Consider the following 115,343-nt stretch of genomic DNA (forward strand, 5'->3'; position numbering starts at 1 on the left):
CGAGAATTTTCATTCTCACGATGGAATTTCGAAAGCGTGAAACACGCGATGAAATCCATCAGTTTTGGATTTTACTTTCGTAAAACCCCACTCACTCGTTGTTCAGTTTTCAAAGATCAAGTTCTCGTTGTCGGTGATTATCTCGTCACCAGCAACTCTTATAATATATCACATCCAGCCGTTCAATGCAAGCTCTTTTTTTCAAGTTTCTTTCGAGCGATGCATCCGTATTTCTTGGCCGGAATAAGAATATACCATGTATGCGATACATACGCAAGCTTTTTTTGATATACGACTTTCTTTCAATCGTTATATCAAGTTCTTCTTACTTTAATAGCGCTTTCTTATAATACCTCAATTTTAATCAGAAATGCAACTCTTTAATAAAATAAAAAAACAACCTGCTTAAAGATCAAGCCGATTGTTTATCTATATCATTAACTATTACGATTATTGTGGATATTAATAGACTTTAGCTGTGCTGTATTTAGTAGCGCTTTTGATTAGTTCCACTGTCTTCTTATTTTTAATCATTCCGGCATCTACTGTAGTATCGATAGTAACCCATTTACCATTCAACAACACTTCATTCCATGCATGATATTCAGTAACATAGCTCGTCTTGCCCATAACCAGCTTAGCCGGAATATCTACACTGCGGAGCATTGCGGCAAATAATGAAGAGTAGTCGTAGCAAATTCCTTTCTTACCGGTAAGGGTCTTATCTATACTAGGGATATAATCCGTAGGTATGGAAGATGCGAGCGTATAATCATATTGTACATTTTTAACGACGTAATTATAAATAGCTTTTACTTTGGCTTCATCTGTAGACAAGCCTTGTGTAAGCTGCTGGGCTTGTTGAATCGCTTTATCTGAGGAACTCCATTTAATATTTTGAACGGAATTCAGGTAAACAACGTTTGTGTTGGTGAGAGATAACTCTACTTCATCCGAATATACTGTTCTATATTTGTTGCCGGTAGTATTCTCAAGAATGGTAACTTTATAGGTACCGTTACCCTGTTGAAGGGGAAAGTCCTCCGATTGCTCAGAAGCATACAAGTTATAAGTATAGCTTGAGTTGTCCTTGGTGATCATCAGTTTCGTGCGCTTGTCTTTCGGAACACTATAATCAATACCAATTACACCCTCGGATAAGTTCGCTGTGCTTAACCACTGGGAATCGGTTGTTGCAGCTTGTGCAGTCGTAACTTGGATGGAAGTAACCATCACCAGTAACGTCAGAAGCATAAAATAAACCTTTTTCATGGATAAAACCCCTTTCGGTAGCTGGCTGCCATCCCTTGGGGAAAGGCCCTATAGCTTTGCGTCCCTATCTTTCGATAGGTTTGCCGTTATCGTATAAGCTTTATCTGTTCTATCTTTCACTGCGACAACATCATAAATGAAATGGAACAAACAAAAAAAGCCTCATCATTCGGTAGCTGGCTGCCATCCATACGGGAAGGCCCTGTAGCTTTGCGTCCCTGTCTTTCAACAGGTTTGCCATTGTCGTGCTTAGCTTTCTACTATTATAGTATCATAACTACCAGTTTTATCAATAGATAGTTCGGCGGTCTTCCATTTATTTATAGTAAAATTTAAAAGTTTGTGTCCTCAGATACGCCTTTAGGGCAGCTTGGCATGAACAATAAGCCGATGGGTCGGATTCACAAGCGGATCGCAAGTAATCAGCGTGAGAATTTTATCCTTCCCGTTGGGTTTCAGAACAGAAAGATCAGTCGGTTTCACTACAGTAATATCGTAAACTACATACTCGAGCGTCTGATCTTTAGTCTTGACTGTGATTGTGTCTCCAATCGCTACTTCATTCAACCGGTTGAACAGTCTCCCCGTTGTTCTCGCTCTATGTGCGGCAATTGCAGCATTTCCGACTTCGCCAAGCGACGTCGTTTCTTTCATATGGGCTGCTGCATGCTTCATGTTAGCCTTAGTGGCACCTTCCAGCACGGGGAGCATCAGATCAATTTTGCCGATTTGAATGACTGCAATAACTTTACCGCCGATTTCCGGTTCATTTGGAGCGGGTTGCTCCCCTTCAGTCTGTGTTTGTTCATCTAATAGGGATTCCTCTGCCAGTAGCTCCGACACCTGTGCATATCTCGATTCCAAGTCAGCATCCGGTGTATCGGCCGGTTCCTGAAAGCTTTGCTGTGCCTCATCGAGCAGCTTCTGCTGCTGTCGGTCGTTATACCACTCATTAGCCCGAGGGTACAGAAGAAGCAATATTCCGCAAACGATTAGTGCATAGGAAAATTTACGCATCATATCCGCACGCCCCCTCCGGCTTTATAATCAAACTTCAAAAAACCCACTTGCGGCTGCCGAAAAAGTTGATAATCACCGTTACAAAAGTCACCAGTACCTTAGCGACTATGATTTGAATACCCCATATATCACTTAGCAAGTGCATCAGCACTAAAGATATACCTAGAACCGCCAGATTCAGCGCAATAAACTTAAATAGCTGTTTACGATCAAACCCTTCTGCATTGCCGCGATCCCGGTCACGAAAGGTCACTTTTTTATTCAAAATAAAGCTGTTAGCCGTACCCGCACTGTAAGAGATTACTTGCGCGGCTGCATACGCCATGCCTAAGGAGTGAAGCAAGGTGAATACAGCAAAATCAATCAGGGTGTTCAATAAGCCCACGGCGTTGAATTTAAGGAATTGGATAAATGCGGACCGCAGATGATTATCGGACATCGTGATCGCCCTTCCGGAACTCCTCTTCTTCCACACTCTGATACCCTCTGGTCTCACGCACAATATAAAGCGGACGGTCTTTGGATTCATCATAAATCCGTCCGATATATTCACCCATAATTCCGAGCAGCATAAGTACAATACCGTTAAACAGCAGGTTCACACCTACGATGGAAGTCCATCCCGGTATGGTCCAGTCGGTGAACAGTCTCTGGAATAAGACGAAGAACAAATAGATAAAGCTGCTGAAGGCTAGAAAAAAACCGACATAGGAGGCGATCTTCAGCGGTTTGTAAGAGAAGGAGGTGATGCCGTCCAGTGCAAAGCTGATCATTTTCTTCAGCGGATATTTCGTCTCACCTGCAAAACGCTCCTCACGTACGTACTCGACCATGGTCTGACGGAAACCTACCCAGCTCACCAGTCCCCGGACATAACGATTCTTCTCTTTAAGTCCTCTCAGGACATCGCACACTTTACGGTCAATCAGACGGAAATCGCCGGTATCCGTAGGGATCTCCACACTGGTCATGCTGCGGAGCAGGCGGTAAAAGAGCTTGGCTGTAGCTTTTTTGAAAAAGGTCTCGCCGTGGCGCTTCAGCCGTTTGGCGTAGACGACCTCATATCCTTCTTTCCACTTGGAGATCATCTGCAGGATGACCTCGGGCGGGTCCTGAAGATCGGCGTCAATGACGACAACCGCCTGCCCTTCGGAATAATCCATACCTGCTGTAATTGCAACCTGATGGCCGAAGTTGCGTGAGAAATCGATCAATCTCACATTCTCATCCTGGCTGCTGATCTCCCGCATAATCTCTGCGGTGCGGTCGCGGCTGCCGTCGTTCACAAACACCAGCTCGTATGAATCCCCGCATCCGTCCATAACTGTTTTTAAACGCGCGTAGGTGTGGGCAATCACTTCTTCCTCATTATACATAGGAATAATTACACTATATCTGGCCTTCATTTGCTACCTCCTCAAACTTTCAGTCTACATAAGATGAACTTGAGAATGTTACAAGCAACATGCTCAAGTTCAAGTTCTATATGGCTAGAATACCCAGGTCGGGAACCACCGCAGGAAGCTGGTTATATATCCGCTGCTAACCTGCATTCCTGACAATACGGGATAAAATGCGATAAATAGCAGTACAGCTGCTATTACAAAAGCATACCTCAAGTAACGGGCTCCCGTATATTTGCCATCGAGCAGCTTCATTACATATACAATACCAAGAATCATAAACGGCACCATGGCAAAATAATGGTAAAGGAATGTTTCGCGCGGAACAAGCATCCATGGCACATATTGCGAAAAGAAAGCTATCCAGATCATGTACAGATTCTTGTCCTTACGTCTTACCGTAATCCATAACGTTCCAAGCATGGTGAATATGCCGGTCCACCAGATAAGCGGATTACCCATGGTAACAATACTGCTAGCCTGGCCTGCGGGCAGGCCTTCACCACCGCTGAAGAACCAGACCGGACGTTTCATGAACGGCCACTGCCACCATGAAGATGAGAACGGATGTGTAGCGACAAGCTGGCTATGGTAATCATACATGTTTTTCTGGGCTTCGATCAGTCCCTTGATGGTATACCCTTCAGCCGTCACATTCAGGACGGGAATAAAGGACAGGCCGTATACCACAAGCGGAATTAGCACAAAAAACACGATGCAGCTGAGCAAGGTTATTATGGTGTTTTTCCAGAACGATTGTATCGCTGTCTGCCCGGCGTTCTTAAGCTCCTGATCTCCGACCTTCCCCTCGGCGAGCAGCCGTCCCGCAGCCCGGTATTCCTTATACCGCCCGAATAATGACAATGCCAGCATAACCGCCAGCCCTGCTCCTCCGTAAAGAACGATCCACTTAGAGGCCACACCTATGCCGAAGAACAGACCGGACCAGAACAACGGGACCAGTGTTCTCCAGAGCGGAACCCGATAGAAATTCATCGTGAAATAGCGCTGCATGAAATAGAACATCAGCATGATGAAAAAGACGCCGTACACATCGATCGTTGAAATCCGTGTCTGTGTAAAATGCATGAAATCCAGAGCGAACAAACCGGCTGCCAGAGCTGCGTATGTGCTTTTTCCGAACAAGCGGAAAGCCATCAGATAGATCAGCGGCAGCATCGCAATTCCGAACAGGGTTCCGATAATCCGCCAACCGAAAGGAGTTACTCCAAACAGTTCCATACCAACAGCAATAAGCAGCTTACCGAGCGGCGGATGGGTATTCTCATAAGGCACAATGCCATGAGTATATTCATAAGCGGTGCGTGCATGATAGATTTCATCAAAATAGGTTCCGTTCATAAACCCGGAGTTGGCCGGAATGAGGGACTGTTCGTCGAACAGATTGGACGGGCTTCCCTTTGTTGGCACAGCCTCAGGATCCGGAATCACAGATGCCACCTGAAGTGGAGTTGTTCCCCCCCCCTGTTCATAAAAGGCCATTTCATGCAGGGCAAATCCAGGCGATTCAGTTACCGTAAGCTTCACGTAACGTGCAGCGACGTTAAGCGGCTGGCTTTTCCAGACAAACACGTTGCCTACATCCTCGTTGACTTCAAGCGGACTTCCCCAGACATCCGGCGTTTCACCGAATTCCAGTTTGAACTTGCCGGTGCCGGCACCGCCGAAAATGTTCACGCGCTCCAGCTGTTTGCTCTGGCCCAGATCCACATAAAAGCTTTCGCCGATGGAAGCCGTCTTCCACAACGTCTCCGGTGATTTCGTGTTGCCCAGCTGGAACAAGGCAATTGCAGCATAGACAGCTGTAATGCCAAGCATCCAGGTCCAATCCCGCCGCTGAAGCTTCAGCCTGCTTCCGCTGCCACTACCTGCGAACGGGCGAATATCCTCTATCGTATTTAGATCTTCTGCAATCAAGTCCTCCGTTGTAACAGGGGGCTGCAATGACTTGGTGTCTTTAAGTACATAAACCTGATATCCAATGTAGAGCAAATACCCTAAGAGCGCGATATTCGCTATGGATGTCACGAGTACAATTCCATCTGACCCGGGATTAATGCCTTCGTTTAAGTGGGCCAGGGTATAGGCTACATTAATATATTGGGTCAGACTGAATCCCAGGAGCAGCTGCAGGAATCGCCGGTCTCTGCTCTGGATAAAGCTAAAGCAGCACAGAATCAGCACCGGGAACAGGTATCGCTCATGCATCTTGGTGCCGAGAACAAACACAACAACAATCAGCACCATGCCTAGAAAATAGGATTTGGAGAGATCCTGACGGTCTTTTTTAAAGGAAAAGAATACCGCCAGAGCTACCGCAGCTAAGATGAAGATGAAACCCCAAACCCGATAGGTGATCCCCAGCCAGGTTAAATCCAGCGAAGACCATAGCGGGTCCGTCAACGCGTACAGATTAAACGCATTTACTGAAGAGTACGGATAGGAGGATAAAGTGGCTTTATATAGAGAGACAAGCCCCGGGATTCCTCCGTTATTCCAGAAAAATGGTGCTGCCAGCAGCAAAAATGTGCCCAGCCCGTACAACGCGCCAACAGCAAGCTGCTTCCATGCCCGGTGGTGATAGAACGCGAACAAGAGCACCGGTGTGAAAATTAGTGCCTGCGGCTTGATCAGCACCGCCAGCGCAAACCAAATCGCCGAGCGAACAAAAGCTTTATCTGAAGCCCAGCGGATGCTAAGAAGCAGGAAGATCAGAAAGAAGGAATCTGCCTGCCCCCATGCGGAGGAATTAATAAGTACGGCAGGGTTAAACAGAAACAGCAGCATTAAACCAAAGGCAAGGCCCTGGCCTAATTTTTTGCGTCCGACTTTGTACAGCATATAACCTAGCACAAGGTCGGATATGATGGCAGGCAGCTTGAAGAGCAGATTCTCTCCAGATGAGCCATGCGTAAGACCAAGTCCACCCCGTATCAGACTAAGCAAATATAATATGTAGAGATAACCCGGAGGATAATCAGCAAAGTAACCTTCTTCATAGAATTTACCCGGACCCATGTCCACGAGGCGTTGTCCCCAGGCAATAAAAGTATTCATGTCATTGATGTAGCCTTGGGCCGTAAGCCCGATCCATATGCGCAGAATCAGCGCCGTTGCCATTGCAGCCACGAACCATAATGTATAGCTTGCATCCGATTGACCAAGCCATCTGCGGCTCCGGAACGCTTGACGGTACAATAAAACAAAAAATACGGTAAATAGGGATGAGATTAAGAGAATCTTCGCTGGTGATACCTTATGCGGAGCATCCGCGCTGTCACCTCCCTGATCTACCGTGCCAACATCCAGCGAAACAATATCCACACCTTCCGGTGCAGCATCCAGTTGTTCGACCGCTATATCGTCAAAATAGGCTTTACCAGCTATCAGATTGGCATATCCGCCGAGACTGACACCAATCCCGACTTCATTCTGCTCCGGTCCTGTCTGACCGTAGAATTCAAGGTATTGCCAGTCTCCGCCTGAATCCACTGTGCTAGGATATCCACTGCCAAGACCGACTACAAAAACATTGGCGCCGAAGCCAGTGCCTTGGGTGCTTGCAACCTTAACCCAGCCGGAGATTTTATAATAGCTGTCCGGTGATACGGCAACATTCTGAACCCATTTCAAATGGTTGGGCTCCAGATTCTCGATCACTGCAGCCTGGCTGCCGGTATGAACCTCTGCCGATTGCACGGATATCAGACCGGAAGCATCTCCGGCGATCCAGGCATCTCTTGTCCATCCCAAAGGTGCCTCTTCGTTCACGTCTTCAAAGCCAGGATTCTGCACTAGATTCCCAGCGGCAAATGCACCATTAACGGGAAAAACAAACAAAAAAAGCATTAGAATAACGATTGCAGCCGTACGTTTATTGGTTGACATTGCTAAGTCCTCACCTCACCCATGTAGTCCGGCGCCTTCTGCCGGTATTATGAACGTGTTACTTGTTTCTACCGCGTAATAATAACGGTATAATTCGCGAACCTCCGGATTAAATATTCACCGTTCACCGCAGGAAGATTATCACCGTTCCAGAAAATATAAGCGGCTTTCTCCCCCAAGGTTATGCCAGGTTGCCCAAAAACATATTTGCCGAATGAAGAAACACGCTGAAACGCTTCTCCCGGGTTCACATACTCCACCGTAGCTGCGAAATCATGTGGATTAATTTTCTCATAAAAGAGGACATAGATGTACGGCATATTCACATGATCAGTGACGTATACCTTGCCTTCACTCTCTTCCGAAGCATACTGCACCGCCTCACCAAAGGACTGGTAAAAGGCTGGATCGATACTCTGTGGATAGTCACGGAAATATACCATTGTGAATAATGCAAAACATAAGCTGAATGCTACTGCCGAGATAATCCCTGCTGGTTTGGCCTTGTGAAATAGCCATAGAAAACCTTGGACCACAAGTAGTAAGAACGGATAAAAAAAGATATTCATCCGGTTCACATTCACTTCGGTTATAAATGCCATACCTACTGAAGTTGTTATCCATATCAGCACCAAAGCTTCAGGCACTGACTCCCCTGTGCTGAGAAATAATGAACGTGTCATTACGATCAAGCCCATCAGGGCAAAAGGCAGCGCAATAGGATAAGCAAAACCAAACGGTTCAATTGTATTATGCGCTAATCCGTCCCCTCCGCTGATCAGCAGCTTAAGAAAGACCTGGAAATTAGCACCGGCCGCCGAAAGTAAATCTCCCCCAAACACCGAGGATATCTCCTCCACTCGCGGCATGGTTAACCTTGGAATAGACATAAAGGGCAATGTAATTCCCTGAAGATTCCAGTGATTGATCATAATAAATAATAGAATAGGCACAGCCAAAAAGGCAAACAGCAATGCATTCCAAAATACAATCCGTATTGTCAGCACTCTTTTATATAGTAGATAAACAGCGGCACACAGAACAAACACCGGCACAAAAAAATAGGCTGTCCCATAGGCATACAGCGACATAGCGGCAAAAACCGTAAAGCCATAAGCCCATTTCGGCGACTGGATTGATCGAAGTAAACAATACACAGCAATAAGTATCAGGGTTGGGAAAATATTGGACTCCAGCGCCCACCTGGACATCATCATATGCCAGGGATTAATGGCAATAAAGAACATGGCTGTCGTTCCTGCTAACGGAGATTTAAAAACAGCTTTAGCACAAAGATAAAACAAAAGCATTCCAATCAAACCCATGACAATGCTAACGGCCCGCACAGACAGCGGAGTTAAGCCGAATAACCAGATAAATGGAATTGACAGATATGCATATAGCGCATTTTGCCCGCTCCCCCAAGAGATCAGATGGATGGGCAGAGAAATCCCGTTTCTGTCGATTCCGTAATGTAGAATAGCGTAGGCGTCATAACCAATGGATGCTTCATCCTGATTAAGACCTCCCGGTATAGAACCTATGTAAAGAAGCCGGACCACCGCACCTATTAGAAAAAAAACGACCGGCAACGGATTAGCTCTGCAGGCACGAATCCACCTGCCGACAATGCCTTTCAACGTGCATCACCTCTTCAACAATATAATCTAAAACCCGAATGAAGAAAAGTCTTCGAACGTCAAACAGCCAGCCCCCGCTAGGCGGGGCTGGCTGTTAATCAGATCTTGTAGTTCAGCAGGCTTAACCCTGGCTTCCGATCAGCACATAACGAAGGATAATCAGAACCGCGAGCACCCACATCATCCAGTGGATATCATATTTTTTCTTGCCGCCAAGGTTGGCAACAAAAGCAAGAATAACATAAGTTACGATACCGAAGGAAATACCGTTCGCGATGTTGTAAGTGAAAGGCATGATTGCAAAGGTCAAGAACGCCGGAATAGCTACAACCAGGTCATCGAAGTCAATTTGACGGATCGATTGCGCCATCAGTACACCGACAATAATCAGTGCTGCAGCTGTTGCCGATCCTGGAATCAGGGCAACGACAGGAGCCAGGAACAAAGCAAGCAGGAAGCATACGCCGGTAGTTACAGCAGTCAGACCTGTACGGCCGCCTTCAGCTACTCCCGCAGCGCTTTCCACATAAGCTGTAGTTGTGGAAGTACCGAGTACCGCTCCACCCGCTACTGCAACGGCATCAACGAACATCGCCTTGCCTACGCGCTTCTTGCCCTCTTCAGGATTGTCCATAATACCTGCGCGCTGCGCAGTTCCCACCAGTGTTCCAAACGTATCAAACAATTCTACAAAGGTAAATGTGGCGATAGCAGAAACGATACCGGTATGCATAATGCCGTCCCAGTCAAATTCGAAGAAGTTGAGTTGTGTCAGATCCGGAACCCATGGAGTCTGCGGATTGGACAAGCTGCTGAAATCAACTGCGCCCATCAGGATACCTGCCAGAGTAGTACCGAGAATACCGAAAAGGATTGCACCGCGAACCTTCAGCACCATAAGGATGGAGATTAGCAGCAGGCCGATAATAGCCAATTGAACGCCTGTATTTTCCAGGCTGCCCATATGAATAACGGTTTCGAAAGAAAGAACATCTGTAAATGTGTTAGCTTTAATATCAGCGCCAGCTTCAACGCCGACGGTCATAATTCCACTGTTCTTCAGACCGATAATGGTAATGAAAAGTCCGATACCTACTGTAATGGCATGCTTCAGACTGTCTGGAATAGCTTCCAGCAGAATCTGGCGCACTCTTGTTACGGTGAGCAGAATGAAGATCAAACCGGAGATGAATACAGCCGTCAAACCCATCTGCCAGGTAAACTCTTTACCTGTTGTCGCAGAGGACAGAACAACGGATGCGAAGTAAGCGTTAAGCCCCATCCCTGGTGCCAATGCTACCGGGAAGTTTATGAACAGGCCCATTGCGATAGTGAAGATACCTCCTGCTAAAGCTGTAGCCAAAAATACGGAGTACCAGCCCATGTCGATGCGGCCAAAAGCCGTCAGCGTTCCGGGATTTACCGACAGAATATAAGCCATTGCCATAAAAGTGGTCAAGCCGGCCATAATCTCTGTGCGAATCGTAGTACCATTCTCTTTCAATTTGAAAAAGCGATCCAATTTGTTCTCCCCCTAAGGTGTGTTGGTTGTTGTGGCAGCAACAAAAAGCCGGAGTCTTGTTAGACACCGGCCGAAAAAAAGAGTAGCTTCCCTGACAACGCCAGTTGAAGACGGCGAACTCACAGGATTCTCTTCTTAATCGTAGCCAGGTCATTACGGTGACCTCGTAGAAACTCCCAGGCCAATCCCTGGAATTATACGAATGATTATGTTGTTTGCTTTCTCATTTTAGGTGTACATGACATGACTTGTCAATGGTAAAAACGAACATTATTCGTCAGGTTTTTATAATCGTTCGTAAATCCTCCATTTTTCGATTGTCAAAGAGATTGTAGTCTCTTTAACATACCCAATCAGCATCCAGCTAATTCCTGAGGGACCAGAAGTTTGTATATGGGATGACTCTGTTATTTGATGCTGCTTTGATCAGGATTTGGGTTCGCGATTTTAGACACATTAGAGTATGTAACTTTCCCAGTTTCATTAATATCTGACGCACTAAGTAAAAAGTACTTAGAATTACTATACTGCACCAGTAATGTAATTGGATGGTCAGGATTCAGCTTCTGCAATTCCTTTGCATACTCTTCAGTGTACTGCTTTCTCTTATCTCCAAGTCCATTCCACCATGTGAAAAAGGTCTCCACATCAAGATCGGTGTGAGTGACCTCAGTTCTGATGTCATTGTCTTCTTCCAGTCTCTTGTTAGTAACCGGAAACACTTTTTTAAACAAATCATAACTTTGGTCCAGCGATTGTTTAAGTTGCTCGATGTAAGCAACAGATTCTTTGCTGGCTGCTGCAAATAGGCTTTCCTTAAGATAAATACTTCCTTCATAAAAAAAGCCATCATCGCCACTCGTCATTTTACTGCTCAATTTCACTTGAATATTGCTGCGTGCAAATTCAACGATTGAACTATCGGGAACGGGAATCTTTTTTAAATTAACATCATATTTATTCAATCCGCCTACTAAAGGCAAATAAACTACGCCCTGATACTTAATAGCAGGCACCGATGTGCCGGATAAATAGTTCTTCAGTAGTTCCGGCTTGGCTGGTGATGTACTGCTGCCCGATGTTTGATTGGTTGGGGTTGACTGAGTCTGAGATCCATTAACTGCAACATTGGAACCGCTGCCACTAATCTCTACTCTTTGCATAGTATTGTTCCATGCTGCAGAAACCCCCAAGACCTCACCGACTGCCTTTAATGGCATATAAGTACTGCCTTTATAGCTCAGCACCGGTAAATCTGTATTCTGATATTTCTGTCCGTTTACCATGATGGGATAATCAGCCTTCGTAAGTATGTATTCTTTAATTGAATCCGCGAATACATTCGTCGTTGCCGTCAAAGCCACTCCAATAATAATACCTGCTATCAATTTTTTCATTATGCACCTCAATATTTTTTGGATGAATGAGCTTAGTAACAAGAAGGCTCGCTACCAACAATTCATATCAATAGAGCATTATATCATATACATCCATAAACTGGATGTGAAATCCGATGGATGTTTGGGCCTTTAGATCAGCCTATACAGTTCTTCAATTTTGGCCAAAAAAAACACTCCCTTCTATTTGCGAAATAACGCAGATAAAAGAGAGTGAGTTTTTCACACTAATGTTGCAGGTGTAGGCAGAGTTTCACTGCCGTCATCGTCCGGACTCTTTTGGAATCAAGGAATCCAAGTGATTGACGACATTAATGTCCCCAGTCTATTCCCACTCGATGGTTGCTGGCGGTTTCGAGGTCACGTCATACACGATACGGTTTACGTTCTCCACTTCGTTGACGATACGTACGGAGATTTTCTCCAGCACATCCCAAGGGATACGTGCCCAGTCAGCGGTCATCCCGTCGATGGAGGTTACTGCGCGAATGCCTACCGTGTAAGAATACGTGCGCTCATCCCCCATAACACCAACACTCTTCATGTTCGGCAATGCGGTGAAATACTGCCAGATTTCCCGGTCCAGACCGGCTTTGGCGATTTCTTCACGCAGAATATAATCGGAATCGCGAACGATCGTAAGCTTGTCCTCTGTAACTTCTCCAAGTACGCGAATCGCAAGACCCGGACCCGGGAAAGGCTGTCTCCAGACAATAGCATGCGGCATACCGAGCTCTTCGCCTAGCTTGCGGACTTCATCCTTGAACAAGGTGTTCAGCGGCTCGATCAGGCTGAATTTCATATCTTCCGGCAGTCCGCCAACATTGTGGTGGGACTTGATGGTCTGAGCTGTAGCCGTTCCGCTCTCGACGATATCCGTATACAGCGTTCCTTGAGCCAGGAAGCTAAAGTCACCCAGCTTGGCTGATTCTTCGTCGAAGCAGTAAATGAACTCATTACCGATGATTTTACGTTTCTGCTCAGGATCCTCAACGCCAGCCAGCTTGCTAAGGAAACGCTCGCGTGCATCGATCTTCACCACGTGAATATCGAATTTGCCCACAAAAGTCTCCATAACACTCTCTGCTTCACCCTTGCGCAGTAAGCCGTGATCAATAAACATGCAAGTCAGTTGATCGCCGATAGCACGGTGGATCAACATGGCTACAACGGAGGAATCTACACCACCGGAAAGTGCGCAGAGCACTTTTTTGTCGCCGACTTTGTTCCGGATATCTTTAATCGCATCTTCTATGAAAGTTTCCATTGTCCATTTGCCTTCGCAGCCGCAGACATTGTACAGGAAATTCGAGATCATCTCATTGCCTTGTACAGAGTGACGTACTTCAGGATGGAATTGAACCGCAAATAACTTCCGTTCCGTATGGCTCATGGCCGCGATCGGTGCGCTTTCGGTGCCGGCATCGAGTGTAAAACCTGCAGGTAGCTCCACTACATGGTCGCCATGGCTCATCCATACCGTTTGACGGCTATCCAGACCGGAGGTCAATGCGAAGCCTTGTCCAAAATCAACATCTGCTTTGCCGTATTCACGTTTAGCGGAACGCTCCACCTTGCCGCCGTGCTGGTGTGCCATCAGCTGCATGCCGTAGCAAATACCAAAAATAGGCAGGCCCAGATCATAAACAGCCGGGTCTACATGCGGTGCATCCTCAGCGTATACACTGCTCGGTCCACCTGAGAATACAATTCCCTTAGGCGATAGTGCTTTGATCTTGTCGATTGGCGTATTGTACGGCAGCAGCTCGCTGTATACCCCCAGGTCGCGGATTCTGCGTGCGATAAGTTGGTTATATTGTCCTCCAAAATCGAGAACGACGATCATTTCATTTGGCTTGTTCATTACGTGCCTCCCTTGATTATTGGATTCATTATACTCATGGATAATTAACACCGTCAAGGAATGTGGCGGCCTAGCTTAAAAGCATTTTTTGCACGCGCTTTCTTAGGGGGATTTCGCCTATTCCCCTTATGCATAGGGCATTCATCAGGTGACGCGGAGCGTGATATCCAGGCAGACCCTGATGAAATTGGATGCCGATTGAGAATCGCACCCGGGTGGCGAGACGGAGCCGGATGACATCGAATGAGGCACGGAACCGGGCGGGGCAGACTCGGACGACAACGATTGAGGGACGGAGCCGGGCGAGACGGAGCCGGGCGACAATGATTGAGGGGCGAATCCGGGCGAGACGGAGCCGGACGACAACGATTGAGGGGCGGATCCGGGTGGGGCGGATCCGAACGACTCCGACCGAGGGGCGGGCGGCGGTGCCCCCGCCGCCCGGGATGGGCTGCTGTACGCCAGGGTCTCCCACTGGCGTACGAACTGCCGGACCGCTTCGCGCAGTCCGGCGTTGTCGACCGGCAGGGAGTCTGCGTACTCCCTGCCGGTCATCCCGGGCGGCGGCGCTCCATAGCGCGCCGCCAGTCCGTGCCAGGCCAGAGCGGCTGCGGCCCGCAGCTGCTCCGGCCCCGGGCTGCTGCTGCGCTTCGCCAGCAGCAGCCGCAGGCTCCGCCGCCAGCGCCAAGCGGCGGCGGGAACCAGCAGCAGCGCCGCGGGGAGCGGTGCTGCTGCCCGCCCGCCCTGGCGCAGCCGGGCGGGCAGGCCGTCCGCGCCGGCAGCCAGCGGCGGTGCGGATCCGGGCTGCGGCGGCGCGGAAGCCGCAGCCACGGCAGGGGTGGGGTCGAAGGGAACCCACCCCGCGCCGGGGAAATACACCTCCACCCAGGCATGCGCATCGCCCTGGGTGACCGTATAACGCGGCGGAACTGAGCCCACTTCCAGCGTTCCAGGCCCGTACCCCTTGACGTAGCGGGCAGGAATATCAGCGCTGCGCAGCAGAACCGTCATAGCGGTGGCAAAATGCACGCAGTAACCCTTTGTCACCTCAAACAGAAAGTCGTCGGTGAAATCTGCACCTGCAGGCGGCACCTTGGTATCCAGGGTATACGTATAGTGGGTCTTTAAATAATTCATCACAGACACTGCGGCATCATATCGGCTATCCGCCGAAGAGGTTAAACGATCTGCAAGCTCACGAACACGCGTAGGAAGTGCAGCAGGTAATTCCAGATAAATACGCTGAACCTCCTCCGGGTCAAGGCCCGTCAAACGTCTAAGCACCTGCGGGTCAGTCTCCGGAAGCTGTGAAACCACCGTATATTCCGTAATTCCCCAAGCACTTGTTGTCTCAGGCAGTCTTATCTCCTCCCTGTCTTGACTGGCGAACACGAACCCCAGCCTGCTGCCGTCTGCTAGTTGTACCGTGGGGACATCCAATACTCTGCCGGCGCTAAACAAGGGAAGACCACTAATAGAAGGGGACATGAATTGTACCCGCTGAGTAAGTATTCGGTCTTCCGTACTCAACGCTGAAGCAGCTCTCTTCTCCGGAAGAGCCGCCAAATTAAGCGGAAGAAGACCCTCCGCACTTTTGCCCCAGCGACGGCCATCATAGTGATCCAGGCTCTGTCCCTTCATGTAGGCGGAAAGTCGGCTCTCAACCTTAAACACAGGCTCTGTACTGCCAGTAAGTGGAGCGCCCAGTTCCCCCTCAGATAAACTGTAGCCCGTGAGCCCGGAACTTTCTCCTGCAAAAGTATTCAATTCAGCCTCTTCACCCCACGCCTGGAGAAATCGTGCGGACGGCTTCAGTGATATCTCCTTCTCCTGCTGATGCCCGATCCATTCCTTCCCGGCCCAGGACATTCCCGATATGATCGTCGCCGACAGAACAGCCGCAATCCACCAGCGGGTATACGGCAACGAGGTCATTCTGCCGCTTGGATTCTTCCCCTGCAAAAGCTGCAATCTGCACATTCCTTGAAGAACTAGAATCAGATCGGCCGATATAGCCAGCTGAACACTTGTATCCAATTCCAGAAATCTGTTCAGCAGAAGTAAGTAGACCACTGTAACCACGCTGAACAGCGAGGTACTGCTCCGGTAAAGGGCCAAATGCTGGACAGAAACTACCAGCAGGCTCCAGCCTGCACATAAGATCAGAAGTCGTGTTTCTGTGTTCACCTCCGAAACCCTACCTGAGAAGAGCAAGATAAAGTCACCCGGGATTTCGGCAATGTAATCCCTGAACCAATTCCCATTGGCCTGTGAACACGCAACGAACCAAACCAGTACGGCCACTACCGTCTGGGCAGATGCACCCAGCCAGAAGGGCCGCTGAATCAATCCGCACAACAATAGTAATCCTGACGTCCCTGCAAGAACTGCCAGCAGTCTGCGGGTTTCATCTACCATGTTGACTTGATAAAGCGGAAGAAGCCACTCTATAAAGAGGCCCATAATAGCCAAAGAGAACAGCAGGCGGTAGAATAAGGGGCTTGTCCCCCAGCTACCGGCTCGGCTGTTCTCTTCCCTATTCTCTGCTACTAAGTAATCGGAGCTCCTGTGCTGGCTCTTCTTTACTGGTAGAACGCTTTCCTCTTCCTGTAGGCTATCTTCTGCTTTCTCTTTACCGGACCTCGGGTGCCACAACTGACTCACTGGCAATTCCCTCCTTCCGGCCTCCAGCGGGCAGCGCCTGCTCAAGGCAATACAGCTCCGCTCCCAGACGTTTCAGACTTTCACCAATGGTGGCTTTCACTGGAGGGCCTGGTTCAAGCGGGGAACGTTCCGTGAACGGTGTCCGCTGATCCCAGCCGTAATATACAGTTACTTTAACCCCCTGCATAAGCAGCCGGGCAACAGCTTTTGCCGCTTCAGGCTCCAGTAGACCAGTGACAATGGACAGACTCATACCGGGAATCATCGCCCGCGAGGCATCTTCCAGCAGTTCCGGCAAGGACCTGGTGCTATCCGGCTTGATATCAGTTAAGATCTGCAGCACCCTTCCGGGTATCTTGCCCAAGCCCTCATGCCTGGCCATACCCTCCGGCCAACCTCCGCTGAACAATTGCACATAAGTACCGGAACGCTCTGCTGTAAGCATGAGCCCAACGGCTGTAGAAACTGCCTTCTCGAACATTGGCATTATGCTCCCTCTTGCACTGCGCGGAACAAGCTTCCCTGTCGGAACTTCGTAGCTCTTTGGCGCATGATCCAGAACAATGCAGATCATCCCGCTTTCACGTTCCGGAATCCGGCTGTGCAGGGAGCCGTGGCGGGCAGTGCTTTTCCAGTGAATCCGGCTCAATGGATCACCCGGGATATATTCGCGAATATCAGCACCTTCCTCTTTGCCCCGTCCCATGGCTGAAGACACCGTTGCCCAAGTCAAGTTAACATCCTGGTAGTTCTCTCTGCCAAAATACAAGGGGGCTGGAAGCACTTTGAAGCTGGATGATGCACCTTCAAGAAGTTTACGGCCTGTGAACCATCCCGGTACATCACCCCAGCTAATACAGCAATTCTCCAGGCGGTGTTCACCCCGTGAAAGCTGCGAAAGGGTATATGTAAAGATAAAGGTTCGCCGGAATCCGGGAAACAGCAGCTCCCGATGGCTGCCTCCGCTCCAGCTCTCCTTAATGATCATCCAAGGCAGAGGAATCCATGAGCGAAACCGAACATGCAGCTTAACCGTCACCGTGTTGCCGGCAATGGTGCTAACGGGTGTAACAGTACGTTTAATGTTGAAGCCCCGGGGTCCAAAGGCATACAGTGCCAGCCCGCCGGACAGCAGAATACCCGCTGCCACAGAAAGGAACAGAAGCCCGCTCCCCCCAAACAAGGCATACATACCCGTCAGCAGACCTGCTATGGATAACATCCGTCCCCACTCCAGAATCGCTCTATGGTTTCTTTGAATATAAGAGGACAATAGAATAACCCGCCTTTTTCCGTAGATTCGTTCCGTTCTGAATGGAACTCTCTATCTATTCTTCCCAGGAAAAAGGCGGGTCAGACCCAAAATCATATATTCACTTCATATCTTAATCATTTAGCTTAGTACGCTTTAACCCGGCGTTCCTCCCCTGAAGCGCTGACTTTAAGCAGCGGATGTTCGGCAAGCTCCAGAAGGTCCCGCAGTCCAATCCATACATTCCCGCCAATCATCGTTACCGCATGAGGTCTGGTGTCAGTGTCTCCGTTAACTCCGTTAAATATAAGCTCGTTATGATCTACATCTGCCAGAAAGGTATGTCCATTCAGGGCAACCCTGACGCTATGGATATCGGCCTCCCAGCTCACCGCTCCGCCCAGCCGCTGGGTAACAGCACGCAGCGGCACGATGTATTGTCCCTCTTCAATGAAATATTCACCGGGCATTAGCTTGGTCTCCAGCTTCCCGATTTCCAGTACAAGCGGTCTAGCCGGCTCGAACAAAGCGGCATTAGCATTGATATGGGAGGCAATCCATGCTGTCGATGGTTTAGCTCTTCCTGCACCTACACTCTGCGAGCTTACCTTAAATTGTACAGGCTTGACCTTTTCATCCAGTACACCAAACTCGTAGCCTGCAGCCTTATATCGGGCAATGATCTCCGGAAGTGCTTTGGCTGTCTGTTCATGCCCTCCGCCATCATGCATTAATAGAACTACGCGGGCCGCATCGGTATCCGGAACGGACTCTGCTATAATTTCGCCAGCAGGAACGCCCCTGCGTTTGGAGTCTCCACTGTCCACGTTCCAATCCGTGACCAGGTAGCCCGCTTGCTTCAAGAGATAGAAGTAGGTATCATCAAAATGACCGGCAGTACCGCCGGGTGCACGTACCAGCTGCGGCCGAATCCCTGTGATACTGCGGACAATCTCCTCCGTCCGCTTGATTTGATTCCAGAAATGGGTGAATCCGCTATATAAATCATGGTAATCATGATTATAGGAATGATTGCCAATGGCATGCCCCTGCTCCCAGATCGCGTTAATCAGCTCGGGATGGCTTGCGGCTCCATTACCAAGCACGAAGAAAGTAGCCTTCACTTTTTCCCGCTTCAGAATCTCCAGTATCTTCGGTGTGACCTGGCTGGGGCCATCATCAAAGGTAAGATATATGATCTTTCCGGGCTTCTCCTCTTTGACAGCCGGTTGGGCTGGAGAGACTGCTGACGCTTGCGGTTTCATTTTCTGTACCACTGCAGTTTGTTTCAAGGTGGTCAGAGGCTCCGTGGCAGGAGCAGAGGTTTTCTCCGCTGACTGCTGCGGTCCCGTAGACAGGGCATGAACGGTTAAGGAACTCCATTCCAAACCGCTCTGTGCGCTGCATCCCGTAACAACTAAAATGATGCCTATCCATATCAGCAATCCGCGGATCAGGCTCCGCCGGTTGCGGGAATTACGATTGCTTGTCATCATCTCTACCTCCAGCATCTATTGGCTCTTAAAAGCCGGTTTTGATAGATTGTATGAAGACAAGCTTTGAAATAGAATAAGATTACTGCCCCCACTGGAGTGTGAACCGGCAATGGAAATGTTAAAGTGGATTCAAGAATTATTCGCTGATTACGGCTATAGCGTCATGTTTTTCGGACTTCTTCTGGAGTTCGTCGCCCTGCCCTTTCCGGGTGAGACGACGATGGCGTTCGCTGGCTTCCTCTCTTATACAGGAAAGATGGATTTTACAACATTGGCCATAACTGCTTTTGCCGGAACAACGGTAGGGATGACAACGACGTATTTCATCGGACTCAAAGCCGGTATGCCTTTTATCCAGAAGTACGGCAAGTGGATTCTGTTCTCTCCGGCAAAGCTGGAAAAAACGCAGATTTGGTTTGAAAAATATGGCAGTGTCCTGGTTTTCATTGGCTATTTCGTACCGGGGGTACGTCATTTCACCGGATATTTCTCCGGCATTACCGCATTGCCCTTTCGAAAATTCGCCGGGTACGCCTATACCGGAGCCCTGTTCTGGGTACTACTTTTTCTCGGCATCGGACGTATCTTTGGCCCGCAGTGGATGGGAATCTTCCACCTGTTTGAGCGCTATGCCATTTGGGTAATCGCTGGCGGTATCTCTCTCGTCCTTCTGATTGTACTGTACCGCTACCGCCTTGTTATTAAAGAGCGAATGTCTAAACGGAAAGCTTCACCTAAAGTAAAAACACGTGTTAAAGAGTCTTCCAAAGGGCGGTGAATGAACCGTCCTTTTTGCTGCGCAGCAGCGCATATGCGGCCATCACCAGCGCGATCGAGACCAATCCGAAACCACCTGCCATCCCGAGTCTGCGGGGTTCAATCAACTCCAGCATCCATCCAGCCAGCAGCATTGATAGTCCAAGCAGTGTATTGCCTACAGCGGCCAGAATCCCAAACAACATGGGCTGCATAGTCACAGGTGTCTCTTTCATGACAAGTGTATCCAGACAAGCACTACTGACCCCGCCGGCCGTCGCCAGGAAGATATAAAGAACGGCAGCAGTCACAAAGTTCCCGCTCACGCTGAGGCACGCAAGCAATACTCCCTCCAGCAGCAGTCCTCCCACCGCACCAGCGACCAATCTTCCCTTCAACATTCGGGCCACAACAAAGCTACAGCTAAGTCCCATCCCAAGCGCCGCATAGAATATTCCTACACCTGCATCCCCGGCATCAAATACCTTGAGGGCATACACACTGATTAGTACATTGTCCAAACCACTCACCATCGGAACAAGCAGTTCATAGACAAGGACCAATTGCAGTGGAAGGCTTACCGATATGATCCGCAGGAGATTTCTCCGTAATACTTTGGAGGTTGTACTGTCTGCTGCGGCATTCTCTACATCGAATAGACCAGTAACAGGCTGCTTAGACTGCGGGTATGACTCCGGCAGTTTAGGGAATTTAATGCTGTAAATAATTACAGCTGCCAACAGAAACGATGCTGCATTCATCACAAATGCCAACTCCGGACCAAACCACAAGGAGACAATCCCTCCGGTAAATGCTCCCAGAATAAGCACACACCCTGTCATCAACTGCTCCAGGCCATTGATCTTCAGCAAAGAATCGGGCCTTGCGAGCAGCGGAATCAATGATTTGCGCATAGGCGCATAAATAGCCTCACCGGCTGCCATGAAGAAGCTTGCGGTATATAGGAGCCATAGCCGGTCAGCATCCGTTACCCATAGGAAAGACAGTGCAAAGGGTATGCGCAGAAGGTCTACGCTGATTAAAATGACTTTACGCGGCAGTTTGCTGCCTAGAATTCCCCCTAAAGGAGCCAAGAACAAGGACGGCACCAGCCGCACCGCAAAGGCAACACCTATCGCCATCCCTGAACCGGTCAGATGGAAGATCAAAGACAACATCGCAACCTGGCTGAAGCGGTCACCAATGCCATTCACGAGTCCGGCGGCAAAAAGTTTAAAATATTCCCGTTCCCCTCTAATTACAGCAGCGGAAGAACTTGTATCCATATCATCAATCTCCATTCCAAACAAATTAGCAAAACATCTAATTAGATATTAATCTAAACTGTTGATTATGACAATGCTTTGCCGGGATTATTTTGATAAGATTAAGGAAATTAAGCGGAACGCTGATGTCCGGGAAAGAGAGTCCAGCCTTTGAAAATTGACCGTTTGCTCTCCATTGTCATCCTACTCATGAACCGCAACCTCATACAGGCCAAGGATCTTGCAGATATGTTCGAAGTGTCTGTGCGGACGATTTACCGTGATATTGAAAGCATCAATCAGGCAGGGATTCCTGTGGTTACCTATCAGGGTTCAGGAGGTGGAATTGGTCTGATGGAAGGCTACCGGCTGGACCGGAATGTCTTGACGAGCCATGAGCTCGCCGATATTTTCACTGCTCTGCAAAGTGTCTCCACCACCTACGGCGGAACCGGCCATGCCCTGCTGATGGAGAAGATCAGCAGTGTCATCCCCCCGTCAGAGTCTGCAGCCTTCCGCAGCAAAGCGGCCCAGCTGGTCATCGATTATTCGCCGTGGGGGCTGAATAGTCCGCTGGAGGAACGGCTCACTGTGCTCAAGGAAGCACTGGAGGCGTGTGTCATTGTAGCTTTTGATTATGTCGCCGCTGACGGCAGGTCCAGCCGGCGTTCGGTAGAGCCTTATACGCTATTACTGAAAGGCCAGGCCTGGTATTTATATGGCTTCTGCCATATGCGTCAGGATTTCCGGCTCTTCAAGCTGCCGCGTATGAAGGATCTTGTGAAGAGCGCAGAGAATTTCGTCAGACAGGAGCTCACCGGTATAGAATATCCTTGGAGTAACGGCTGGACCAGAGAAGACTCCGGCGTTCCCATAGTTCTCCATTTCTCGCCCGAGGGCAGGCATCTCGCCGAGGACCGCTTTGATTCGGAAGAGCTGAAGCCGGATGGGAATGGAGGTTATTATGTTACTCTCGAATATCCGGAGGACAGCTGGCTGTACGGTTTCCTGCTGAGCTTCGGGAGTGCAGCCGAGGTGCTGGAGCCGGAACATATCCGCAGGAGAATAGGGGAAACAGCGGTGGAGATTGCCGCTAAATATAATATATTGCCTATCAGACAAACCTGACGAAATGCCGTCAGGTTTGTTCTCTTATAATAAGCATGCAAGGGAATATATCGGTGTTCCCTAATCTTTATCAGGGAGTGGTCATTTATGGAAGAACATCAGGCGGTAGCACAGGAAGCGGTCTTTTGTCAAAGCTGCGGTATGCCCATGCATGATTCCGGAGTACACGGAAGTGACCGTGAAGGGAATAAGACCGCCGAGTACTGTATGTACTGTTACGAATCCGGAGAATTCAAACAGCCGGAACTTACACTGCAGGACATGATTGATCTATGCACCGGTTTTATGGTTCAGGAAGGAATGCCGGAAGAAGAGGCAAGGCAGCTGCTTGCCGTTCAATTGCCCACACTAGAGCGCTGGCGTGCTCTCCGTTCGCTGGAAGTTAATTAACTTCCTGAAGTGAAATGATCATACACAAAGGGACAGTTATTCAGGTCATCCATGACCTGAGTAACTGTCCCTTATTATTAATACGGATGATTATTGCTTAGAAGGTTCTTGTTCCGGCTTCAGAAAATCCGGCTGCGGCGAGGTCTTTTGAATAAAGAAGGACAGCACCAGCGCAGCGACCGTGACCCAAGTAGCTACTGTAAAGGCATGGGTAATGCCACTAATGGTGGCTTCCTGTTGAAGATGCAGCATGGCCGCTTGGTCATTCTGGGATACAGCGCCGCTCATCAGTGTATCGGTAATAATATCTTTGGTTCGGTTGGTCATCAGGCTGACGAACAGGGCCATACCAAGCGCTCCACCTACGGTCCGCAGTGTATTCGACATTGCTGTGCCATGGGAACTGAGGCGCTGAGGCAGCTGGTTAAGCCCTGCCGTAACGATCGGCATCATCAGCATAGACATACCGAACATCCGCGCGGTATAGGTCAGGATCAGATGAGTAAATGTTGTGGAGTCCGTGATCTGGCTGAACTCCCAAGTAGTAATCGCGGTGATGATAAGTCCGATCACAGACAGCCATCTGGCACCGATTTTGTCAAAGATAATCCCGGTTACCGGTGACATCGCACCCATCAGAATGGCACCCGGCAGCAGCATCAGACCGGATTCCATCGGCGTGAAGCCCCGGATCGTCTGAAGATAGATCGGCAGCAGAATCATACCCGAATACATAGCCATCGTAACAATGATATTAATAATGGTTGTGAGTGTATACATGTTATACCGGAAGATACGGAATTCCAGCAGTGGTTTAGAGGTTGTCAGTTCTCTTACCACGAAAAGGACTAGAGCCACCATACCCAGAATGAGGCAGGCTATAACAGTAGTGCTTCCCCATCCGTCTGTTCCGGCATCACTGAAACCATACAGCAAGCCGCCAAAACCGAGTGTTGAGAAAATAATCCCCGGTTTATCCAGTACAGGAGAACTGACTTTTCCGACATTTTGCATGGTTCTCGCTCCAAGAAGGGTGGAGAAGATGGCCAGCGGCAATACGATAAAGAATAGCACACGCCAGGAATAGTTCTGAACCACCCAGCCTGAGAGTGTTGGTCCGACAGCCGGAGCGAAGATCATGGCAACCGCCATCAGACCCATCGCTTTGCCGCGTTCTTCGATCGGGAATATTCTCAGGAATACAATATTCATCAAAGGCATTAGGATACCAGCGCCTACCGCCTGGATCACCCGGCCTACCATAATCATTTCAAAACCGGTTCCAATTCCACAAACCAGTGTACCTATGGAAAACAGGACCATCGCTGTTATGAACAACTGGCGGGTAGTAAATTTCTCGACCAGGTATGCACTGATGGGTATCAGTACACCGTTGACCAGCATAAAGCCTGTCGTCAGCCATTGTGCCGTATTGGCAACAATATGGAGGTCCTCCATCATCTTAGGCAGTGCCACGTTCATCAGTGTTTGATTCAAAAGCGCCACAAATGCGCCGATAAGCAACGCCGCAATGATTGGACCTCTGCGCAATGCCTTGGATGCTGTTGCAGCGTTAGCAGTTATTGTACTCATAGCTTCTTATTGTCTCTCCCTTGTTCTAAAATTTGAATAATTTCACCATGAATGCGCAGCAGTTCCCCTGCGTCCTCTACAGGTATGTCTGCCAGCGGCAGCAAATGTCTTCTTAGAGATTGTTTGCTTCGCTCCCTGATTTCTATACCCTTCTCCGTCAGAGAGAGCTCGAAGCTGCGGCGGTCACTCTCCGACCGCTGTCTGATCAAAAGTCCCGCTTTCACCATACGGTCAACAACCCCGCTCGCTGCACTGTTCCCCAAATGCAGCAATTCTGCCAAGTCGGTTATGCCGATTTCAGGATGCAAGGATATTTTGCGAAGAACCATAAGCTGGGTGGGTGTAATGTCGAGTTCCTCAGCGTCTTTCCAGAGCAACTGTTGAAAGGCATGGCTGATGCGGCGAAAAGAAGAGACGATTTCATCCAGTTGCTGCTCATTTTCCTCCATCATCATTCACCTCCATTAGCTGCAAATAATATATTTCGCATGCGAACTATTTTACTCTTTACCTTTTTTCCCGTCAATCCTTTACTGAAATTTTCTGAAAACCAACAAGTGAGTTTGCGCAAATCATCGGGACGGCAAAAAAAGCAGACCCGTTTGAACCTTGGCCTGCTTCCTGTATGTCATTACTTATAAGTGCTGCTGTCAAATGAATGGATTAGGTGTATATTCTATCGGTTCAGATGCCGGTCCCGGCACTTCCCAGGAGAGGCAGCGGAAGTACAGGAGCAGCTGGCGCTACTTGCTCTCTGCCGCTCTGCAAGCCGCCGGCGATGGACATCATCAGCTTGATCCGATTGGTCTGATTCACGATACTGACTCCGGCATCATAATCGATCGCAGCGATGTTGGCTCCCGGGTACAGCTCCTTAAGCCCTTTAATCATGCCGCGTCCCGTAATATGATTCGGAAGGCAGGCGAAAGGTTGAATACAGACAATGTTGTTCACACCATGATCAAGGAGCTCCATCATTTCTGCCGTCAAGAACCAGCCCTCACCCATCTGATTACCCACGGACACCAGTCGTCCCGCCTTCTCCGCAAGTCCGTATATATTCTCCCGTTCTTTCGCAAGGCCGGCAGCTTCCAGCGCATTCTTAATCGGCTTCCGGTACATCTCCAAATAGGAAATCAGCAGTGGATTGAAATAGCCAAGCCGCTTGCTTTTGCCAAATTGCTCCGCCTTGTAGATCGGATTATAGATGCAGTAGAAGATAAAATCCAGGAAATCAGGCATGACCGCTTCTCCGCCCTCGGCTTCAATCAGCTCGACAATCCGGTTATTGGCATCCGGATGGAATTTGATCAGGATTTCCCCGACAATCCCCACTTTGGGCTTCACGGCAGAAATAGACGGCAGACGGCAGAATTCCGCCACGATTTCACGGATCACCCTTCTGTATTCCCGGAACGAGAACGACGAAAGACTATCCTTGCAGCGCTGCATTCCCTTACGGAATAAAGCCTGAGTGCTGCCCGGTACCTGTTCATAGGGTCTGAAACGGTACAGCATACGCATCATGAGATCGCCGTAGCAGGCTGCGGCAATCAGGCGGTTGGCCAGCTTAAGACTGATCCGGAAGCCCGGCTGGTTCTCCATGCCTGAAGCATTCAGAGAAATGACTGGAATCTGGCCGAGGCCGGAGTCCTTCAGTGCCTTGCGCAGCAAAGCAATATAGTTCGTCGCCCGGCAGCCCCCGCCGGTCTGGGACATAATCACAGCCGTCCGGTCCGGGTCATATTCTCCGCTCTTCAAGGCCGACAGAATTTGTCCTATGGTAACAATCGCCGGGTAACAGGCATCATTGTTAACATATTTAAGTCCCTCTTCCGTCTCCTCAGGTCCGGTTGTCTCCAGTATCTTCAGGCGGTAGCCGGCATCCTGAAACACCCTCTCAAACAGTTCAAAATGAACCGGAGACATTTGCGGTGCCAGAATGGTATAGTTCTCCTTCATTTCCTTGGTAAAAGGCACATTAGGCTGCTCAACATACATCTGCCGCGGCTGTACATTGCCTTTATCCCGCTCGCGCATAGCAGCAAGGAGTGAGCGCAGACGAATTCGCGCCGCTCCGAGATTGCTAATCTCGTCAATCTTAATGAGCGTATAAACTTTATTGTTTCTCTCCATAATATCCTGAACTGCATCACAGGTAATGGCATCAATCCCGCAGCCGAAAGAAGTCAGCTGTACAAGCTCCAGATCGGTTCTGCTTGCCGCCAGACGTGCTGCACGGTACATCCGCGCATGGTAGGTCCACTGATTCACTACCATCATATCGCCTTGGCTGTTATCCAGATGGCAGACGGAATCCTCTGTCAGTACGGCAAGACCCATGCCGGTTATCATCTCCGCGATCCCATGGTTAATCTCCGGATCGGCATGATACGGGTGCCCGCAGAGCAAGATTCCCTTCGTGCCGCTCTGTGCCAAGAAATTCAGAGTCTCCTCGCCCTTCGACCGGACATCATCCTTGGCGTGATCCGCTTCGCTTAAGCCAGCCTGGACCGCAGCCGCAATCTCTTCTTTAGGGATATCGGTAAACGTACGAACCAATACTTTCGTTAATGCTGCAATATCATCAAAGGTCAGGAACGGACTGACAAGCGGAACTCCGTTCTCCTTGAGACTATCCATATTATTGCGGATAACCTCTGGATAAGAAGCCACCACCGGACAGTTGAAGTGGTTATGCGCAGCTTCATCCTCCTTCTTCTCATACACTACAGCCGGATAGAAAATAAAATTGACACCCTTGCCGATCAGGCTCTGCACATGGCCATGGGCCATTTTGGCAGGATAGCAGATCGATTCGGACGGAATGGTGTCCATTCCGCTCTCATAGAGCTTCTTGCTGGATTTCGGTGACAGCACAACCCGGTAGCGTAATGCGGTAAAGAACGTATGCCAGAATGGATAGTTCTCAAACATGTTCATCGTGCGCGGTATACCAACGACTCCGCGCTCCGCCATGACCTCCGGCAGCGCCTCGTAATCGAAGAACCGCTCATATTTATACTGCATCAGATTCGGCAGTGTGTTCTTCTCTTTCTTTCTTCCTGCGCCGCGCTCACAACGGTTGCCTGTCACATGAAAGGTCTTATCCGGGAACCGGCTGATTGTCAGCGCGCAATTATTGGCACAGCGGCCGCAGCGGCCGGGCGATACTTCATACGTGAAGGCTTCAAGCTCTTCCGGTTTCAGCAACGTGCTTACTGAACCTTCTTCCGCACGCTCCCGGGCAATCAGAGCCGAACCATAGGCCCCCATTACGCCGGCAATATCCGGCCGCACAACCGTCCGTCCGGTCAGGCTTTCGAACGCCCGCAGAACACCCTCGTTATAGAAGGTTCCTCCCTGGACGATAATGTTCTCTCCTAAATCTTCGGGATTACGGATCTTGATGACCTTCTGCAGGGCATTCTTAATAACAGAATAAGCAAGCCCGGCTGACAAATCAGCAAGTGAAGCTCCTTCCTTCTGTACCTGCTTCACCTTAGAGTTCATGAATACCGTGCAGCGTGAACCCAGATTTACAGGCTGGGTAGCACTGAGTGCAGCTGCTGCAAATTCCTCGATTCCCATATCAAGGGCCGAAGCAAAACTCTCCAGAAACGAACCGCAACCCGCCGAGCAGGCCTCGTTCAGCATTAAGCTGTCGATAGCCCCGCCACGGATCTTAATGCATTTCATGTCCTGTCCACCGATATCGAGAATAAAATCAACCTTGGGCATAAATTTCGCAGCAGCTTTATAGTGGGCAACCGTTTCTACTTCTCCGCCGTCGGTCTTCAGTGCAGACTTAATCAGACCCTCTCCGTAGCCGGTAGCACAGCTCCCGGCAATATAACTGCCCTCAGGCAGCATTCCGTAGATTTCAATCAATGCTTCCCTAACGGATTTAAGCGGATTCCCCTTGTTACTCCCGTAAAAGGTATGAAGAATTTCATCGTTTGAGCCCGTAAGCACAAGCTTAGTCGTGGTAGAACCGGCATCAATCCCGAGAAACAGCGGTCCCCGGTAGGCAGCAAGCTCAGCCCTGGGGGCAGACGCTTTGCCGTGACGTTCGCGGAACTCCTCCAGATCCCTTGGAGTCTCAAATAGTGGAGGCAGCTCTGCATCCTGATTGCGGTCACTAGCGAAATCTACGGCGCTGAGGCGCTTCAGCCACTCTTCCAGCGAAAGAATCACCGGCTCCTTGAGGGATAAAGCTGAGCCTATGGCAACGAAATACTGGGACCGGTCGGGGAATATAATATCTCCCTCCGCGAGTCCCAGCGTTTCCGCGAAACGGGCACGCAGCTGAGGCAGAAAGGTCAGCGGTCCGCCAAGAAACGCCACCTTGCCGCGAATCGGACGTCCACAGGCTAAACCGCTGATCGTCTGATTCACAATACTTTGGAATATTGATGCCGCCACATCCTCACGGCGGGCGCCTTCATTCAGCAGCGGCTGAACGTCGCTCTTAGCGAATACGCCGCAGCGTGAAGCAATGGGATAGATCGTCTCATGTTTCTCAGCAAGTGCATCGAGTCCCCCAGGGTCCGTCTGCAGCAGGGCCGCCATCTGGTCAATGAAGGCTCCCGTTCCGCCGGCGCAGGCATTATTCATGCGCTGCTCGATCCCCCCGCTCAGATAAATGATCTTGGCGTCTTCACCGCCGAGCTCAATCGCTGTATCCACCTGCGGGATGATTTCGCTTATTGCTGTCGTACAGGCAATGACCTCCTGCACAAAAGGAACTCCCGCTAATTTGGATAAGGACAGCCCGGAGGAACCGCTTACAGTAAGGGCTGTTTCCCTGCCCGGAAATCTGCTTTGGACCTCAGACAACAGGGCAAGTACGGCTTTTTTTATATCGCTATAATGTCTTACATAATCTTGATAAATAATGGCACTTTGCTCGATGACGACCAGTTTGGCGGTCGTTGAACCGATATCAAGTCCGATACGTAACATCATCACTCCATCACCACGCCTTGTTACAAATTTGAAGTAATCCCAGCAACTATATCATGGAGGAGCAGTGCTTTAGCTGTTAAAAATGTAACAGCAAATAAGGAAAAGTTACCAGTAATCCCTATTTGGCTTGGAATTGCCGTATTGTGTTCTCGACATGACCCTTCACGCGTATTTTGCGCCACTCTTCCACTAATACACCCTGTTCATCAATCAAAAAAGTAGAGCGGACAATCCCCATAAATTCCTTGCCGTACAGCTTCTTGAGCTGCCATACCCCGAACATTTCGGCTACCCTGTGCTCCTCATCCGCAAGCAGCAGGAACGGCAGGCCGTATTTGGCTGCGAATTTGATGTGCGACTGCACACTGTCCGTGCTGATTCCTAGTACCACGGCTCCCTGAGCCGTAATGATGTCATGCGCGTCACGAAATTCACAGGCCTCCTCGGTACAGGCAGGCGTCATATTTTTCGGATAAAAATAAAGGAGAATCTTCCGTCCCCGGTATTGGCTTAAGCTAACGAGAGTTCCGTCCGAAGCCGGCAGTGTAAAATCGGGCACGGCCTCCCCTATGGAAATAGTCGGCATCGCGTATGTTCACTCCTTAGATTATGTATACAGTTATCTCTAAACCTTGGCAGACTTATGTCCGAAATTGATTGTATCCCTAAAAGAAATTATAATGTAGAGAATGTGAATGTGAAAGGAAGAACGAGAAATGCCTTCAAGAACAAAACGTCATGCCAAACCGGGCAAGTCTAAAAAACCGCTGCTCTGGACCTTAGCTATTATTCTTTTGCTGATCGTCGGGTTTGTAGTTTATTATTTCACAGCTATTGTGAAAAATCTGGACGATTTCAGCAAAGATGGTGAGAGTTCACCCTTTAAAGATGTTGTCGCAGCCGCCAGCCCTGCCCCCGAACCTCCTAAATGGGAAGGTACAGAGCCGGTAAATATCCTGCTGATGGGTGTAGATGCCCGCGGAGTTAAGGAAGGCGAGGTTCCACGCTCAGATACCATGCTTGTCGCTTCCCTCGATCCGGTGAAGAAAAAGTTCTATGTATTCTCCATTCTCCGTGATACGTATGTGGATATCCCCGGATATGACAAGGAGCGCATTAATACGGCCATTACCCATGGTCCTAACACAGCTATGGAGGCAGTAAGCAACCTGCTTGGCATTCCGATTCAATATTGGGTCTACACTGACTTCCAAGGGTTCATCAAGCTAATTGATGCCATCGGCGGAGTGGATTATGAGGTCGAGAAGGATATGACCTACAAGACCAAAGCCGACGGGCCTGAATATGATATTGATCTGAAAAAAGGCTTCCAGCATCTGGACGGAAATATGGCACTGCAATATGTCCGTTTCCGGCATGACGCCACCTCCGATTTCACCCGGACGCAGCGCCAGCGCGGATTCTTGAGTGCTGTAGCGGACAAGATGAAGAGTTCGACCTCACTGCTCAAACTTCCGACCATCCTATCAGAAGTGAATCCATACGTGGATACCAATTTGAATCTGGATGATATGTGGAAGCTGGCCAGTGTGGGCTATGAGAGCAGCATGGGCGGCAGTGAGCAAGTACCTCCAATGGATCTGCTGGTAGAAGAAAAGACTCGTGGCGGCTCCGCCGTAATCGGTGTGAGCAGTATTGATGAATTGCATCAATTTGTGCAGGATACAATGACCGAACCTGTACCTACAGTCTCTCCGGAAGCTACCGCAGGCAGTAATGTGGAATCGGGCCAGTAATAACGATTACCGAATTTCCCTGAACCTGACATAACGCGGGCGGACGGGCGGAAGGCAGCAGACAAGCTGTCCTCCGCCCGTTTCCCTGCTCACAAACCGATTGACAAGCTGAGAACGCTTTGCCCAATTTGTATTAACGAAAGGATGTATAGTCTTATGAACAGATCCACATCAGAGCAACTTTATCAGGAAGCCCTTGAACATATTGTCGGCGGCGTCAACAGTCCTTCACGATCCTTTAAGGCAGTAGGCGGTGGTGCTCCCGTATTCATGAAACGGGGCAGCGGCGCGCATTTCTGGGATGAAGATGGAAACAAATACATAGATTATCTGGCCGCCTATGGTCCGATCATTACCGGACACGCTCATCCGCACATTACTGAAGCCATAACAAAAGCAGCGGAGAACGGCATATTGTACGGAACCCCAACGAAGCTTGAAATCAAGCTTGCCAAAATGCTCAAGGAAGCTATCCCTTCCATGGACAAGGTTCGTTTCGTTAACTCCGGTACCGAAGCTGTAATGACCACCATCCGTGTGGCCCGCGCATACACCAAACGCAGCAAAATCGTTAAATTTGCCGGTTGCTACCATGGCCACTCCGACCTTGTACTGGTTGCCGCAGGCTCCGGACCGTCCACACTCGGCATTCCGGATAGCGCAGGAGTTCCGGCAAGCATCGCCCAAGAGGTAATTACTGTTCCGTTTAACGATCTGGACGGTCTGCGTGAAGCGCTCGATACTTTCGGCGAGGATGTAGCAGCCGTAATGGTGGAGCCTATTGTCGGCAACTTTGGTATGGTAATGCCAAAACCCGGCTTCCTTGAAGGACTGTGCAAGTTAGCCCATGACAACGGGTCGCTGGTCATTTATGACGAGGTAATCACAGCGTTCCGCTTCCATTACGGCTCTACACAGACTTATACCGGACTCGACAACCACGAGGATATCATGCCTGACCTGACGGCGCTCGGCAAAATCATCGGCGGCGGCCTCCCGATCGGCGCTTACGGCGGTCGCAAGCATGTTATGGAGCAGGTGGCTCCGCTCGGCCCTGCCTACCAGGCAGGTACGATGGCGGGCAATCCTGCATCCATATCCGCTGGTATCGCCTGCCTTGAAGTTCTAAGCGGGGAAGGCGTCTATGAAGATATGGAACGGCTCGCCATCCGTTTGGTGGAAGGCCTCCAGGAATCCGCAGACCGTCACGGCATTCCGCTGACGATCAACCGGATCCGCGGCGCATTCTCCACCCATTTCTGCAGTCACCCGATTACGAATTATGAGGAAGCACAGGACACGGACGGTGAAATGTTCGCCAGCTTCTTCCGCCACATGCTCAATCGGGGGATCAATCTCGCCCCTTCCAAATATGAAGCCTGGTTCTTGACCACGGCGCATACGGACGCTGATATCGATGCCACTCTGGATGCAGCCGAAGCCTCCTTCCAGGCAATGGCGACCGAGAAGACCCGCTAATCAATAGGAATACAGAAAAAGCCGCAGCTTTGAAAGTGTGGCTTTTTCTGTATTCCTCTACATTTTTATTTTCCTGAATAAAGAACTCCACCCGAAGACCTGCACCCTTACAAGCAGCTTGGAGATCCAGTGGGACAAGATATATACGATAATGAGCAATACAATCAGCGGCCGAAAAAGCAGCCAGGCGACAACCCATATCATCAGAAGCTGTGAAAGCTTCAGTCTCCGAAGAATAGCAGGAACCAGCAGAATGCGGTAGAACCAGAACTTCTTTTGCAGGCTGTTTAAATATTCCTGTCTGATCTGTGCATCTTCCGGATTAAGGCGGACCGCATTTTTAAGGAACTCGATTTCTTTCTTGTAATCGCCCCTCTTCTCCGCGGCCCAGGCCAGGTACATAAAAGTCTGGTCATTCTCCGGATCATGGTACAGCGCAGACGCCTCGGAAGCAAGCGAACCTTTGAAGTCTTTCATATTGGCTCGAAGATAGCTGTCGGCAGCCAGATAGAGCCCGCGGTCCGGTTGGAGATACAGCGCATGGTTCAGCGCCTCCCGCGCTTCCTCCGTCTTGCCTTTTTTGTGGTACAGATTAAAGGTTAGATACGAATAATTGCTCTCCAGCGGATCCAGACGTCTGGCCTCACGCGCTGATTCCAGGAACAATTCTTCCTTACCCGTGGCATACAGCACTACCGTACGTACGAACCAGGCTATGGTGTTCTCAGGATCATAACGAAGAGCTTCGCCCGCCCAATGCATGGCTTTGTTATTATTTCCCGCTTTCATATGAATCTGGCCCAGCATGGCATAAGCCATGGCATTCTCCGGTTCTCCTGCAATCCACTTCTCAGCTTCTGCAATCGCTTCGGGATAACGCCTCCAGTTCATCAATTGAAGTGTGCGCTCGTAGTATGCCGGATTATCCTGTGATTGGGACAAGAGGCAGCACCTCCTTTACTTAATCCTGTGAGTCTTGATATAATCCAGCACCAGCTCATAGTCCTTATTGATATCACTGAAGGTAGCATAATTTCTCGCCGTGGAGAACCAGTCGAGCGTTGTCGCTTTCCGTCCTTCTATGCTCCGTTTCATATCATCATCGGTAATCGGTTGGATGGTTCCGCTCTCAAGGGAACGCTCGATCGCCCGCTCCACAGCATCCCGGACAATCTGCTCCAGATCCGCCCCGGAGAAATGCGTCGTCGCCCCGCCCCACCGTTCCACATTCAGCTTCTCCTGCGGCTTCCCTTCTAGCTTCAGCTTCAAAATCGCCTCCCGCTCAGCCGGCTCCGGTGGGGGTACAAAGAACAAATGATTGAACCGTCCGGGCCGGCGCAGTGCCGAATCTAAATACCAAGGGGTATTGGTCGCACCGATTACCAGTACTTCCTGATTGAAGGATTGGAGTCCGTCCAGTTCGGTAAGCAGCTGGTTAACGAGCATGCGGTTATGGTGCTGAGACATATGATGGCGGCTTCCGCCCAGCGCATCCAGTTCATCCATGAATATGACGCAGGGCTTCTCCTGTCTGGCTTTCTCGAAGAAGTCATGCAAGTTATTTTCACTCTGTCCGATATACATGGACAAAATAGCCTGTAGCTCAACGTGCAGGAAATTGGCGTTGATCTCTCCCGCGATCGCCCGGGCTAGATACGTTTTCCCGCAGCCGGGAGGGCCGTACAGGAGCAGGCTTCCTCCCGCTGTTTTGCCAAACGCCTGGAACATTTCCGGCTGCTGCAGCGGAAGAATGAAATTCAGACGGATTTTCTTCTTCAATTCTTCAAGTCCGCCTACATCCTGAAAAGTTACTTTAGGCTGCTCACTCTCAACCAGGCTGCTGTTGTTGCTGTCAAACGATATCACCTTAAGCTTAGGCCGCAGCCGGTTTTTGTCCTGATCCTGATCCGACACTACATTCACTACCTTTCACAAGAATGGATACTACTCGTACAGATTGCGGATTTCCACATTCTGCGGAAGCTTGAACGGATGTTTCTTGTTGATCCGGTCATAGAACATAATGCCGTCAAGATGATCAATCTCATGCTGGACAACAATCGCAGGATAACCCTTGAATCTCAGCACGACCTCTTTGCCGGAAAGATTGTAAGCTTTCACCTTCACCGACTCATACCGCGGTACGAAACCTTGAACCGGCCGGTCAACCGACAGGCAGCCTTCGCTCTCCGGTAAATAGACCATGGACAACGAGTGGCTGATGATTTTGGGATTCACCAGGGCATGCTCGATCAGCTTCCCGTCCTCATAAAAATGCATAACGAACAAGCGCTGCAATAGTCCAATCTGATTGGCCGATAATCCGACACCCGAGCGAAGCTTGAATTTGGCAGCCACTTCCGGATTCTGGCTGTTCTTCAGAAACTGCATCATGCACTGCAGCGTTTCACGGACTTCTTCCGAGAAAGGAACAGGTACTGGCTTCGCGACTGTCCGCAGCACCGGGTCACCTTCACGTATGATATCGTCCATCGTAATCGTATAACTGGCATTGAATTTAGTACCGGACAAAGGATTCATCCACCTTTTCTTTAGAGGTTAATTATGGATTAATAAAAGCGGTTCGCAGCTGCGAGCTGTATTTCACATCAAAACCAAGCCCGGTGGCAAGTGCAGCCAGGGGCAGATAGGTCTTATCTTCTTTTCCGACCTTTTGCAGGAATGCAGGTGTTGAAATCGCCACGTTCCCGCCATTCACCTTGATCGTCTTGGAGCCAATAGTAATTACCACTGTTCTGCCTCCATACACAATAGTGGCACTGGACGTTTTGTTATCCCACTTACCTGAAGCCCCAACCGCTTTCAGTACATCTCCCAACGCTAAAAAGTTCTGATTATTCTTAACAATCGGTTTATTCGGTGTATTAAGCTCCGTTCCCTTTACGACAATGGACATCTGCCCGGCCCCCGGAGCCATTGCAGCTGCTGCCGGAACGCGGTACTCTCCCCACTGCACTTCGGAGAATACCCTGGCAATCTTCTCATACCCAAGCTGGGTCGGATGAAAATCGGCTTCTCCCGCTCCAATAATGTGAGTCAGGGAGCCCTCGGTACCGGCGAAAACCTTCGCTACATGTGCCACACGAACAGCCGCACCTTCACGATTTAAACTAGCCACCACACCGTCCACTGCAGCAGTCATGCTTGTAGCGGCGTCCATAAGCTGAGAATAATATGAACCCAGCGCAATTTTAGGGGCGGGCTGATATTGGTCAGCTATAATTATGGTCGCCTGCGGGTTCACTGTCCGAATGTTCTCAAGGGCAACTTTAACATTGGTCACGTAATCGGTCAGCTTCTGCTCCAATTGAGTCTGAAAATCATCATATGCAATCGTCTTTACATTTAGAAACAAGGAGCTTACATCATTGCCGCCAATTGTAATTGTGATTAGATCTGCAGCTTTCAATTCTGCCGCTATTTGCGTGGTCTGGGCGGCAAACTGGGCAATCCGAGGATCACGAAGGCCCGGCTGAATGCCTTCCGGTGTAATACTGGTGCCTGCTGCAATCGCGCCCACATAATTACGCAGACCCACTGAGGTTAGTCCGAGAATACCGTAATTAGCCAATGAAGTCCTGCCATGGTACCAACCTTGCTCAAGCAACCGTTCCGCATATCCGTAAGGCTTGGTATTGGGATCAGTCATTCCAGGCTCATACCCTGCGGTGACGGAATCTCCCAGGGCAACAATGCTAAAGACATCCTGTTCCGGAGTTTCCGCCGCTGACGCCGTAGCCCCGGTTAGAAACCCGTCCCCCGCAAAGGCAATCACCGAGAACAACAGAAGGCTGCTTGTGCCTGCTGCCAGAATTCTTTTCATTGATTTCAGCATGATACTCCCCCTCACATGTAATGCTCTTATTCTATCATTACTGCAGGCAGCACAAAAGAGCGGCTTCCCCCAGTGGGTAAGCCGCTCACATTACATGATTTCTTTATTCACCGCTTCGTGTAGAACCACTGTCGTCCCGGGACGGATCCGTTTCCATCCGCTGGCTATTCTTGGTCTGTTCCAGATACTTATCATACCGGTCATCCAGCTCGCGTCCGATCTTCCGGTAGCGGAGCGTCTCCTCCACAATAGGATCAAGCGTAGTTTGGATACGGATCTCATACTTTGGAGAAATACTTCTAATCTCCTTGGCCGTACGATCTCCCTGCTCCATTTCACCATCAGTGAGCAAATCGCTGAGCTTGCGTTCCAAATCATCGTTCTCGTTCATAACAAGGCCTCCTAAAGGGGGTAACCCGTTGCGTCTGCAGAACCAAGCGAAGAGACAAGCGCCTCATGAATCTTGCCGTTGCTGGCGATAACATTGCGTGTACCGATATCATATGGACGACCGAGCGTGTCGGTCACCTGTCCTCCGGATTCCCGTACGAGTAACACTCCTGCTGCACAATCCCATGGATTAAGCCCAACTTCCCAATAGCCGTCCACTCTGCCTGCCGCTACATAAGCTAAATGCAGCGCAGCCGAGCCGCCGGCACGAATGCCGCGAACCTGCGGCATCACACTTTGGAGCCCTGCCATATTTACCGGCTGTGCAAATTCACGATCAGGCGGAAAACCCATAGCGATCAGGCTATCCCCAAACTGGGTTTCAGCCGACACCAAGGTAGGAACACCATGCATATAGGCTCCTTTGCCTTTCTCGGCAACAAACATTTCATCGCGGATAGGATCATAAATCACACCAACCGCTAATTCGCCGTGCACAGCAAGTGCTATAGATACGCAATAGAACGGAAAACCATGAACAAAATTCGTTGTACCATCGATGGGATCAACAATCCATACAAATTCCTTCTCCCGCGCTTCCTCAAGTGCTGCTGTAGCGGCCGCTGCTCCGGGTTCAACCCCTTCTTCACCTAAAAAGGTATGATCCGGATAATGGGTAAGCACGAGTCTGCGGATCATCTGCTCAACGCCTTTATCGACCTCGGTAACCAGATCCTGCGCAGATGTTTTTGTACCTAGCTCCTTTACCAGACCCTGTCTGCTCTTGATCCACTCACCGGCCTTGGCAGCTGCATTGATCGCTACCGCCGTATAACCTTTACCTGATACTACATAGGGTTCACGTTCGTTCCGGCTATTCGGATTTATAGGATTCATCTCTTCACTCCGCTCTCTGTCTTAGTCACATCCGACTTATCATATGTAAATGCAAAGCACGGTTTCTTCCGCATATTGCAAGGCAGTATGCGGAATCTGCGGCCTTGTAGACATTTCTTTTTAAGTTTGCGCTGCTTTTTATTCACCGTACCTTATTTCCATCCGTAGATCAAGTAGGTTCTTACGGTTCAATATTTACACTAGCCCCGTCTATTACAGTGATCCCCTGGTCAAACCCTGCCAGCTCTTTAAGGGCCTCCATCAGGCCAAACAATGCACTGTCTTTCCCTTTGGCTTCGATCATAACATCTACTGCTGGCGTAGATGCTGCGATGCGCCGCAGAAAAGCGAGCAGCGGCGTTGGCTCGACTCCTTCGGCATGACTGCGGGGGTCAGAGGGGCTGCGCGGACTGGAGACATGAATCTTAGGCGGTAAGTGTTCACCTGGAGCCACATCTTTCAAAGCCAGTGGAGTTTCCCAGGTCTTCCGGATATCATCCCACAGTTCCCAAGGCATTTCCCTCTCGTTATTCACCCACTGATGATGAATATCCAGCACCATGGGGAGACCAAGCGCCTGGCAGACCGTCAGTGTCTCCGGAGCATTAAAGGTCTTGTCATCATTCTCCAGCGTTGTCCGTTCCTGAAGCATTAGAGGCAGATCTGCGAACTGCTCCTTAAAGCGCGCTGCAGCTGAAGGCTTGTCCCCATAAGCACCGCCGATATGAATGTTATTCTTCGCTGTGGCAGACAAGCCCATCGCCTGCAACATACGTACATGATGCTGTAAATCACGAATGGAGCTCTCCAGAACCTCCGGCCTGGGTGTACTGAGCACCGTGAAATGGTCCGGATGAAAGGAGACTCTCATCCCATGTTTCTTCACGTAGTCTCCCACCTCGATGAAAGCATCCTCCAGTGCTGCAAAAGGGTCCCATTCCTGAAGATCGGGATGTGTCGCAAGCGGAATCAGCTTGGAGGTCAGCCGGTACACCTGAATATCGGATGCCGCATTATGCCGCAGAAGACGAAGCGTGTTATGCAGATTCACCCGGGCAATCGATTCCAGCTTCCGGATAGCCGCCTCGCGGTCATTCAGTTTGTTGAACGAAGCCATGGTCATCGTCTTCGAGGGCGAACAGTCTGCAATCACAGTTGACATGGCCACATACCCGAACCGGACAATCACTCCTGCTCACCAAAAAACATTTCGTACGCCAATGCCGTCTGCAATCTGGATTCTTCCTCATTCAGTTTGCGTATGAGTTCCATTTCAACAGCAGTAATCTCATGCCCCTGAAAATTGATCTCCGCGATTGACGCAGAGATCTTGACGATAGCTACAGCCACATTGTCCGGGGTATAAGCAATAACCTTCTGCCCCGTCGGATAGATGCGGAACCCTTGCTTCACCATCTTGCAGCGGCCATACTCCAGCAGCTCATACAACTCCTGCTCATTCTTAAATTTGCATACTGAATTAAATTCCGTTTGAAAGCCCATAATTCCACTCCTTTTCCGGCGGGGATAGGTCCCGGCCTGCCTTTTATTGCTCGTTGTCGTATTTCAGGCTTTGTTTGTACTGATGACGCTCCAGCGCAAGCCCGATCATCCGGTCGAGGAGCGCCTTATAGGAGAGTCCGGTTTCACGCCACAGCAGCGGATACATGCTGTAGGGAGTAAAGCCAGGCATTGTATTCACTTCGTTAATCAGGATTTTGCCGTCACTCTTGCGGATGAAGAAATCCGCACGGGTGATGCCGCTGCCTTCTATAGCCTTGAACGCCGTCAGCGCCGACTCCCGCAGTTGGTCAGCAACCTCAGGATCCACAGGTGCCGGTATTATCATTTGCGACTTCCCGTCGATATATTTTGCGGCATAATCGTAATATTCACCGGAAGAGACGATTTCACCCGGAACCGAAGCTTCCGGCTCATCATTACCAAGCACACTGACCTCTACCTCACGGGCATCTACAAACTCCTCAATGATAACTTTGGTGTCATACCGGAAGGCCAGCTCAACGGCCTTGATCAGGCTGTCTTTATCAACCGCTTTGGAGATCCCCACACTGGAGCCCAGATTGGCAGGTTTCACGAATACAGGGTATCCCAGGCTATCTTCCACACCCATAATCAATTCGTGGCTGCGGCGTTTCCATGAGCTGACATTGAAGTAGCAATACAGGCATTGATCCAGTCCGGCATCGGCAAAAAGCTTCTTCATCACAACCTTATCCATACCGGCCGCTGAAGCGAGCACACCTGCTCCAACATATGGAATGTTAGCCATTTCAAATAGTCCCTGAATGGTGCCGTCTTCGCCGTAAGTACCATGTAAAAGCGGGAACATAACATCTACAGCCTTCTGTTCTCCGGACATGCCGCTGAATACTTTACTTATAGCCGCCCCCATGTCTTCGGATGCTTCAGGAAGCATCAGCTGCTCCAGATGTGTGAACGGCGCTGACAGCTTCTCTACAACTTTCCAGAAGCCCTGTTTGCTTATATAAAAAGGTACGATCTCGTATTTATCGTAGTCAAATGCGTTCATGACCGCCAAAGCCGTCTGCAGCGATACCTCATGCTCTCCGGATTTGCCGCCATACGTTAGTCCTACGGTTAATTTATTATCCCCCATGCCCTTTAACCTCTTTCCGAATTATAAATAGTCATTAATATGAAAAAAACGATAGGCTGTATTGTCGGTCCAGGCATAGGAATCGCGGTAATCCCAATATCGGTGGCGGCTGCTGACCGTATGTGCATTGACCAACGGCATGCCGCCTGCATCGAATGCTGTCACAATCGTACTGTGCTGGTATTGTCCGTTACCATCCCAGTCATACTGGATGATATCCCCTAACATCAGTTGTTCGGGACGATTCACAAGTTCTGCCCGCAGTCCGATACCCCGGGATGTGCTCAAATACCGCTGCAGACTGTCTGAGACTGACCAGCTGTAGCTCCACCATTCCTGACCTCCGTTATAACCTCTGTACCACCAGCCCGTTTCTCTTTTACCAGTATAGTTGATAGGCGCTCCCCCTGCAAAGAGACATTGCGAGACATAATTGGTGCAATCCACGGCAAACGTTTCAAACTCTGGGTTCCCCTCCTGCCACCAGCGGTCCGCATAGGCTGCCGCTTCTTCACGGCGGTACAATGCCCCACGGGGATTCCCAAGACTACCCAGTACCTTCCGGTTAAGCAGTGGCTGTGGCAGCAGAGCCCCTTGCTCACGTTCCAGTACACGTTCAGAAAAAGGCGCCTTGCGCAGCCCCTGACGTTCGGGGACCGAATGCTCCACCGCGGCAATCTCCCAGCCATTCTCTGCAAGGTTGAACGTGATCATTTCCGTATTTATTATATCCTCACGGTGGCTCATGCCGCCGAGCTCATAATACAAGGCACTATGCAGTGAAATCTCCGCAGTAACCTCGGAAGGCGTATGCCTGACTGTTCTGATGGTTTTGACTCCCGTCTCGCCGCGAAGGGGTTTGATGCCTCTCTCTGCATACCATTTCGCAAGCCTTCGGCCGCGTTCTCCCTGCTCTACCAGATACCGCGGATCTTTTACGGCGGAATGCCTTGGCTCTGTACGCGGCTCGACTCTGCCCCGATTCATGTGATCTACATAACGGTACAAGCACTGTTTCCACTGCTGCTCCATAATATCATCCCACCCTTCTTTCCTGTTTGGCTGCTGCACTATATATATGAGGATAAACAGAGAGCTATACAGATAGAATGAATTATGGTGGCATAAATAGAAGGAAAAAAAACTTTACTCCCCCCTTTGTAAACGTTATAATTATTTCAAAAGCAATTTGAAATACAGTTTCACTAGATGAAACAAGGAGGCGCATTTATGCCAAGCAAGGACCATTTCTCGCTGGCCCGCACCCTGGAGTCGGGCGGCAGAAGCTACCGCTACTATCATCTTCAAACCCTTGAAGAACAAGGGCTGGGCGACATCTCTTCTCTGCCATTTTCCATCAAAGTCCTGCTCGAAGCCGCTGTCCGCCAATTTGACGGGCATGCCATCACAGAAGATCATGTGAAACAATTAGCCGGTTGGGCTGGCGGCATCGACCGCACTAAGGAAATCCCTTTTATCCCTGCACGGATCGTCCTCCAAGACTTCACGGGGGTACCGGTGGTTGTAGATCTTGCGGCTATGCGTGATACGGTGAAAAAAGCAGGCGGCGACCCGAAGAAGATTAATCCGCTTGTACCCGTAGACCTCGTTATTGACCACTCTGTTATGGTTGATGCCTTCGGGACCGCAGATGCTCTCGAATACAATATGAACGTTGAGTTTGAACGTAATGAAGAGCGCTACCGCTTCTTGCGCTGGGCGCAAACGGCTTTCAATAATTTCCGGGCAGTACCTCCGGCGACCGGGATCGTGCACCAGGTTAATCTGGAATATCTGGCCTCTGTGGCCGCCACCAAAATCATTGACGGTGAAACGGTTGTTTATCCGGATTCACTGGTCGGCACTGACTCCCACACCACGATGATCAACGGCCTCGGTGTCGTCGGTTGGGGTGTTGGCGGGATTGAAGCCGAAGCCGGCATGCTGGGACAACCGCTGTATTTTGTCACTCCGGATGTGGTGGGCTTCAAGCTGACCGGCAGTCTGATGGAGGGCGCTACTGCAACAGATTTGGCGCTTACCGTTACACAAATGCTGCGTAAAAAAGGCGTCGTAGGTAAATTCGTCGAATTCTACGGACCTGGCCTGGCCAATATCAGTCTGGCTGACCGCGCAACCGTAGCGAACATGGCCCCGGAATATGGAGCCACCGTTGGCTTCTTCCCTGTAGATGACGAGACGCTCGTATATCTTAGAAATACAGGACGTCCCGACGAGCTAGTAGCACTGGTAGAGTCCTACTATAAAGCCCAAGGCATGTTCCGTACGGCAGATACGCCAGATCCGGTATTCAGTGACTTCATCGAGCTGGACCTCGCTTCGGTCGTGCCAAGTCTGGCCGGACCGAAACGTCCTCAGGACCGGATTGAATTGACTCATATGAAGGAGAACTTTGAAGGTATCATTCGTACACCTGTAGATAAAGGCGGGTACGGCCTCAGCGATGAGAAGATCGCCCAGCAGGTCGAGATCCAGCATAAGAACGGCAGCATCAGCAAGCTGAGCACGGGGGCGGTAGTCATTGCAGCCATTACAAGCTGCACCAACACCTCTAATCCAAGCGTTATGCTTGGCGCAGGCCTTCTAGCCAAGAAAGCTGTGGAACGCGGGCTGACCAAGCCGGGTTACGTGAAGAGCAGTCTGACACCAGGTTCGCTTGTTGTTACCGAATATCTGGAGAAGGCCGATCTGCTGAAGCCTCTGGAAGCACTTGGCTTCTATTTAGCCGGATACGGATGTGCCACTTGTATCGGCAACTCCGGCCCGCTACCGGATGAAGTAAGCCAGGCCATTGCCGACAACGACATGACAGTAGCCGCAGTTATCTCCGGCAACCGGAACTTCGAAGGCCGAGTGCATGCTCAGGTTAAGGCTAACTACCTGGCTTCACCGCCGCTTGTCGTTGCCTATGCGCTGGCAGGCACAGTGGACATTGATCTGCAGACCGAACCGCTGGGATATGATCCGCAAGGCGAGCCTGTTTATCTAAAAGACATCTGGCCGACCTCGGCTGAGATTCGTGAAGCGATTGGCTTGTCTCTCAGTCCTGAAATGTTCCGCCGGAAATATGAGAATGTATTTACCGCCAATGAACGCTGGAATTCCATCGCCGTACCGGAAGGCGAGCTGTATGAGTGGGACGACAACTCCACCTATATTCAGAATCCGCCATTCTTCGAGCATCTCGCAGAAGGTCTCGGTGATATCGAAAATATCGGGAATGCCCGTGTGCTGGCACTGCTGGCCGACTCGGTCACAACCGACCACATCTCCCCGGCCGGGAATATTTCAACAAACGGTCCGGCAGGCGAATATTTGCGCGGTCATGGCGTCGAGCGTGCAGATTTCAACTCGTATGGCTCCCGCCGCGGCAATCACGAGGTCATGATGCGCGGAACCTTCGCCAACATCCGTATCCGTAACGCCGTTGCTCCCGGAACGGAAGGCGGCGTAACCACCTTCCTTCCAAGCGAGGAAGTCATGTCTATCTATGATGCCTCTATGCTATATCAGCAAGCCGGACAGAACCTTATTGTCATCGCCGGCAAGGAATACGGAACCGGCAGTTCCCGTGACTGGGCAGCCAAAGGTACACTGCTGCTTGGGGTTAAAGCCGTGATTGCGGAGAGCTTCGAGCGGATTCACCGCAGCAATCTCGTCGGTATGGGCGTCCTGCCACTGCAGTTCCAGGAAGGCCACGGCTGGGGCAGTCTTGGACTGAACGGCCGGGAGACATTTGACATCACCGGACTTAACAATGAGGTCCTGCCGAGTCAGGAGCTAACCGTTACCGTCACCCGCGAAGATGGAACCAAATTCGACTTCCCTGTCATTGCGCGGCTCGACAGCACCGTGGATATCGACTACTATCGCAACGGCGGTATTCTGCAGACCGTACTTCGCCAGATGCTGGCGGATGCAACGGCATCCGAATCCGCCCTCCCCGTGGAATAATCCACGCGACGCTACACCGGCACTGATCTATTGCATGAAATAGATTGCTAAAAAGGCCTATCCCTAAGGGATAGGCCTTTTTCAATATCAACTGCTAAATATCCTGCCGGTCAGAGCTGAGGATTCTTTTATAGATAATTGCAATAATCTGCGAGCGGTCCGTTACCTCCATCTTGTCAAATATACGGCTGATATGGTTCTTGACGGTATGTTCGCTGATAAATAAAGTGTTCGCAATTTCCTTATTCGTCTTCCCGAGAATAATCTGCTCCAGCACTTCCTCCTCACGGGGAGAAATGCCCCATTCTGCTTTTGGCGATTTCAATGCGGCACTGTTTAATGGTCTGATCGTTGAAACAGGATGATTACCGGGGAGTGACCGGGACTGGCTCTGTAAAAATGACTGGAACGACGAGAGCAGCTCTTCATCAATCCGAGTAATAACACCTAAATCCATCGTGTACCTATCCAGTACCACCCACTGCTGCTGCGTGCCGCCAAGCTTGCTTTTATCCACTGTCTTCGCTGTATGATGCAGTACAAGCGCCAGGATCTGAGCCGATTCGGATAGAAAGGGTTTATCCATTAACACATTGTAGGCAGATAATTGGTCAATTTGCCGGAGCAGGGCCAATTCTTCCTTATAGAATCCGCATTCTGTCAGAAAATCCGTCTTAAAAGGAGCCAATAAGCTGGCCCTGCGAACACGCTCGGACTCTTCTTCAGCCAAGCCAGCAAATCGCGCAAAATCAAGAGCTTTGTATGAAGCCTCCAGGGATACACACTGTAATTCACTGTTGACGTTCTGCAGATAATGGCGGACATGAGTCAGAAAGGCTTCAGACTGCTTTCTAGATTGGGTATTCTTATCCATAAGGCAGATCGCGCTGCTAGCCACGCTGGCAATGGTTTCAGTAAAGGTGAGCCAATGATCTGCTTCGCTCCGTCTCTGGAATCCTATAGACAATACCCCATGCAGCTCATTCTCAGCAATTAACGGGCACTCCAAGAGAATCTGGTTGCCTACGGATTCATTCAGCACAGCAGAGTAGATGAACGTCTGGTGGTAATAACGAGCCCGCAGCTCATTGACATATATGACCTCTGCGTTTGGAGTCCATCCCCTCGCAAAGTATGTATTCCCTGCCTGAGCTTTATCCTCAAGAAGGACGAGTACCGAGGAGGGATAAAAGGGCATACCCATAACGACATCCAGTAATTGCATTCCAAGCTCTTGAATGGACAATGCCTGCGGCAGCATCTTCGAAGCTTCCTTAAGTCTAAGAACTCCTTCATTCCCCATCTCTTCCCGCCGTTGAAGAAGCTCAATCTTTTCGGAGATCCCCAACAGCGAAGCTGCCATCTGCTCCTGCTGTTCATATTCCTGATACTGCTCATGTTCCGTTAAGCCAATTGCCACGAGGAGTGCTCTTTTATCTTTGCTGATTGTGACCGGGTAACAGGTAATAAATTCCGGGCGCGTCATGCCGCGTTGTGTGAAAAACATGCTGCGCGGGTCCTGAGCCATATCACTCCAATGCCTGGATTCACTATTTAAGACTGCTTGTCCCAGGAACCCCTCACCTTGCCGAAAAACAGCATTCAGCAGCAGCGCAGCCTCTCTCCCGGATGCATACTTCACCTTAAAATACCCTTCTTCCGTCTCCTTGGCAAACGCATACAAATCTGCTGCCGAGGGGGTACCCGCCATTTGTTGGAGCACTTCCTCAATGGTCAAACGTCCTTTTCCCATATGAATGAGAAGCTGCGAAATTAACCTGCTGCTTTTTTGTGTCTCAGGTTTCAGGGCCCAACCCGTCAACAACTTGCATAAAATACTTCCGAGAACCCCGACCTTCTCCATAATTGAATGAACCCGGCTCCGGTTGAATTCAGTCATGGCCATCAGTTCCGCTTGCAGCAACCCATAGTCGGGATGACCTTTCATTTTTTGCTCAAAAGCATGCAGCACTAGCTCCTTCGTGCCTTCCTCCATATACATTCCTGACCATAAAAAATACATTTGCCCATACTCCGGGATAAGCGGTTGAATAACGTACTTGAGACCGGGAATCCAGTTATCCATTACAACCTGATGTGATAATACTCCCGATTTGCGTAGTGCCGGCTCAAACGGGCGGTTCAAGTGCTGCAGAGAATGAAGAATCTTCTGGTAAAGCATCCCCTCCACTGAAGGACGGGTAATGATTTCTCCTTGTTGATTCGTAAGTACCATAGTCTGATTTGTGACAGCGCCGAACGTATCCTGTAGCTGCTGAATCTCCCCGAGCAGTGAATCCGGTACTACAGCTCCCATCCAATCACCTCATACTCCGGAATGAACCACATATAAAATATGAAAAATATTGGTACTATTGTTTTTTTATAATAGTTCATTCTTAAACCATATTCAATTATGAGAAACTGCGTACAGTCAAATATCGCAAAATAACATCATTTAAGCCATCATCAGTCCCATCTCGCCAGCAGCTTCTGTCAAGACATCCGAATATTCCACAAGCGTCTCCTGGGACAACCGGCTCACCGGACCCGAAAGAGACAGCGCAGCTACCATTGTTCCGCTCCGACCGAAAATCGGCACGGCTACCGCTGCCGCACCGGGCTCACGCTCCTCAAAACTGGTTGCATAACCACAGCGCCGGATTTCCTCCAGTTGTTCGCGGTAGCTTGTTCTATCCACATTCTCCGGCCAGGAAGGGTCATTCAGCAGCTTGCCCTGTATCTCCGGCGGAGCATATGCCGCAAGCACTTTGCTGGAAGCACCTACGGAGAGAGGCAGCCGGGCGCCGATTTGAGCAACCCGACGGATGGCCTGACGGCTCTGGACTGCCTGGATCCGCACACGCTCCAAGTCGTCGCGCAGATATAGACTCACCGTTTCACCCAATCTGTCGCGGAGACGTTCCATCGCCGGAAGCAGCAGTGCCGCGGGCTCATCCAGGGTTGGCAGATGGGTGGAGAGCTCCCAGATCCGAATGCCGAGACTATACTTCTCCGTAGCTTGGTTCCTTAACAGAAATCCCTTCTCCTCCAGGGTGGTCAGCAGCCGGTGGACCGTACTCTTGTGCAGCCCAATCTGGGAAGCAATCTCCGTAAGTCCCAAATCATTGTCCTTTGTAAAACAAAGTAATATATCAAGTGCCCGTTCTACAGCGCGCACAGTCAGTTTGCGATCCTCCATAGCAATCTCCCCTTCGCGTTTCACCAAATGAAACCCTGTTACATTTTAATTACCTTTATATTAGTGTAAAACTCTGCAGAAAGTCCAGTACCTTCAGTTGCGCGGAAATGCCTGGTACACACTTTACAGTTACATTACAAAAGTCCTGAATTCGTTGACTTTGCAAAGGCATGAACATACGATTAAAAAGTAGAGACCTAAGCTTATGCTTCCGATACGAGTTTTGCTTCGAAGTTGATTCAGGAAGCTAATACTACACAAACCTTTTAGGAGGGACACCATGGATCTGGCAACCACACGCACCCGTACACCGGTCTCCCGTCAGCCGATAAAGCGAACTTCGGAGGAATTCCCGCAGCTCAGCGTGGGTAGAATTCGCTTCAAACATATTGCACTTTCTTTATTGCTCTCTGTCTTTTTCTTCTTTGTATTCTGCTTTATTTCACTGCACGCCTATATCGTCTGGGTATTATCCAATCCGGCTGTTGCCCCTCTCTACTCCAATCCTACGTTAGCCAAGGGACTTGAATACGAGGAAGTAACCTTCCGGGCTTTTGACGGTAGCCGGACCATGCAGGGCTGGTACCTTCCCGCAGAAGGGTCCTCCAAGACCATTGTGTTCAGTCACGGCTATGGTGCCAACCGAGAAGAAACCTGGGTACCGATGTACGATTTGGCGCATTATGCCCACCGTCTGAACTTTAATGTGGTGATGTTTGATTACGGCTTTGCTTCAGAGACCAACAAGACTCTGGCTACCGGCGGTAAAAAAGAATCCCAGCAGCTGCTGGGGGCCATCCAGTTCGCCAAGGAGCGAGGAGCCAAGGAGATCGTGGTCTGGGGCTTCTCCATGGGTGCCGGAACGGCATTGCAGGCCGGGCTTGTATCGAAGGATGTCGATGCCATGATACTGGACAGCACTTTTTTGCTGGAACCGGATACGCTGTATCATAATATTCATCAAAATATCAATCTGCCGCGCCATCCGTCCCTGGAGATTATGGAGATGATCTTCCCGGTTCTAAACGGAACGGCCATTGAGCAAATTCCATATGCAAAGGTCAAGAAAGAGGATTACCCCTTCCCGGTTCTCTTTCTGCACGGGACGCTGGACGAAAAAGCCCCCTACCCGATTGCTGAAGAGCTGGCAGCGAACCAAAGCAATCCGTACTCAGAATCTTGGATTATCGAGGGCAGTCATCATGAACTGCTATTCCGGGAACACCCCCGTGAATATCTGCGCCGCGTCTCTGCTTTTCTCGGAAATGTACAGTTATTCAAGGCATCGGGTATGGAACAGACCACTCCTTGATACATCGTATAAAAGCTTCGTAACAAAGCCGCTTCCCGGAAGTAATCTCTGAGGAGCGGCTTTTCTGCGTCCAATCCAAAGCCTCATAAGACCTTGTTCTTGTTCATATAAATAACTGTTAAAGACAAATCATGGGAGGGCTTTGGAAAATGCTATATGTCTATGGGCCGTTAATGCCACTGCGCATTCTGGAGGAAATTGTTTTTTGGAAAACCCAGGAGAAGGAACATACCGCCGTAATCAAAGCACTGCTCCCTAATCTTGAGGAGCCCTATGTAAAACTGCTGGAGAAATGGGCTATCGTCTTCGGGGCTACTGAGGATGCCGCAAGAGTACTTCTAGAGGCTGCAATTAACCCTTCTCCTCCGGGTAATGAGGTGCTTCTGGCGGAGACCAGGCAGCTACTGCTTATTTCCTGTAATCAGTCCCATGAATTCATCCGCCAATTGTATGCCATGATGGAGGCCAGCGCCGCTGTTAAAGCCATGCCGCTAGCCGTAACCGTCCTGTTGCATATCATCCGCGAATCACAATATTTCCTTGATGTCCTGGAAGGCCTAACTTACTCTGAAATGCTGCGGCAAGTCATTCAGCGCTCGGCTGAGGCTGACAGAAGCAGCAATGAAGCTGAACTGCCGGATGTTGAACAACCTGTGGACAGGATTGAGGGTACAGTACCTATAGGGGGACACCAACTGCCCCCCTTGCCGTATCCGTATCATGCACTGGAGCCCCACATTGACGAGAAAACCATGAGAATTCATCACGATATACACCATCAGAGCTATGTGGACGGTCTGAACAAAGCGGAGGATAAGCTGGCCAAGTCCCGGAAGAACGGTAATTTCGACTTGGTGAAACACTGGGAGCGGGAACTCGCCTTCCATGGTGCCGGACATTACCTGCATACAATATTTTGGAACACTATGTCCCCCAAGGGTGATGGAAAACCGAAGGGAGCCCTGCTTGAAGCCATAGAACGCAGCTTTTGGAGCTATGATAAGTTCAAACAACAGTTCAGTGAAGCTGCCGAGAAAGTAGAAGGAGGAGGTTGGGCTATTCTGGTCTGGAGTCCGCGCAGTCATCGGCTGGAAATCCTTACAGCTGAAAAACATCAAAATCTGTCGCAATGGGATGTCATTCCCCTGCTCGTTCTTGACGTTTGGGAGCATGCCTATTATTTGAAGCATCAAAATAAACGTGGTGATTATATCAAAGTTTGGTGGAACGTGGTCAACTGGCCATATGTAGCAGAGCGTTATACTGAGGCAAGTAAACTTGTGTGGCAGCCGTTCTGATATTGAGATGCTATCCGGGCTTTGCCGAAGCAGAGCCCGGACATTAGGCAGATTACTAATAACTATGCTAATCCGGCAATATAAGGTGACAAAAGAATTACATCACTAGTGTTAATAGACTGTCCTATTGTAAACCCGGAAAGATTCTGTGATCTGAAATTGATTGGCGGTGCAACGATTCCCGATGTCCCTGTACTCCTGCCTCCCAGGTTCGAGCCATTAATTTGGTTATATACCGCCAAATGATAAACAATACTGTCTGAAAGTGTAAGTGGAGTCGTTAATGGTAGAATGAATAGGCCTGCTGTTAATGAAGTTGCTACTGTGGTCACACCTATAACGGTAGACTGTGATGAACTGGTAGGCTGTAGGACTGCCATTTGAAAAACACCGGTCGAGCCTAATTGAGTAACGTAAGCTGCCAGCCTGCTAATGGTTATTTGCTGTCCACTAAATGCCAAAGCACCAATAGCCTGGTTGTTTCCCCCGCTGGCATTAAAAGGAATCTGCGCATTCAGATCTCCAATCTTCAAGGTTTCAATAAATGCAGAGCCTGCCCCGGTTGCCCCAGTTGCCCCAGTTGCTCCAGTTGCTCCAGTTGCTCCAGTTGCACCCTGGATTCCTTGAGGCCCAAGAGCTCCTGTAGCTCCCGGTAATCCATAAGTCCCATTGCTCCTGTTGTTCCAGTAAGACCTGTTGCGCCCGTTGCGCCCGTAGCACCAGTAGCTCCCATAGTTCCCATTGTGCCCATAAGGCCAATAGATCCCATCACTCCTGTGGCCCCCATAATCCCTATACTTCCCATGAGACCAATGGACCCCATTGTTCCTGTTGCACCGGTGGCACCCGTGGCACCCGTGGCACCGATGTTCCCCATCAATCCAATGGATCCCATTGTTCCTGTTGCACCGGTGGCACCCATCATTCCGATGCTTCCCATAAGACCTATTGCCCCTGTAGCTCCTGTGGCTCCGGGAACACCCATAATCCCGATACTTCCCATAACTCCCGTGGCTCCGGTTGCACCCATAATTCCGATACTACTCACAATTGCACCCGTAGCTCCGGTAACCCCCATAAGCCCTATAAGATTCGTAAGTTCCTTGACACCTATAGCAATCGCTGAATTCTTGGTATTGCGGGTTTCGCCCTTGTCCTTGGTTCTTCTTTTACTCTTCACATCCCTGCCCTTTTTCGTGAAATTTTTATTCTTATATGCGGTTCCATAAAAAGCTGTATGCCTCACGCTCCCTTTTCTTATTTTTTTAGTTTTTAATTGTTCTATTTTCAACGCAGATGTCTTTGTCATGCTTCCCACCTCCTACGGTTAAGCCTGCATTGTTGACTTACAGGATATTTTTCCAATAGTTCGAGTTCCTGTATAACGTATGAGGGCAATTGTGGAAAGGCATAGACGCATGACTCGTTCATAAGAAAAGAAACCTAAAGATATTTTTAAAAAGCTGCGATTTCCTAAAAAACATAGTTAATTAGCCGCAATGCAAAAAAACCGACCTCGGAAAACCCCGAGACCGGTTTGGTTTAACTATTTCATTATTCCTTAATCAGGGCAAGAAACTCTGCCCGTGCGGCGGCATCTTCACGAAAGGTGCCTCTGGTCGCCATCGTTACTGTCTTGCTTCCAGGCTTCTTCACGCCCCTTGCGCACATACAAAGATGCTCACCCTCCACAACTACGATTACGCCGTGCGGGACAAGCACCTCGGTCATAATATCAGCGATTTGCGCTGTGATCCGCTCCTGCACCTGCAGGCGGCGGCTTACCGCTTCTACCAGCCGGGCCAGCTTGCTGAGTCCAGCAATCTTGCCGCTTGGGATGTAACCGATATGCACCTTACCGAAGAAAGGGGCCATGTGATGTTCGCATTGGCTGTAGTACACAATATCCTTTACGATCACCAGCTCTTCATGAGACTCATCAAAAGTCACGCCGAGCGCGTCCCGGGGATCTATGGAATATCCTCCGAAGATCTCCTCGTACATGCGCGTAACCCGCGCTGGTGTTTCGAGTAGCCCTTCCCGGCTGGTGTCTTCCCCGATTAACTCCAGTATCTTAGCGATGTGATACTCGATATGCTCACGGTTCACAGAAACCTTGCTGTTCACGTATTCCTTGACGCCCCCCATGAAACTTCCCCCTTCCGAAACCCGTTCACCAATCTATACTCTACCCATCTTATAGTTACTTGCCCTTACGTTTCTGGCCTTTACTTGGAGCTGGGCCACGGCCAGCCGGTTGATTCTTCAGCATTTGCTGTGCCCGCTGCATTTGTTTGCCATTCAGGTTGTAACCCATTTGTTTGGCAACCTTTTGAAGCATTTCCGGATCGTTCTGCATCGTTGTCATTTGTCTGCGCAGGTAATACACTCCGATAAAGAACCCGCCCAGCAGTCCCACGACCAACGTAATAATAGGAATCGCGATATCCATCTCAAGTCCACCTTTGTACTCTATTGTCTGCTATACCACAAGGCATGCGTTTCTATCATAGCATTTCAAGAACTGGACAGCAATTGGTAAAATTGCTGTCCTTTATATCAGCGCATCTTCAAGCTTATTCTCCGCTTCGTGAAGCATCTCCAGCACTTTCTCGTGCTCTTCCTTGCAGAGCGCCAGCTTCACCGCTGACAGTGCCTCCGGCCCGCCAATCCGCCCCAGCGCCCAGGCCGCAGTACCGCGCAGTTCCGGACGGGACTCATTCATCAGGATATCCTTAAGCTTCGGAATGGCTGCAGGCTCTTTGAAGTTCCCGAGGCCAATAATAGCATTCCGCTGGATCGGCATCTTGCCCCGCCATGCAGATGAGCTTGTACCGAATTTATCCTTGAACCCGCGATTGCTGAGATCAAGGATCGGCAGCAGCAGCGGCTTTGCGATCTCCGGATCGGGGAGAAGTTCCGGGCGATGATCCCAGTTCTTCCCCCGGTTGTGCGGACAGACGATCTGGCAGGTATCACAGCCATACAGCCGGTTCCCGATTTTCGTCATATAGTTATCATCCAGAAATCCTTTAGTCTGGGTGAGATAGGAGATACAGGCCTGTGCATTCAGCTCTCCGGGGCCCACTAGCGCACCTGTAGGACAAGCATCTATACATTTGGTGCAGTCTCCACAGCCCTCCTGTACAGGTGTATCCGAGGGGAACGGAATATTCGTAACCATCTCACCAAGGTAGATCCATGAACCCCACTTGGGAGAAATAATCGAGCAGTTTTTACCGCTGAACCCGATACCCGCACGCTCAGCTACTGCCCGGTCTACGAGTACGCCAGTATCCACCATACTCTCCAGTACCGCTTCAGGAACCCGTTCACGGATGTAATGCTCAAGCTTCTCCAGTGCCTCGCGCAGAACATGGTGATAATCCCTTCCCCAAGAAGCACGCGAGAGGATCCCTCTTCGCTCACCTGGCTCTGATTTAGGCGGCTCCTGCATTTTGGACGGGTAGGCCACAGCTATAGCAATTATAGACATAGGTTCTCCTGATTTCAGCGCAGGAACCGTTCTTTTATCGAGATCCGGCTCCTCAAAACCAGACTCATATCCCTTATCCCGATGATCCTGCAGCAGGCTTTTCAAAAAAAGAAACGGCTCCGCAGTAGCGAACCCGATATCATCAATGCCAAGAGATGGCGCAGCCGCCTTAATCTCGGACTTTAACTGATCCCACTTGGAAGGCGGGGGTTCATAGGATGACTGGTAACTGTTGTTCATTTCCGCCTTCTCCTTTTCTAGTACTTCATAGTGAATTCATCTTCGAAAACGGCCACCAGATGTATACCGCTTTACCTACAATTAACTCCTGAGCGACTGATCCGAAATAACGGCTGTCCTTGCTCTCACCAGCGTGGCGGTTATCTCCCATCACGAAATAACTCCCGTTCTCTACAATTAAAGGTGCAAAGTCGGAGTCTTCAATTTCCGTATCGATGTAAGACTCGACCTTTAGTTGACCATTCACGTACAGCTTATGATCCCGGACCTCAATCGTATCCCCGGGAATCCCGATGACTCTCTTGACCAGAAACTCTTTCCGCCCCACACCAGTGCTCGGATCATGAAGAACAATAACTTCCTCACGCCTGGGATTGGCGAACGATAATGTAATCTTATTTATGAACAGTTTCTCGCCTTCCCATAAGGTAGGCTGCATGGACTGTCCTTTCACAGTAGAGATATTAAATACAAATATATTAAGTACGGACATGATGGCAAATACGACAGCCGCAGTGATAATCCAATCTCTCATCTCCATCATCCATTTCCTGGCAGCTGTAGAACGGGTTCTAGAAGATCTGTACTTATCCTTCCGACTGCGCAAGTCTTCGACTTGAATACCTTCGTTCATGTTTCACCTTCTTATCGCATTAGTATTAACAGCGTATAACAATAGAAAAGCATATCTTCACGCCATTTGCAACGGCAACAGGAAGATATGCTTTAGTATAATGAAACAGACTGTACAGTCACTAGTAATCTCTATTTTTCCAAATGATTCCGCTTCCGCAGGTCGACTAACCAACAATACTAAGCTTACGAACGGACTTAAAAATTTGATCCTCGCCATACCCCATAGCTTCATACAGTGGAAGAACGGAGGCGCTATGCTCATCAACGGCAACGAATATACCGCTAACCTTACGAGCCTGGAACCTGCTCTCCATCGCATTCACGAGGCTTCTGCCAATTCCTCTGCGCTGATAATCGGGATGAACAGCAATCCGGAAGTAACAGCCATGGTTCTTTTCAATCGTGCCAATTAAGGCTCCGACGATTTCCCCTTCTTCCTCAGCAACTACAATTAAATCTGAGTCCCAAGACAGCTGCCTGGAGAAAGGCTCCATGGTACTTTCGAAACATTCTTCCGATAATGCGTTCTGCAGCAGTTCAGTCACTGGACTAACGTCGCTTAATTGAAAGGAACGAACGTGCATTCTTTAAAATCTCCCTTTTCTATGGCTTATGATTTTACAAAAAGAAGGGGTTCCCATAACACTTACGGAGACGAAAAAGCATCAAAAAACCAGGAATACCTGCTTTTAAATCTATTAAAGCACACTTTTCTCGTGATATCACGTTAATTCTTTTGTAAGCGCTTGATATGAACCGTTTTCATTGAACAATGTGTAACGTTTTCATTTTCAAGGCAGCGGTATGCATAAATTATGGTAAAAAGGGATATCTTGAAATGTTGACACTCCCTTTACAATTGACTGCGCTTCATTCGGGACCAAGGACTTTACAAACGTTTTAGTTTGTTTAATGTTGCAATAATGTTCCAGATACGGTTTAATGATAGTAGCAGCATGGTTACATATCCAATAGGTTATATTGGAATAACCTTTAAAAAATTAACTAAATTCAGGAGGGATTTTTCCATGGCATTTCAATTACCATCACTACCTTATCCGAACAACGCACTCGAACCACACATCGACGCTTTAACGATGGAGATTCATCATGACCGACACCATAACGCTTATGTGACTAACCTGAACGCCGCATTGGAAAAGGCACCCGAACTGCAGGACAAAAGCATCGAAGAGCTTCTGAGTGATTTGAATGCAGTACCTGAGGGCATCCGCACCGCAGTACGCAACAACGGCGGCGGCCACGCCAACCACACCCTCTTCTGGGAAGTTATCGGTCCGAACGGCGGCGGTGCTCCATCCGGGGCACTCGCAGAAGCAATCGACAGCGAGCTTGGCGGCTTCGACAAGTTCAAGGAAGATTTCGCTGTGGCAGCAACTACTCGCTTCGGCAGCGGCTGGGCATGGCTTGTGATCAAAGACGGCAAGCTTGCTGTTACCAGCACACCTAACCAAGACAGCCCAATCAGTGAAGGAGCAACACCACTCCTCGGTTTGGATGTATGGGAGCATGCTTACTACCTTAACTACCAAAACAAACGTCCGGACTATATCAAGGCGTTCTGGAATGTAGTGAACTGGGAAGAAGTCGGCAAACGTTACGAAGGCGCGAAATAATAAAGGGTTTGCTAATTAAAAGGGTATGCGGGCAGCCATGCAAATGGCAGCCTGCATACCCTTTATTCGTTTATCGGCACAATGCTGGCCTTGAACGGACAAACATCCCCCGCTAATCTCCCGCAGGTTATTCAACCTATGAATAGTAAAGCTCCTTAACTGTTCAGGGCGTTTATATGGCTTACACCGGCTTGGTAACTGTTGTATGCGGATTACCGCCCCAGTTCTTCCTGCTCATCAAAGTAGCTGTTCAGCAGCTTCAAAAACACATTGGGAAACGCGTACCCTGCCATGTCCTCCCGCGTGATCCAGCGTATCGCACCGCGGTCCGCCGGATTCTCTTCTCCGCCTTCGAAGAGCCCGACTTCAGGGCCATAGGCGCTCCGGCCTTCCGCCGCCAGCGGCAGCGGAGAGGCCTCCTCTTCCCTGCAGCGGTAGACCTGCAGGGTCCACACGATATGGCTGAACGTATGCTCAGCAGCCATCCAGTGCTCCTCAGGCCGGGCGGGAATCCCGGCCTGTACCAGCGACCGGCGCAGCCGGTCCAGCGCGGCGGCTCCTTCCGGCCGCGCATCCACAGCGGCGCCCGCTTCAGGCGCCGCAGGCCAATGCGGCAGCTCCCACATGCGGGCCAGGAGCCCGCTGGATGGCCGCTGCCGGATGAGCACCCGGCCCGCGTGGGCACCGCGGCCCTCCACCAGGGCGGCAAGCCGCTCTTCCGGGCGCGGCGGCTTAGCCTTGGTCTTCACGGGCAGCGAGGTCTCGCAGCCCGCAAGCCGCCCGGTGCAATGCTCCAACACCGGGCAAATCAGGCAGCGGGGTGATTTCGGGGTGCAGATCAGTGCACCAAGCTCCATCAGCGCCTGGTTAAAGTGAGAGGCTTCTCCCTCTGGGATCAGCTCTGCGGCCAACCGCTCCATCTTTACCCGCGTAGGCCCTTTGGCAATATCATCTTCGATCAAAAAATAGCGGGACAACACCCGCATCACATTCCCGTCAACTGCCGGTTCCGGGCGGTTAAAGGCAATGCTGAGGATAGCTCCTGCCGTATAAGGGCCAACCCCTTTTAAACCGAACACCGCATCGCGGTCATCCGGCACCTTCCCTCCATATTGTTCCTTCACCTGTCTGGCAGCCTGCTGCAAATTACGGGCACGCGAATAGTAGCCCAGCCCTTCCCAGCACTTAAGCACATCTTCCTCCGGAGCATCTGCCAGTGCCTCCACCGTTGGAAAGCGCTCGATAAAACGGTGGAAATAAGGGATGGCCGTATCCACCCTTGTCTGTTGGAGCATGATCTCAGAAACCCAGATATAATAAGGATTCCGGTGGCGGCGCCACGGCAGATCACGTTTCTGCTCCCGGTACCACTCCAGCAAATGACGGCTGAAATAGGCTTTTGATTCTTGTTGATCCTGCTGCTCTTGCTGCGTCATAAGTACACTCCTTGATCCCTGTAGGTTTCTTTATCTTCACCGCATCTCACAAACACTTCAGTGACTGTTGCTACTCTTGCTCCACAACCGCGAAGGCCGAGGCCAAATCCCGGTCATGTGTGATCGTAAGATGAATCCGGTAGGACCGGCCTTCCGGCAGATTCAAACGGGTCCAGGCCTCAGGGGTTAACTGCACCTCCGGCTTGCCTTGGTCATCCGGTAGAATTTCGATATCGGTGAAGCCTACTTTAAGTCCGATTCCGCAACCCAGTGCTTTAACAATAGCTTCTTTGGCCGAAAAGCGTCCTGCCACATACTCCGCCAGCCGCCGTTCCCGGAGTTCGCCAAGCATGATCTCCCGGGGCGTCAGTACGCGGGCAATAAATTTATCGCGGAGTACGCCTGACATTAAGGCAGAGACTCTTTCGATTTGCAGCACATCGTGTCCAATCCCGTATATCAAACTTTTACACTCCTCTCGGTAGTTATCCCTGAAACTTCAATATAAATGGTATACTAGCACTACAGGTTTGTAGTTATATCAGATACTTCCTGCTATCTTAAAAGAAATCAATGTGGAAGTCTATCCCGCCAGTGACATAACCACACCTCGATAAATCATTTTCCATATAAGAAAGGGGACCTCCGATGAATCGCAATTTTGAAATACCCGCCGGAACGGATGCTATACTGCGCTGCTCCCACTTCCCCGCTCAAAGCAAAGCCAAGAGTCTAATTGTCATTGCACACGGTTACAAGGGCTTCAAGGATTGGGGAATGTTTCCCTACACTGCAGCTTCCCTCTGCAGCGAGCATGAAGTCATTACCTTTAACTTCTCTCATGCCGGAATCGGAGAGGATCTTCAGAACTTTACCGAACTGGATAAATTCGCACGGAATACATACAAGCGGGAGCTCAAAGATCTGGAGATTCTTCTCTCTTACCTCAGCCAGCATCCCAAGTTTGGTGGACTTCCACTCTTCCTGCTCGGCCACAGCCGAGGGGCAGGAGACTGTCTTCTATATGCCCTGGAACATTCGGATGAACTGTCTGGAGTGATCTCCTGGAACGGCATAACCAACCTCGATTTGTTCACCGATGAACAAAAGCAGGAGATGAAAGAAAAGGGCCGCGCCTATGTGCTTAACGGCCGAACCGGCCAGCAAATGCCCCTAGATGCTATTATCCTGGAGGATCTCGATCAGCAGAAGGAGCGATATAATATTCTTAAAAGAATGGAAAACTCCCGGTTTCCGCTGGTCCTTATTCAAGGAACTCTGGACAGCCCGGGTCTGCGAAAGGGCTCGGAGCAGCTGATCGCGGTCAGACCTGATGTATCCTGGGTTCAAATCGCCGGCGGCAACCATACCTTCGGTTCTGTCCATCCTTTTGACGGCGCTACTCCAGAGCTGGACCGGGCAATTGCAGAAACCCGTGATTTCATTGATCAGACACTACGCTCTGGCTCACACTACATCTAACAACTATTAATCTCCAACAAAAACCGCCGGGATACTCCTGCTGTAACAGCAGACTATTCCCGGCGGTTTATTTATTCTGTAGCACAACCTGCCCTACAGTGTTCTATGAAGGATCGGCAGATTAGATACCCGGGATAACGTTCCGCTTATGCGCGGTTCTCCGGTAGAAGCTTTCGAGCTTCTCAGCCACTTCAGGGCTGATCTGCTTACCTTCCAGATAGTCACTGTTATCATCATATGTAATCCCGAGCTCTGTTTCATCGGTCTGACCGGGCCATAGACCTGCTGTCGGCGCTTTGGTCACAATATCCGCCGGCACTCCCAGATAAGCGGCGAGTTGACGGACCTGACGTTTATTAAGTGAAGTCAGCGGTGTAATATCTACGGCACCGTCACCCCATTTGGTATAGAATCCGGTAATGGCTTCCGAAGCATGATCGGTTCCTACAACCAGAAGATTGTTCTCAAAAGAGAGCGCATATTGCATCACCATGCGTGTTCTCGCTTTAATGTTACCTTTGCCCTGATGCGTCATATGACGGTGCTGTCCCAGCGCCTTAAGGCCGTGTTCCACTTCAAGGGCAATCTCATTGACAGCTTCTTCAATATTCGTCTCTACGGTATGGCTCAGCTCAAAGGCTTTGGCTACAGCATAACTGTGTTCGATATCCTCTTGAACGCCATATGGCTGGAATACGCCAAGTGTAATATACTCTTTGCCTTCCTCTGCTGACAGCTCGTCCGTTGCCCACTTGCACAGACCTGTTGCAACCGCACTATCTACACCGCCGCTGATGGCAATAAGCAATCCCTTTGCCCCGGCCTGCAATACATACGCCTTTAAGAAATCGACTCTCTTCCGTACTTCTGCCTCAACATCAATGGCTGGCTTAACGCCTAGGGCAGCAATAATTTCCTCTTGCAAGCTCACACACCACACCTCGTTTCATCAGTCTGAAATGTTCTTAAGCATCTTATATTTTCAAAAATCCCACAGACACCCGGGTTACCGAATGCTGCGGGATCGTATGCCTAACAGACATTATTGGCAAAATCGATTGAATACTTCCTTCAGCTCAGCAGCAATTTCAGCAGCCGAACGATTCTCAACTCCATGGCGTTCAATGAAGTGGATTAATTCCCCATCCTTCATCAGAGCAATCGATGGTGAAGACGGCGGGTACGGTGCGAAGTATTCGCGTGCTTTGGCCGTAGCTTCCTTCTCCTGACCTGCAAACACCGTGAACAAATGGTCCGGTGTAATCTCATTTTGCAGCGCCTCGGCTACTCCAGGACGACATTGCCCTGCAGCACAGCCACATACGGAATTCACTACTACAAGCGCTGTTCCCTTTGCAGTCGGGAGAGCAGCCTCCACCTCTTCTGGAGTAATCAGCTCCTGGAATCCAATGCTTGTCAGATCATCGCGCATCGGTTGAATTGAATCTCTCATATATTGATTAAAAGACATGGACATTATTCCTGCACTCTCCTTTACCCATTTATCAGTTTAGTTAACAGCAGCACTTACTAACTTAATTATACATTCATACTCTGTGAAAGCAAGAGTATGGGGCTGCACTCACTCACCAATAACATGGGTCAGTAACTCTTCCTGAATACATGGAAATGAAATAATAAATTCAGTTCCTTTACCTTCCTCTGAATTAACGATAATCTTCCCGTTGTGCCGCTCAACAATGCTAAGACAAAGGGAGAGTCCAAGTCCTGTTCCCTGATTTTTGGTTGTGAAAAAAGGCACAAACAATTTCTCTCTTTGAAGCGCAGAGATCCCCACACCAGTATCTCTTACAATTAGTTCCACAACATTCGGTATATGTCGTGTTTCGATTGTCAGCACACCCTTGGGACCCATGGCCTCCATGCCGTTGCGGCCCATATTTAGAATCAGTTGCTTGATTTCTCTTACATTTAACAGTAGCTCCGGAAGATCCGGGGCAAGTTTGATTTCAACGCTTTGTCCCCGAAGATTGGCATCGGCCCAGAGCAGCGGGCCCAGATCATCAATAATATGATCCAAGAGCACCTTCTCCTGCTGCGATATCCGACTTTGCGCCAGTGACAGGAAGTCGTTAATAATGCTATTAGCCCGATCCAGCTCTTCCAGTACAATTTGGTAATACGAGTCAAGGCTGGAAGGGCTTTTCTCCCTCATCAGTTGCATAAAACCTCTTACAACCGCCATCGGATTGCGGATCTCATGCGTTATTCCTGCAGCCATCTGTCCCACCAGTGTCAACCGTTCGACATTATCCAGCTCGCTGCGCATTTTCTCCTCTTCGGTCATGTCCTGAACCATGAGCAACATTCCTGCGGGCAGACCTGAGCCTCTATGTAACAATGGAGACGTATATACATGATAACTTTTCGACTGACAGCTGACTCGTATAACCGAACGTTTCTTATTCCGGATACTTTCTGCCAGCTGCTGAACAAACTCCTCATCCTTAGGGTACAAAAAAAGGCTGAGCGGTCTGCCCAAAATATCATTTTTGGTGTAAATGGGCTTGTGAGTGCCTATCAGATCCACCATTTGCTCATTAAGTCCGGTTATGATACCGTTCTCATCCAGCGATACTATACTTAATGGAATAACGTGAGTAATCTGCTGGAGTTTATCCGCCTCCCATTGGAATTCTTTAGATATTTTGTCCATTTGTATTTTGGTATGCAGCTTGTCCCAAGCTGTTTCTATGTAGTAGATTAATGTTGCACCTAGTATGACTGCAGAGAACCGGTAAATGGCTATGGTCATCATTTCGCTCGGAGTTGAGCAATAGGAATCGCCCTCTTCTACGAAGGAGAAAATCTCAAGCAATAGCATACTTGGAATAAGGGTCATCCACAGCATGCCTATTTTCTCCATCCATGTAGCTTTCTTAAAAGGGGCATTCAAACCAAACAGCATCGGGTAAATCAGCAGACCTGAATTCAACAACAGGTTACTTGCTCCTGGCTGAGGGGAGAAAAATGCAATGCATAGGAAAAACAATACAGCAATAGCTGTTGCCGAACGGTAGCTTCCATAGAGGATACCGATATAAGCCGGTAATATAGCTAGGTTAATATACGTTCCCCCAAAAAGCGTTGTCGATAAAATGGAGCACAGTACTACACTAAGCCCGCAACCCAAGATTAAAACTGTCTGATCATCCGGAAATCTTCCGTCCCTTCGTGTCATATAGCTTAATCCAAGTCTCCACTGAAACAATACAACAAAAAACCAAGCTGCCGATACTTGAAGTAGAATATCCTTAATCGCAGTAATAATAGAAATCACACCCCGAGCTGGACAAATTCTCCTTTATGTAAAGATTAAAGCACACCCGTTGATTTCTTACAACGACAACCCTCATGTCTATAAGTTTGGCGCCCCGCTCCCTGTAATGGTATGATGCCGATAGAGGTAATGAAACTTTTCTCTCTTTAAAGATGCAAAGGAGCACGAACATGAACAACTATGATGTAATCGTTATTGGCGGCGGTCCCTCGGGGCTAATGGCCAGTGTTGCCGCAGCAGAGCATGGGGCTTCAGTTCTGCTGGTGGATAAAGGCTCCAAGCTCGGCCGGAAGCTGGGAATCTCGGGCGGTGGCCGCTGCAATGTTACCAATATAAAAGAAACCTCTGATCTAATCTCACATATTCCGGGAAACGGACGTTTTCTGTACAGTGCCTTCGGGCATTTCGACAACCGGGATATTATATCTTTTTTCGAGGGATTAGGCATTGCCTTGAAAGAAGAAGACAACGGGCGAATGTTCCCCGTTACCGATAAAGCATCGAGTGTCGTTTCGACTTTGATCAGCAAGGTAAGAAGCCTGGGTGTGCAGATTATGACGGAAAGTCCAGTCCGCGAGGTACTGTATGAGAATGGTTCGGTGCGCGGAGTACTGCTGGGGTCCGGGAAAAAGCTAACCTCCTCTGCCGTAATTATCGCTACCGGAGGCAAGTCCGTACCACAGACCGGCTCTACCGGTGACGGCTACCCTTGGGCTGAACAGGCGGGACATACCATCACGGAGCTATTTCCGACTGAAGTGCCGATTCTTTCACGGGAACCATGGATACAGTCCGGTGAACTGCAAGGATTATCATTGCGTGATGTCACCCTCACTGTCTGGAATCCCAAAGGTAAAAAGGTCATCTCCCATCGCGGGGATATGATCTTCACCCATTTCGGGCTCTCCGGGCCGATTGCACTGCGCTGCAGCCAGTTCCTGCGCCAGGTTCAGCGCAAATCGGGAAGTGAAGACGTTCAAATGTCACTCGACTTGTTCTCTGATCTGAATCTTCAGGAAGTGGAGAAGCAGCTTCAGGACAAGCTGGATGCAGAACCTAAGAAGGCTATCCGTAATTCACTTAAGGGATTATTGCCTGAGCGTATGATCCCTCTGCTGCTTGCAAAAGTTGAACTTGATGGAGATATCACAGGGCATCATCTTCCGAAGAACAGCATTGCTGCACTAGCCGGCATTCTCAAACGCATGCCGATTCACGTGCACGGCACCCGCTCTCTTGCTGAAGCATTTGTCACCGGCGGCGGTGTCAACCTTAAAGAAGTGGATCCCGGAACGATGCAGTCGAAGCTTATGCCAGGCCTCTTTTTCTGTGGAGAAATTCTGGACATTCACGGCTACACCGGTGGGTATAACATAACTGCCGCTTTCTCTACCGGATATACCGCCGGTAAGCACGCCGCTGAGACAAGAAGCAGCCAGATATAGTGCCGAAACTGAAGTATCTTAAAAGACAAAAAACCAGCGGTACTCCCATGATGGGAGAATCGCTGGTTTCTTTTTCGGAAGAATGACGGTCTACTTCATCCGGTTATCTGCCAAGACGCATGGCGCTGAAAAGCCTGGATATCATAAAACCTCCGGCCACGCCTAAAGGAATAAACAGCACTAGCCCCCACCATTCATATAGTGAAATGCAGACTACGGCTGAGCATATAACCGAGAACGGTGATATCAGATAGGGGATGGTCCGGGCGCCAGCTTCCGCCTTTTGATCTTTGCTGAATGGAAGAATACCGATATATTCATCATTCACGAAGAGCAACCAGAAGGACGTCAGCCACCAGGACATCAGAGAAGCCAATACTATAAAGAGAATCCACTTCAGGAAAGCCGGTACAATGAAAATGGCAACCAGCGAAACACCTGTGAATTGAAGATATAGCTTCAAATGTCCAGGATTACGCACAAGCGCTTTAATGGAAGCAGCAGAAAGCCTGCTTTCAGGAAGCGTAGACGACAACAGCGGCTGTGATTTGCGGAATATCCACGGGCGGTATCTTGTTGGACGCGGTTTATCCAATACACCGCGGAGCAGCAAGCCGGCAATTCTCATCCGTTGCTTGTAGTCCTCCTTCACATCATTGATAAAGGTTCCCCGCAGGCGCAGACGATAAAGTATAGCCACTGCAGTTGTGGCAATGAAGACGGCGGTAACGGCCCATACCAGTACCGGATGGGTATCCCATAGCAGGGCAACCCGAACATAAACCGCAGAAGGCAGAGAGATTGCCGGGATCAGCCGGAGCCAGCGGCGCCAGCCCTGCCACTGCACTCTTACCAGATGTCCAAGAAGCTTCAGGCAACAGCCGCAAGCCAGTGTCAAAAGTAATAATGAAAGAGCATCCCCGCCTGCCAGTCCAAACCCCCGTATCAGGAAAGGAAGCAACACGGCATATACGGCGGCAATCTTCAAAGAGGTCACGATCAGGCTATAGATTAGACCCCGAAAGAGTATGGTATCAGTCCATTTCTGCCGCTGCCTCAGAAACATCAGATCTCCTTCCTGAAGCAGCAGCACTACCCCGCCTGTATTGATCAAAATTAGCAATAATGCCGTCACAAGACCAAAGGGAAGCACATCGAACCATCCGGGAAGGGGATCCTTCCAGAATCCGTAGTAGAACCGTCCGCCGAGCAGTCCACCCGGGATGATCAGGTAGAGCAGAACCGTCCAGTCTGCAGCCGTACGGATAATGGCGGATTGCTCACGCCAATGCGAGAACAGCCGTCTCCGGAAGAGACTTGCCGGTGACGGGAAAGCATAAGTTGATGTCTTCATACTCATGTTAATTCGTCGAAGCAATCAAAGAGCGACGCCTCCGGCAGACCCGCATGCGCGCGAATGCCTTCCAGTGTACCGGAAGCCGCAACCTGGCCACCGGAAATCAGCACAAACTGGTCACATATCTTCTCCGCGGTATCCAGAACATGCGTGGACATCAGCACTCCCGCTCCGCGCTTTCGTTCTGCCTCCAGAAGGCGTAGAAAATCTTTGGTTGCACGGGGGTCAAGCCCGATAAAAGGTTCATCTACAATATATACATCAGGCTGCACCAGGAAGCCGAGCATCAGCATCATCTTCTGTTTCATACCTTTGGAGAAGCCCGCCGGAAGATCATCCCGCACATCCTGCATCTTAAACTGCTTCAGCAGGCGTTCCGCGGTCTCCTGGAACTGCTTATACTCCAACCCATACGCGGCTGCAGCCAAATCAAGATGTTCCCATAGTGTCAGATCTTCATAGAACACCGGTTGCTCCGGAACATAAGCATATGATTTACTTTCTCCACCCAGCTGCACTTTGGCCTTGGCATGCTTAAGCAGACCTAGCATCGTCTTAATCGTCGTGCTCTTCCCTGCACCATTGGGTCCAATCAGGCCAAGCAGCTCTCCGCGTCTCACTTGAAACGAAATATCGAAAATCCGGGGATCGCCTGCCTCATACCCTGCCTCCTCGATGGAAACGTCCAGTACGATTTCTTCTTTATTGCCAGGCACCTCCAGATGACGCTGTCCTTCCACTTTCTCTTCCATTGCTCTCCATCTCCTAATCTCTTTACACTACCTTTAGAAATTATAACAGACCTTCCCGACAAGGGAAGGCCTATCTTAATCAGGTAGCATTCCATTACATTCCGGCATAAAAAAGCAGATAATCACTTTCATGCGCTTTCCAGTAAGCATCATCATGCCCACCCGGAAAAGCATGATATTCTACCGGAATATTTCTCGCCTGCAGCGCCTTGTACAGCTTCTCCGTTCCCTCATAGAATTTGTTGTTATCCCTGTCTCCGCAATCCAGATAGATCTTCATCCCCTGCAAATCTTCCGTGGCCGCCAGGCGGATGGGATCCCTTAGCTGCCGAGCCTCCTCTGAAGGATATAATGTGTAATGCTCTTCCGGAGCATTCGTCCAATCATCCAGCCAGAGTGCCGGACTATGCCCGCCAGCCTTGCTGAATACTTCAGGATGGATAAAAGCATTATGGAGAGCAGCCCAGCCGCCCATGGATAACCCCCCGATGTAACGGCTGTCCCTTGAAACATCGGTGCTGAAATGGTTATCAACGAATGTTACGAGATCTTTGGATATGTAGTCGCTGTAATAGCCTTTGATGCCGGAATTAAAGCCGAAGCTGTGGTCTATCTGAGGTGTCACCATAATGAGCGGCTTGATCTTGCCCCCGGCAATCAGCTGATCCGCCGTTTCGTTCATCCCCAGATCAGGCATCCACATCGTCTCTGTGCTGCCCAGCCCATGGATCAGGTACAGAACCGGATACTTCCTCTCCTCGCTGTACCCTTCCGGCAGGTAGATGTTAAATCTCATGTCCCGGTCCAGGGAAACACTGTGAAACGTAATCGTTTGGATCGATGATGAAGCCGTAGCGTTCTGTGTATTCACCGGTTCACTCGCCGGACTTGGTGAGTTTACGGAACTTGATGTACTTGTAGGACTTGGTGAGTTTACGGGACTTGCTGGTACGGTCGCCTTGTTGTCACCGGGTTTTTCGCTTGTACATCCCGAGACGATAACACCCAGCAGCAAAGTGTAAGCTATGGTTTTGCAGAGTACGTTCATCCTTATACCTCCTTCAGGAGAAGAATCAGCACCAAGGTGCTTCTCGCTTCTGATCTTCTCATAGGAGGCGGTAGTGCGACAGGTCAGGAATTATCCTTATCAGGCGTTATTCTACATGTGACGCAGAGTCTGATTTACTAATCTGACCCTTACGCTGCTTGCTGAGCTAGTAAAGCTGCCTCATCCATCCGCTCTATCCGGACACGCACGGTTAACAAGACCGCCCCCATCAGCAGCGTACCGATACCTGATAAAATAAAAGCTGCTATTGGCCCGGATGCCGTTACCAAAGCGCCCCCGGCAACAGGTCCTAAGATGACCGCTGCACTGGTAAGGCTGCCTACCGTCCCGAATACTCTGCCGGTATAGGCCTCTGGCGTCCGCTGCTGCAGCATGGATTGGAAAGGAATAAACGCCAACCCTGCGCCCGCTCCTGCCAGCAGGAACGATCCGAACAATGCGATATACATCAGCATTCCCGCCTCCACATAAGAGGTAACCATCCCGGCAGCCGCAAATACAGCTCCCATCAGCACAGCCCCGATCCCCATAAAGATCAGCGGACGACTTCCTCCTTTCAGCTTACTGACAAGCAGCGCGGAGAATAACGTTCCAAGACCGCTCGCGGCGACACACCAGCCGAGAAGGTTCCCATCGACTCCGGGAATCTCCCGGAACAACGTTACAATCTGAGAATCGGCGATTTGCAGCACCAGCAGCACACCGACCAGCATCGCAATGCCTGTCAGGATCGCCGGCATACTTGCAATGATTCGCAGGCCTTCTGCCATCTCCTGGCGGAAGGGACGGTGTGCCGTTTTTTCCGCCGCCTGATTTATTTGAAGCGTCTTCTTAGAACTCCGAGGGAGCGCGAGCAAAATCACCGCAGAAATCAGGTAACTTCCTGAATCAATCAAATAACATGCCCAGATGCCGAAGTTTGCAACCAGGAGCCCCCCGAGCGCCGGGCCTATAATCTTGGTCACTTGCTCAATGGAAGAGCTGAGCCCCATTGCGGTATCCATTTGAGAGGCAGGTACGATTTCCTTGATCTTCCCGCTTTTGGCCGGAGAGAACAGTACATCCAGTATTCCTTTGACCAGCAGCAGCGCATAGACCTCACCGAGCGATCCGGCGAAGACCAGACAGGCCACTACACCTGCCCGCAGCAGATCGGAGCCGATCATGATTGCCTTGCGGTTAAAGCGGTCACTTAAATATCCTGCGAACGGTCCGCCGAGTAGCATCGGCACAGCCATACATAAGGACACCGCTGTAATCTCCCATGGCGTAGCATTCCATTTCAGGCCGACCATCGTCAGCAAAGCCAAAATATGCAGCCAATCTCCAACGTTGGATATGAGCTGTGCCGCAATCAGCAGAATAAAGGGTCTGTTAGCAGTCAATCCGGGTTCCTGCACCACACTTTGATTATTTTCCATTTCTCGGCCACTCTCCTGTCTCTTCATACCTTATGTAGATCATAGTAATGCAGAAGAAACAGTCGTTCATCCGTCCCCGGGTGGAAATAGACCCTCAGCCAGAGGCTGAAATTGCGCTCGGTACAGGGACCGAAGCTGGAAGTACGCTATTTTTTTACTTTTTATAAATAATTGTTTGATTTTTAATAATTAAAAGTTGCTCATTGTGACAAATCACATGTTCTTCTTCCTTTGTTTGACGTATTGTAAAGTTATTAGAGATTTTTGATTACTAACCGTGTGAGCTTTCACACGATTAAACATAAAGGTGGAGAATCATGATACAATCCTATGAACGCGATACTCAACTGACATTGCATTTGTACCGGGTGTTTGCCAAGTCTTTCAAAAGCATCAATGAACATGCCGTAACCGGCAGCAAGATCGAAGGTTTCAATCCGACAGCTTTCGCCGTAATGGAAGTACTGTATTACAAAGGACCGCAGCCGATCCAACAGATCGGTGCCAAGCTGCTTCTTCAAAGCGGTAACGTGACTTACGTAATCGACAAACTTGAAGAACGCGGATATTTGCAACGCAAGCCTTGCCCTAGCGACCGCCGGGTTATCTTCGCGGAGTTGACCAGAGCAGGCGAGGATCTGATGAATGAGCTGTACCCGAAATATTCAGAGCGCCTTCACTTGGCTTTTAGCGGACTTAACGATGAAGAGAAGGAACAAATGATCATCCTGCTGAAAAAGATGGGCCTGCAGGCAGAGAAGCTCTCCCCGTTACCACGCAAATAATCATTCTAAAAGCCCGACCGGGTTGCCGGTCGGGCTTTTGTATGTTCAGGCTGGCCGTATAGCATTGAATGCCTAAGAGTGAGATTACTGTCCTATAGGTGTAATTTATGCCTTCTTCAAGGCCAGACCTTCATGCTCGGAAGTAGACGGCACCGTGCTCCGCAGGCCCCAAGATACAAGAAACGAGAGAACAGCAAGCACTGCCATTAGGACGAACAGCGCATGCAGTCCACCTTTGAGTGCTCCATGAAGGCTGACAAGAACCGCGTCAGGCAGATCTCCTGCATTCCCCGGACTCAGCAGTTTATTAATATCATCTCCCGACGCAGCATACTGCGCCTTGTCTCCCAGCATTTTGCTCATATTCAGATTCAGCCACGAGCCGAATATAGCGACTCCGATCGTCTGCCCCAGGGAGCGCGTGAAGGTATTCAGCGCAGTCGACGATCCCCGGAGCTCGTGCCCAACCGAGGATTGGGCAATGATCGTGAATACTGTAGAGGCACAACCGAAGCCGATTCCGCAAAGAAGCATCAGGAAAAGCAGGAGAAGCTCGGCGGAAGACTCCGTAAAGAAAGCCAATCCCACAGCCCCGGCGCAGATCAAGGAGAGTCCGAGCATGGCAGTTCTGCGGGCTCCCGACCGCAATATCATCTTACCCCCTGCCACGGAACCGAACATCCAGCCTACCGACATCGGTGCGAGCAGCAGACCGGACAATGTCGCGCTTTTGCCTGATACGCCTTGCACCCATAGGGGGACATATGTAGACAATCCGATAATTAATGTGCTTACCAATAGATTGGTGCCGGTAGAAACTGCGATATTGCGGACAGAGAACAATCCAAGCGGTAGCATCGGTTCCGGGACCCGGCGTTCCACGGCAATGAATACGATGAGCAACAACAGTGCACCAGCCAGTATAGACAGAAGCAGCGGGGAGCCCCAAGGAAGATCGTTCCCTCCTGTGGTCAACGCATACAACAATGCGCCCATGCCTGCGGCGAACAGCATTACACCGTAGATGTCGATACTGGCCTTGCGGTACAGCTTCTCTTCCTTCAGATAGCGGGCAATAAAGGCAATGGATAGCAGTCCAAAGGGCAAATTAAAGACGAACACCCAGCGCCAGCTTAGATAATCGACCACATATCCGCCCAGCAGCGGACCTACTAGGGATGAAATGCCCCAGACAGAGCTTAACATACCCTGGGTCTTGGCCCGTTCTTTAATGCTGTAAATATCTCCGATAATCGTAAATGTCATCGGAATAAGCGCACCGGCACCCAGCCCTTGCACTGCGCGGAACAGAATTAGTTGCCCCATGCTCTGTGAAACTCCGCACAGCAGCGAGCCGGTTAAAAATACAACTGCACCGCCAATAAATATAGGCCTGCGGCCGAATAGATCGCTTAGCTTCCCAAATATCGGTGTAGTCACTGCCATCGCCAGAAGATATGCCGTAAAGATCCAGCTAAGCCACTGGATGCCCTCGAAATCCCCCGCAATTGCGGGACCCGCCGGACCAGTTACGGTTCCTTCAATAGCCGCCAAAAAGGTAGCCAGCAGTACTCCGGTTAAAATTAGCTTTCGGTCTCTTTCCCCCATAGACGTCAATGTTCCTGATCTCCTCTACTAACGGTTGATTGTTAACCAATCCCGGCTCAGCAGCGAGTACATTACAGCATCCTGAAATCCGGTTTCGGTATGGCGGTACTCCCGTAATACACCCTCACGCTGAAATCCAAGCGCGGTAAATAACCAAGCTCCCCGGACATTACTAGGATGGCATACGGCTTCCAGCCGGTTCAATTCCATGATTCTAAATCCATAGTCCAGCACAAGGGTGAGGGATTCCCGCATAAATCCTCTGCCCCAGAAGTCCGGCAGCAGCTCACAGCCAATTTCACCCCGAAAGGCTCCACGCAGCTGCCAACTGTTATATCCGCAACTGCCGATAACCTGTCCGCCCGGAAGAACAATACTCCAACGCAGACTATCTTCCTCCTGGGCCATTTGCAGCAGCCATCTGATAAGCTCACGGGCATCATCCACGGAGTTCAGCTGAGGGACTCCCAGCCAATGGGCGACTTCGGGATGGGACCAGCACTGAAAAAGCGGCGCCGCATCCTCCAATGACATGGGCCTCAGCATCAAGTTGGTACCGGTTAATATCGGCAGTTCCCCATTGCTCACATACAAATCGCCCACTCCTTTCACTAATAGTTATAGATTACTCTAAATAATCAGCTTAATGAAGACGCCTGGTAAAAATCGGCATAAAAAACAGTGTCGCCCTAAATAAGACGGCACCGTTTCTCGTAAAAATACAAAGATAAAGTTAAGTTCAAAAAAAGCACTGCAAGAATTAATTAGCTATTTAGAAATCCCCGATGTTTGGAATGGTTTAAGGACCTCAGAACTTAGCAGTTGCAGCTTCGACTGAATTGCTTTGAACTCCTCTATTCCGGTACCGGTGATACTGTACGCGTCTCCATGGGCCGTGAGGAAGTTCTCCTGAGTCAGCCGCTCCAGCTCCTGTTTCACTTCCCGCTCGCCTACACGGTATCCAAGTTTCTCTAATTCAGGTTGTATTTCCATAACCATCAGGTTTCTCTCATGAGCAAAATAGAGCATGTGAAATCCTATGAATAAATTCTGGACATCCGCTCGCATATGTCACTCCTTCCGGCTATATGCCTGTGGTATTTATGTTATCATTACCCTTTGGCAGGAAGCTGGAAACATTGAACGTTATCCAACTGAATTTGGCAAATTATCGTTGATGCTTGACGTACCCGGTCAGCTGTACTATGTTGTAAATTACAGTTATTACTGACTCAAGGTATAGGAAGGTGATCTCCATGTTTCAGGCCATGCCTTATGACGGCACACGCCATGAACGTTTCGAAATTGTTCTGAACCAGCTTACAGCACTTATACACGATGAGCCGAGCTCCGTGGCCAATTTGGCCAATGCTTCCGCACTGCTGAAGCATTCTTTGCCCGATACCAATTGGGCCGGCTTCTATTTATTCGACGGCAAGGAGCTCGTGCTGGGACCCTTTCAGGGACTCCCTGCCTGTATCCGCATCCCTCTGAACAAAGGTGTCTGCGGGACAGCAGCTACCGAGCGCCGTACCTTGGTCGTAGGAGATGTGCATGCTTTTCCAGGCCATATTGCCTGCGATGCCGCATCGAACAGCGAAATTGTAGTTCCCTTGATTAAAAATGATCAGTTGCTTGGTGTACTGGACATCGATAGTCCGCTGAAGCATCGTTTCGACGATGAAGAACGCCGGTTCCTCGAACGATTCGCCGCTATCATTTCTGAAGTTATCTAATCCGGCGAAATACAAAAACGGCTGTACCTCCCTTCCAGGGTGGCACAGCCGTTTTTTATTAACTTTTAACATGGACCAGATAAGCTTGTCTCGCTTATAGCTACACTCTGACCGGATGGATGTTCCAAATTTCCGAAGCATACCGGCTGATGGTGTTGTCACTGGAGAATTTACCGGAGTGACCGATATTAATAATTGATTTCTTGAGCCATTCCTTCTGGTTGCGGTAAGCCCGGTCAATCTCCACATGCGTCTCCACATAGCTGGCGAAGTCCTTCAATACGAAGAACTCGTCATTATGGTCCAGCAGGGAATGATAGATTTGTTCGAATTCCTGGGTATGGCAGCAGATTGGACCCGGCATGACCAGTTGGTCCAGCACTTCCTTCACCCGGCTATCCCCGTTATAAATATCCCGGGCATAATATCCGCCGTACTGATAGTAATCCAGCACCTGCTCCGCACGAAGCCCGAACAGGAACATGTTGTTATCGCCGACCATTTCATGCATTTCGACATTAGCCCCATCCATCGTGCCGATGGTCAGGGCGCCATTCATCATAAACTTCATATTCCCGGTACCGGATGCTTCCTTGCTGGCCGTTGAAATCTGTTCGCTGACATCAGCGGCAGGAATAATCTTCTCGGCGAGGGATACCGAATAGTTCTCCAGGAAGAATATACGCACTTTCCCTTTGACATCCGGATCCTTATTCACCAGATCAGCGACCGTATTAATCAGCTTGATCGTCCGTTTGGCCAAGTGATAGCTTGGTGCAGCCTTGGCACCGAAGATGAACGTACGCGGCACCATATCCATCGATGGATTCGCCTTGATTTGATTGTACAGATGCATGATATGAAGAATGTTCAGAAGCTGGCGTTTATAACCATGCAGCCTCTTCACATGCACATCAAAGATGGAATCCGGGTCTACTTTCTCGCCATGCTTGCTGCTGATAAACTCGGCGAGCCGCAGCTTATTCTGACGTTTAATTCCGGCTACCTTCTCCTGAAAGGAAGCATCCTCACAGTATTTGATCAAGCCGATCATTTCCTGCGGATGCGTAATCCAGCGCGTACCAATAGCCTCGTTAACGAGTCCGGTCAGTTCGGGATTCGCATGCATGAGCCAACGCCGGTGGGTAATACCATTGGTTTTGTTATTGAAGCGCCCCGGATACATTTCATTGAACAGCTTCATTTCCCGCTTTTGCAGGATTTCCGTATGCAGGGCGGCAACGCCGTTCACACTGTAGCTGCCGACAATTGCCAGATGCGCCATTTTGACCTGATCGTCATAAATAATCGCCATCTGTGCAATCTTGTCATGATCATCCGGATAACGCTCCATCAGCTCCGCGCAGAAACGGGTGTTGATCTCATCAATGATCAGGTAAATCCGTGGCAGCAGCTCCCGCACCATTTGCCCCGGCCATTTCTCAAGCGCCTCACTAAGAATCGTATGATTGGTATATGAGACCATTCGGGTAGTCAGACTCCATGCTTCATCCCAGTCCAGACCCTTCTGGTCCATCAGAATACGCATCAGTTCAGGAATAACCAGTGTCGGATGTGTATCGTTAATATGCAGCGCTACTTTGTCAGGCAGCTGTTCGTACGGCAGTCCCAGCTTATCAAAGGTACGCAGAATACTTTGCAGGCCCGCGCTACAGAGGAAATACTGCTGCTTCAAACGAAGCAGCTTGCCTTCATAATGCGAATCATCCGGATACAGAAATTCGGAGATGGATTCTACTGATCTTTTATACTCCAGAAACTTGTGGTAGTCCGTTCCACCCCGTGCACCAAAGGTTTTGCTTGGCTGGGTAATGGATTCAGCACTCCAGTTCCGCAGGGTATTCACATGTTTGTGATCCGCTCCGATAACCGGCACATCATAAGGGACCGCACGTATGGCCTCATAATCCTTATGTTCGAATACCAGACGCCCATCCTTCTGATAGCTGTCTACATGGCCCCAAAACTTCACTTCAACCTGTTTGTCTTCACGGCGCACTTCCCATACGTTATCCTTCTGAAGCCAATAATCGGGCAGTTCCACCTGATACCCGTCAACGATCTTCTGCTCGAATAAGCCGTACTTGTAACGTATACCACAGCCGTGTCCTGCATATTGCAGGGAAGCCAATGAGTCCAGGAAGCAGGCGGCCAGACGGCCAAGGCCCCCATTGCCAAGACCTGCATCAGCTTCCTCTTCCTCCACATCGCGAAGATCAAGACCAAGATCAGCCAAGCCTTCTTTAACGACCTCCAGTACACCCATGTTCAGCAGATTGTTGCCAAGCAGCCTGCCGATTAGAAATTCCATGGAAAAGTAATAAACCTGCTTATCCTTATCTGCCCTGTAAGTCATATTGGTATCGACCCAGTTCTTGCCGGCACTCTCACGGATCATGTTGCCCAGGATTTTATAAATATCTGCATTCGAGGCTTCTTCCATCGGCTTGCCCAATGTGCCTATCAGTCTGGCACGGAACGCTTGTTTGAATGTCTCTTTATCGTTGAACAACAGCAGGTTCCTCCTCACATCATGGGTGTTGTACAGATCAGTCGACCTGTTTTTATATTTTACTGCTCTTGGCGATGACGAACGGCCGTTTATGATCACCGACAAGGATGCGGCCAGGGCTGAGCTGAACGTCCTTATCCATAATCACATTCTCGATAACGGCATTTTCTTCGATGATGCATTTCTGCATAATAACAGAGTTCACGATCCGTGCACCCTTACGTACCTGCACTCCGCGGAAAATCACGCTGTTCTCCACGGTTCCTGCAATGATGCAGCCATTGGCCACAAGTGAATTACTGACATCCGCGCTTTCCAGATAACGGGTTGGGGCTTCGTATTTGATCTTGGTCTGCACCGGATTTTCCCGGAAAAGACTGAAATAATTCTCCTGCTCCAGTAGCTCCAGACTGTTCTTGTAGTAGCTCTCCAGCGAGTTAATCACAGCATGGTAGCCTGTATATTCGTAGCCGGCGATTTTAAATTTGTGGCGGTTCTTCTGGATAGCATCACGGAAAAAGAAGCTTTCTCCATGGGCGATGCAATATTTAACTTGTTCCAGAAATAAGGACTTCTCCATAATAAAGATATCCATGTACACATTGTGATGATCTTTTTCATGATGGATATTTGTAACGTTATTATCCTCATCCACCTCGATGCGCTGGCACAGTCCATGTTCCGGTTGAAGCTCATCAATCTTCTTGTAGACGACCGTTACATCTGCCCCTCTCTCCAGATGGTAGCGGTACAGATCCTCAATATCGATTGTATTGATATGCTGCGTGCCGGAGAAGACGATATATTTGGCCGATGCACGTTTGAAGAAATCGAGATTGTTATGAAAATGTTGTAAATCCCCAAGCGAAGTATCCGTCGGATCATTCCAGTCCGGAGGCAATATAAATAGTCCCCCGTGCTTGCGGTTCATATCCCACGATTTGCCGTCACCCAGATGGTCCATCAGGGAGCGGTATTTACGGCGGACGAACAGTCCTACGCTCTCTAGTTCGGCCCGCATCATATTAGATAGCACAAAATCAATCAGCCGGTAACGGCTGGCGAAAGGAACGGCAGCGCCGCAGCGGAAGTAGGTCAGTTCATTTAGTTTATCCAGTTCATGGTCAAGATTGATAACACCCATGAGTTGCTTCATTGAAAATCCCCCGTCCTCTATTGGTTATATGGTTTTGGCTGGAACCGGCTTTTTCTTCTTACTTTTACGGTCAATCAGCAGGATTTCGTCCTCATTCTCCCGCTCACTGCCAATATCCATATAATCCTCAATCACCGTATTTTCGCTGATGATGGCCCGGTGAATCTTCACATTCTTACCGATTTTGACCTTAGGCATAATTACAGAATCCGTGATTACACTGCCTTCGCCTACCTCTACGCCATAAAAGAGCACTGAATGCTTGATCTCCCCATGGACAATGCACCCTTCATTAATAATGCAGCTCGAAACCTTGGCTTCAGGGGCCACATATTGAGCGGGCTGGTTCGGGTTCCGGGTATAGATCCGCCATGACGGATCGTTCAGGTTAAGTGGAGGATTATCCGACAGCAGATCCATATTGGCTTCCCACAGGCTGTCTACCGTACCTACGTCTCTCCAATATCCTTCGAACGGATACGCAAAAAGGGAATTGCCGTCATCCAGCATCGTAGGGATAATGTCTTTGCCGAAGTCATGGGAGGATTCAGGATTCTCTCCGTCACCCAGCAAATATTTCCGCAGAACGTCCCATTTGAAGATATATACACCCATGGAGGCCAGAGTACTCTTGGGCTTCGCAGGCTTCTCATCGAATTCATAGATTTTCAAATCTTCATTCGTATTCAATATACCAAACCGGCTCGCATCCTCCAGCGGCACATCAATGACCGAGATCGTGCAATCCGCTTCTCTGGCCTTGTGGTACTGGAGCATCGCGTTATAGTCCATTTTGTAAATATGGTCTCCAGATAATATAAGTACATGTTCCGGATCAAATTGATCAACAAATTTAAGATTTCGGTAAATCGCATCTGCAGTTCCCCGGTACCAACTGCTACCATTCTCCCGTTCATGCGGTGGCAGCACGAATACTCCGCCATTCTTGCGGCTCAAATCCCAATCACTGCCAACTCCGATATACGAATGGAGTACTAGTGGCTCATACTGTGTCAATACTCCGACTGTATCGATTCCCGAATTGGAACAGTTGCTTAACGGGAAGTCAATAATCCGGTACGTACCGCCAAAATAAACGGCAGGCTTGGCAAGTGACTTGGTCAGCGACTTCAACCTTTTACCTTGTCCTCCTGCCAATAACATGGCCACCATCTCTTTTTTCTTCATGGAAGAGCCTCCTTGACCTATAAATAGTAAAAAGTTGAACCTACATAGAAAGAATGCTGAAAGAAGTAAATCCTAAAGAAATGAGCGTTAAACGGATGCGGACAAGATTTCAAGCGGGGTAAACTACAGAAAAGGATAGTGTCAGACCTAAGAGATGGTTCTCTAAGCCCAGAGTTTTGTATCCTTATTGTAATGTGTTCGATACCAGCCGTCAAAACCCTTTTCCACTACCACCCGTTTGTATCCCGTTTACTTAACCCAAAGAACTTCTTATATTAAGATTAACCAATATGATTAACCATGAACGACTATTTCTAATCATCCGTTAAAAGAATGAAGCTGAACCTTCAGCAAACGTTCAACGTGATATGTCATAATATAGCTGTCTATATTACATTATGGAGGGATCGGTATGAAAACCGCCCACGGGGCACGACTGCTCATTGTCGATGACGAACCCCATATATTGCAATTTCTCGAGCTCGGTCTGATCAATGAAGGCTACGAGGTCCAAACAGCACCGGACGGTTTGTCTGCTATTAGCATAGCAGCCGATTTCAAGCCGCATGTGGCCATTCTGGATGTGATGATGCCGGGGATGGACGGTTTTGAAGTATGCCGCTACCTCCGCTCAGAAGAACATGAAATCGCTATTATTATGCTTACCGCTAAAGATGAGGTGGACGACCGTGTGCTTGGCTTATCCATCGGTGCTGACGATTACATGGTGAAGCCTTTCAGTTTCGACGAACTGCTGGCCCGGATTCAAGCCAGACTGCGCAACCAATTCCCAGGACTGCTTGGGGAGGTGCGCTGCGGGCCGTTCCGGATTGACGGGCGCAGAAAAGAAATCCGCTATAAGGATGAAGTTCTCGAGCTGTCCCCCACGGAATATGAGCTACTACAGTATCTTGTCATTAATCATGGCCTGGTACTCAGCAAGGCTATGATTCTGGATAAAGTATGGGGATATGACTTCGGAGGAGAGGAAAATATTGTTGAAGTGTATATCCGTTCTCTAAGGGAGAAGCTTGGCGACAAAGAGCACCGCACGATCCGCACATTGCGGGGAGCGGGTTACCGGGTGGATCTGGTATGACAGGCCGGATCAAAGCCCTGCTAGGGCGGGTAGCCCCCCGTTCCTTAAGCAGACAGCTGCTGGCGATCTCCCTGCTTATTCTCTCAGGATTGCTGCTGCTTATCGGTGTGCTGCAATATGTGCTGATGCGCGATTTCATTTACACAAACCGGGCAGAATCCATGGAGACCCAGATGAGGTCTGTTCCCCGTGAATTATATTTTAACTTTTTGAATTTTGCGGGTCCTGATGATGTCAACGATAGTTTCGACAATAAAGCAGCCGGGGCTAACACGGGTATCTTAAATAATGCAGGATCCAGTGACGGGACTTCCGGAACAGGAAATGGGAGAGGATTTACCGGCATTGTCAGCGGAAGTGAAACCGGACTGGGGGCTGGAGCCCCTCGCTGGGGCGTTGACAGACGCCCTCTGCTGCTGGATGCTCATACGACGATTGCTATCTACAGCTCGGATGGCACATTCCGGGATTTCCAGCAGGAGACATTGTCCGATACTGCCGCTCCCAAGATGACAGATGATCAATACAAAGAGCTCCTGAAGCACAATACAGAAAGAGCAACCGGTCAGTACAAGCTTCTTACCGCAGATGATGGTAGTGAACATTTAGCTGTATTTATGACCATTGGCAAGCCTGGTGACAGTAAGCTGCTCGTGCAAATGAGTGTGTACACCGGCCCTTTAAGAGACGTGATTATGCAGCAGCTGCTTATTTTTGCCGCCTTGTCCGTTGTTGCGCTGCTCATCGGCCTCTTTATGTATTCACCTGCCTTGCGAAAGACGCTTGTGCCTCTCTCCAATATGGGTGAGGCTGCGCAGATCATTGACGCCGGAAATCTGGACATCCGTTTTCCTGTTGATCAAGGTCAGACAGAAATAGACAAGCTGTCCCATTCCTTTAACGGCATGCTTGAACGGCTCGAAATCTCCTTCCATAGTGAACGTGAAGCCAAAGAGCAGATGCGCCGGTTCGCGGCAGATGCCTCCCATGAGCTTCGAACGCCGCTGACTTCCATTCACGGATTTCTGGAGGTGCTTCTTCGGGGGGCCGCCGATAACAAGGAACAGTTGTATAGTTCCCTGCGCAGTATGCACGGAGAGTCCAAACGAATCAACAAACTTGTAGAGGATTTGCTGCTTCTCGCCCGTATGGATGGAGCTCCGCAGCTGCATCTAAAAGATATGCCCCTGGGGGAAGTCATTGCCGAAATGAAACCTCACCTATTGGTATTGGCCGGCAGCCGGGAAGTCAGCTTTAATATTTCGTCCGGCATCCATGGGATGTATGACCCTGATAAAATCAAACAGGTTGTTCTCAATTTATTCCACAACGCAGTGCAACATACCGATGCAGAGCAAGGAATGATCTTTCTCTCCCTGCAAACCGGGAATCATCAAGCTGTCCTTACCGTTCAGGACAACGGAACGGGTATATCTTCCGAGCATATCCCGCATGTGTTCGACAGATTCTACCGCAGCGATTCCTCACGTACACGTAAATATGGAGGCTCCGGTCTGGGACTTTCCATTACTAAAGCAATTGTGGAAGCGCACGCCGGGGATATTTCAGTTAGCAGCGAACCCGGCAAAGGTTCAGTGTTTGTGGTCACCCTCCCCACCCTGGAGAATTAGCTAAACCGCTGTAATTAACGTTATAATAGTAAGCAGACGAAGAGCATGCTTCCGATGCGAGTTTTGTTACGAAGCTTATTCAGGAAGTGTATGCTCCACAAAACTTAAGCCTATGCTTCCGATGCAAGTTTTGTTACGAAGCTTATTCAGGAAGCTTATGCTCCACAAAACTTAAGCTTATGCTTCCGATGCGAGTTTTGTTACGAAGCTTATTCAGGAAGTGTATGCTCCACAAAACTTAGGCTTATGCTTCCGATGCAAGTTTTGTTACGAAGCTTATGCGGGAAGCTTATGCTCCACAAAACTTAAGCTTATGCTTCCGATACGAGTTTTGTTACGAAGCTTATTCAGGAAGTGTAGGCTCCACAAAACTTAAGCTTATGCTTCCGATGCAAGTTTTGTTACGAAGCTTATTCAGGAAGTGTATGCTCCACAAAACTTAAGCCTATGCTTCCGATGCAAGTTTTGTTACGAAGCTTATTCAGGAAGTGTATGCTCCACAAAACTTTTAGGAGGGTTAATATGTATGAAATCGCCGTAATCGGAGCCGGACCTGCCGGTGCTAGCGCTGCCCTGTTCGCCGCCAAAGCGGGTAAACAAACTCTGTTAATTGATCATGACAAAGGCATGACCCGCAGAGGCTGGTACGAGAATTTTTATGGAATTTCGGAAATTGGCGGTCCTGATCTGGTAGAGACCGGGCATAAGCAGGCTGTGAAATTCGGGGCTGAACTGGTCTCCGAGCAAGCCGTTAACCTCTCAAAGGGCAGTGAGAGCTTCATCATTGAAACGGAGAGCGGTGCAACTTATGAAGCGCGGCATGTTATTCTTGCCACCGGTGTATTGACCGATCTTGCAGCCAAAGCCGGTGTGGAACTGGCCGATGGTACGGAACCGAGAATCAAAACCGTCATAGCGGCAGATGCGGAAGGCAAAACGAATATTCCCGGCATTTGGGCGGCCGGAACTGTCGCAGGAGTGAGTGTTCACGCGATTATTACCGCAGGCGACGGGGCAAAGGTTGCCATTAATGTGCTCAGCGAATTGAACGGTGCACGGTATGTGGATCATGATCTTTTGAAGGCTTAATACTTTATCCTTGTATTTTATGAGAAACGGGTGCCATCCCTGTAAGGACGGCACCCGTTTCTTCTTATTTATGAATACTCACAAGCTGCTGTTGTTCTTGAACTGTCTGCTGTCCCCTGCCTTCGTATACCTCCTGGACAATATACAGCGGGCGCCCTTTGGTTTCGTCATAAATCCTTCCAACATATTCACCCAGTATACCAAGCATCAAGAGCACAAATCCGTTAAACGTAAGGGTAATTCCAATCATGGATGCCCAGCCTTTGACAGCAGAATCCGTGAAAATAGCCAGATACAGTACATATACCAGGTAGAGGAATCCGGAAGCCGACAGCAGCACTCCCAGGTACCCGGCCAGCTTCAGCGGCTTATAGGAAAAAGAAGTTATTCCGTCCAAGGAGAGCTTGATCATGCGCTTAAGCGGATATTTGGTCTCTCCGGCGAGACGTTCATCGCGCTCATATTCAATCGCTTTTTGCCGGAAGCCTACCCAGCTCACCAGTCCTCTCACAAAACGGTTCTTCTCCGGCAGACGCTTCAGTTCATCGCATACCTTGCGGTCGATCAGCCGGAAATCACCGGTGTCCACAGGTATTGAAATATCCGTACAGTAACGAAGTACACGGTAAAAGAGGCTGGCGGTCCATTTTTTGAACAGCGATTCTCCCTTCCGTTTAACACGCTTGGCATAAACCACCTCGAAGCCTTTTTTCCATTCTGTAATCATATCCAGAATCAGCTCGGGCGGATCTTGAAGATCGGCATCAATAATAACAATGGCATCGCCCAGCGCGTAATCCATGCCGGCTGTAATCGCCACCTGATGCCCGAAGTTACGGGACAGGTCAATCAGCTTCACGCTCTCGTCCCAATAACTGTACTCCTCGATCATCTCCGCGCAATGGTCCTTGCTGCCGTCATTGACAAAGATCAGTTCGTACGGCTCTCCCGTCGTTCCCATAACCTTCTTTATTCTCCGGTACGTCTCCTGAATTACAGCCTCTTCATTGTACATCGGTATGATGATGGAATAGCGCACAGTGGTGCTCATGGCAGCTCCCCCTTAAATTTGATGGTAAAGCGCGCTGACAGGATGCCATGCGCGCTTCAAGTTAACTGCAAATGCCTAGTTTAGCGTCACCTCATAGAGTGTCCCGCCGCCCTCCGTTCCCTGCCATTCTGCCGCCGGAACTTCCGTACCATTCTCGGTGATCCAGGATGTTAGTTCAGAATTGCCGCCTCGTCCGCCGCCTCCCATACCGCCGCTGGAAACCAGGAAGTATTTCACTTGCCCGCTCTCTACCAGCGCTCTAAGGGTATCCGCCGTGTATACCGTATCCGAAGCATTAAATCCGTTCAGAATGACTACCGAAGCATCTTCATCAATAATATAAGGACCAGCCGTACCGTAATCCATTGCGGCGAACAGGTATTTCTGGCCGCTATTATGCTCTTTCAGGTAGGCGAGCAAATTCTCGTTCACTCCTGCAGTAATGCCTCTTCCAAAGCTGATCCGGTTGGCACCCGCTGCTGCGCCGCTATTTGGTGCTCCTCTGCCCTGCAACGCTCCGCCCTGTAAACCGGCGAATTGTCCATTTTGTCCACCTGGCATTCCACCGCCGTTCATTGCGAATCCGCCACCCATGCCTCCACTAGCCCCATCAGGACCCGCAATCGGAGTCATGCTGTTCGAGCCGTAAGTGATCGGGGTCGCCGCCCAGTACAGGGGGCCAACCAGCAGAACCATCAATCCTGCAACACCTGCGGCATATACGAATGGTTTATTGCTGCTTCTGATGACAACCAATACTCCGGTGACGAGAATGCCTCCAGCAAGTATTCCAATGGACCAGCCGCTGCCAATGGTCTCATCGTACGGATGGATAATATACCACTGGAACACTGCCGTAACCAGCGTTGCTGCCGGCAACAGCCAAGATAGCCAGCCGCTCCGCGCGCGGTACGCCTGCCATAGTTCGGCCCAGCCCGCACCTGCCAGCGCCGCGATTGGCGGCGCCATCATGATCAGATAATATTGATGAAAGAACCCTGCAATGCTGAAGAATCCCATCGCCGGTACCAACCAGGCCAACCAGAATACAGCTTCTTTATGCTTCTGCGTAAAGTTCTTCCGGCGAAGTCCCGCAAACAAGGCGATGCAGCCGAATAACACGAACGGCAGCAGCCAGCTTGCTTGGCCTGAAAGCTCCGATTGGAACAGTCGAAGCGGACCTGCAGTTCCTGTATTGAACATGCCGCCACCGCCCGCATTCATGCCGCCGCGGTTGCCTTGTCCTCCATCCGCACCGAATTGCCGCCCTTGCCCATCCGCACCATTACCAGGCATCTGTCCTCGCGTTCCATTACCGGGTATCTGCCCCTGCATTCCACTACCAGGCATTTGTCCTTGCGCACCATTTCCAGGCGCTTGTCCCTGTATTCTACCGCCAGTGCTACCGTTCCAGGAAGGCATTTCATTCCCGTTCATACCCGGAAAAGCTCCACCAGTACCGCCGCCTGTGCTGCGGTCACCCGTTAATCGGGAGACCCCGTTGTAGCCAAAGGCAAGGTTCAGCACGGAATTCGTACCGCTGCTGCCGATAAACGGACGTTTGCTGGCCGGGATCGCATCCACAATGACCGTCCAAGACAAGGACACGACTAGCAGCACCGCAGTACAAGCGGCAAGCACACCCGTTTTTTTCTTCCAGTTCACTTTGGCTGCTAATATGTAGAACAAATAAAATGCCGGGAGAACCATGTAAGCCTGCAGCATCTTCTCATTAAATCCGACACCTATAAGAGCGAACGCTGCCATAAGATTGCCTATGCGATTTCGTCTGATCCCCCTAAACAGAAACCAGGCTGCAAGCAGCAGGGTAAATACGAGCATGGCATCAATGTTGTTCGTGCGGCTGACTGCTGCAGCAACCGGCGTTGTGGCCATTGCAAGTGCAGCAAGGCTTGCAGCTGTCCGTCCAAAGGCCGGCTTCACCATAAGGTACACCAGCAACACTGAACCCATTCCTCCAAGGACCTGAGGCAGGATCACGCTCCAGCCATATAGCCCAAAGATCGAGGCACTGAGTGTTTGAATCCAGAAGGTCACCGGTGGCTTATCCACTGTAACCGATCCGGCAGAATCCAATGACGCATAGAAAAAATTATGAAAGCTTTGTAGCATACTGCCTACAGCGGTTGTATAGTACGTATTGGCATATTGGTCATTCCAGATTCCGTAACCATACAGAAATGCGGCAAGCAGCAGAATAATCAGAAGAATGCGATCCGAACCAAGCTTTTTTATAAAACCCATATCCTTCCACTCCCCAGTTCTCATTTATCAAGCTAGTGGCTGCCTGCAAGTCCGCAAGGCCAACCCTTTCCGTAGGTGTATTATGGCATCCTTACCTTAACTCCCCATGAATTCAAGCTGAATGTTTGCTGAACGTATAGATGGGAACACAACAAAAAACCGGCTTAATCGTCCCGAAGGAACGGTATAACCGGTTACTATCTGCTTATAAGGTTGGGTTAAAACTACGCTTACGACGTGCTGCCTAAGGCAACGAGCTTGTTCACCGTGTTCCAGTTCCGGGCCGTCATGGACGTTCCCAGTATTTTATCGAGGGGAACCTTGAACAGATCGGACTGGCTCACGCTGATCTTGTACAGTGTATACATTTCCCTGCCGATAACCTTCAGCTTGTCCGGGCCGCCCTCATACGGAAGCAGCTTCTCCAGCGCCTCCTCTGTGGGCTGGCTTGCCAGAAACGAGACATACAGCCTTTTGAAATCTTCTTGCTCCGTCAGCGGAAATGGATTGCTTGCGACTACCTGCTCCAGATCAGCCAGCGTGCGGATCATAACGGAAACCTCAAAGCCAAAGGTATCTTTAATCCCCTTCTCAATAGCCGCCTGGAAAGTGTCGACACGCATCTCCGCGCTTTCAAACACAACGTTACCGCTCTGAATATAGGTGCGCACATTATGATATCCCAAAGACTGGAGCATCGCCTTCAAATCCTGCATTTTGATAATTTTATTCCCGCCGACATTAATGCCGCGCAGCAGTGCGATGTAGGTCGTCAAAAGGCAATTCTCCCCCTATCTGAATTATAATCGGAATGATTTGGAGCGCAGTCGGGTACGGACTTCTTTGGCCAGATGTGTTTTTTCTGAGGTTGGAAGCCATTCCGTAAGACGGGCAGCTGCTACAGGCAGAACCCACTGGTTAATTTCCTTGTAGGATATCCCGGAACGTTTCAGATACTCTTTGACATATCTTTTAGTTAACCGTGATCTCCCTATGCCAATCATCAGTTTAGTGATGAACGAGGTTCCCGGGGGCATAGATCCTATACTGAACATAACTACTGAACGGGCTGCATCTCCGGCAGGCTCACCCGCATACCCTGTCATCCAGTCGATCACCGACATCCGTTCATCCAAGAGCACATTATCCGGGTGAAAGTCTCCATGACACAGTTTGTTTCCCTCTGGCAGCTTATCCAAATAAGCGATAATATCTGACTTCTCCTCGACACTGAGAATGGGGGCGCCAATGATGTTGTGGCGCAGTATTTCCTTTTGCCGGCCGATTCCCGGAGCAGCCTCCAGCTTATGCAGACTATGATGCAGCTCCGCCATGGAGGTGGCGTATCCACCTATTTTCCAGGGCTGTTTGCCCATATATGTAAGTAAAGAAAGTCCTTCGATACGCTGAAATACGATACCCATCCGTCCTTCAATCGTTACAATCTCGATCGGCTTGGGGGTACCAATGCCCTGGTTATATACATATTGACTGATTTCAAATTCGCGTCTGATCTGATCCTCCGGAATTTCGTCACGATACAGCTTCACTACCTCGTGATCCCCATACTCCCAAACCTCTGCCGTCCGGCCTTCTCCAATAAGCTTCCCCTGCATATCGAGCCTCCCCTATTCCGCTTCCATCCCAAAGTAATTCAACTTCATGCTCACTATCCCGCTTATGCCTGTAGAGCAGAGAGCAAGAATTCATGATATATATTAATAATGACAATAAGTATAGCTACAGATTCGCTGACTGAATCAACCTCCAGGGCATGGTTAGCATCGTCGATCCGATACACTCTGAGCCCCGGTAGGCCGCCAATTTCCTGAGAATGACTCTCTCCGAACAACGGGTCATTACTGCCGTAAATTACACTTCCCCGGCTTCGTTGTATATAAGGTATGGTGTCTGCCAGCGGTGTTAAATACATATGCGACGTTCTCTCCTGTATACCCAGCTCCTCAGCTACCCTTCCGGCGATGGTGGTTCCCATACTTTTGCTGATAAAGAGAAACTGCTCATAACTGGTAAGCTGTCCGACCGCCGACTTACATTCCTCTACAACGATGCCGATCTCCTCACGTTTCAGCTCCGCCCGTGCACTTTGATACCCGTACTCCAAAATGAGAATATCGCACTTGTATTCCCTTGCAGCCTTAGTCGCATAATCCAGTAAGGAACGTTCTGCTGAATAGTTCTTCCCTGGAAATAGGACAGCCAGTACCTTGGAGCCTTGTGTGATATGCTTATGCCTGACTTCATGACCCCAATACGAAGACATCAGAATATTGCTTACACCCATAACTCCCTCTCCCCACTTTTTGCCATCTACCCGTATTATAGCAGAGATTAATGCCTGTCCGGGTAAGGCGTTTCATAGGTTGCTACTGCTTGTTTTTTTGCGTCTTCTGCGTTTTTTGTGCATTGTTCCGTTTCGCCTTAATCTCTGCGCCAATCCATAACGCACCAGGGATAATCACCTGAAAAGGCAGGGCGTACACTTTATAGATATGGAATGCAAAATACTGCATTTCCATAATGTTCTTATAAAGAAAGTTAGACAAATAGATCATGATAAAGCCAAGCTGTAGAACTACCGAACGGTAGCTTTTTAGCTTGAGGACCTTCGCGAGTCCATTGCTGGCCACAAATAGGCACAAACTCACTTTAATGTACAATGAGGTCACAAATACGATCGCCGAAGACCCCTCAATTCTCGTCAGAAAATCGCCCACATTAATCCTGCTGACCGCTACATAAGAAGGAAAATATAGGCTCGATAAAAGCTCCGGACCCAGAACGAGCAGATTACGCACCGTAATTTCTGTTATAAAAAAACCTGAAATCAGCATGCCGCTCAGCAAAACCTTATAAGCCGACCCCTTCTCTGGCAGTACATGAAACGCACCAAGAAAGATGACTGTTTCAGCAAAGGGGAAGGTGAATTGTCCGAACACGTCATTAGAAACAGCCTGCCAGCTGCAGTCTAGCATAGGCTTCAAATGCTCGTAATCGAATAGAGGAACCGCCAGAATCTGAACGACGACAATCACAATCATGCAAAATAGAAACAAAAACTTGGCGCTTCTGCCTAATACCTCAAGCCCAGACTTTACCGCCCATACGCATAGCAATCCAACACACATCATAGGAACGACCATAGGTGTTTCGGTTAAGGCCACCGTCCTAGTGAATTCCCCGAAATTCCGCAGAACCAGCGCTCCCAAGTGGAGAGCGTACCAGATATACAGGCAGGAGATCACTGTACCTGCGATTCTGCCGAACACAGCGTTCAGCATATCGAATAATTCTTTACCCGGAAAAAGGACATGCAATCTGGCATACATACACATGAGAGGCACTGCTAACGTCAGCGTAATCAAAAGAGCAACCCATGTACTGTTCCCTGACTCCCCGGCTACACCCATGATCAAGGAACTGCCCATTATAAACAAGATGACGATACTGATAGACTGGCCACCCGGAATAACTTCCTTGCTCATGGACTCTCCTCCTTTCAGACAGGGTTAGTATAATCGTTTCACCAGATTAACAATAAGAGGTGACGGGCTGGGGATATTCCAATGCATCAGCATCGCGAAAGCAAGCGAGAAAGAAATCAGACACAGGGTCGAACAGACATAGAAATCCCGCTTGAGACCTTGCTTCAGAAGCCCATACGGATCAACAAGGACAATCACCGTGTATGCAACCAATAGAACTATAAACAAGTTAGTCTCCTTCCATAATCGATCTTGTTGTTTTGGCACTGCTGTCTATAAATACTTTGGACTTCACAACGACATCCATGTTGGCAAATTCCTGCGGCCAATGATCCTTCAGCTTATTCCAGGTTTTCGGCATATCTTCATGAATAGCATCCCCAAACCCGAAAATATCGCTTTGATATTTCTTTTGTGCCTTATGGACAACCGCAAGAATCTTCGTCTCTATCATCTTCTCGGCCAACCGCTGAATCTCGAGTATATTCTGGCGGGTTATGAATCCACTAGAGGTCATGACTTCATCCAGATTTGTATGTGTTTCTGTCTTAATCTGCATTTGCAGCTTCCCGTTCACCCAGACAGGTTTAGTCTTCGATTTATTTGACAAGATTTCCAGAGAATAAATGGGAGTCTTGTTCTCTTCACCTACGGGTAGAACGCCTCCCTTTACTCTATCTCTGGCGAATTCAATAAACTTTGTTTCTTCGCCCGTCATATCCCCTACCAACTTGTCCCTTTGGAATATAGCAGTACCGGAGGAGCGTACTGTTTTCTTGCCATCTTTTTTATGGATATAGATCAGCGGAGCAACCGTAGAGACCCCCTTAGTCTCCAACGTGTGAATAAAATCCCAAATTTGAACATGCGGCGCCGTACTGATATGTTGCTCATCAAGCATCATTTGGGCAATATCGAAAGAAATGATGGATCCCGTTACGCTATTTTGATTAAGAATTTCTCTGGCTGTCTTTTCTTTGGAGACAAAAATCAATACGTCCGATCGGGTCTCTGTATCTCTGCTGTACCAATCTATGACTCGGATCAGTCCCTCCCGGGCGAACTCCTCACTGACGATGATGGCTTTGGCATGGCTCCAGAACAACTTCTTCCCGGTTATTGAAATAAGGCTGCGTACAATGTCGAACATCGTGTCTCCTGCTAGACTTATAATCTTAGATTTCTCTTGGGTATTCTGCAGTCCACCTCTGGTGTCAACATACTCCACCGATAACAGCAGTTTGCCGTCCTCCTCGTTCTTGTCAATGGCAACCCCTGCGACAATGGCCATATCATCAACCTCCTTGTAATTCCAGCAGCCCGCTGTAGTAAACGCGAGGACCACGGAGAGTAGCACAATTAGTACCTTCCTAAAGCATTTCATAGTTTTCTCCTCGGCTGCTTTTGGGTCATCCGCTTCATATTACGTGCTCCGATAAGCGCAGGACGGGTGTGCATGTGCCACCAAGGTACCCTGATGAAGGTGTCTTTCACATCCTGCGGCCGGATGGACCCTACGCCGAGCATGTAAGGAACACCAAAAGATCGCAGACTCATCAAGTGAATGACCAAACCGAGCAGACCAAAAAAGTACCCATAAATGCCTAGAAAAAAGGCCAATACGAGCAAGCAGATTCTTACCACGATCGACGATCCTGTAAGCTTGGGATTCAGTAGTGCAGTGATCCCCGTCAGACCTACCACAATGACCATGGGTGCACTGACAATTCTGGCATCAACCGCTGCCTGTCCGAGGACCAGAGCGCCAACGATACTGACTGCCTCACCGATTGAAGTCGGAATCCGGGCTCCTGCCTCCCGCAGAATTTCAAATATGGTTAACATGATAAACGCCTCCACCACCGTCGGGAAAGGAACGGCAAGCCTTGCTGAAGCAATACTGAGCAAAAGCGCTGTTGGCACCATTTCCTGACTATATGTTACTAAGGCCACATAGATAGCCGGAATACTGATGGACATAAACGCACCTATGATCCGAAGAATACGATTAAACGAGGAGAAGAAGTAATTAATGTAATAGTCCTCGCTAGACTGGAAGTTCTCCACAAAAACAAAGGGCAGTGTAAGAGCAAAGGGGCTGCCTTCAATGAGAACACCTATCCTCCCCTCCATAATTTTAGCAACGAGAGAATCCGGACGTTCCGTGTTCCCAATCATCTCATAGGGTGAATATGGCTCATCCCGGATTAACTCGGAGAGATGTCCTGTGTCCATGATGTGATCAATTTCAACCCGTTCCAGCCGTCCATGGAGTTCTTTCAAAATATCCGGAGAGGCCAAGCTTTCCATATAGCAAATGCAAGTTTGTGTTTTGGAGCGCGTACCAATCTCGCTGAAGACAAACTTTAAATCTGTGTTTTGGACTCTTCGGCGGATCTGTGTCAGATTGACTAGCAGCGATTCGGTGAACCCTTCACGAGGACCCCGGATGCCTTTCTCCGTCATCGGATCTGTAATCGCCCGGATCTCCCATCCTTGAGTATTTATATTAAGCGCACCGGCATAACCGTCCACCATAAATACACTCTTTCCCGCAACAACAGCTCCTACTAATTCATCCAGCTTCTCAGAGGCCATCACTTCATTGACACTTATGATTTGCGTGCGAAATTTCTCCATCAGCTCAGCAGGATTCATTCCATCTGCTTCCTCGAATTCAAACTCGATGACCGGCTTGATAATGCCCTCTTGAATTAAGGTCTGGTCAATCATGCCGTCAACGAAAACCAGACAACAGCGGATGTTTCTGCAATGAGAGTTCTCAATCACTCTGATTCTCAATGTCTCGTCGCTTTTAAATATGGTCCGGAACAACTGCAGGTTCTCATCCAGAGAGGTACTTAGAGACGGCGTGTGAGAAGCTTTGCTTGCGGCATTGTTCTGGACTTTGTCCGTTTCTTGTATGGGCACATGGAATCCTCCTGACACAACAGATTTTGTTAAATTATCCCCCGTTCCTCTCACTCCTATGCAATGAGAACAAACGGAACATACAAGAATGAAGGTCGGAGTGAAATTTTCTTTCATTTGATCAATAAAAAAAGGACCGCTTGCGCGGTCCCCTTCTGCGTGACTATGAAACTGTTATAATGAATAGTATCCCTACCGCTGAAGGAGTTCCAAGATGACACCATTTACCGAAAATGTAATCCGCATCATACAATCTATTCCGGAAGGAAAAGTCATGACCTACGGAGGCATCGCCTTTGCTGCAGGCAGTCCCCGCGGAGCCCGGCAGGTCGTCCGCATCCTTCACTCCATGAGCCGGAAGCATAAGCTTCCCTGGCATCGTGTGGTTAACGCCAAGGGAATGATCGCCTTGACCGAAGATGAGTCCGGCTCTATGCAGAAGCTGATGCTTCAGGGAGAGGGCGTTATTTTTAATATGAGAGGCGCTATTGATCTGGAGCGGTTTCTGTATATTCCGGAGGAGAATGACTACCTAAGATAAATAGCTGAAATGCTCTGACAGCTGGACCATAACTCCGGTGAATGTTGCCTCTTATCTACGATTACTATTCACCTTGTTAAGCTCTCCTCTTCCGGGGAAATCTTTGTTGTCCGGATGTTGTACCTTTCATGTTCAGGAAGCTGTAAAGCGTGGGTAGATGACCAGTAAGACGAAGGCTGTGAACAGACTGAAGAATACAGACTGTAAGTTCAGGCTCTTTAAGACGAGAGCATACAGCTGGTGCCGGTCGGTCAGCACATCCCAGCTGTTCAGACGGTACACCCTGCCGAGCAGTACGCCATATCCGCCCAGGACACAAGCCGCCAGCACAAAGATCCAAGAGAGCAGCATACTGCTCTTCCGGTAAATAACTGCCTGGAACTGATACAGCGAGAAGAACCCCGTCATCCAGCCGCTCCAAGTGAATAGCAGCAGCATAGTAAGGTCATACCAGTACCGGCTTTGAATTTCACCGGCCACGATATATTTACGGCTCCGTATAGTTAAATGCAACAGATCCGTCATAATGTAGGGCGAATTGGGAAAGAATAACAGCCAAGCTCCCCCCAGAAAAAACAGCAGTATACCGCCAATATTCTGCTTCTCAAGCTGATGAGCCGCCATGGAGAAGACAAATGGAACCCATGCCAGGAACAGATTCCAGAGCAGAAAAGCATAAAAGGTATCCGTTCGCAGTGAAACAACACGGTATACAGCCAGTGCTGCAAGCGACAGCGCGGCTAGAAGCACAAAAACCTTCGAATAATTCAATTCTTTCATTGGATCAGCTTCTCCTATGAAACCGCAGGGTTACGGTGTATTACCCTAATTCCGCTGAACTGTTTATCCCGGCATAGCGGTTCTTGTACGAACGCTGGCTTGACGTCTCTTCCATACCGGAGAATGCACGGCATTCACGGAATGCAAAATGTCTGCAGCCTGCACATTTACTTTTATCCACCTCGTGAAGCGCGCTATTAATCGCAAGTCCGGTGTGCTCATAGAATTGGGCTTCGCCTATTTTATCATACAATCCAGTTTTTTTCAGCATAGCAAGCGGCTGGGGCTGGATTCCGGATATGAGCAGTTTACCTCCTGAATGTTGCAGTTGCTTCGCAAGTCCTGATAAATTGGCTTCCCCTGTGGTATCCATAAATGGAACCTTACCCATACGCATAAGAACGATATCCGGCTGATCCGGCCCAGCCCCCGGCATGGTGTCATCGAATTTATAAGCAGCCCCGAAGAAAAGCGGGCCTTCCACGTTGTATATCCCAATCTGCGGACAATCATGATGTTCGTTCACCATATGCGGCCCAACCTTGACCGAATTCGGATCCGGGAGCACCTTCGCAACCAGATGTACCTCACCCATCCGTTTCACAAACAGAATGACGGCAAGAATCAAGCCCACCTCTACCGCCAGCGTCAAGTCAGCAAATACAGTCAGCAGAAAGGTAATGAACAGGACAATTGAGTCACCAGTTCTGGTCTTCAGCAAATGAAGAAACTCTTTACGCTCGCTCATATTCCAGGCCACCACCATTAGAATAGGAGCCATTGCTGCAAGCGGAATAGAAGATGCATAAGGTGCAAACAGTAGAAGAATTAGAAATACAACGATCCCGTGGATCACTCCAGAAATAGGAGATACCGCTCCAGTCCGGATATTGGTAGCCGTTCGTGCAATCGCACCAGTGGCAGGAATCCCACCGAACAAAGGCGCAACAATATTGGCAATGCCTTGACCTATCAGTTCGCGGTTGCTGTTATGGCGTTCCCCGGTCATACCATCTGCTACAACAGCGGACAACAGGGATTCAATTGATCCCAGCATGGCGATCAGGAAAGCCGGCCGGATCAGAGAAACGATACGCTCCCACGTAATCACCGGAAAGTGAAAGCTTGGCAATGTGCTTGGAATAGCACCATAGGCGGTTCCGATTGTCGTTACCTTGCCGCTGAAGAACAGCGCTGCAGCAACCGTGGCGCATAAGAGCCCGATGAGCGAGCCTGGAATTTTCGGAGCAAAACGGATGGCCAGCATTACGACCACAAGACATATGGAAGCCGTAAGAATGCTATACATATTAATAGTCGAGATATGGAGGCCGATTTCTTTCATATTGTCTATAAAGCTCTCGTGCCGCTTCATATCTTTCAGTCCGAGGAAATTGGCGATCTGTCCGCTGAAGATGATAACAGCGATCCCTGCGGTGAAACCTATCGTCACCGGTCTTGGAATAAATTTGATCAGTACACCCAACCTCAGCACGCCCATGAGTACGAGGAATACCCCCGCCATCATCCCGGCAATCAGCAGATTCTCATATCCGTATTCCATGGCAATAGCGAACAGGATTGGAATGAAGGCACCTGTAGGACCTCCGATTTGAAACTTCGAACCACCCAGAAGCGAGATCAGAATGCCGGCCACAATGGTCGTATAAATGCCATATTCCGGCTCCACCCCTGAAGCAATAGCAAAAGCCATCCCGAGAGGAATGGCAATAACACCGACGATTGTCCCGGAAATCATATCCTTGCGTAACGAAGCAATGTTGTAGCCTTTAAAACGGCCCCACCCTGTCATGATCTAACCTTCTTTTCTTTGAATATCTGATTATTTGAATATAAAAGAAACATTACTCCTGCGCGCGACGGTTGTCAACGGCGAAATAACGTTTCTTTGAATCAAAATTCCTATTCGCTGCGAATGCCTTCAAGCAGGGAAATGGCGTTCACCAGATGATTATCGAAGATTTGCTTGGCGACCGAGAGCAGATCCTTAATGAGGGGGTCACGGAGAGAGTAAATAACCGAGGTTCCATCCTTAACGCTGTTAACCACATTTTTGGCACGCAACACGGCAAGCTGTTGGGATACGGCAGATCCTTCTGAGCCCAAAATGGCCTGCAGCTCATTCACATTCTTCTCGCCTTCACTCAGCAGCTCCAAAATGCGGATGCGCATGGGATGAGCCAGCGCTTTGAAAAACTCGCTTTTAAATTGCTGGATATCGCTGTTCATCAGATTGTTCTCCTTAGACCTTAACGTTAATTCTCCTAATCATATCATATCAATTGGACACCGGATAGATTTGAACCTCCGCGGCCTTCAGGCTGACAAAGGTGCCCAGAGCCATAGGTTCGCCCAGAGACTCGAACATAATGAACTCATTGTCCATCCCGAGAAATCCCGTTCCGTCTTCTTCAATATTGTCCAGTCTACCTGTGAACACCGTACCATCAGCTTCCCGGCAAATCCTGTTCTCCCCAGAGTCTGCCGGCAGTATATCTATCCATCTCATCAAAAGCACCGGCAGTTCGAACTCTACCTCATATTCTTCCTGAGCAGCAACATTTGCCCCGCACCAAATGCCTTTTCCTTCCCCATATTTGCAGGTAAACAAAACCTCGTTCTTTCGTAATCCCCGTCCAGTAATCGTAATCTTCATAGGTAGCGCTCCAAGTTCATTAGTGTAATCTATATATTGGACCAAAAATTTTGCCATTCGGGCGAGTCGTAACTACGGTGAATGTTTGGACTTCGGCCGCTGTTGTCTTCCGATTTCTTGATTCAACCGCTGTTCGCGGTTGAAATCCGAAGACAGCATATGCTTCCGGTGCGAGCTTTCCTTCGGAAAGCTTTCGGGCGGACACTAACGCTCCTCCAGTTCCAAAAATTCCCCTACGTTACCTTTGCCTTATTGTTAAGTATTTAAGTTCAGATTATAGGTTATCCGGACCATAAAATAAAGGCAGGTCTTGGTGAGGGTTCCCAGGCAATAAAATAAGCGGCCCAACGAATGGGCCGCTCAGCATCCAGATATATAGGGTGGAATACCACCTTATCTGTTCATACACGCTTTACACTGCAGTTCCGTTATACACTTTCACATCCAGCGGTGCGGACAGGAATTCTGCCGCCTTAGCCGCGAATGAAGTGAAATGGCTGCTACTGTTATGCTCCGACACCGCAGCGGAATCCCGCCAGGTCTCCACCATAATGAATTTATCTTCCTGCTCAGTATGCTTGTATAGTTCATAGGAGAGATTGCCTTCTTCAGCAACGGAAGCTGCAATTAACGGCTTAATTTCTTCCAGGAACTGCTCCCGGCGTTCCGGTTTCACTTGAAATACAGCATGAATAATAATCATTGTATTGGAGTCCTCCTATTACGCCCACTGGGCAATTCTGTGAATGGGCAGACGTACAGAAGCATAACCTTCTTCGGCTGCTTTACCGATGGACAGCAGCATTACCGGAATATAACGTTCCTTATCCAATCCAAACGCTTCTGCAATCTGTTCCTTCTCATAGCCGCCGATTGGGTTGGTGTCGTATCCGTGGGCCCGGGCAACCAGCATCAATTGCATGGATACAAGACCTGCATCAATGATAGCTGTCTCCCTGGTAATAGATGCAGGCAGATTGGCGAAATGGGCTCCAAAAGCAGCCAATTGTCTCTCCTTCACTTCTGCCGGCATCAGTCCGCGCTCAACAGCAGCGCCGTAAATCTCTTCGGCGTAATCAAAGTTATTCATATCCCCGAATACAGCAATGACTGCTGATGAAGTCTCTACTTGCTGCTGATTGAATTTCGCCAGTGGAGCCAGTTTAGCTTTACCTTCTGCACTCTCAATAACCACGAAACGCCATGGCTGCATATTTACGGATGATGGTGCAAGTGTGGCTTCCGTCAGAATTTGTTCCATTTCTTCCTTGCTGATTTTAACCGAAGGGTCATATTTGCGGATCGACCGACGGCCTGTAATGATTGCTGAAAAATCATTGGTTTGCATAGTTGTTGTGTTCATTAGTATTTCTCCTCCACAGGTTCAAATATTTATCTTACAGCTGACTAATATTGTGCTGCATGCGGGTCAACAGATCCGTGAGCACAGCGCGGTCTTGTTCATTAAATCCGGTTAATAAGCCATTAATAAAACGGTCCTTCTCCTGAAGATAGTCGGCAATGTGCTCCCGCCCCTGCTGCGTTAAGCAGACGAGCGTGACCCTATTGTCCGCCGGATTATTGCGCCGGGTAATCATACCGCCCTCTTCCAAGCCTTTCAAATGGCGGGTAATCGCTGCGGCATCGATATCCAGTATTCTTTGCAGGGCAATCTGACTGATCTCTTCACCTCGGTACAGTTCATCCAGCAAGCGCAGACGCGACGGACTAATGCCGGCACAGCGTTCAAACTTCGGTCCAACGACCTTATTCAATGAGAGCAGCAATGCGAAGATGCAATCTTCCTGTCTATGATGACCGTTCACTTAAGCCCTCCCTTCTGTGCCAGATCGAAACGATAAACGCTATTTATTTATGTGTTATATAAAAGTAAGCGACTTATTATTATATACCACATTATTGATTGACCCGTCAACGATTATCTCCAAAAACATTTAAAACATCCCTCTTGTATCCATCCTCCGGTACGTATAGGCTTGAACGTATAAGACTATGTACAGGAGGTTTCCCTTTGAGAATATCCCTTATACAGCTTGATATTGCTTTCGGCGACCCTAAAACGAACTATGCGGCTATGGAGGCTAAAATCCGTGAAGCTGCTGCCTCTTCTCCCGACTGTATTCTCCTTCCTGAATTGTGGACAACCGGATATGATCTGTCCCGGCTGGAGGAAATTGCCGATCCCGGCGGAAAAATCACTTCAAGGTTCATTTCATCGCTGGCGAAAGAACTGGGCATAAACATTGTTGCGGGCTCCATCGCCAAAAAGACCTCCGAAGGTATTACCAACAGCATGCTCGTATTTAACCGTCAAGGCGCAGTCACTGGAGAATACAGCAAACTGCATTTATTCCGGCTCATGGACGAACATCTGTATCTGAAGTCCGGGGAATCCAAAGGCCTGTTCACACTGGATGAAGTTCCTTGCGCTGGTCTGATCTGCTATGACATCCGCTTCCCTGAATGGGTTCGTGTCCATATGACCCTTGGAGCAAAGGTATTGTTTGTCAGCGCCGAGTGGCCATTGCCCCGGTTATCCCACTGGCGAGCGCTGCTTATTAGCCGGGCGATCGAAAATCAATGCTATGTTGTCGCTTGCAACCGCAGCGGAAGTGATCCCGCGAGCAGGTTCGCCGGACATTCCATGATTATTGATCCTTGGGGGGAGATTGTCTGCGAAGCCTCCGGCAATGAAGAGATTCTAAGCGGGGAAATCGACCTTCAAAGGGTGGAGCAGATTCGTGCAGAAATCCCTGTCTTCTCCGATAGACGCCCCGACCTGTATAAATAACCTGCTTGAAAAAAAGACGCTGCAGGCAGCCGTCTATCCTGGCTGTCCTGCAGCGCCTCACGCCATTTCTACTGCTGGGCATATCGCTCCCGCAGCACTTGTGCTGCCTCACGTACGCGTTCATCCCCGTATTCAAGCGAATACCCCATCTCCAGTGCCAGCGCAGAAGCCGGACGAAGACGGATTCCTCTCTTCTCCAGTGCCTCTTTAATGCCGGCTGTAAAAACTTCAGCGGCATCAGGCCCGCCGAGCTCACCTAGAGCGGCAATGGACTCCGGATGCACATCAGGATAACTCAGGCCCTCCTGTCCGCACACAGCATCTGCATAAAAATTGCGAATTAGTTCACCCCGCTGCTTCCCGGATCCCGAGACCACAACAAATGCATGTACAAAATAAGCACTGCTCTGCCGCCGCTGGGCAATGCCGCAGAATTTACGGCCGCCGATCGACAAATCGAAGTCGCCAGGACAATACGAATGGACAATTTCACCTGCCTCAATCTGTGCGGCAGCCTTAGGGTGTGTCACAGCGACTGCTTCTGTGATCAGTGAAGACAGCAGGCGGAAATCATCATGGAAATCCAGCTTGCCGCGGCTTTTCGGCAGAAGCAGAGATACATTCACAATTCCGGCATCGAGCGGTACTGCGGCTCCTCCTGAATGTCTTACGGCCGTATATACTCCCTGTTCCTCAAGCTTATTCATCGCTTGACGGGCGCAAGGAAGCTTGCTATCCCTGAGCCCCAGAACTACCCCACTCGGATGAGACCACAAATGGATGGAGGGCGGCGCAAGGCCGGCTCCGATATCACGGCACAAGGTTTCCTCAAAAGCGAAGGGGCTTAGCATGTCCACGCTTCCCATTCCGTCCGCTCCCGCTTCCCGGTTCTTGACACTCTCCTGTACATTATTCTTCTGCAGTCCATGTTCAAACAGCCCCAGCTCTGGTGGCAGAGAGTTCAGTTCTGTATAGGATAGCGGATAAGTTCTTTCTGTCATTAGGGATAACGCCTCCGGCCCGGTTCATAATGGTCGTATTATAACCGATTTAACCGGCATCCGCGAAGTCCTAAATATCCTTAAGATTTGTAATGTTGTATTGATAACGCTATCCTAATAGCATAGACGTTATCCTTCATCTAACCCAAATGTGAGGAGTGATGCCTTATGACAGTGGAGATTCCATCCCCCGGCAGCCGGCTAGGCAGAACCGGTCAGTGGCAGCAGGCCCTGAATGTGCTGTACATCAACTTTAAAGACTACAGTCGCAGCGCATTAGAAGACTTTGACGATGAGGCTATTCATCAGGCGAGAGTGAACAACCGTAAACTACTGACACTGCTCTCGATCCTGGACCCTTCCCATTCCACCGGACTTTATTCCATCTTTAAGAAAGCTCAGAAACGGCTCGGCAAGGTCAGGGATGCTGACGTTCTGATTAAATCCTTCAAGGATAGACGCAAATTTGTTAAGGAAGACGGAGATACGGAAACCGCCAGCCTCCTGAAAACCGTGATCCGGCATCAGAAGGTTGAACGCAGGAAATACCGCCATAAGCTTGCAAGGGACCTCCCGGCTCTGTTCAGCAAAAACGTGGACAAGCAGTGGAATGAATTTCTGGAGGTTCAGCTAGAGCCGCTTGCTGCAAATCGGGATGCCAATGTGGTTATGCGCGAGCTGGAGGTCGCCTTCGACCAGCAGAAGCAGAAGTGCAGAGCGCTGATGAAATCAGCAGAGACCGATTCCGGCGAGATCTTCGAGGCACTGCATGATCTGAGAATCGCCGCTAAGGAATTACGTTATACTGCGAACGCTGCCGCTTTTGCCTTGAACGGAAAATTCCATGCCAATGAGGAGATTTATAAGAAAGTGCAGGAACAGCTCGGGGAAATTAACGATAAGCGGGTATGGCTGGACATGCTGAACCGCATCGGGCCCAAGGAACTGGATATCAGCCGCAAGACTTGGACAGCATTCACAGGTCTCCTGGAAGAAGAGGTAGAAGAGGCGCTTCGCCATAATGAAGTCGTTCAGATCGGCAGCAGAAAAAGTGAGTAAGCAATCTTTCCGGCCCTTTTGCCAAATCAGAATTGTTATTCTATAAAATAAGCAGGAGAGAACACCTTGGCGGTGCTTTCTCCTGCTTTTCTTAATAGGCGGCGGCTTCTCACAAGCTCACGCTGTTAAAGTCTTATTTAATATGCCTTCATAAGCGGCTTTAGGGCGCAGACCGACCAGCTTCTCCACAGGTACTCCGCCTTTATAAATAACGACGGTCGGCAGTCCCATCACTCCAGCCTCCGAAGCCAGCTCGGGAAGCTCGTCACAATTCACTTCTACGATGGAGATCTCATTGCCATACTCATGATCCAGCTCCTCCAGGATTGGCATTAATGTCCGGCAGGGAGCACACCAGGGTGCACCATATTCGACCAGCACTGTACCTCCGAGCTGTAACTGATTATGCAGAGCGGACGCACTGTCCGCATGTAGCATTGTCATGATTCTTCCTCCCTTTCACTCAATATGGAAGCGATACGCTCCTCCAGATTCCGTTTGATCTGGTTTAACTGCTGCAGTTGTCTTTCAACATCCTCCAGCTTACTGCGATAGAGCGGCATCACTTCACTGCAGAAAGATTCCTTGTTCATAAGCACACAGTTCAGAATCCCGGCAATCTCTTCCGTTGAAAGACCCAGATTCAAATAGAACCGGATGGTTTCCACCGTTTCAACTGCGAGCGGGGAATACTCCCGGTATCCGTTCTGCATCCGGACCGGAGAGATTAATCCCTGGGATTCGTAATATCGCAGCGAACGGACACTGACGCCTGTACGCGCGGCAAGCTCACCTATTTTCATGATCTATCTCCCCGGGGTTCATGTAAGATGATACAAACAAGTATAAACCCTGACACCAGTGTCAGGGTCAACATCTTTTTTTCGGCTGGTTATTCAGAAGCTCTACCCGATGCCCCGTTATCTTCGATCTCTACTTTCACCTCGAATGTGACCGGGAGTTTCGCGAACACCTCATCCCAGTTGTCCTTCACCTTTCTCCATACGGATGGGTGCTGGATATGCAATGCCTGTCCAAATCCGGCAGCTTCAACATGCAGCTCTTGCTGCATTTTATCCACTGTAGACCTAATCCTGTCCTCAGCTACCTTCTTCAACCTTTGCTCATCCTTCTCAACGATCGCCGAATCCAGTTCCTCACCGCCTGAGCCATAGACTTCCGCGTATCTTCCAGTGAATTCTGTTTTAACAACAAACGAAATCTCCTCTTCTTTGACACTCGCTTTGATTTTACTATTTACGGATGAAATTTCATACGCCACAAGCCTGTCATTTTTGGCGTCATAAGCTTGTATAACCCCGCCATTCTTCTGGCCTGTAAGCCAGACGGCGCCTTCAAGCTCGTTCTCATTCAGAAAACCGGCCAATTTGCCTGTCTCCCCTTTAATCACGCCCGCCCCCGAGAATCTCGGTTCCTTATTATCGGCAACCACATTTTGCAGCAAAAAACTGGTCTTGCCATGGAGAGGTCCGATAGCCTTAGCTATGGATACAGGCTCCCAAATCTTTGAGCTCCGGTGCCGGTTATGAAAAATATCCTTCATCATAAGGGCGGGAATTTGTCCCGGCAGCGCCTTCTTCATCACGTCGCTTGCCCTTCCTTCGCTGACCATCAGCAGAACACTGGGCCGGATATTGTTATCCCTCTGAAAGAAGTCGATTAGCTCTGAAATCTGAGTGGAACGCGCCAGCTCCTCTCCTATCAGAATAACCTTTAGATGAACACCGATGGGAGTGAGATTGGAACGCTGTGAAAGCAACCGGTGGATTTCAAAGGTTGAATCGCCGGACTGAATCATGTTATAGAACTTACGGGATTGAGAGTTCACCTTTTGGGAACCGCTGCCTCCTTGCGGAAGGACAAACTGGTAGGCGCAGGACAGCTTCTGCCTTTTCTTCACCTGCTCGCCTTCCTGACCGCTTGCATCATCTTCGTCCCCCACGGCGGCATCCAGCGCAATGCCCACCTCCATGTTTAAATCCTCAATGGGCTTGCTGCTCCAGCACCCCGTCAGCAGGATACACTGGGCAAGCAATACCAGCCAGACAACTCGGCGTTTCATGTCCCGGCCCTCCTAAAGCAGGCGATAATGAGAAGAGGCAGCGGCAGAAGACCGAAGAGCAATATTGCCCAATTGCCCAGACCTGACCCCAATGCAAATAAACCATTAAGATCTGGAGGAAGCTCAGAAACGATATAGACGATCGGCAGCAAGACAAAGAAGCAGTGCGCTAATTTTTTATTCAGGAGTTGCGATATCCCCAAAGAGGCACCATAAAAGGCAATGCAAAATGTACAAAAGATCTGCATGATCCAAATCGCCAGCATCATCGACTCAAAACGCTCGAACATAAAATATCTCACTTCAAAACTGCGGATCAGATCTATATATGGCCATGTCCTAGTAACCACACCATCGATGGAAAATGCGCCAATCGTCATAACGACAGCTATGATATAGAATAACATGACAATACTTGTACCAATAGTAATTACCTTCACCGCCTTCTTCGGCTTATCCATAAAGGCAACCAGAAATATCATGGCATCCCCTGCCGTATATGTCAGGGCGGTTGGTTTAATGGCTTTCCACACCGGACTTAGCCCTTCTCCAAGCACAGGCCGCAGATTATCAAGTTCGAATACCTCCAGGCTCAGCAGACCGCCTCCGAGAAAAATTGTCCATGTAATCGGAACGATGAGCCTGCACATCCCCGCTATGGCATTGATCCCTCCCATACATAAATAAAGCGCCACCCACAAGAATATAGAAGCTATCGCCCAATGCGGTGTTCCATCCAGCAGAAAGTAAGAGGTTACCTCCTGTACAGAACGTATTTCAAAACCGGCAATGCACAGAAAGTATCCGGCAATCAATACGCCAATTACGAACCCAAGCGGTTTGCCAACAATCCTGCGGATGTATTGATAAAGCGTCTGACCTGGAAACCGCTGGCTGAGCTTCACAATGATAATGCCTGCCAGCATGGATATCACACCGCCCAGGATTACGGATATCCATACATCCGGTGTCTTGGAAACTTCAACAGTCGTCCGGGGAAGTGTAAGGACTCCTGCCGCAAGCACATAATTTACCATCATTATGGTTGCCTGCATCGTCGTAATCCGGTCCTTCACCTTTGAGCCCAATTCTCCTAACCTCCTTCCGTTTGCGTGGTCACCCTTTCCTGATCGGGTCTTTCGGTTTTAACAATGTCGGCCGGCCTTTCAGGAGCTGATAAGGCATTCGGATGATGAAATCCTTCCAATCGCTCATCCGGTACGGCACAGACAGGCTCAGATAAGGCACACCGAAGCTCTTTAGTTTCAGCAAATGGCTGCTTAGCAGAAGAAAGAAGAGCACAACTCCGTATAGTCCGAATACCCCAGCGAAGAACATCGCAATAAACCGCAGCATGCGGAGCGTGATCCCGGCACTGTAGGAAGGGATCGCGAAGGAAGAAATCGCCGTAACCGCAACGACGATGACCAGAATCGGGCTGACAATTCCCGCTTCAACCGCAGCCTGACCGATAATTAGGCCACCAACAATCCCCATCGCGGGACCAATCGGTTTCGGAAGGCGCAAGCCCGACTCCCGCAGTATTTCTATCGCTACCTCCAGAATCAGCGCCTCTACCAGCGATGGAAAGGGCACGCCCTGGCGGCTTCCGACAATCGAGAATGCCAGCTTGGTAGGAATCATCCCGGGATGAAAAGAAAGGAATGAAATATACAGGGCAGGTGCAAACAGTGCAATGATCGCTGCCATAAAACGAAGTATGCGAATCAGCGAACCGACAAGCCAGCGGTCATAATAATCCTCCGGAGATTGCAGCAACATCCCGAAGGTAACCGGTACAATCAGCGCAAAGGGACTGCCGTCGAGGAGCAGAGCCACACGCCCTTCCAGCAGCGCTGCCATCACTCGATCAGGACGTTCAGTATTCTGAACCTGCTGGAAGAAGCTGAGATAGTTATCTTCGATCAGTTGCTCCAGATATCCCGACTCCAGAACATCGTCTATATCCACCGTCCGGATTCTGCGTTTGATCTCTTCCACAAGCTCTTCGCTGGCAATGTCCCTGATATAGGTCATCACCAGTTCCTTCTGAACCCTTCTGCCGACAGTAAAAGAGATCATAGCAAGCTCCGTTTGCTGTCCCAGCCTTCTAAGCATTGCTGTATTGTCACTTAATGTCTCGTTGAATCCGATTCGTGGCCCGCGCAGAAGCGCTTCGGATACCGGCTCCTCCACCCCTCTTGTTTTCCCCTTGGATGTTCCCAGCACGATTGCCTCAGGCACTCCCTCCACCAGCAAGACAACAGAGCCGAATAATACCTTTTGCAGCGACATCCGAGGATCTCCTGTGCATTCTATTTCTGCGGACAGAACGATTTGATGGGCAATAATGTCCTTTAATTCTTCCCCCTCAGGCACATGCTCAAAGCTGTCGAAAGGACGTACCGCGTTCATTAAAGGCCTAATCACATTTTGGTCTATTCCCATCTTGTCTGTAAGTCCGTCGACAAACATCAGCACAGCTCTAAGATTCAGGCTTCCGATCCGCAGTTCCCTCATGTTGACATCGGACATATCCGCACTAAGCTCTTTAAATAGTAGTAGATTGTTCTCAAAGTCTCCGGTATACACGAGCGGGCTGTTACTCTGATCTGAGGCAGAACTTGTCTCCTTACTGCTGCCGGACTTCTGCGAGGAAGCATGGATAGGTTGCCCCTGTGCACCAGCGTTGTCTCCACGCGGAACCCCTCCCCCTATTGCCCCTTCAGCCCTGCTTCCCCTTCCGCTTGTCTGTCCCTCTTTGGTCCGGATCCAGGCGGTTAACAGCGTTATTGAAAAAGGTACGCAGAAGATCACGAAAGCCGTAAGCAGCTCGCTCCAGCTGGGAATGAATTCTTTGAACATGTTCCACAAAATTAACGCCCCCTCTTCTCCGTAACCCTATTTTGACCGAAGCTGGATAATTCATGCACTGGCACCAGTATTCCTTCATACAAAAAAATAGAACAACCAGAAGTTTCTGGCTGTCCTATTCATGCGAAAGAGTCAGATCCGCCCTATTTCTTACTCTGGATCACTACAGCAATCCGGCTGCCCACAGCCCGCCTCTATGGATCATCCGGCGGAACGGTTCTGCTGAGAACGAAGGCAAGTGATGACCCGGCATCAGATAAACTACACGCCCCAATCCAAACTCATGGCACCATGCGGCTTGCCTCATTTCCCCTTCATGCGGGTATTCCGCAAGGACCGTTGTTTGGAACCGCGGCTGACTCTCAAAATAATACGGCTCCTCATCGATGACAAAATCCTCTACCCCCTGCATGATCGGATGCTCCGGCTCCTTGATGGAAATGGACAGGGCCGTATATTCCGGATGATGGGTGAAATATGCTCCGAGCAGCGTTCCCAGCTCCTGATTCCGCTGCATCGAGATACCGTTATGTATAACCAGCAGTCCGCCGCCAGCTGCTACATACGAGAGTAATCCTGCTACCTGCTCCTGTGTAAGGAGATGATCCGTAAAATCGGTGTAGGATATAACAAGCTTATTTTCAGCGAGCGAATCGTCTTTCAGCCTATTCAAATCCTCTGAGCAGGTTAGCTCCAGATCGCCATTAAAAATAGTCTCCAGTTCACGATCCACTCCGGCAAAATGGTGATACTTAACCTCCGAGTAGGTCCCCAGGGCAAGCGCCTTTAATTTCATGGGTTTCAACACCTTTCCAGCATTTATATGACTCTAGCGCAGTATATTCCTACCAAGGCCAAGCATTTCCGTCGATATCGATATAAGCAGGCTCTTCTCCGGCGTACTTCCGGTAATCCTGCACAAGGGCCATGATTTTGTTCGCCGATTCTTCAGGCGGTGTGTGTGCTTCTTCATTTTTTTGGCCGCTCATATAGGTCTGCATCCACCCCGGATGGAATACCATAACCTGACCGCCAAGCTCCTTAAGATGGTTATGCAGCAGGGAGGATTGCATATTAAGAGCCGCCTTAGACATACAGTACCCATACATATTGGTCCGTTTATTACGGGAGATACTGCCAGCTTCCGAAGAAATATTGACGATCAGCTTACTGTCTCCCTGCAGCAAAAGCCCCATCAGCGCATTGCTCACCCGAAGTGAACCCAGCGTATTCACATTGTAAATCTCAGCCATAGCCTCATCGTCCATGTCAACGAGCATGGTGGCATCGTCAACCTTTTTGATAATTCCGGCATTATTAATAATTATGTCTACATGCCGGGTCGCGGCGGCAATCATCCGCGCAGCCTGCCTAACACTATCCTTGCTGCCGATATCCAGCGGAACCAGCGTCAACTGCCCGGGGTACTCCTCTTGAAGTCTTTGCAAAAATTCAGCATCCGGCATGTACTGTCCGGCAAATACGGCGTATTTGTTCTCCAGCAGCCACTGCACAAGATACAGGCCGAGGCCTCTATCGGCACCGGTAACACAAGCGACTTTGTTCATATCCATGGAACACTCCTTAACCCTGCGAAATGAAATGTATGCGTTTACTTACATCTCCCTCACCTTAGCATGGGTCATTTGTTTTTTCAACGCTTATTCAAAACACGAGAGAAAACGCTAACATTACGCAAAAATTAACGAGCGTACTCTCCCTTATACCGGCCGCCGCCTGAATTGGTGTTCCTGCGTCTGAAAGTCATTCTTTCCGCTTTTTACAAAAAAGGGTATTCAGGAGTATTATTCGTATGAAGATTAACACAGCAGCACACACGCTGAATTCCCGCCTAGCGGGAAACGGGGGAACCATCCGGCCACCGGCCGACTGGGGTGAATCCGAAAGAGACTTCCATCGTCTCTAAGTAGGTAGGGCGACTCTCACCGCCCGAATCCGACAGCTAACCTCGTAAGCGTAAGGAGAGAGACCCTTGATCCGCCCGGCGATTGGTGTCAGGTTGTATTTCAGCCTGAACATGAACAAAACCGCTGGCAGAGGCCTCCTCTGTCCAGCGGTTTTTGTGCTGTCTGTATATCATATCAAGATATCCGGAAAGGATCGTGAATTTCATGCAAGACCCTCTGCCTGCCATCTGTCCTGTTTCGAGCAAATTTCAGGATTACGTGAGCCAGCTCTCGAGCAGGATCTACAGCCTAAGCACTCTGCTACTTGAACATACGGCCCAAGCGGAGCATATAACCATCGCAACCTTCAAAGAACTTTACGAGTTGAACAGCCGTAAGCCTATAACCGATCAGACTGTATTTTTTACTGCTGCATTCCAAAGTTGTATCCGCCTGTGTGCCGAACAGAAATCCCATCTTATATCCGGCTCCTCCCGGGAAGGAAAGCTTCAAGAGGATCAGGCAATAAAAGCACTATGGTACGGTCTCCGGCTACCTATGCCAGAAATCAGTCTGATCCTTGAGATAAGTGTTCCCGAGCTGAAGTCACGGCTAAGAGGGCTGCGGGAGCAGATGGCCGGACTGAAAGATTCCTCCAAGCCTGCCTGCATGAACACAGCATAATCCCATCTACGTCACCTCAATATGAGCAGTTCGGACGGGGCTCCTCCTTAACGGTATGAGCCTCCTTCATTACATTGCCAGGCGGTTTAGCGTTTGCCTGAGCTGCTCTTCATGAACTTCCAGACCGCTATGCAGCAACCGGTAAGCCCAGCGCCGAGCATGATGGTCTGTACAGCGCCGAGGACAACTGATTTCTCCGAATGAACCAGCGTGCTGAGCAGAATCAGCAGAAAAGATACGGCAAGCAGCGCAGGTGTCTGATATTTCTTGTTCATTAATGTATAAATCCCTTCTAAACATCGTTTAGGACTATTGTATCTCAACTAGAGCGTTATGCCAAAAAATTTAAAGTAATATCAAAACGATATTTATCTCCTCATTTCACACTCTATCTTTTACCATTCTCCAGATCCCACAAACAAATAAGTAATTATTTTTACATCATATACAAAAATATCCACTTCATGTATTATTGTAGCATTGGTAGTGGCCACTTCCATAAATATCATAAAACGGAAGGGAAGTTTCTATTAAATGCTGAAAAAACTCCTGAAACTAGCAACAATTACGGCTTTAACTGCAGCAATATTTCCAACGGGTGCTTTTGCAGATACCAACAAAGATTTATTCTCCTTTACTGGCGAGACTTATCTAAATATGCCAGCAACTGAATACGGAGGGCCTACAACGAAATCCCAGCTTCATGTTTCAGACTTCAAGCTTAACAACCACAAAATTTCTATTACCGGATCAGTTACATATAACGGTAAAGAACTTCCGTTAACACTGGAAGGCAGATTAACAAATACCCGAATAAAAAAGGATAATCGCTCTGTCGTAATTATTGATACTGTTTCAGGAGAATTTGATGTTCTTCATGTAGCGATTGATGCGAACGTGGAGGAAGGCATTACTTTCACCAAAGGCTTGGAAGGGCGTTCAATAATATCCATTTATCTGCAACATAAGAACACTCGTGAAATCTCATTCTTTGATATTGATGCAAGTGAACTTGGTGAGAATAATAAGAATGTGCTCCTTGATGAAGTAAAGCACTTCGAGGCGCAAACCAAATTAAAAAGTGACATCCTTAAGCCTGAAAAACGTCAATTTTTTAGTGCGAATGATAAAACCGGCGCCGAAAAGGAACAACTTGATGCAAATGCGGTTAACTCCTCCGACTACTGGTTCAGAAACGTGTTCGCTCCTATTTCCAGTGATATGAAGAGCCTAGCCACTACAAGTTCCCTTTCGTATTATCAAGTAGTCGGTTATAAAGACACCGATTACTATTATGTAAACGAATACACTGGTAATCAGCCGGGAATGTACATCGATGAAGTTCTTCAGTGGGACTACTACATTAATCATCCTGCTCCAACCGAATTTTATGGCACGCTTAAAATCGTTAGTGAATACACCGATTCAAATTATGATGCTTATGACGACCCTACATGGGCTCCTTTAACATTAGGAAAATCAGATAATCCAATTTTCCTAACTTTCTCCTTTAACGGGTCCGGAACATCCTCCAACCCTTGGGGTGACACGGTAGGTGTAGTTCAGCTTACAGCAAGCGCAACATCCGATGTGTTGGGCTCACCGAAAGGTCTGATTAAACAATTAGTAAGAAAAAAACCGAACTGGGTCAACGTGCTTTGGGAATTACCCGATCTACTTCTTAATAGTAGCGGCGGTACGCTAAATGGTAACGAAATTACGATCAGCCCATCGAGCGGTGATTCAAATAAGGCATTCGGAGCATATCTGGAAGATCGGCGTATGGGTACTCCAAACCAATACTTTACGATCAAACAGAAGTTGGAATACAGAACATCCTCTCAAACAAGAACCATGGGCTTCCAGGCTAAGTTCCCTGTATACACAAGAAATGGATTTGGTGTTTATAACTCTTTAATTGGTTCGAGAGATTTGAAGAAATCAATCTCATATCAGTTCTAATACCGTTTGAGAGAAAGCCCTCTTAGAGGGCTTTCTCTCATTAATAGGAGCCCAAAGACTATGAAAATAAAGTCTGTTATTGTAACCTCAGCTATGGTTGCCGCATCCTGTTTCTATATTGCTTACTCCCTAATCACTACTGAGAATCCAACCAAATTAACAACCCTGCTTTTAAATTTAAATTATTTAAGTAAGGATGCTGCATTAGACAGATCGAACGATTTTATTATGACAAATCTAAAGGAGCTAGATGGACATATACATTCAATTTCTGTCGTGGATCAGCATTTTTATTTAGCTCAATCCGGATTTGAACATATCTTCGATAAAAAAACGGATACCGCAGATTTCCTTCAAATCAACTACCGGATTGATGCTGACAAGTTTACAAATGTTACATTTTTCCTAAGGCTTGAACACCCCGGAACAAATCAGGAGAAAAGAATCGCCTGGGGAGGGAATGATCAATTCTCAAGTTTATTAAGTGCTAGCACCGGTCTACCCTCACTTCCTCCGGGCAAAGCACCAGGAAACAATTAATACTCTCCGAAAAGTGTATCCCCTACATTAAATCAAGGTGGTTTCATAAATTGAAGTTAATGATGTGCATTATTTCCATAATGCTAAGCATGAGTATATCCCTAAATAGCTTCAATACTTGCAAGCTATTTGAGAAGGATAAAGAATGGATACCAATAACGAAAACAAACAGTAATAACTTGTATTTTAAGCGCAACATCAAGATTGCAGTATTAGATTCCGGGATCGATAAAAACAACACTTTTCTTAGGAAACTTACATTATCCGGGTATAACTTTGTAGATAATAATGATGATGTTACGGATATATTAGGGCATGGTACAGAAGTGGCTGGTGTATTGGCTTTAATGGAGAGCACATTATTCAAATCTATGGAACCCTTTAAGAAATACATTAGTATATTACCTGTGAAGATTGTAGATACACGGGGATACACTGACGAACTCAAAATATGCGCCGGCGTTAAATACGCTATTGAGAATCATGCAGATATAATCTTACTATCACTGGGTCAACAAAAAGACAGTGAAGAAATGAGAAGGGTTTTTGAAGTATCAGAAGCAAAAGGAGTAGTTGTTATAGCCGCAGCTGGCAACTCAGGTAATGAAATTGAATATCCGGCAGCCTATCCAACTGTAGTTTCCGTAGGGAGCATTAAAAGGAATAAAGAAGTCGAGGATTATTCTAATAAGGGTAATGAAATCGATTTTGTATCGTTGGGGACTTTGCAGACTTTTCAGACAGGAGGTCAAATAGCCGAGGTCAGCGGTACCTCCATAGCCGCACCCCAGGTTGCAATGATTGCAGCTGCTGTACTAAGCAGTAGTACTATACCCCTGAAACCTTACAAAGTAAGAGAAATCCTAAGACAGAATACAGAAGACGTGGATCAGAAAGGATTTGATTTCTCGTCAGGGTATGGATTCTTGAGAACAGACCGTCTGTTTATCCCTTCAAGTCCTTCATTCTTTGATACATATGAGGGTAATAATAAAGAACAAAATTCCAGTTTCATTCCAATAGGGAAACTTATAACTGCAAATTTATCCGACTCCCAGGATAAAGATTGGTATTCCTTTGAAGTTCCATATGATGGAACAGTATGTATCAAACCGAAATCTATAGATAATAGTCAGAGCAAAGTGGACTATAAAGTTAAATATAAAAATCAGTTAAAGCCGCAATGCTTCAATGTTGAAAAGGGTAGAAACTCAATCGCTATTGAGAGTAAATTAAAGAATGAGCACCGTACGGCTGATTACGAGTTCATAGTACAATTCTTTATGCATAATGATCAATTTGAAGAAAATGATAGAATAACAAAAGCAAAAAAAATTGATATTCAACCCGATTGTGCTATTGTCGGAAATTTCAACAGAAAATATGACGAGGATTGGTTTGTTTTCCAGGTTACAGTAAATAAACGATTGGTTATAAATATAAATTCAAGTTCCAGTAGAATGGAAACTGAGTTACGTCTATTCTCTAGCAATCAATTGACCTCGCCTCAATTATTAGTCAATGATTCAGATAAAAAAAATATCAACTCCATTAACCTGGAAGCAGGTACCTATATGCTTCAAATCAACAATCATTCAGGACTTCCGGTAGAAGGAGAATATTTAATATTATTATCCTTGTCAGATTAACCTAAAGAATAGCGCCTACCAACAAGAGGGGGCAAATTGCAATTTGCATGGCACTTCCCCCCTCCCTCTCAGGAACATCTCCTCACGCCAAATGGCTGGCATCATAAAGATTTGGACTTTCAGGACTTTAGTCTACGCAGATTAGAGTAGGCCGCCCGGTAGTCGAACCGGACAGTATTACTTCCACCATGCGGCGCTTGGATAATCTGCCGCTCCAATAACAACCGTCTCTCCAATCCGAGGCGTTGCTATGGCTGCTCCCAGCCGACCAGCCGCTTGAACTGCCCGTTCGACCGGATCGATCCAGCTGTGCAGGGATAGTGTGAACGCTCCCCAGTGAATGGGAATCATCAGCTTGCCCCGTACGTCTAAATGGGCCTGCACCGTTTCCTCCGGCATCATGTGGATTGCAGCCCAGTGCTCGTTATATTGACCGCACTCCATCAGGGTGACATCAAAAGGTCCATACTTATCGCCGATTTCCTTGAAATGAGGCCCATACCCGCTGTCTCCGCTGAAAAAAATCCGGGTCTCACCGCTCAGGATGACCCAAGAGCACCATAGCGAGGTATCCCGGCCGCCTAAACCCCGTCCTGAAAAATGCCTTGCAGGCGCACTTGAGATCGTAAGGCTCTGAAAAGAGAACTCCTCCCACCAGTCATGCTCCTGAATGATTTCCGGATCTATTCCCCAACGCACCAAATGGGCAGCGACCCCCAGCGGGACGATAAATTGTTTGACTTTCCCTTTTAGTTTAACAATAGAGCCGTAATCCAGATGGTCATAATGATCATGCGACAAAATCACAGCATCAATAGCCGGCAGTTCATCAATCTCTATGGGCAGCTTGGTACTGTAACGCTTAGGGCCAAAAATCGGGAAAGGCGATGGAGAATTCCCAAACATCGGATCCAGCAGCAAGGTTAATCCGTTTACTTTCAGCAATAATGCCGAGTGTCCGAACCATGTAATCTGATCCGCGCTATTTTCCTTCACCCATACAGGATTCAGTCGCTCCGGGGTGATACCTACACTTGGCCTGCCGAGCGGATTACCCTTAATCATCGCCATGACGTCATTCATGGTTTCTTTTACACTGGTACTCATCGAAGTCGGGATTTGATTGTTGAATTTACCATTGGAGAAATTGGGTGATTCTTGGATTCTTCTAAGAGTCTCCGAGGATTTTTTTCCTCCAAAGGCAGGGTTAAAACGCACCACCAGATATACGAGTGCAACAATGGCAACAGCTATAATCAGATACGTCATATCATCGATTCTCCTCTTACTTAGGCTAGATTTATCTTGTTACTATACATTAGCCCCTTATTCGCCCCGATTCAAGTTTCGCTGATTTGCCCATAAAAAAGAGCTATCCCATAAGCCGTGATTGGCTCTTGGGACAGCTCTTGTTTTGGTGTTGGATAGACTTGTGCGCTTGGTGTGGACGCTCCGCGAACGGACCGTTGTTCCATCCTCTAATCTACTACGCCAAGTTGATGGCTTTAATCCGGTCCAGAGGAATTTTAGGCTGACGGTCCTCTGTCAACAATCCATTCACCTCTTGCTGTACATCGGAGACCTGCGTATAACAATACCCGCAGATATAATCGGTGTCCTTGATGGCCTGGGTAATTCCTTTGAACCGTTCCAGGAATGCTTCTTCAGAGTCGACCTGATTGCCATAACCCCAGCCTTCTTCCGTCTTGAAGGCAATTCCCCCGAACTCGCTGATGATGATCGGCTGGCCCCGGTATTCATAACCCTCGGCCATCGCATACTTCCAGTTCATATGCGAGATTTCGTTGCTTGTAATCGCATCCTTGTCAGAGTAGCGTTTAAGGAATTGTGCACCGGATTCCTCGTAATCATGCAGCGAGATAATATCCGAGACCGTATGCTCCCATCCGTCATTGACAATTACCGGTCTGTACGGATCTATAGACTTGGTCAGATGGTAAATGGCCTCCGTGAACTGCTGCTGCTTCCGGTCGACGAACACATTGCCGATTCCCCAAGACTCGTTGAATGGAACCCAGGTGATAATGCTCGGATGGTTATACTGCTGCTGTACAATCTCCAGCCATTCCCGGGTGAAGCGGTCTACAGCCTGATCATTAAATTCATAGGTGGCGGCCATTTCGGACCACACCAGCACACCTTTCACGTCACACCAGTACAAGAACCGGGCATCTTCAATCTTCTGATGCTTCCGCACACCGTTATAGCCCATAGCTAGGATATAATCGATATCCGCAATAATCGCCTCTTCAGAAGGCGGAGTCAGATGACTCTCTGTCCAGTAGCCCTGATCCAGAATCAGCCGCTGATAAATAGGAGCGTTGTTCAGAAGTACCTTGCCTTTCTGGATCGACACTTTGCGAAGCCCGAAATACGACTGGACCACATCCAAGGTGGAACCGGAATGGCTTAGAACGAACTCGACCTCATAGAGATTGGGATGCTCAGGGCTCCACGCCGCAAGTCTCCATTCCAGCGAGTCGCTGATCAGTTCCACGCTGGCCGACAGATTTGCGCGGTCCACCCGGATGCTGGTTTCTTTTACCAGATGGCCTTGGAATTTGATCTTTGTCGTCAACACCAGCTCATCCAGGACAGCTTCCTTCTGTACGCGGTAATCGAACCGGACGGAATTTGTATCGAAATCAGGAGTAATCTTAACCGATTCCAAGTGCTGAGAGCTCACGTATTCCAGCCAGACGGTCTGCCAGATTCCCGTAGTCTGCACATACCAGCAGCCGAAATTATCCTTCCGCCAGCGCTGTTTCCCCCTCGGTTGTGTACAGTCGTCGCTGTCTTCTACCTTAACGACAATTACATTATCCGCTTCGCTACCCGCCAGGATAAATGGTGTGATATCGAATGAGAAAGCCGCGTAGCCGCCCTCATGCATGCCGACAAATTGGCCATTCACCCATACCTTTGCCACATAATCAACCGCCTGGAAATGCACAATAGTCTGCTTGTTCTGCTGCTCCTTCGGAACGTTGAACGTACGCTGGTACCAGATATACGGATGAAAGGACGTTTCTTCAATGCCGCCCGCTTTCGTCTCATACACAAACGGAACCTGAATCTTCAAATCCCCTTCCAGTGACTTGAACCACTGCCCCCGTTCACCGACATTATCATCATCAAAACGGAAATCCCACTCCCCGTTCAAATTCTGCCACGCTTCGCGGACGAATTGAGGTCTTGGATACTCTTGTCTGTAGCTTGATAAACTCACAGTTTTCACCTATCCTTTGCTGTGTTTTATTTCGAATAATTGTTTTATTACATGATTAATGTATTATTAAGCCTATGTTAGTCCCTCCTCATTGCCTTGTCAACGGTTACATCTCTCTTTTTGGGTTTTTAAGGTATAAAAAAAGCCTTTAATTACAATGAAGTTGTAATTAAAGGCCCTCCGATTCATTTGAATCTGCTGCATAATGTACTTTAACTATAATATCCTGCTCATAATCCCCGAATTGCCTGCCAAACAGATTGACTCCTCCCTGGTGGACCGCATCGGACTTTACTCCAATCCTCAGCCGGATATTGGGCCGGAGTGA

General features: G+C 49.1%; 101 protein-coding genes, 1 pseudogene and 4 riboswitches (1 of these 106 running past the window's edge). Of the genes and pseudogenes, 23 read left to right on the top strand and 79 right to left on the bottom strand.

The window, feature by feature from the left end; translation table 11 throughout:
- Positions 1 to 462: 462 nt before the first annotated feature.
- The 12 genes from ACAN55_RS02400 to ACAN55_RS02455 all read right to left on the bottom strand — a co-directional run bounded on the left by ACAN55_RS02400 (position 463) and on the right by ACAN55_RS02455 (position 19,436).
- The gene (locus tag ACAN55_RS02400) at positions 463 to 1,272 is read right to left on the bottom strand and encodes a transglutaminase-like domain-containing protein (RefSeq protein ID WP_379127594.1); all 810 of its coding nucleotides are present in this window, start codon (positions 1,270 to 1,272) and stop codon (positions 463 to 465) included.
- 13 nt (positions 1,273 to 1,285) lie between these two features.
- A riboswitch (cyclic di-GMP riboswitch) is annotated at positions 1,286 to 1,367 on the bottom strand.
- A 73-nt stretch (positions 1,368 to 1,440) separates the two neighbouring features.
- Positions 1,441 to 1,521: riboswitch (cyclic di-GMP riboswitch) on the bottom strand.
- Positions 1,522 to 1,632: 111 nt separating this feature from the next.
- A complete protein-coding gene (locus tag ACAN55_RS02405; protein WP_379128664.1) occupies positions 1,633 to 2,289 on the bottom strand; it encodes a class D sortase in 657 nt (218 codons plus the stop codon).
- Positions 2,290 to 2,326: 37 nt separating this feature from the next.
- The gene (locus tag ACAN55_RS02410; protein WP_379127597.1) at positions 2,327 to 2,731 is read right to left on the bottom strand and encodes a GtrA family protein; all 405 of its coding nucleotides are present in this window, start codon (positions 2,729 to 2,731) and stop codon (positions 2,327 to 2,329) included.
- Positions 2,721 to 3,698: a glycosyltransferase family 2 protein gene (locus ACAN55_RS02415; RefSeq protein ID WP_379127599.1), complete on the bottom strand. Its 978-nt coding sequence runs from the start codon at positions 3,696 to 3,698 to the stop codon at positions 2,721 to 2,723. Before ACAN55_RS02415 ends, ACAN55_RS02410 begins: the two co-directional genes overlap by 11 nt.
- Positions 3,699 to 3,782: 84 nt before the next feature.
- The gene (locus ACAN55_RS02420) at positions 3,783 to 7,604 is read right to left on the bottom strand and encodes a glycosyltransferase family 39 protein (RefSeq protein ID WP_379127603.1); all 3,822 of its coding nucleotides are present in this window, start codon (positions 7,602 to 7,604) and stop codon (positions 3,783 to 3,785) included.
- Between the two features lie 68 nt (positions 7,605 to 7,672).
- Complete coding sequence (locus tag ACAN55_RS02425; protein ID WP_379127605.1) at positions 7,673 to 9,244, bottom strand: glycosyltransferase family 39 protein; 1,572 nt, start codon at positions 9,242 to 9,244, stop codon at positions 7,673 to 7,675.
- 121 nt (positions 9,245 to 9,365) lie between these two features.
- Positions 9,366 to 10,766 carry an NCS2 family permease gene (locus ACAN55_RS02430; RefSeq protein ID WP_379127607.1) on the bottom strand — a complete coding sequence of 467 codons (1,401 nt, stop codon included), beginning with the start codon at positions 10,764 to 10,766 and terminating at the stop codon, positions 9,366 to 9,368.
- A gap of 122 nt (positions 10,767 to 10,888) precedes the next feature.
- A riboswitch (purine riboswitch) is annotated at positions 10,889 to 10,988 on the bottom strand.
- 185 nt (positions 10,989 to 11,173) lie between these two features.
- On the bottom strand, positions 11,174 to 12,163 hold the full coding sequence (locus ACAN55_RS02435) for a stalk domain-containing protein (RefSeq protein WP_379127610.1): 990 nt from the start codon (positions 12,161 to 12,163) through the stop codon (positions 11,174 to 11,176).
- Positions 12,164 to 12,488: 325 nt separating this feature from the next.
- On the bottom strand, positions 12,489 to 14,027 hold the full coding sequence (guaA, locus tag ACAN55_RS02440) for a glutamine-hydrolyzing GMP synthase (RefSeq protein ID WP_379127613.1): 1,539 nt from the start codon (positions 14,025 to 14,027) through the stop codon (positions 12,489 to 12,491).
- A 144-nt stretch (positions 14,028 to 14,171) separates the two neighbouring features.
- Complete coding sequence (locus tag ACAN55_RS02445; protein WP_379127616.1) at positions 14,172 to 16,691, bottom strand: DUF4129 domain-containing transglutaminase family protein; 2,520 nt, start codon at positions 16,689 to 16,691, stop codon at positions 14,172 to 14,174.
- A complete protein-coding gene (locus tag ACAN55_RS02450) occupies positions 16,660 to 17,964 on the bottom strand; it encodes a DUF58 domain-containing protein (RefSeq protein ID WP_379127619.1) in 1,305 nt (434 codons plus the stop codon). Before ACAN55_RS02450 ends, ACAN55_RS02445 begins: the two co-directional genes overlap by 32 nt.
- Positions 17,965 to 18,089: 125 nt before the next feature.
- On the bottom strand, positions 18,090 to 19,436 hold the full coding sequence (locus ACAN55_RS02455) for a polysaccharide deacetylase family protein (protein ID WP_379127622.1): 1,347 nt from the start codon (positions 19,434 to 19,436) through the stop codon (positions 18,090 to 18,092).
- Positions 19,437 to 19,548: 112 nt separating this feature from the next.
- Here ACAN55_RS02455 and ACAN55_RS02460 point away from each other — a divergent pair, with 112 nt between their 5' ends.
- On the top strand, positions 19,549 to 20,217 hold the full coding sequence (locus ACAN55_RS02460; protein WP_379127624.1) for a DedA family protein: 669 nt from the start codon (positions 19,549 to 19,551) through the stop codon (positions 20,215 to 20,217).
- On the opposite strand, the gene ACAN55_RS02465 is transcribed toward ACAN55_RS02460, so the two are convergent.
- Complete coding sequence (locus tag ACAN55_RS02465) at positions 20,192 to 21,481, bottom strand: MFS transporter (RefSeq protein WP_379127627.1); 1,290 nt, start codon at positions 21,479 to 21,481, stop codon at positions 20,192 to 20,194. The two genes, ACAN55_RS02460 and ACAN55_RS02465, sit on opposite strands and share 26 nt — an antisense overlap.
- A 150-nt stretch (positions 21,482 to 21,631) precedes the next feature.
- Here ACAN55_RS02465 and ACAN55_RS02470 point away from each other — a divergent pair, with 150 nt between their 5' ends.
- Positions 21,632 to 22,588: a helix-turn-helix transcriptional regulator gene (locus tag ACAN55_RS02470; protein ID WP_379127630.1), complete on the top strand. Its 957-nt coding sequence runs from the start codon at positions 21,632 to 21,634 to the stop codon at positions 22,586 to 22,588.
- A gap of 87 nt (positions 22,589 to 22,675) precedes the next feature.
- Positions 22,676 to 22,978 (top strand): zinc ribbon domain-containing protein, encoded by a 303-nt coding sequence (locus tag ACAN55_RS02475; RefSeq protein ID WP_379127633.1) that lies wholly within the window; start codon positions 22,676 to 22,678, stop codon positions 22,976 to 22,978.
- A gap of 90 nt (positions 22,979 to 23,068) precedes the next feature.
- Here ACAN55_RS02475 and ACAN55_RS02480 read toward each other — a convergent pair whose 3' ends face one another.
- The 4 genes from ACAN55_RS02480 to bcp form a co-directional block, all read right to left on the bottom strand.
- Positions 23,069 to 24,571, bottom strand: a complete 1,503-nt coding sequence (locus ACAN55_RS02480; RefSeq protein WP_379127636.1) for a DHA2 family efflux MFS transporter permease subunit — start codon at positions 24,569 to 24,571, stop codon at positions 23,069 to 23,071.
- Positions 24,568 to 25,023, bottom strand: coding sequence for a MarR family winged helix-turn-helix transcriptional regulator (locus ACAN55_RS02485; protein ID WP_379127639.1), 456 nt, complete (start codon positions 25,021 to 25,023; stop codon positions 24,568 to 24,570). The genes ACAN55_RS02480 and ACAN55_RS02485 overlap by 4 nt, the downstream gene beginning before the upstream one ends.
- A 232-nt stretch (positions 25,024 to 25,255) precedes the next feature.
- A complete protein-coding gene (locus ACAN55_RS02490; RefSeq protein WP_379128667.1) occupies positions 25,256 to 29,536 on the bottom strand; it encodes an acyl-CoA dehydratase activase-related protein in 4,281 nt (1,426 codons plus the stop codon).
- Between the two features lie 121 nt (positions 29,537 to 29,657).
- Entirely contained in the window at positions 29,658 to 30,125 is a 468-nt protein-coding gene (gene bcp / locus ACAN55_RS02495) for a thioredoxin-dependent thiol peroxidase (protein ID WP_379127643.1), read from the bottom strand.
- A 130-nt stretch (positions 30,126 to 30,255) separates the two neighbouring features.
- Between bcp and ACAN55_RS02500 the strand changes: the two genes are divergently transcribed.
- Complete coding sequence (locus ACAN55_RS02500) at positions 30,256 to 31,296, top strand: LCP family protein (protein WP_379127646.1); 1,041 nt, start codon at positions 30,256 to 30,258, stop codon at positions 31,294 to 31,296.
- 156 nt (positions 31,297 to 31,452) lie between these two features.
- Positions 31,453 to 32,775 carry a glutamate-1-semialdehyde 2,1-aminomutase gene (locus ACAN55_RS02505; RefSeq protein ID WP_379127648.1) on the top strand — a complete coding sequence of 441 codons (1,323 nt, stop codon included), beginning with the start codon at positions 31,453 to 31,455 and terminating at the stop codon, positions 32,773 to 32,775.
- 57 nt (positions 32,776 to 32,832) lie between these two features.
- On the opposite strand, the gene ACAN55_RS02510 is transcribed toward ACAN55_RS02505, so the two are convergent.
- From ACAN55_RS02510 to ACAN55_RS02555, 10 genes are all read right to left on the bottom strand, one after another.
- On the bottom strand, positions 32,833 to 33,717 hold the full coding sequence (locus ACAN55_RS02510) for a tetratricopeptide repeat protein (protein ID WP_379127651.1): 885 nt from the start codon (positions 33,715 to 33,717) through the stop codon (positions 32,833 to 32,835).
- A gap of 15 nt (positions 33,718 to 33,732) precedes the next feature.
- Positions 33,733 to 34,689, bottom strand: coding sequence for an ATP-binding protein (locus ACAN55_RS02515; protein ID WP_379128669.1), 957 nt, complete (start codon positions 34,687 to 34,689; stop codon positions 33,733 to 33,735).
- A 30-nt stretch (positions 34,690 to 34,719) separates the two neighbouring features.
- The gene (gene def / locus ACAN55_RS02520; RefSeq protein ID WP_379127654.1) at positions 34,720 to 35,316 is read right to left on the bottom strand and encodes a peptide deformylase; all 597 of its coding nucleotides are present in this window, start codon (positions 35,314 to 35,316) and stop codon (positions 34,720 to 34,722) included.
- A gap of 22 nt (positions 35,317 to 35,338) precedes the next feature.
- Positions 35,339 to 36,631 carry a stalk domain-containing protein gene (locus ACAN55_RS02525; protein ID WP_379127656.1) on the bottom strand — a complete coding sequence of 431 codons (1,293 nt, stop codon included), beginning with the start codon at positions 36,629 to 36,631 and terminating at the stop codon, positions 35,339 to 35,341.
- A 103-nt stretch (positions 36,632 to 36,734) separates the two neighbouring features.
- A complete protein-coding gene (locus tag ACAN55_RS02530; protein ID WP_379127659.1) occupies positions 36,735 to 37,022 on the bottom strand; it encodes a hypothetical protein in 288 nt (95 codons plus the stop codon).
- Between the two features lie 11 nt (positions 37,023 to 37,033).
- On the bottom strand, positions 37,034 to 37,918 hold the full coding sequence (locus ACAN55_RS02535) for an inositol monophosphatase family protein (protein WP_379127662.1): 885 nt from the start codon (positions 37,916 to 37,918) through the stop codon (positions 37,034 to 37,036).
- 181 nt (positions 37,919 to 38,099) lie between these two features.
- Positions 38,100 to 39,107, bottom strand: coding sequence for a UV DNA damage repair endonuclease UvsE (gene uvsE / locus ACAN55_RS02540; RefSeq protein ID WP_379127665.1), 1,008 nt, complete (start codon positions 39,105 to 39,107; stop codon positions 38,100 to 38,102).
- Complete coding sequence (locus ACAN55_RS02545) at positions 39,104 to 39,421, bottom strand: hypothetical protein (protein WP_379127668.1); 318 nt, start codon at positions 39,419 to 39,421, stop codon at positions 39,104 to 39,106. Before ACAN55_RS02545 ends, uvsE begins: the two co-directional genes overlap by 4 nt.
- Before the next feature lie 43 nt (positions 39,422 to 39,464).
- Positions 39,465 to 40,559, bottom strand: a complete 1,095-nt coding sequence (locus ACAN55_RS02550; RefSeq protein WP_379127671.1) for a D-alanine--D-alanine ligase — start codon at positions 40,557 to 40,559, stop codon at positions 39,465 to 39,467.
- A gap of 21 nt (positions 40,560 to 40,580) precedes the next feature.
- Positions 40,581 to 41,594 carry an amidase domain-containing protein gene (locus ACAN55_RS02555; protein WP_379128671.1) on the bottom strand — a complete coding sequence of 338 codons (1,014 nt, stop codon included), beginning with the start codon at positions 41,592 to 41,594 and terminating at the stop codon, positions 40,581 to 40,583.
- 195 nt (positions 41,595 to 41,789) lie between these two features.
- On the opposite strand from ACAN55_RS02555, the gene acnA reads away from it, so the two are divergent.
- Complete coding sequence (gene acnA, locus ACAN55_RS02560) at positions 41,790 to 44,534, top strand: aconitate hydratase AcnA (protein WP_379127674.1); 2,745 nt, start codon at positions 41,790 to 41,792, stop codon at positions 44,532 to 44,534.
- A gap of 94 nt (positions 44,535 to 44,628) precedes the next feature.
- Here the strand turns inward: acnA and ACAN55_RS02565 are convergent, their stop codons facing one another.
- Entirely contained in the window at positions 44,629 to 46,851 is a 2,223-nt protein-coding gene (locus ACAN55_RS02565) for a LuxR C-terminal-related transcriptional regulator (protein ID WP_379127677.1), read from the bottom strand.
- Between the two features lie 141 nt (positions 46,852 to 46,992).
- A complete protein-coding gene (locus ACAN55_RS02570) occupies positions 46,993 to 47,736 on the bottom strand; it encodes an IclR family transcriptional regulator (protein ID WP_379127681.1) in 744 nt (247 codons plus the stop codon).
- A gap of 280 nt (positions 47,737 to 48,016) precedes the next feature.
- Here ACAN55_RS02570 and ACAN55_RS02575 point away from each other — a divergent pair, with 280 nt between their 5' ends.
- Together ACAN55_RS02575 and ACAN55_RS02580 are read left to right on the top strand one after the other, a co-directional pair.
- Positions 48,017 to 49,048, top strand: a complete 1,032-nt coding sequence (locus tag ACAN55_RS02575; RefSeq protein ID WP_379127684.1) for an alpha/beta hydrolase — start codon at positions 48,017 to 48,019, stop codon at positions 49,046 to 49,048.
- A gap of 149 nt (positions 49,049 to 49,197) precedes the next feature.
- Positions 49,198 to 50,346 carry a Fe-Mn family superoxide dismutase gene (locus tag ACAN55_RS02580; protein WP_379127687.1) on the top strand — a complete coding sequence of 383 codons (1,149 nt, stop codon included), beginning with the start codon at positions 49,198 to 49,200 and terminating at the stop codon, positions 50,344 to 50,346.
- Positions 50,347 to 50,408: 62 nt separating this feature from the next.
- Here the strand turns inward: ACAN55_RS02580 and ACAN55_RS02585 are convergent, their stop codons facing one another.
- The 7 genes and pseudogenes from ACAN55_RS02585 to ACAN55_RS02615 all read right to left on the bottom strand — a co-directional run bounded on the left by ACAN55_RS02585 (position 50,409) and on the right by ACAN55_RS02615 (position 55,302).
- A complete protein-coding gene (locus tag ACAN55_RS02585) occupies positions 50,409 to 50,879 on the bottom strand; it encodes a hypothetical protein (RefSeq protein ID WP_379127690.1) in 471 nt (156 codons plus the stop codon).
- Complete coding sequence (locus tag ACAN55_RS02590; RefSeq protein WP_379127693.1) at positions 50,876 to 51,655, bottom strand: hypothetical protein; 780 nt, start codon at positions 51,653 to 51,655, stop codon at positions 50,876 to 50,878. The genes ACAN55_RS02585 and ACAN55_RS02590 overlap by 4 nt, the downstream gene beginning before the upstream one ends.
- 245 nt (positions 51,656 to 51,900) lie before the next feature.
- Positions 51,901 to 52,494, bottom strand: a complete 594-nt coding sequence (folE, locus tag ACAN55_RS02595; RefSeq protein WP_379127697.1) for a GTP cyclohydrolase I FolE — start codon at positions 52,492 to 52,494, stop codon at positions 51,901 to 51,903.
- Between the two features lie 55 nt (positions 52,495 to 52,549).
- Positions 52,550 to 52,798, bottom strand: coding sequence for a YneF family protein (locus ACAN55_RS02600; RefSeq protein WP_379127700.1), 249 nt, complete (start codon positions 52,796 to 52,798; stop codon positions 52,550 to 52,552).
- A gap of 114 nt (positions 52,799 to 52,912) precedes the next feature.
- Positions 52,913 to 54,082, bottom strand: a pseudogene (gene queG, locus ACAN55_RS02605) (tRNA epoxyqueuosine(34) reductase QueG); the annotation flags it as partial.
- A 25-nt stretch (positions 54,083 to 54,107) separates the two neighbouring features.
- On the bottom strand, positions 54,108 to 54,716 hold the full coding sequence (gene lepB, locus ACAN55_RS02610) for a signal peptidase I (RefSeq protein ID WP_379127703.1): 609 nt from the start codon (positions 54,714 to 54,716) through the stop codon (positions 54,108 to 54,110).
- A 166-nt stretch (positions 54,717 to 54,882) separates the two neighbouring features.
- Positions 54,883 to 55,302, bottom strand: a complete 420-nt coding sequence (locus tag ACAN55_RS02615; protein ID WP_379127707.1) for a GNAT family N-acetyltransferase — start codon at positions 55,300 to 55,302, stop codon at positions 54,883 to 54,885.
- 444 nt (positions 55,303 to 55,746) lie between these two features.
- Between ACAN55_RS02615 and ACAN55_RS02620 the strand changes: the two genes are divergently transcribed.
- Entirely contained in the window at positions 55,747 to 56,355 is a 609-nt protein-coding gene (locus tag ACAN55_RS02620) for a superoxide dismutase (RefSeq protein ID WP_379127710.1), read from the top strand.
- 212 nt (positions 56,356 to 56,567) lie between these two features.
- Here ACAN55_RS02620 and mutY read toward each other — a convergent pair whose 3' ends face one another.
- Both mutY and acpS read right to left on the bottom strand, forming a co-directional pair.
- Entirely contained in the window at positions 56,568 to 57,791 is a 1,224-nt protein-coding gene (gene mutY, locus ACAN55_RS02625) for an A/G-specific adenine glycosylase (protein ID WP_379127713.1), read from the bottom strand.
- Positions 57,792 to 57,861: 70 nt separating this feature from the next.
- Positions 57,862 to 58,254: a holo-ACP synthase gene (acpS, locus tag ACAN55_RS02630; RefSeq protein WP_379127716.1), complete on the bottom strand. Its 393-nt coding sequence runs from the start codon at positions 58,252 to 58,254 to the stop codon at positions 57,862 to 57,864.
- Between the two features lie 185 nt (positions 58,255 to 58,439).
- Here acpS and ACAN55_RS02635 point away from each other — a divergent pair, with 185 nt between their 5' ends.
- The gene (locus tag ACAN55_RS02635) at positions 58,440 to 59,273 is read left to right on the top strand and encodes an alpha/beta hydrolase family protein (protein ID WP_379127719.1); all 834 of its coding nucleotides are present in this window, start codon (positions 58,440 to 58,442) and stop codon (positions 59,271 to 59,273) included.
- A gap of 121 nt (positions 59,274 to 59,394) precedes the next feature.
- Here the strand turns inward: ACAN55_RS02635 and nadE are convergent, their stop codons facing one another.
- From nadE to ACAN55_RS02650, 3 genes are all read right to left on the bottom strand, one after another.
- Positions 59,395 to 60,204 carry an NAD(+) synthase gene (nadE, locus tag ACAN55_RS02640; protein ID WP_379127722.1) on the bottom strand — a complete coding sequence of 270 codons (810 nt, stop codon included), beginning with the start codon at positions 60,202 to 60,204 and terminating at the stop codon, positions 59,395 to 59,397.
- 111 nt (positions 60,205 to 60,315) lie between these two features.
- Positions 60,316 to 60,750, bottom strand: coding sequence for a BrxA/BrxB family bacilliredoxin (locus ACAN55_RS02645; protein ID WP_379127725.1), 435 nt, complete (start codon positions 60,748 to 60,750; stop codon positions 60,316 to 60,318).
- A 105-nt stretch (positions 60,751 to 60,855) separates the two neighbouring features.
- Positions 60,856 to 62,574, bottom strand: a complete 1,719-nt coding sequence (locus ACAN55_RS02650; RefSeq protein WP_379127728.1) for a two-component system sensor histidine kinase NtrB — start codon at positions 62,572 to 62,574, stop codon at positions 60,856 to 60,858.
- A gap of 170 nt (positions 62,575 to 62,744) precedes the next feature.
- On the opposite strand from ACAN55_RS02650, the gene ACAN55_RS02655 reads away from it, so the two are divergent.
- On the top strand, positions 62,745 to 64,019 hold the full coding sequence (locus tag ACAN55_RS02655) for a BaiN/RdsA family NAD(P)/FAD-dependent oxidoreductase (RefSeq protein ID WP_379127730.1): 1,275 nt from the start codon (positions 62,745 to 62,747) through the stop codon (positions 64,017 to 64,019).
- 103 nt (positions 64,020 to 64,122) lie between these two features.
- Here the strand turns inward: ACAN55_RS02655 and ACAN55_RS02660 are convergent, their stop codons facing one another.
- The 4 genes from ACAN55_RS02660 to ACAN55_RS02675 all read right to left on the bottom strand — a co-directional run bounded on the left by ACAN55_RS02660 (position 64,123) and on the right by ACAN55_RS02675 (position 68,618).
- Entirely contained in the window at positions 64,123 to 65,379 is a 1,257-nt protein-coding gene (locus tag ACAN55_RS02660; protein WP_379127733.1) for an ABC transporter permease, read from the bottom strand.
- The gene (locus ACAN55_RS02665; RefSeq protein WP_379127737.1) at positions 65,376 to 66,128 is read right to left on the bottom strand and encodes an ABC transporter ATP-binding protein; all 753 of its coding nucleotides are present in this window, start codon (positions 66,126 to 66,128) and stop codon (positions 65,376 to 65,378) included. Before ACAN55_RS02665 ends, ACAN55_RS02660 begins: the two co-directional genes overlap by 4 nt.
- A gap of 94 nt (positions 66,129 to 66,222) precedes the next feature.
- On the bottom strand, positions 66,223 to 67,176 hold the full coding sequence (locus ACAN55_RS02670) for an alpha/beta hydrolase (protein WP_379127739.1): 954 nt from the start codon (positions 67,174 to 67,176) through the stop codon (positions 66,223 to 66,225).
- 149 nt (positions 67,177 to 67,325) lie between these two features.
- Entirely contained in the window at positions 67,326 to 68,618 is a 1,293-nt protein-coding gene (locus tag ACAN55_RS02675) for an MFS transporter (RefSeq protein WP_379127741.1), read from the bottom strand.
- 317 nt (positions 68,619 to 68,935) lie between these two features.
- Here ACAN55_RS02675 and ACAN55_RS02680 point away from each other — a divergent pair, with 317 nt between their 5' ends.
- Positions 68,936 to 69,403 carry a MarR family winged helix-turn-helix transcriptional regulator gene (locus ACAN55_RS02680; protein WP_379127744.1) on the top strand — a complete coding sequence of 156 codons (468 nt, stop codon included), beginning with the start codon at positions 68,936 to 68,938 and terminating at the stop codon, positions 69,401 to 69,403.
- A 105-nt stretch (positions 69,404 to 69,508) separates the two neighbouring features.
- On the opposite strand, the gene ACAN55_RS02685 is transcribed toward ACAN55_RS02680, so the two are convergent.
- From ACAN55_RS02685 to ACAN55_RS02695, 3 genes are all read right to left on the bottom strand, one after another.
- The gene (locus tag ACAN55_RS02685; protein ID WP_379128674.1) at positions 69,509 to 71,011 is read right to left on the bottom strand and encodes an MDR family MFS transporter; all 1,503 of its coding nucleotides are present in this window, start codon (positions 71,009 to 71,011) and stop codon (positions 69,509 to 69,511) included.
- Between the two features lie 27 nt (positions 71,012 to 71,038).
- A complete protein-coding gene (locus ACAN55_RS02690) occupies positions 71,039 to 71,599 on the bottom strand; it encodes a GNAT family N-acetyltransferase (protein WP_379128677.1) in 561 nt (186 codons plus the stop codon).
- Positions 71,600 to 71,779: 180 nt separating this feature from the next.
- Positions 71,780 to 72,079 (bottom strand): hypothetical protein, encoded by a 300-nt coding sequence (locus ACAN55_RS02695; RefSeq protein ID WP_379127747.1) that lies wholly within the window; start codon positions 72,077 to 72,079, stop codon positions 71,780 to 71,782.
- Positions 72,080 to 72,267: 188 nt separating this feature from the next.
- Here ACAN55_RS02695 and ACAN55_RS02700 point away from each other — a divergent pair, with 188 nt between their 5' ends.
- Positions 72,268 to 72,747 carry a GAF domain-containing protein gene (locus ACAN55_RS02700; protein WP_379127750.1) on the top strand — a complete coding sequence of 160 codons (480 nt, stop codon included), beginning with the start codon at positions 72,268 to 72,270 and terminating at the stop codon, positions 72,745 to 72,747.
- A 100-nt stretch (positions 72,748 to 72,847) separates the two neighbouring features.
- Here ACAN55_RS02700 and ACAN55_RS02705 read toward each other — a convergent pair whose 3' ends face one another.
- Genes ACAN55_RS02705 through ACAN55_RS02715 form a run of 3 tightly spaced genes read right to left on the bottom strand, consistent with a single transcriptional unit; the run spans position 72,848 to position 77,624 of the window.
- Positions 72,848 to 75,280, bottom strand: a complete 2,433-nt coding sequence (locus ACAN55_RS02705; protein ID WP_379127753.1) for a glycogen/starch/alpha-glucan phosphorylase — start codon at positions 75,278 to 75,280, stop codon at positions 72,848 to 72,850.
- Positions 75,281 to 75,332: 52 nt separating this feature from the next.
- A complete protein-coding gene (gene glgD, locus ACAN55_RS02710) occupies positions 75,333 to 76,436 on the bottom strand; it encodes a glucose-1-phosphate adenylyltransferase subunit GlgD (protein WP_379127756.1) in 1,104 nt (367 codons plus the stop codon).
- A gap of 24 nt (positions 76,437 to 76,460) precedes the next feature.
- A complete protein-coding gene (locus tag ACAN55_RS02715; protein ID WP_379127759.1) occupies positions 76,461 to 77,624 on the bottom strand; it encodes a glucose-1-phosphate adenylyltransferase in 1,164 nt (387 codons plus the stop codon).
- Positions 77,625 to 78,036: 412 nt separating this feature from the next.
- Between ACAN55_RS02715 and ACAN55_RS02720 the strand changes: the two genes are divergently transcribed.
- From ACAN55_RS02720 to ACAN55_RS02730, 3 genes are all read left to right on the top strand, one after another.
- Positions 78,037 to 78,723, top strand: a complete 687-nt coding sequence (locus ACAN55_RS02720; protein WP_379127762.1) for a response regulator transcription factor — start codon at positions 78,037 to 78,039, stop codon at positions 78,721 to 78,723.
- Positions 78,720 to 80,354, top strand: coding sequence for a sensor histidine kinase (locus ACAN55_RS02725; protein ID WP_379127765.1), 1,635 nt, complete (start codon positions 78,720 to 78,722; stop codon positions 80,352 to 80,354). The genes ACAN55_RS02720 and ACAN55_RS02725 overlap by 4 nt, the downstream gene beginning before the upstream one ends.
- Before the next feature lie 522 nt (positions 80,355 to 80,876).
- Positions 80,877 to 81,443, top strand: a complete 567-nt coding sequence (locus ACAN55_RS02730) for an FAD-dependent oxidoreductase (protein ID WP_379127767.1) — start codon at positions 80,877 to 80,879, stop codon at positions 81,441 to 81,443.
- A gap of 64 nt (positions 81,444 to 81,507) precedes the next feature.
- On the opposite strand, the gene ACAN55_RS02735 is transcribed toward ACAN55_RS02730, so the two are convergent.
- The 9 genes from ACAN55_RS02735 to ACAN55_RS02775 form a co-directional block, all read right to left on the bottom strand.
- Entirely contained in the window at positions 81,508 to 82,494 is a 987-nt protein-coding gene (locus ACAN55_RS02735; protein WP_379127769.1) for a glycosyltransferase family 2 protein, read from the bottom strand.
- Positions 82,495 to 82,569: 75 nt separating this feature from the next.
- Positions 82,570 to 84,759: a glycosyltransferase family 39 protein gene (locus ACAN55_RS02740; RefSeq protein WP_379127772.1), complete on the bottom strand. Its 2,190-nt coding sequence runs from the start codon at positions 84,757 to 84,759 to the stop codon at positions 82,570 to 82,572.
- Between the two features lie 230 nt (positions 84,760 to 84,989).
- Positions 84,990 to 85,535 carry a DUF1697 domain-containing protein gene (locus ACAN55_RS02745; RefSeq protein ID WP_379127774.1) on the bottom strand — a complete coding sequence of 182 codons (546 nt, stop codon included), beginning with the start codon at positions 85,533 to 85,535 and terminating at the stop codon, positions 84,990 to 84,992.
- A gap of 24 nt (positions 85,536 to 85,559) precedes the next feature.
- Positions 85,560 to 86,375 (bottom strand): phosphotransferase family protein, encoded by an 816-nt coding sequence (locus ACAN55_RS02750; RefSeq protein WP_379127777.1) that lies wholly within the window; start codon positions 86,373 to 86,375, stop codon positions 85,560 to 85,562.
- Positions 86,376 to 86,437: 62 nt separating this feature from the next.
- On the bottom strand, positions 86,438 to 87,064 hold the full coding sequence (locus tag ACAN55_RS02755) for an alpha/beta hydrolase (protein WP_379127780.1): 627 nt from the start codon (positions 87,062 to 87,064) through the stop codon (positions 86,438 to 86,440).
- 82 nt (positions 87,065 to 87,146) lie between these two features.
- On the bottom strand, positions 87,147 to 88,265 hold the full coding sequence (locus ACAN55_RS02760; protein WP_379127783.1) for a GerAB/ArcD/ProY family transporter: 1,119 nt from the start codon (positions 88,263 to 88,265) through the stop codon (positions 87,147 to 87,149).
- A gap of 24 nt (positions 88,266 to 88,289) precedes the next feature.
- On the bottom strand, positions 88,290 to 88,493 hold the full coding sequence (locus tag ACAN55_RS02765; protein ID WP_379127786.1) for a hypothetical protein: 204 nt from the start codon (positions 88,491 to 88,493) through the stop codon (positions 88,290 to 88,292).
- Position 88,494: 1 nt separating this feature from the next.
- Positions 88,495 to 89,649, bottom strand: a complete 1,155-nt coding sequence (locus ACAN55_RS02770) for a Ger(x)C family spore germination protein (protein WP_379127789.1) — start codon at positions 89,647 to 89,649, stop codon at positions 88,495 to 88,497.
- Positions 89,646 to 91,196, bottom strand: coding sequence for a spore germination protein (locus ACAN55_RS02775; protein WP_379127793.1), 1,551 nt, complete (start codon positions 91,194 to 91,196; stop codon positions 89,646 to 89,648). Before ACAN55_RS02775 ends, ACAN55_RS02770 begins: the two co-directional genes overlap by 4 nt.
- A 214-nt stretch (positions 91,197 to 91,410) precedes the next feature.
- On the opposite strand from ACAN55_RS02775, the gene ACAN55_RS02780 reads away from it, so the two are divergent.
- On the top strand, positions 91,411 to 91,737 hold the full coding sequence (locus ACAN55_RS02780; protein ID WP_379127795.1) for an MGMT family protein: 327 nt from the start codon (positions 91,411 to 91,413) through the stop codon (positions 91,735 to 91,737).
- Positions 91,738 to 91,869: 132 nt separating this feature from the next.
- Here the strand turns inward: ACAN55_RS02780 and ACAN55_RS02785 are convergent, their stop codons facing one another.
- The 7 genes from ACAN55_RS02785 to ACAN55_RS02815 form a co-directional block, all read right to left on the bottom strand.
- Positions 91,870 to 92,517 (bottom strand): DUF1361 domain-containing protein, encoded by a 648-nt coding sequence (locus ACAN55_RS02785; protein WP_379127798.1) that lies wholly within the window; start codon positions 92,515 to 92,517, stop codon positions 91,870 to 91,872.
- A 40-nt stretch (positions 92,518 to 92,557) separates the two neighbouring features.
- A complete protein-coding gene (locus ACAN55_RS02790; protein WP_379127801.1) occupies positions 92,558 to 94,330 on the bottom strand; it encodes a SulP family inorganic anion transporter in 1,773 nt (590 codons plus the stop codon).
- A 110-nt stretch (positions 94,331 to 94,440) separates the two neighbouring features.
- Positions 94,441 to 94,767 (bottom strand): ArsR/SmtB family transcription factor, encoded by a 327-nt coding sequence (locus ACAN55_RS02795; protein ID WP_379127803.1) that lies wholly within the window; start codon positions 94,765 to 94,767, stop codon positions 94,441 to 94,443.
- Positions 94,768 to 94,816: 49 nt separating this feature from the next.
- Positions 94,817 to 95,194, bottom strand: coding sequence for a hypothetical protein (locus ACAN55_RS02800; protein ID WP_379127806.1), 378 nt, complete (start codon positions 95,192 to 95,194; stop codon positions 94,817 to 94,819).
- A 412-nt stretch (positions 95,195 to 95,606) separates the two neighbouring features.
- Positions 95,607 to 95,897 carry a putative quinol monooxygenase gene (locus ACAN55_RS02805; RefSeq protein WP_379127809.1) on the bottom strand — a complete coding sequence of 97 codons (291 nt, stop codon included), beginning with the start codon at positions 95,895 to 95,897 and terminating at the stop codon, positions 95,607 to 95,609.
- An 18-nt stretch (positions 95,898 to 95,915) separates the two neighbouring features.
- The gene (locus tag ACAN55_RS02810; protein WP_379127812.1) at positions 95,916 to 96,557 is read right to left on the bottom strand and encodes a nitroreductase family protein; all 642 of its coding nucleotides are present in this window, start codon (positions 96,555 to 96,557) and stop codon (positions 95,916 to 95,918) included.
- Positions 96,558 to 96,591: 34 nt separating this feature from the next.
- Positions 96,592 to 97,020, bottom strand: coding sequence for a MarR family winged helix-turn-helix transcriptional regulator (locus ACAN55_RS02815; RefSeq protein ID WP_379127815.1), 429 nt, complete (start codon positions 97,018 to 97,020; stop codon positions 96,592 to 96,594).
- Positions 97,021 to 97,226: 206 nt separating this feature from the next.
- Here ACAN55_RS02815 and ACAN55_RS02820 point away from each other — a divergent pair, with 206 nt between their 5' ends.
- A complete protein-coding gene (locus tag ACAN55_RS02820) occupies positions 97,227 to 98,006 on the top strand; it encodes a carbon-nitrogen family hydrolase (protein ID WP_379127818.1) in 780 nt (259 codons plus the stop codon).
- A gap of 68 nt (positions 98,007 to 98,074) precedes the next feature.
- Here the strand turns inward: ACAN55_RS02820 and ACAN55_RS02825 are convergent, their stop codons facing one another.
- Positions 98,075 to 99,007 (bottom strand): lipoate--protein ligase family protein, encoded by a 933-nt coding sequence (locus tag ACAN55_RS02825; RefSeq protein ID WP_379127821.1) that lies wholly within the window; start codon positions 99,005 to 99,007, stop codon positions 98,075 to 98,077.
- Between the two features lie 168 nt (positions 99,008 to 99,175).
- Here ACAN55_RS02825 and ACAN55_RS02830 point away from each other — a divergent pair, with 168 nt between their 5' ends.
- A complete protein-coding gene (locus tag ACAN55_RS02830; RefSeq protein WP_379127824.1) occupies positions 99,176 to 100,066 on the top strand; it encodes a CHAD domain-containing protein in 891 nt (296 codons plus the stop codon).
- A 117-nt stretch (positions 100,067 to 100,183) separates the two neighbouring features.
- Here ACAN55_RS02830 and ACAN55_RS02835 read toward each other — a convergent pair whose 3' ends face one another.
- The 7 genes from ACAN55_RS02835 to ACAN55_RS02865 form a co-directional block, all read right to left on the bottom strand.
- On the bottom strand, positions 100,184 to 100,510 hold the full coding sequence (locus ACAN55_RS02835) for a thioredoxin family protein (protein WP_379127827.1): 327 nt from the start codon (positions 100,508 to 100,510) through the stop codon (positions 100,184 to 100,186).
- Positions 100,507 to 100,869, bottom strand: a complete 363-nt coding sequence (locus tag ACAN55_RS02840) for a MerR family transcriptional regulator (protein ID WP_379127830.1) — start codon at positions 100,867 to 100,869, stop codon at positions 100,507 to 100,509. The genes ACAN55_RS02835 and ACAN55_RS02840 overlap by 4 nt, the downstream gene beginning before the upstream one ends.
- A gap of 89 nt (positions 100,870 to 100,958) precedes the next feature.
- A complete protein-coding gene (locus tag ACAN55_RS02845; RefSeq protein WP_379127833.1) occupies positions 100,959 to 102,149 on the bottom strand; it encodes a Ger(x)C family spore germination protein in 1,191 nt (396 codons plus the stop codon).
- Positions 102,146 to 103,204, bottom strand: coding sequence for a GerAB/ArcD/ProY family transporter (locus tag ACAN55_RS02850; protein ID WP_379128679.1), 1,059 nt, complete (start codon positions 103,202 to 103,204; stop codon positions 102,146 to 102,148). Before ACAN55_RS02850 ends, ACAN55_RS02845 begins: the two co-directional genes overlap by 4 nt.
- Before the next feature lie 61 nt (positions 103,205 to 103,265).
- Positions 103,266 to 105,023, bottom strand: coding sequence for a spore germination protein (locus tag ACAN55_RS02855; RefSeq protein WP_379127836.1), 1,758 nt, complete (start codon positions 105,021 to 105,023; stop codon positions 103,266 to 103,268).
- Positions 105,024 to 105,186: 163 nt separating this feature from the next.
- Positions 105,187 to 105,819, bottom strand: coding sequence for a ThuA domain-containing protein (locus ACAN55_RS02860; RefSeq protein ID WP_379127839.1), 633 nt, complete (start codon positions 105,817 to 105,819; stop codon positions 105,187 to 105,189).
- Between the two features lie 49 nt (positions 105,820 to 105,868).
- Entirely contained in the window at positions 105,869 to 106,591 is a 723-nt protein-coding gene (locus ACAN55_RS02865) for an SDR family NAD(P)-dependent oxidoreductase (RefSeq protein WP_379127842.1), read from the bottom strand.
- A 260-nt stretch (positions 106,592 to 106,851) separates the two neighbouring features.
- Positions 106,852 to 107,015, top strand: a riboswitch (cyclic di-AMP (ydaO/yuaA leader).
- 131 nt (positions 107,016 to 107,146) lie between these two features.
- Here ACAN55_RS02865 and ACAN55_RS02870 point away from each other — a divergent pair.
- Positions 107,147 to 107,614 (top strand): hypothetical protein, encoded by a 468-nt coding sequence (locus ACAN55_RS02870; protein ID WP_379127844.1) that lies wholly within the window; start codon positions 107,147 to 107,149, stop codon positions 107,612 to 107,614.
- Positions 107,615 to 107,700: 86 nt separating this feature from the next.
- Here the strand turns inward: ACAN55_RS02870 and ACAN55_RS02875 are convergent, their stop codons facing one another.
- Positions 107,701 to 107,889, bottom strand: a complete 189-nt coding sequence (locus tag ACAN55_RS02875; protein ID WP_379127846.1) for a hypothetical protein — start codon at positions 107,887 to 107,889, stop codon at positions 107,701 to 107,703.
- Positions 107,890 to 108,148: 259 nt separating this feature from the next.
- Between ACAN55_RS02875 and ACAN55_RS02880 the strand changes: the two genes are divergently transcribed.
- From ACAN55_RS02880 to ACAN55_RS02890, 3 genes are all read left to right on the top strand, one after another.
- Positions 108,149 to 109,576: a hypothetical protein gene (locus ACAN55_RS02880; RefSeq protein WP_379127849.1), complete on the top strand. Its 1,428-nt coding sequence runs from the start codon at positions 108,149 to 108,151 to the stop codon at positions 109,574 to 109,576.
- A 60-nt stretch (positions 109,577 to 109,636) separates the two neighbouring features.
- Complete coding sequence (locus ACAN55_RS02885) at positions 109,637 to 110,116, top strand: hypothetical protein (RefSeq protein WP_379127852.1); 480 nt, start codon at positions 109,637 to 109,639, stop codon at positions 110,114 to 110,116.
- An 89-nt stretch (positions 110,117 to 110,205) separates the two neighbouring features.
- Positions 110,206 to 111,765 carry a S8 family peptidase gene (locus tag ACAN55_RS02890; protein ID WP_379127855.1) on the top strand — a complete coding sequence of 520 codons (1,560 nt, stop codon included), beginning with the start codon at positions 110,206 to 110,208 and terminating at the stop codon, positions 111,763 to 111,765.
- 177 nt (positions 111,766 to 111,942) lie between these two features.
- On the opposite strand, the gene ACAN55_RS02895 is transcribed toward ACAN55_RS02890, so the two are convergent.
- From ACAN55_RS02895 to ACAN55_RS02905, 3 genes are all read right to left on the bottom strand, one after another.
- Positions 111,943 to 112,872 carry an MBL fold metallo-hydrolase gene (locus tag ACAN55_RS02895; RefSeq protein ID WP_379128681.1) on the bottom strand — a complete coding sequence of 310 codons (930 nt, stop codon included), beginning with the start codon at positions 112,870 to 112,872 and terminating at the stop codon, positions 111,943 to 111,945.
- Positions 112,873 to 113,251: 379 nt separating this feature from the next.
- A complete protein-coding gene (locus ACAN55_RS02900; protein ID WP_379127858.1) occupies positions 113,252 to 115,015 on the bottom strand; it encodes a glycoside hydrolase family 2 protein in 1,764 nt (587 codons plus the stop codon).
- A gap of 169 nt (positions 115,016 to 115,184) precedes the next feature.
- Positions 115,185 to 115,343, bottom strand: partial view of an ArsR/SmtB family transcription factor gene (locus tag ACAN55_RS02905; RefSeq protein WP_379128684.1) — the final stretch only. 792 nt of this gene lie beyond the right edge of the window; the window shows 159 of its 951 coding nt (coding positions 793-951); the start codon falls outside the window, past its right edge; it ends in the stop codon at positions 115,185 to 115,187.

The organism is Paenibacillus oryziterrae (genome assembly GCF_042610485.1).
GTDB lineage: Bacteria > Bacillota > Bacilli > Paenibacillales > Paenibacillaceae > Paenibacillus_AQ.

Bases quoted from the DNA above. Each gene is read 5' to 3' on its own strand.
- ACAN55_RS02760 (WP_379127783.1), bottom strand. From the start codon at position 88,265: ATGAGCAAGGAAGTTATTCCGGGTGGCCAGTCTATCAGTATCGTCATC.
- ACAN55_RS02875 (WP_379127846.1), bottom strand. From the start codon at position 107,889: ATGAACAAGAAATATCAGACACCTGCGCTGCTTGCCGTATCTTTTCTG.
- ACAN55_RS02435 (WP_379127610.1), bottom strand. From the start codon at position 12,163: ATGAAAAAATTGATAGCAGGTATTATTATTGGAGTGGCTTTGACGGCA.
- bcp (WP_379127643.1), bottom strand. From the start codon at position 30,125: ATGCCGACTATTTCCATAGGGGAGGCCGTGCCCGATTTTACACTGCCG.
- ACAN55_RS02505 (WP_379127648.1), top strand. From the start codon at position 31,453: ATGAACAGATCCACATCAGAGCAACTTTATCAGGAAGCCCTTGAACAT.
- ACAN55_RS02410 (WP_379127597.1), bottom strand. From the start codon at position 2,731: ATGTCCGATAATCATCTGCGGTCCGCATTTATCCAATTCCTTAAATTC.
- ACAN55_RS02580 (WP_379127687.1), top strand. From the start codon at position 49,198: ATGCTATATGTCTATGGGCCGTTAATGCCACTGCGCATTCTGGAGGAA.
- ACAN55_RS02405 (WP_379128664.1), bottom strand. From the start codon at position 2,289: ATGCGTAAATTTTCCTATGCACTAATCGTTTGCGGAATATTGCTTCTT.
- ACAN55_RS02800 (WP_379127806.1), bottom strand. From the start codon at position 95,194: ATGAAGATTACGATTACTGGACGGGGATTACGAAAGAACGAGGTTTTG.
- ACAN55_RS02675 (WP_379127741.1), bottom strand. From the start codon at position 68,618: ATGGAAAATAATCAAAGTGTGGTGCAGGAACCCGGATTGACTGCTAAC.
- ACAN55_RS02670 (WP_379127739.1), bottom strand. From the start codon at position 67,176: ATGAACGTACTCTGCAAAACCATAGCTTACACTTTGCTGCTGGGTGTT.
- ACAN55_RS02850 (WP_379128679.1), bottom strand. From the start codon at position 103,204: ATGCAGGCAACCATAATGATGGTAAATTATGTGCTTGCGGCAGGAGTC.
- ACAN55_RS02830 (WP_379127824.1), top strand. From the start codon at position 99,176: ATGACAGTGGAGATTCCATCCCCCGGCAGCCGGCTAGGCAGAACCGGT.
- ACAN55_RS02565 (WP_379127677.1), bottom strand. From the start codon at position 46,851: ATGGGAGCTGTAGTACCGGATTCACTGCTCGGGGAGATTCAGCAGCTA.
- ACAN55_RS02805 (WP_379127809.1), bottom strand. From the start codon at position 95,897: ATGATTATTATTCATGCTGTATTTCAAGTGAAACCGGAACGCCGGGAG.
- ACAN55_RS02730 (WP_379127767.1), top strand. From the start codon at position 80,877: ATGTATGAAATCGCCGTAATCGGAGCCGGACCTGCCGGTGCTAGCGCT.
- ACAN55_RS02620 (WP_379127710.1), top strand. From the start codon at position 55,747: ATGGCATTTCAATTACCATCACTACCTTATCCGAACAACGCACTCGAA.
- ACAN55_RS02480 (WP_379127636.1), bottom strand. From the start codon at position 24,571: ATGAGTACAATAACTGCTAACGCTGCAACAGCATCCAAGGCATTGCGC.
- ACAN55_RS02475 (WP_379127633.1), top strand. From the start codon at position 22,676: ATGGAAGAACATCAGGCGGTAGCACAGGAAGCGGTCTTTTGTCAAAGC.
- ACAN55_RS02785 (WP_379127798.1), bottom strand. From the start codon at position 92,517: ATGAAAGAATTGAATTATTCGAAGGTTTTTGTGCTTCTAGCCGCGCTG.
- ACAN55_RS02725 (WP_379127765.1), top strand. From the start codon at position 78,720: ATGACAGGCCGGATCAAAGCCCTGCTAGGGCGGGTAGCCCCCCGTTCC.
- ACAN55_RS02570 (WP_379127681.1), bottom strand. From the start codon at position 47,736: ATGGAGGATCGCAAACTGACTGTGCGCGCTGTAGAACGGGCACTTGAT.
- acnA (WP_379127674.1), top strand. From the start codon at position 41,790: ATGCCAAGCAAGGACCATTTCTCGCTGGCCCGCACCCTGGAGTCGGGC.
- ACAN55_RS02420 (WP_379127603.1), bottom strand. From the start codon at position 7,604: ATGTCAACCAATAAACGTACGGCTGCAATCGTTATTCTAATGCTTTTT.
- lepB (WP_379127703.1), bottom strand. From the start codon at position 54,716: ATGAACGAAGGTATTCAAGTCGAAGACTTGCGCAGTCGGAAGGATAAG.
- ACAN55_RS02735 (WP_379127769.1), bottom strand. From the start codon at position 82,494: ATGAGCACCACTGTGCGCTATTCCATCATCATACCGATGTACAATGAA.
- ACAN55_RS02860 (WP_379127839.1), bottom strand. From the start codon at position 105,819: ATGAAATTAAAGGCGCTTGCCCTGGGGACCTACTCGGAGGTTAAGTAT.
- mutY (WP_379127713.1), bottom strand. From the start codon at position 57,791: ATGACGCAGCAAGAGCAGCAGGATCAACAAGAATCAAAAGCCTATTTC.
- guaA (WP_379127613.1), bottom strand. From the start codon at position 14,027: ATGAACAAGCCAAATGAAATGATCGTCGTTCTCGATTTTGGAGGACAA.
- ACAN55_RS02770 (WP_379127789.1), bottom strand. From the start codon at position 89,649: ATGAAATGCTTTAGGAAGGTACTAATTGTGCTACTCTCCGTGGTCCTC.
- ACAN55_RS02550 (WP_379127671.1), bottom strand. From the start codon at position 40,559: ATGGGGGATAATAAATTAACCGTAGGACTAACGTATGGCGGCAAATCC.
- ACAN55_RS02590 (WP_379127693.1), bottom strand. From the start codon at position 51,655: ATGACAAAGACATCTGCGTTGAAAATAGAACAATTAAAAACTAAAAAA.
- ACAN55_RS02460 (WP_379127624.1), top strand. From the start codon at position 19,549: ATGGAAATGTTAAAGTGGATTCAAGAATTATTCGCTGATTACGGCTAT.
- glgD (WP_379127756.1), bottom strand. From the start codon at position 76,436: ATGAAGCAACTCATGGGTGTTATCAATCTTGACCATGAACTGGATAAA.
- ACAN55_RS02720 (WP_379127762.1), top strand. From the start codon at position 78,037: ATGAAAACCGCCCACGGGGCACGACTGCTCATTGTCGATGACGAACCC.
- ACAN55_RS02615 (WP_379127707.1), bottom strand. From the start codon at position 55,302: ATGCACGTTCGTTCCTTTCAATTAAGCGACGTTAGTCCAGTGACTGAA.
- ACAN55_RS02890 (WP_379127855.1), top strand. From the start codon at position 110,206: ATGAGTATATCCCTAAATAGCTTCAATACTTGCAAGCTATTTGAGAAG.
- ACAN55_RS02415 (WP_379127599.1), bottom strand. From the start codon at position 3,698: ATGAAGGCCAGATATAGTGTAATTATTCCTATGTATAATGAGGAAGAA.
- ACAN55_RS02645 (WP_379127725.1), bottom strand. From the start codon at position 60,750: ATGTCCATGTCTTTTAATCAATATATGAGAGATTCAATTCAACCGATG.
- ACAN55_RS02465 (WP_379127627.1), bottom strand. From the start codon at position 21,481: ATGGATACAAGTTCTTCCGCTGCTGTAATTAGAGGGGAACGGGAATAT.
- ACAN55_RS02810 (WP_379127812.1), bottom strand. From the start codon at position 96,557: ATGAACACAACAACTATGCAAACCAATGATTTTTCAGCAATCATTACA.
- ACAN55_RS02840 (WP_379127830.1), bottom strand. From the start codon at position 100,869: ATGAAAATAGGTGAGCTTGCCGCGCGTACAGGCGTCAGTGTCCGTTCG.
- ACAN55_RS02600 (WP_379127700.1), bottom strand. From the start codon at position 52,798: ATGGATATCGCGATTCCTATTATTACGTTGGTCGTGGGACTGCTGGGC.
- ACAN55_RS02835 (WP_379127827.1), bottom strand. From the start codon at position 100,510: ATGACAATGCTACATGCGGACAGTGCGTCCGCTCTGCATAATCAGTTA.
- ACAN55_RS02500 (WP_379127646.1), top strand. From the start codon at position 30,256: ATGCCTTCAAGAACAAAACGTCATGCCAAACCGGGCAAGTCTAAAAAA.
- ACAN55_RS02665 (WP_379127737.1), bottom strand. From the start codon at position 66,128: ATGGAAGAGAAAGTGGAAGGACAGCGTCATCTGGAGGTGCCTGGCAAT.
- def (WP_379127654.1), bottom strand. From the start codon at position 35,316: ATGAATCCTTTGTCCGGTACTAAATTCAATGCCAGTTATACGATTACG.
- ACAN55_RS02895 (WP_379128681.1), bottom strand. From the start codon at position 112,872: ATGAGTACCAGTGTAAAAGAAACCATGAATGACGTCATGGCGATGATT.
- ACAN55_RS02635 (WP_379127719.1), top strand. From the start codon at position 58,440: ATGAATCGCAATTTTGAAATACCCGCCGGAACGGATGCTATACTGCGC.
- ACAN55_RS02700 (WP_379127750.1), top strand. From the start codon at position 72,268: ATGTTTCAGGCCATGCCTTATGACGGCACACGCCATGAACGTTTCGAA.
- ACAN55_RS02455 (WP_379127622.1), bottom strand. From the start codon at position 19,436: ATGACAAGCAATCGTAATTCCCGCAACCGGCGGAGCCTGATCCGCGGA.
- ACAN55_RS02740 (WP_379127772.1), bottom strand. From the start codon at position 84,759: ATGGGTTTTATAAAAAAGCTTGGTTCGGATCGCATTCTTCTGATTATT.
- ACAN55_RS02685 (WP_379128674.1), bottom strand. From the start codon at position 71,011: ATGGGGGAAAGAGACCGAAAGCTAATTTTAACCGGAGTACTGCTGGCT.
- ACAN55_RS02535 (WP_379127662.1), bottom strand. From the start codon at position 37,918: ATGAATCCTATAAATCCGAATAGCCGGAACGAACGTGAACCCTATGTA.
- ACAN55_RS02795 (WP_379127803.1), bottom strand. From the start codon at position 94,767: ATGAACAGCGATATCCAGCAATTTAAAAGCGAGTTTTTCAAAGCGCTG.
- ACAN55_RS02865 (WP_379127842.1), bottom strand. From the start codon at position 106,591: ATGAACAAAGTCGCTTGTGTTACCGGTGCCGATAGAGGCCTCGGCCTG.
- ACAN55_RS02750 (WP_379127777.1), bottom strand. From the start codon at position 86,375: ATGCAGGGGAAGCTTATTGGAGAAGGCCGGACGGCAGAGGTTTGGGAG.
- ACAN55_RS02655 (WP_379127730.1), top strand. From the start codon at position 62,745: ATGAACAACTATGATGTAATCGTTATTGGCGGCGGTCCCTCGGGGCTA.
- folE (WP_379127697.1), bottom strand. From the start codon at position 52,494: ATGGGGGGCGTCAAGGAATACGTGAACAGCAAGGTTTCTGTGAACCGT.
- ACAN55_RS02695 (WP_379127747.1), bottom strand. From the start codon at position 72,079: ATGCGAGCGGATGTCCAGAATTTATTCATAGGATTTCACATGCTCTAT.
- ACAN55_RS02485 (WP_379127639.1), bottom strand. From the start codon at position 25,023: ATGATGGAGGAAAATGAGCAGCAACTGGATGAAATCGTCTCTTCTTTT.
- ACAN55_RS02755 (WP_379127780.1), bottom strand. From the start codon at position 87,064: ATGGGTGTAAGCAATATTCTGATGTCTTCGTATTGGGGTCATGAAGTC.
- ACAN55_RS02780 (WP_379127795.1), top strand. From the start codon at position 91,411: ATGACACCATTTACCGAAAATGTAATCCGCATCATACAATCTATTCCG.
- ACAN55_RS02400 (WP_379127594.1), bottom strand. From the start codon at position 1,272: ATGAAAAAGGTTTATTTTATGCTTCTGACGTTACTGGTGATGGTTACT.
- ACAN55_RS02845 (WP_379127833.1), bottom strand. From the start codon at position 102,149: ATGAAACGCCGAGTTGTCTGGCTGGTATTGCTTGCCCAGTGTATCCTG.
- ACAN55_RS02825 (WP_379127821.1), bottom strand. From the start codon at position 99,007: ATGACAGAAAGAACTTATCCGCTATCCTATACAGAACTGAACTCTCTG.
- ACAN55_RS02715 (WP_379127759.1), bottom strand. From the start codon at position 77,624: ATGAAGAAAAAAGAGATGGTGGCCATGTTATTGGCAGGAGGACAAGGT.
- ACAN55_RS02660 (WP_379127733.1), bottom strand. From the start codon at position 65,379: ATGAGTATGAAGACATCAACTTATGCTTTCCCGTCACCGGCAAGTCTC.
- ACAN55_RS02575 (WP_379127684.1), top strand. From the start codon at position 48,017: ATGGATCTGGCAACCACACGCACCCGTACACCGGTCTCCCGTCAGCCG.
- ACAN55_RS02530 (WP_379127659.1), bottom strand. From the start codon at position 37,022: ATGAACGAGAACGATGATTTGGAACGCAAGCTCAGCGATTTGCTCACT.
- ACAN55_RS02880 (WP_379127849.1), top strand. From the start codon at position 108,149: ATGCTGAAAAAACTCCTGAAACTAGCAACAATTACGGCTTTAACTGCA.
- ACAN55_RS02545 (WP_379127668.1), bottom strand. From the start codon at position 39,421: ATGGGCTTTCAAACGGAATTTAATTCAGTATGCAAATTTAAGAATGAG.
- ACAN55_RS02790 (WP_379127801.1), bottom strand. From the start codon at position 94,330: ATGACAGGGTGGGGCCGTTTTAAAGGCTACAACATTGCTTCGTTACGC.
- ACAN55_RS02490 (WP_379128667.1), bottom strand. From the start codon at position 29,536: ATGTTACGTATCGGACTTGATATCGGTTCAACGACCGCCAAACTGGTC.
- ACAN55_RS02885 (WP_379127852.1), top strand. From the start codon at position 109,637: ATGAAAATAAAGTCTGTTATTGTAACCTCAGCTATGGTTGCCGCATCC.
- ACAN55_RS02525 (WP_379127656.1), bottom strand. From the start codon at position 36,631: ATGCTGAAATCAATGAAAAGAATTCTGGCAGCAGGCACAAGCAGCCTT.
- ACAN55_RS02680 (WP_379127744.1), top strand. From the start codon at position 68,936: ATGATACAATCCTATGAACGCGATACTCAACTGACATTGCATTTGTAC.